Annotated in this window: 92 protein-coding genes, 1 riboswitch and 1 other annotated feature (1 of these 94 only partly in view); of the genes, 72 read left to right on the top strand and 20 right to left on the bottom strand. The window is 49.4% G+C overall.

The features are described 5' to 3' along the window. From JSQ80_RS28830 to JSQ80_RS28765, 14 genes are all read right to left on the bottom strand, one after another. Nucleotides 1-433 (bottom strand): stalk domain-containing protein (locus JSQ80_RS28830; RefSeq protein WP_240464337.1); only part of this gene is annotated, 433 nt, incomplete at its 3' end. A 156-nt stretch (nucleotides 434-589) separates the two neighbouring features. Continuing rightward, nucleotides 590-1321, bottom strand: a complete 732-nt coding sequence (locus JSQ80_RS28825; protein WP_336245866.1) for an ankyrin repeat domain-containing protein — start codon at nucleotides 1319-1321, stop codon at nucleotides 590-592. A gap of 209 nt (nucleotides 1322-1530) precedes the next feature. After that, complete coding sequence (locus JSQ80_RS28820) at nucleotides 1531-2250, bottom strand: stalk domain-containing protein (RefSeq protein WP_206098154.1); 720 nt, start codon at nucleotides 2248-2250, stop codon at nucleotides 1531-1533. Nucleotides 2251-2408: 158 nt separating this feature from the next. Then, on the bottom strand, nucleotides 2409-3143 hold the full coding sequence (locus JSQ80_RS28815; protein ID WP_336245865.1) for a stalk domain-containing protein: 735 nt from the start codon (nucleotides 3141-3143) through the stop codon (nucleotides 2409-2411). 74 nt (nucleotides 3144-3217) lie between these two features. Further along, nucleotides 3218-6745 (bottom strand): phage tail spike protein, encoded by a 3528-nt coding sequence (locus JSQ80_RS28810; protein ID WP_206098153.1) that lies wholly within the window; start codon nucleotides 6743-6745, stop codon nucleotides 3218-3220. A gap of 12 nt (nucleotides 6746-6757) precedes the next feature. Further along, nucleotides 6758-7399, bottom strand: a complete 642-nt coding sequence (locus tag JSQ80_RS28805; protein ID WP_206098152.1) for a phage tail family protein — start codon at nucleotides 7397-7399, stop codon at nucleotides 6758-6760. A gap of 11 nt (nucleotides 7400-7410) precedes the next feature. Then, complete coding sequence (locus JSQ80_RS28800) at nucleotides 7411-8046, bottom strand: hypothetical protein (protein ID WP_206098151.1); 636 nt, start codon at nucleotides 8044-8046, stop codon at nucleotides 7411-7413. A 14-nt stretch (nucleotides 8047-8060) separates the two neighbouring features. After that, nucleotides 8061-8654: a distal tail protein Dit gene (locus JSQ80_RS28795; protein ID WP_206098150.1), complete on the bottom strand. Its 594-nt coding sequence runs from the start codon at nucleotides 8652-8654 to the stop codon at nucleotides 8061-8063. 13 nt (nucleotides 8655-8667) lie between these two features. Beyond that, nucleotides 8668-13338, bottom strand: a complete 4671-nt coding sequence (locus JSQ80_RS28790) for a rhoptry family protein (protein ID WP_206098149.1) — start codon at nucleotides 13336-13338, stop codon at nucleotides 8668-8670. A gap of 51 nt (nucleotides 13339-13389) precedes the next feature. Further along, nucleotides 13390-13551: a hypothetical protein gene (locus JSQ80_RS28785; protein WP_206098148.1), complete on the bottom strand. Its 162-nt coding sequence runs from the start codon at nucleotides 13549-13551 to the stop codon at nucleotides 13390-13392. 17 nt (nucleotides 13552-13568) lie between these two features. After that, complete coding sequence (locus JSQ80_RS28780; RefSeq protein WP_206098147.1) at nucleotides 13569-14051, bottom strand: hypothetical protein; 483 nt, start codon at nucleotides 14049-14051, stop codon at nucleotides 13569-13571. A gap of 478 nt (nucleotides 14052-14529) precedes the next feature. Then, nucleotides 14530-15300, bottom strand: coding sequence for a hypothetical protein (locus JSQ80_RS28775; protein WP_206098146.1), 771 nt, complete (start codon nucleotides 15298-15300; stop codon nucleotides 14530-14532). A 39-nt stretch (nucleotides 15301-15339) separates the two neighbouring features. Continuing rightward, the gene (locus JSQ80_RS28770) at nucleotides 15340-16062 is read right to left on the bottom strand and encodes a hypothetical protein (RefSeq protein ID WP_206098145.1); all 723 of its coding nucleotides are present in this window, start codon (nucleotides 16060-16062) and stop codon (nucleotides 15340-15342) included. 202 nt (nucleotides 16063-16264) lie between these two features. Then, nucleotides 16265-17530, bottom strand: a complete 1266-nt coding sequence (locus JSQ80_RS28765) for a hypothetical protein (protein WP_206098144.1) — start codon at nucleotides 17528-17530, stop codon at nucleotides 16265-16267. A 158-nt stretch (nucleotides 17531-17688) separates the two neighbouring features. Here JSQ80_RS28765 and JSQ80_RS28760 point away from each other — a divergent pair, with 158 nt between their 5' ends. The 6 genes from JSQ80_RS28760 to JSQ80_RS28735 all read left to right on the top strand — a co-directional run bounded on the left by JSQ80_RS28760 (nucleotide 17689) and on the right by JSQ80_RS28735 (nucleotide 21689). Then, nucleotides 17689-18612 (top strand): DNA sulfur modification protein DndB, encoded by a 924-nt coding sequence (locus JSQ80_RS28760; protein ID WP_206098143.1) that lies wholly within the window; start codon nucleotides 17689-17691, stop codon nucleotides 18610-18612. Nucleotides 18613-18638: 26 nt separating this feature from the next. After that, the gene (locus tag JSQ80_RS28755; protein WP_206098142.1) at nucleotides 18639-19622 is read left to right on the top strand and encodes a site-specific integrase; all 984 of its coding nucleotides are present in this window, start codon (nucleotides 18639-18641) and stop codon (nucleotides 19620-19622) included. Nucleotides 19623-19775: 153 nt separating this feature from the next. After that, nucleotides 19776-20213 (top strand): hypothetical protein, encoded by a 438-nt coding sequence (locus JSQ80_RS28750; RefSeq protein WP_206098141.1) that lies wholly within the window; start codon nucleotides 19776-19778, stop codon nucleotides 20211-20213. Nucleotides 20214-20288: 75 nt separating this feature from the next. After that, the gene (locus JSQ80_RS28745) at nucleotides 20289-20561 is read left to right on the top strand and encodes a hypothetical protein (RefSeq protein ID WP_206098140.1); all 273 of its coding nucleotides are present in this window, start codon (nucleotides 20289-20291) and stop codon (nucleotides 20559-20561) included. A 13-nt stretch (nucleotides 20562-20574) separates the two neighbouring features. Then, nucleotides 20575-20787, top strand: a complete 213-nt coding sequence (locus JSQ80_RS28740; RefSeq protein WP_206098139.1) for a hypothetical protein — start codon at nucleotides 20575-20577, stop codon at nucleotides 20785-20787. Between the two features lie 185 nt (nucleotides 20788-20972). Then, complete coding sequence (locus JSQ80_RS28735) at nucleotides 20973-21689, top strand: transglycosylase SLT domain-containing protein (RefSeq protein WP_206098138.1); 717 nt, start codon at nucleotides 20973-20975, stop codon at nucleotides 21687-21689. 397 nt (nucleotides 21690-22086) lie between these two features. Here the strand turns inward: JSQ80_RS28735 and JSQ80_RS28730 are convergent, their stop codons facing one another. The 4 genes from JSQ80_RS28730 to JSQ80_RS28715 form a co-directional block, all read right to left on the bottom strand. After that, nucleotides 22087-22623, bottom strand: a complete 537-nt coding sequence (locus JSQ80_RS28730; protein ID WP_206098137.1) for a PepSY domain-containing protein — start codon at nucleotides 22621-22623, stop codon at nucleotides 22087-22089. A 157-nt stretch (nucleotides 22624-22780) separates the two neighbouring features. Continuing rightward, the gene (locus tag JSQ80_RS28725; RefSeq protein WP_206098136.1) at nucleotides 22781-23539 is read right to left on the bottom strand and encodes a PepSY domain-containing protein; all 759 of its coding nucleotides are present in this window, start codon (nucleotides 23537-23539) and stop codon (nucleotides 22781-22783) included. Then, nucleotides 23536-24900 carry a HAMP domain-containing sensor histidine kinase gene (locus tag JSQ80_RS28720; protein ID WP_206098135.1) on the bottom strand — a complete coding sequence of 455 codons (1365 nt, stop codon included), beginning with the start codon at nucleotides 24898-24900 and terminating at the stop codon, nucleotides 23536-23538. The genes JSQ80_RS28725 and JSQ80_RS28720 overlap by 4 nt, the downstream gene beginning before the upstream one ends. A gap of 6 nt (nucleotides 24901-24906) precedes the next feature. Beyond that, nucleotides 24907-25602 (bottom strand): response regulator transcription factor, encoded by a 696-nt coding sequence (locus JSQ80_RS28715; RefSeq protein WP_206098134.1) that lies wholly within the window; start codon nucleotides 25600-25602, stop codon nucleotides 24907-24909. Nucleotides 25603-25886: 284 nt separating this feature from the next. After that, nucleotides 25887-26044, top strand: a riboswitch (FMN riboswitch). Nucleotides 26045-26432: 388 nt separating this feature from the next. On the opposite strand from JSQ80_RS28715, the gene ribD reads away from it, so the two are divergent. The 20 genes from ribD to JSQ80_RS28615 all read left to right on the top strand — a co-directional run bounded on the left by ribD (nucleotide 26433) and on the right by JSQ80_RS28615 (nucleotide 44856). Next, nucleotides 26433-27602, top strand: coding sequence for a bifunctional diaminohydroxyphosphoribosylaminopyrimidine deaminase/5-amino-6-(5-phosphoribosylamino)uracil reductase RibD (gene ribD, locus JSQ80_RS28710; protein WP_206098133.1), 1170 nt, complete (start codon nucleotides 26433-26435; stop codon nucleotides 27600-27602). Beyond that, nucleotides 27583-28260, top strand: a complete 678-nt coding sequence (ribE, locus tag JSQ80_RS28705) for a riboflavin synthase (protein ID WP_206098132.1) — start codon at nucleotides 27583-27585, stop codon at nucleotides 28258-28260. Before ribD ends, ribE begins: the two co-directional genes overlap by 20 nt. Before the next feature lie 20 nt (nucleotides 28261-28280). Then, complete coding sequence (locus JSQ80_RS28700; protein WP_206098131.1) at nucleotides 28281-29522, top strand: bifunctional 3,4-dihydroxy-2-butanone-4-phosphate synthase/GTP cyclohydrolase II; 1242 nt, start codon at nucleotides 28281-28283, stop codon at nucleotides 29520-29522. Nucleotides 29523-29588: 66 nt separating this feature from the next. Then, nucleotides 29589-30056 carry a 6,7-dimethyl-8-ribityllumazine synthase gene (ribH, locus tag JSQ80_RS28695; protein WP_087433124.1) on the top strand — a complete coding sequence of 156 codons (468 nt, stop codon included), beginning with the start codon at nucleotides 29589-29591 and terminating at the stop codon, nucleotides 30054-30056. A gap of 63 nt (nucleotides 30057-30119) precedes the next feature. After that, nucleotides 30120-30917: a segregation/condensation protein A gene (locus tag JSQ80_RS28690; protein ID WP_206098130.1), complete on the top strand. Its 798-nt coding sequence runs from the start codon at nucleotides 30120-30122 to the stop codon at nucleotides 30915-30917. Beyond that, on the top strand, nucleotides 30886-31503 hold the full coding sequence (scpB, locus tag JSQ80_RS28685) for an SMC-Scp complex subunit ScpB (protein WP_087433122.1): 618 nt from the start codon (nucleotides 30886-30888) through the stop codon (nucleotides 31501-31503). Before JSQ80_RS28690 ends, scpB begins: the two co-directional genes overlap by 32 nt. 2 nt (nucleotides 31504-31505) lie before the next feature. After that, on the top strand, nucleotides 31506-32204 hold the full coding sequence (locus tag JSQ80_RS28680; RefSeq protein WP_087433121.1) for a metal-dependent hydrolase: 699 nt from the start codon (nucleotides 31506-31508) through the stop codon (nucleotides 32202-32204). A gap of 168 nt (nucleotides 32205-32372) precedes the next feature. After that, nucleotides 32373-33050: a DUF2953 domain-containing protein gene (locus tag JSQ80_RS28675; RefSeq protein WP_206098129.1), complete on the top strand. Its 678-nt coding sequence runs from the start codon at nucleotides 32373-32375 to the stop codon at nucleotides 33048-33050. Beyond that, the gene (gene ytfJ / locus JSQ80_RS28670) at nucleotides 33023-33478 is read left to right on the top strand and encodes a GerW family sporulation protein (protein ID WP_087433119.1); all 456 of its coding nucleotides are present in this window, start codon (nucleotides 33023-33025) and stop codon (nucleotides 33476-33478) included. The genes JSQ80_RS28675 and ytfJ overlap by 28 nt, the downstream gene beginning before the upstream one ends. A 195-nt stretch (nucleotides 33479-33673) precedes the next feature. Beyond that, nucleotides 33674-34912 carry a D-alanyl-D-alanine carboxypeptidase family protein gene (locus tag JSQ80_RS28665; RefSeq protein ID WP_240464336.1) on the top strand — a complete coding sequence of 413 codons (1239 nt, stop codon included), beginning with the start codon at nucleotides 33674-33676 and terminating at the stop codon, nucleotides 34910-34912. 27 nt (nucleotides 34913-34939) lie between these two features. Next, nucleotides 34940-35599 (top strand): nucleoside recognition domain-containing protein, encoded by a 660-nt coding sequence (locus JSQ80_RS28660; protein ID WP_206098177.1) that lies wholly within the window; start codon nucleotides 34940-34942, stop codon nucleotides 35597-35599. Nucleotides 35600-35702: 103 nt separating this feature from the next. After that, the gene (locus JSQ80_RS28655; RefSeq protein WP_087433117.1) at nucleotides 35703-36248 is read left to right on the top strand and encodes a spore maturation protein; all 546 of its coding nucleotides are present in this window, start codon (nucleotides 35703-35705) and stop codon (nucleotides 36246-36248) included. Between the two features lie 120 nt (nucleotides 36249-36368). Continuing rightward, nucleotides 36369-37046 (top strand): helix-turn-helix domain-containing protein, encoded by a 678-nt coding sequence (locus JSQ80_RS28650; RefSeq protein WP_206098128.1) that lies wholly within the window; start codon nucleotides 36369-36371, stop codon nucleotides 37044-37046. Then, nucleotides 37004-37924, top strand: a complete 921-nt coding sequence (locus JSQ80_RS28645) for an IS3 family transposase (RefSeq protein ID WP_206097446.1) — start codon at nucleotides 37004-37006, stop codon at nucleotides 37922-37924. The genes JSQ80_RS28650 and JSQ80_RS28645 overlap by 43 nt, the downstream gene beginning before the upstream one ends. A gap of 215 nt (nucleotides 37925-38139) precedes the next feature. Continuing rightward, nucleotides 38140-38880, top strand: coding sequence for a pseudouridine synthase (locus tag JSQ80_RS28640; RefSeq protein WP_206098127.1), 741 nt, complete (start codon nucleotides 38140-38142; stop codon nucleotides 38878-38880). Between the two features lie 261 nt (nucleotides 38881-39141). Then, a complete protein-coding gene (gene resA, locus JSQ80_RS28635; RefSeq protein ID WP_206098126.1) occupies nucleotides 39142-39663 on the top strand; it encodes a thiol-disulfide oxidoreductase ResA in 522 nt (173 codons plus the stop codon). 28 nt (nucleotides 39664-39691) lie between these two features. Next, a complete protein-coding gene (gene resB / locus JSQ80_RS28630; protein WP_206098125.1) occupies nucleotides 39692-41356 on the top strand; it encodes a cytochrome c biogenesis ResB family protein in 1665 nt (554 codons plus the stop codon). Beyond that, nucleotides 41353-42612, top strand: a complete 1260-nt coding sequence (gene ccsA, locus JSQ80_RS28625; protein ID WP_206098124.1) for a cytochrome c biogenesis protein CcsA — start codon at nucleotides 41353-41355, stop codon at nucleotides 42610-42612. The genes resB and ccsA overlap by 4 nt, the downstream gene beginning before the upstream one ends. Nucleotides 42613-42700: 88 nt before the next feature. Beyond that, nucleotides 42701-43417, top strand: coding sequence for a response regulator transcription factor (locus JSQ80_RS28620; protein ID WP_087433111.1), 717 nt, complete (start codon nucleotides 42701-42703; stop codon nucleotides 43415-43417). A 2-nt stretch (nucleotides 43418-43419) separates the two neighbouring features. Beyond that, nucleotides 43420-44856, top strand: coding sequence for a HAMP domain-containing sensor histidine kinase (locus tag JSQ80_RS28615; RefSeq protein ID WP_087433110.1), 1437 nt, complete (start codon nucleotides 43420-43422; stop codon nucleotides 44854-44856). A 134-nt stretch (nucleotides 44857-44990) separates the two neighbouring features. On the opposite strand, the gene serA is transcribed toward JSQ80_RS28615, so the two are convergent. Continuing rightward, nucleotides 44991-46577 carry a phosphoglycerate dehydrogenase gene (gene serA / locus JSQ80_RS28610; protein WP_206098123.1) on the bottom strand — a complete coding sequence of 529 codons (1587 nt, stop codon included), beginning with the start codon at nucleotides 46575-46577 and terminating at the stop codon, nucleotides 44991-44993. 66 nt (nucleotides 46578-46643) lie between these two features. Further along, nucleotides 46644-46886 (bottom strand) — a binding site (T-box leader). A gap of 252 nt (nucleotides 46887-47138) precedes the next feature. Here serA and JSQ80_RS28605 point away from each other — a divergent pair. From JSQ80_RS28605 to JSQ80_RS28465, 29 genes are all read left to right on the top strand, one after another. Continuing rightward, nucleotides 47139-47729 carry a CPBP family intramembrane glutamic endopeptidase gene (locus JSQ80_RS28605; protein ID WP_087433108.1) on the top strand — a complete coding sequence of 197 codons (591 nt, stop codon included), beginning with the start codon at nucleotides 47139-47141 and terminating at the stop codon, nucleotides 47727-47729. After that, nucleotides 47726-48115 carry a hypothetical protein gene (locus JSQ80_RS28600; protein WP_206098122.1) on the top strand — a complete coding sequence of 130 codons (390 nt, stop codon included), beginning with the start codon at nucleotides 47726-47728 and terminating at the stop codon, nucleotides 48113-48115. Before JSQ80_RS28605 ends, JSQ80_RS28600 begins: the two co-directional genes overlap by 4 nt. Nucleotides 48116-48121: 6 nt before the next feature. Then, nucleotides 48122-48952 (top strand): metallophosphoesterase, encoded by an 831-nt coding sequence (locus JSQ80_RS28595; protein ID WP_206098121.1) that lies wholly within the window; start codon nucleotides 48122-48124, stop codon nucleotides 48950-48952. Nucleotides 48953-49024: 72 nt separating this feature from the next. Then, nucleotides 49025-49477 (top strand): DNA-directed RNA polymerase, encoded by a 453-nt coding sequence (locus JSQ80_RS28590; protein ID WP_087433105.1) that lies wholly within the window; start codon nucleotides 49025-49027, stop codon nucleotides 49475-49477. Nucleotides 49478-49742: 265 nt separating this feature from the next. After that, nucleotides 49743-50363, top strand: a complete 621-nt coding sequence (locus tag JSQ80_RS28585; RefSeq protein WP_087433104.1) for a genetic competence negative regulator — start codon at nucleotides 49743-49745, stop codon at nucleotides 50361-50363. 176 nt (nucleotides 50364-50539) lie between these two features. After that, nucleotides 50540-51790 (top strand): Glu/Leu/Phe/Val family dehydrogenase, encoded by a 1251-nt coding sequence (locus JSQ80_RS28580; RefSeq protein WP_206098120.1) that lies wholly within the window; start codon nucleotides 50540-50542, stop codon nucleotides 51788-51790. 2 nt (nucleotides 51791-51792) lie between these two features. Continuing rightward, a complete protein-coding gene (prsW, locus tag JSQ80_RS28575; protein ID WP_336245864.1) occupies nucleotides 51793-52566 on the top strand; it encodes a glutamic-type intramembrane protease PrsW in 774 nt (257 codons plus the stop codon). A gap of 69 nt (nucleotides 52567-52635) precedes the next feature. Then, entirely contained in the window at nucleotides 52636-52785 is a 150-nt protein-coding gene (locus tag JSQ80_RS28570; RefSeq protein ID WP_176392781.1) for a hypothetical protein, read from the top strand. A 427-nt stretch (nucleotides 52786-53212) separates the two neighbouring features. After that, nucleotides 53213-54553, top strand: a complete 1341-nt coding sequence (ypeB, locus tag JSQ80_RS28565; protein ID WP_206098119.1) for a germination protein YpeB — start codon at nucleotides 53213-53215, stop codon at nucleotides 54551-54553. Between the two features lie 178 nt (nucleotides 54554-54731). After that, nucleotides 54732-55376, top strand: coding sequence for a flagellar brake protein (locus tag JSQ80_RS28560; protein WP_206098118.1), 645 nt, complete (start codon nucleotides 54732-54734; stop codon nucleotides 55374-55376). A gap of 72 nt (nucleotides 55377-55448) precedes the next feature. Next, complete coding sequence (locus JSQ80_RS28555) at nucleotides 55449-55682, top strand: hypothetical protein (RefSeq protein WP_206098181.1); 234 nt, start codon at nucleotides 55449-55451, stop codon at nucleotides 55680-55682. 170 nt (nucleotides 55683-55852) lie between these two features. Then, nucleotides 55853-56542: a (d)CMP kinase gene (cmk, locus tag JSQ80_RS28550; RefSeq protein ID WP_411829153.1), complete on the top strand. Its 690-nt coding sequence runs from the start codon at nucleotides 55853-55855 to the stop codon at nucleotides 56540-56542. An 18-nt stretch (nucleotides 56543-56560) separates the two neighbouring features. Beyond that, nucleotides 56561-57151 (top strand): lysophospholipid acyltransferase family protein, encoded by a 591-nt coding sequence (locus JSQ80_RS28545; RefSeq protein WP_087435357.1) that lies wholly within the window; start codon nucleotides 56561-56563, stop codon nucleotides 57149-57151. A 250-nt stretch (nucleotides 57152-57401) separates the two neighbouring features. Next, complete coding sequence (gene rpsA, locus JSQ80_RS28540) at nucleotides 57402-58616, top strand: 30S ribosomal protein S1 (RefSeq protein WP_206098117.1); 1215 nt, start codon at nucleotides 57402-57404, stop codon at nucleotides 58614-58616. A gap of 98 nt (nucleotides 58617-58714) precedes the next feature. Then, complete coding sequence (locus tag JSQ80_RS28535; RefSeq protein WP_087435359.1) at nucleotides 58715-59320, top strand: hypothetical protein; 606 nt, start codon at nucleotides 58715-58717, stop codon at nucleotides 59318-59320. Between the two features lie 127 nt (nucleotides 59321-59447). Beyond that, nucleotides 59448-60770 carry a ribosome biogenesis GTPase Der gene (der, locus tag JSQ80_RS28530; RefSeq protein ID WP_087435360.1) on the top strand — a complete coding sequence of 441 codons (1323 nt, stop codon included), beginning with the start codon at nucleotides 59448-59450 and terminating at the stop codon, nucleotides 60768-60770. Between the two features lie 12 nt (nucleotides 60771-60782). Then, nucleotides 60783-61397, top strand: coding sequence for a glycerol-3-phosphate 1-O-acyltransferase PlsY (plsY, locus tag JSQ80_RS28525; RefSeq protein ID WP_087435361.1), 615 nt, complete (start codon nucleotides 60783-60785; stop codon nucleotides 61395-61397). Beyond that, nucleotides 61387-62418: an NAD(P)H-dependent glycerol-3-phosphate dehydrogenase gene (locus tag JSQ80_RS28520; protein ID WP_206098116.1), complete on the top strand. Its 1032-nt coding sequence runs from the start codon at nucleotides 61387-61389 to the stop codon at nucleotides 62416-62418. Before plsY ends, JSQ80_RS28520 begins: the two co-directional genes overlap by 11 nt. A 90-nt stretch (nucleotides 62419-62508) precedes the next feature. Continuing rightward, nucleotides 62509-62787, top strand: coding sequence for a stage VI sporulation protein F (locus JSQ80_RS28515; protein WP_087435363.1), 279 nt, complete (start codon nucleotides 62509-62511; stop codon nucleotides 62785-62787). 125 nt (nucleotides 62788-62912) lie between these two features. Then, nucleotides 62913-63092 carry a DUF2768 family protein gene (locus JSQ80_RS28510; RefSeq protein ID WP_019419167.1) on the top strand — a complete coding sequence of 60 codons (180 nt, stop codon included), beginning with the start codon at nucleotides 62913-62915 and terminating at the stop codon, nucleotides 63090-63092. Nucleotides 63093-63127: 35 nt separating this feature from the next. After that, on the top strand, nucleotides 63128-63427 hold the full coding sequence (locus JSQ80_RS28505) for a 2Fe-2S iron-sulfur cluster-binding protein (RefSeq protein WP_087435364.1): 300 nt from the start codon (nucleotides 63128-63130) through the stop codon (nucleotides 63425-63427). Between the two features lie 78 nt (nucleotides 63428-63505). Further along, on the top strand, nucleotides 63506-64111 hold the full coding sequence (locus JSQ80_RS28500; protein ID WP_206098115.1) for a nucleotidyltransferase family protein: 606 nt from the start codon (nucleotides 63506-63508) through the stop codon (nucleotides 64109-64111). 90 nt (nucleotides 64112-64201) lie between these two features. Beyond that, a complete protein-coding gene (locus JSQ80_RS28495; protein ID WP_206098114.1) occupies nucleotides 64202-64558 on the top strand; it encodes a 2Fe-2S iron-sulfur cluster-binding protein in 357 nt (118 codons plus the stop codon). Nucleotides 64559-64601: 43 nt separating this feature from the next. Further along, nucleotides 64602-65345 carry a hypothetical protein gene (locus JSQ80_RS28490; protein WP_206098113.1) on the top strand — a complete coding sequence of 248 codons (744 nt, stop codon included), beginning with the start codon at nucleotides 64602-64604 and terminating at the stop codon, nucleotides 65343-65345. Nucleotides 65346-65706: 361 nt separating this feature from the next. Beyond that, nucleotides 65707-67185, top strand: a complete 1479-nt coding sequence (gene spoIVA, locus JSQ80_RS28485) for a stage IV sporulation protein A (protein ID WP_206098112.1) — start codon at nucleotides 65707-65709, stop codon at nucleotides 67183-67185. Nucleotides 67186-67373: 188 nt separating this feature from the next. After that, nucleotides 67374-68447 carry a sugar ABC transporter substrate-binding protein gene (locus tag JSQ80_RS28480; RefSeq protein ID WP_206098111.1) on the top strand — a complete coding sequence of 358 codons (1074 nt, stop codon included), beginning with the start codon at nucleotides 67374-67376 and terminating at the stop codon, nucleotides 68445-68447. Between the two features lie 31 nt (nucleotides 68448-68478). Continuing rightward, complete coding sequence (locus tag JSQ80_RS28475; RefSeq protein WP_206098110.1) at nucleotides 68479-70083, top strand: sugar ABC transporter ATP-binding protein; 1605 nt, start codon at nucleotides 68479-68481, stop codon at nucleotides 70081-70083. Next, complete coding sequence (locus JSQ80_RS28470) at nucleotides 70080-71093, top strand: ABC transporter permease (protein WP_206098109.1); 1014 nt, start codon at nucleotides 70080-70082, stop codon at nucleotides 71091-71093. The genes JSQ80_RS28475 and JSQ80_RS28470 overlap by 4 nt, the downstream gene beginning before the upstream one ends. 200 nt (nucleotides 71094-71293) lie before the next feature. Further along, nucleotides 71294-71566: an HU family DNA-binding protein gene (locus JSQ80_RS28465; RefSeq protein ID WP_087435372.1), complete on the top strand. Its 273-nt coding sequence runs from the start codon at nucleotides 71294-71296 to the stop codon at nucleotides 71564-71566. An 84-nt stretch (nucleotides 71567-71650) separates the two neighbouring features. Here the strand turns inward: JSQ80_RS28465 and JSQ80_RS28460 are convergent, their stop codons facing one another. Beyond that, nucleotides 71651-71815: a hypothetical protein gene (locus JSQ80_RS28460; protein ID WP_176392930.1), complete on the bottom strand. Its 165-nt coding sequence runs from the start codon at nucleotides 71813-71815 to the stop codon at nucleotides 71651-71653. 143 nt (nucleotides 71816-71958) lie between these two features. Here JSQ80_RS28460 and mtrB point away from each other — a divergent pair, with 143 nt between their 5' ends. The 17 genes from mtrB to trpC form a co-directional block, all read left to right on the top strand. Then, nucleotides 71959-72180, top strand: coding sequence for a trp RNA-binding attenuation protein MtrB (gene mtrB / locus JSQ80_RS28455; RefSeq protein WP_087435373.1), 222 nt, complete (start codon nucleotides 71959-71961; stop codon nucleotides 72178-72180). A 174-nt stretch (nucleotides 72181-72354) separates the two neighbouring features. Continuing rightward, the gene (locus tag JSQ80_RS28450) at nucleotides 72355-72930 is read left to right on the top strand and encodes a hypothetical protein (RefSeq protein WP_087435374.1); all 576 of its coding nucleotides are present in this window, start codon (nucleotides 72355-72357) and stop codon (nucleotides 72928-72930) included. A gap of 359 nt (nucleotides 72931-73289) precedes the next feature. Further along, entirely contained in the window at nucleotides 73290-74162 is an 873-nt protein-coding gene (locus JSQ80_RS28445; protein WP_087435375.1) for a heptaprenyl diphosphate synthase component 1, read from the top strand. A gap of 35 nt (nucleotides 74163-74197) precedes the next feature. After that, nucleotides 74198-74935 (top strand): demethylmenaquinone methyltransferase, encoded by a 738-nt coding sequence (locus JSQ80_RS28440; protein WP_206098108.1) that lies wholly within the window; start codon nucleotides 74198-74200, stop codon nucleotides 74933-74935. After that, complete coding sequence (locus JSQ80_RS28435) at nucleotides 74928-75800, top strand: UbiA-like polyprenyltransferase (RefSeq protein ID WP_087435614.1); 873 nt, start codon at nucleotides 74928-74930, stop codon at nucleotides 75798-75800. The genes JSQ80_RS28440 and JSQ80_RS28435 overlap by 8 nt, the downstream gene beginning before the upstream one ends. Beyond that, the gene (locus JSQ80_RS28430; RefSeq protein WP_206098107.1) at nucleotides 75797-76429 is read left to right on the top strand and encodes a UbiX family flavin prenyltransferase; all 633 of its coding nucleotides are present in this window, start codon (nucleotides 75797-75799) and stop codon (nucleotides 76427-76429) included. The genes JSQ80_RS28435 and JSQ80_RS28430 overlap by 4 nt, the downstream gene beginning before the upstream one ends. Beyond that, complete coding sequence (locus JSQ80_RS28425) at nucleotides 76401-77276, top strand: menaquinone biosynthesis protein (RefSeq protein ID WP_206098106.1); 876 nt, start codon at nucleotides 76401-76403, stop codon at nucleotides 77274-77276. The genes JSQ80_RS28430 and JSQ80_RS28425 overlap by 29 nt, the downstream gene beginning before the upstream one ends. Before the next feature lie 8 nt (nucleotides 77277-77284). Beyond that, nucleotides 77285-78259: a heptaprenyl diphosphate synthase component II gene (gene hepT, locus JSQ80_RS28420; RefSeq protein WP_206098105.1), complete on the top strand. Its 975-nt coding sequence runs from the start codon at nucleotides 77285-77287 to the stop codon at nucleotides 78257-78259. A 93-nt stretch (nucleotides 78260-78352) separates the two neighbouring features. Then, entirely contained in the window at nucleotides 78353-78796 is a 444-nt protein-coding gene (gene ndk, locus JSQ80_RS28415; protein ID WP_206098104.1) for a nucleoside-diphosphate kinase, read from the top strand. A gap of 180 nt (nucleotides 78797-78976) precedes the next feature. Next, nucleotides 78977-79795 (top strand): CheR family methyltransferase, encoded by an 819-nt coding sequence (locus JSQ80_RS28410; RefSeq protein WP_206098103.1) that lies wholly within the window; start codon nucleotides 78977-78979, stop codon nucleotides 79793-79795. A gap of 74 nt (nucleotides 79796-79869) precedes the next feature. After that, complete coding sequence (locus JSQ80_RS29360) at nucleotides 79870-80100, top strand: molecular chaperone (RefSeq protein WP_240464334.1); 231 nt, start codon at nucleotides 79870-79872, stop codon at nucleotides 80098-80100. 178 nt (nucleotides 80101-80278) lie between these two features. After that, nucleotides 80279-81448, top strand: coding sequence for a chorismate synthase (gene aroC / locus JSQ80_RS28400; RefSeq protein ID WP_206098102.1), 1170 nt, complete (start codon nucleotides 80279-80281; stop codon nucleotides 81446-81448). Between the two features lie 62 nt (nucleotides 81449-81510). Next, the gene (gene aroB, locus JSQ80_RS28395) at nucleotides 81511-82638 is read left to right on the top strand and encodes a 3-dehydroquinate synthase (protein WP_206098101.1); all 1128 of its coding nucleotides are present in this window, start codon (nucleotides 81511-81513) and stop codon (nucleotides 82636-82638) included. Beyond that, nucleotides 82629-82997 (top strand): chorismate mutase, encoded by a 369-nt coding sequence (aroH, locus tag JSQ80_RS28390; protein ID WP_206098100.1) that lies wholly within the window; start codon nucleotides 82629-82631, stop codon nucleotides 82995-82997. The genes aroB and aroH overlap by 10 nt, the downstream gene beginning before the upstream one ends. Before the next feature lie 701 nt (nucleotides 82998-83698). Beyond that, nucleotides 83699-85327 carry an anthranilate synthase component I gene (gene trpE / locus JSQ80_RS28385; RefSeq protein WP_206098099.1) on the top strand — a complete coding sequence of 543 codons (1629 nt, stop codon included), beginning with the start codon at nucleotides 83699-83701 and terminating at the stop codon, nucleotides 85325-85327. Beyond that, the gene (gene trpD, locus JSQ80_RS28380; RefSeq protein WP_206098098.1) at nucleotides 85324-86379 is read left to right on the top strand and encodes an anthranilate phosphoribosyltransferase; all 1056 of its coding nucleotides are present in this window, start codon (nucleotides 85324-85326) and stop codon (nucleotides 86377-86379) included. Before trpE ends, trpD begins: the two co-directional genes overlap by 4 nt. Beyond that, nucleotides 86369-87045 carry the 5' portion of an indole-3-glycerol phosphate synthase TrpC gene (gene trpC / locus JSQ80_RS28375; protein ID WP_206098097.1) on the top strand. Its footprint extends 136 nt past the window's final position, so the window shows 677 of its 813 coding nt (coding positions 1-677); the start codon lies at nucleotides 86369-86371; the stop codon falls past the right edge of the window. The genes trpD and trpC overlap by 11 nt, the downstream gene beginning before the upstream one ends.

The raw sequence follows: 87045 nt of genomic DNA, 5'->3' as shown, positions 1-87045 counted from the left end.
CTTGCGCATTTACATCCAAAGTTCCATCGTTTATAGCTTCCTTGATCTTGGCTGTATCCAGTTTGCCATCAGTAGAATAAGTTTCTTTCAAATTTTTCACCATCTGATTTTCCTTTTTCTCGCTATTCGTTTTTACTTTCGAGTCATTGGTTTGAGCAGAGGTGTTTTGGCTAATGCCTTCCTTAAGCGTAACCGTTGAACGGGTGACAGACTGCACAGAATAACCTAAGGCATTTGCAGTATCTCTAACTGGAAGATACAGTTTCCCATTCACATGAACTGGAGGATTGGATAATGTCGCCTCCGTGTCATTCACAAAAAGCTTCACATTCGATTGAGTTGCTTTTAAGTATGTAGTTGCTCCCACAACAGTTCCAGCAGATAAAGCGACACCTATAAAAATGCCCGTAATTAATATCGTTAATTTTTTCATTGAAACGTTAACCTTCAATATATAGTGAATGGTTCTATTGTACTATATATCGGAAAATGAGCATCGTTATTTTAAATGTAATCTAGAGGCGAACCTAGGATAACTTTTTGATAAAGAAATACGACCTCCTTAATATTAAGGAGGTCATGTCTTCTGTTACAACATCTTGAATCTTAAGGCATTATAGAAAGTAGTACCTTTATCGGTATAGTCAATTGCTTGTTTACCTCCCGAATCTTTAACCATAAAATCAGCATTTAATTCATCAAGCACTTCACCAAAGTAAAAGTGGTTTTTGTTAATAACTGCTAAGAACAATGGTGTTTGCCCATTGTTGTCTGGTATATTGACATTCAAGTTATTGCGTCTAATTGCCTTATATGCTTCATAGTTATCCTCAAGCACAACATAATGCAACAGGGTCATACCGGTGTCAGAATCTTGCGCATTTACATCAAGAGTGCCATTTTCTAAAGCTGCCTTAATCTTGGCAGCATCCAATTTGCCGTCAGTAGAATAGGTTTCTTTCAAATTTTTCATTTTCACCGTCTTAATTGTAGTTTTCGTTTTGTCATTTTTGGCCGTGTTTTTTTGATCTTTTTCTTTATCCACGTTTGCTTTCTCTTTCAGCGTAATTTCAGAAGAAGTAACAGACTGTACAGAATAGCCGAGAGCGCTAGCCGTGTCGCGAAGAGGGAGATAGGTTTTCCCGTTCACATTTAAAGGAGAATCGCTTAGTTTTGCTTGATTCTCGCCAACTACAACTTTAATATTCATTGGCGTCGCTTTATAAAATGTTGCTGCGCCTACGGCTGTGCCCGCAGTTAAAATTGCCCCAACGAATAGTCCCATCAAAAAGGCAGGGGTTTTGGTTACGAACTTCTTCACTTTCACATACCTCCGATTTTTTAGCGTAATACCATATATCGGCAAAGATAAATGATAACTTTAGTTTACATCACTCTAGCTGTTTTTCATCCGTTTTTTCGTGATTTGATGACTCTCACGTATTGAAATTAAAAAGCCACTCCATTGAAGAGTGACTTAAATGACTTCATATCTTAATATAAAGGATATCTCGGAATGATAGATATCCTTTATTTCTTCATATACATATACAAGCGAAAATAATCAGGTGAACCTTTTTCAGTATAGTCGATAGCTTGTTTGCCGGATGCGTCCTTTATTGAAGCATCAACATTTAATTCATCCAGTAGTTCTCCTCTGAAAAAAGAGTTGTCTTTTATTGTGGTTAAATGTAATGCCGTTTGTTTATCTTTGTTTTGAACATTGGGATCAAGATCATTGCGCTTAAACTCTGTATATGCCCCATAATTACTCTCCAAAATAGCTAGCATTAAGAGAGTATTTCCTGTGTCAGTATCTTGAGCATTCACATCAAGCGAGCCGTTTTCTAAAGCTTCCTTAATCTTGACTCCGTCCAGTTTGCCGTCAGAAGAATAAGTTTCTTTCAAGTTCTTCACCATTTGATTTTCCTTTTTCTCGCTATTCTCTTTTGCTTTCGACTTATTAGTCTGGGCAGAGGTGTTTTGGCTAATGCCTTCCTTAAGCGTAACCGTTGAACGGGTGACAGACTGTACAGAATAACCCAAAGCATTTGCGGTATCTCTAACGGGAAGATATAGTTTGCCATTCACATGAACTGGAGGATTGGATAATTTCGCTTCCGTGTCATTCACAACAAGCTTCACATTCGATTGAGTTGCTTTTAAGTATGTAGTCGCTCCCACAACAGTTCCAGCAGATAAGGCGACACCTATAAAAATGCCCGTAATTAATATCGTTATTTTTTTCATTGAAACGTGACCTCCAATATATAGTGAATGGTTCTATTGTACTATATATCGGAAAATGAGCATGGTTTTTTAAATGAAGTTAGAGGTGAACCTAGGATCACTATACTTCATAAGAAAATAAATACGACCTCCTTGAATTGAGGAGGTCGTGTCTTCTATTACATCATCTCAGCTCTTAATGAACGGTAGTAAGTAGAGGTTTTATCGGCATAATCAATTGCTTGTTTTCCTTCCGAATCTTTAATCATAAAATCAGCATTTAAGTCATCACGCAATTCACCAAAGTAAAAGCTGTTTTCATGAATAACGGATAAAAATAACGGTGTTTGCCCATTGTTGTCTGGTATATTGACATTCAATTCATTGCGTCTAATTGCCTTATATGCTTCATAGTTATTTCTTTCAAGCACAACATAATGCATTAAGGTCATGCCGGTGTCAGCATCTTGCGCATTTACATCCAAAGTTGCATTGTTTAAAGCTTCCTTGAGCTTGCCTGCATCCAGTTTGCCGTCAGTAGAATAGGTTTCTTTCAAATTTTTTATTTTCACCGTTTGGATTGTCGTTTTCGTTTTGTCATTTTTGGCCGTGTTTTTTTGATCTTTTTTTACGTTCACTTTTGTTTTCTCTTTCAGCGTAATTTCAGAAGAAGTAACAGATTGTACAGAATAACCGAGAGCGCTCGCCGTGTCGCGAAGAGGGAGATAGGTTTTCCCATTCACATTTAAAGGAGAATCGCTTAGTTTTGCCTGATTCTCGCCAACTACAACCGTGATATTCATTGGCATCGCTTTATAAAACGTTGCTGCGCCTACGGCTGTGCCCGCAGTTAAAATTGCTCCAACGAGTAGTCCCAGCAAAAAGGCAGGGGTTTTGGTTACGAATTTTTTCACTTTCACATACCTCCGATATTATGGTTATACATAGGTATATCTTATGCATATATCGGCGCAAATAAATGAAAACTTTAGTTTAAGTCTATTCTGGATGCCTTTAATTTTATATTTCCTGTTGCTTCTATATTTATATTTCTGGATGCTCCAATATGTACATCTCCTTCTTTTGTTAATTCAAAAGAGGTTCCGTTTGATAGTTTTATTTTTGCATCCCCACCATCGGTAACAATTCTTATATCCCTACTAGTTATATTTACTAGTTTTTCTTGGGAATTTATAAATACACCATCATCTTTTAGATCAAGACTCCTATCTTTTCCGGTGCTGCTTGCACCATAAGCAAGCTTGTAGCCGCCATCGTATTTTGTCTCCACCGCTTTTCCGCCACTTGGACTCCCATCGCCCAAGCCAATCGTACGTGTAGGCTCTGCTTCGTGACCCGAACGTTCAAACGTGATGACTTGCTTCACTTTTTCATCCATGTCATATGCCATTGCGGGCCACGGAGTAGGTTCTATTGTCATTTCTCCCGTTCTTTCCGATGATAGCCAGTACAGAAGTCTGCCGTCAGACAACTTTTTCTGCTTGCCGGTCCCCTCCTTGATTCGGCCCGTAATAAACTTAATGCTGTTGCCTTCGATTTTGATATAGTTCGTCCAGCCTTTCTCGGCGGCATTGCTTAAAGTGGAAACTTTGCCGGCAGTCAGATTGGAAATAAAACCGTCTTCATTGGTAAGCATATTGGCGGCAATCAATTCTGCATCGATGGCGGCCGCGCCAATGACGTCCCATTGATTCATGAATAGTTTTTTATTTTCCGAATCCAGAAGCAGATTGTTGTCGCCATCCGTAACGAGCAATTTGCGGAATATGGCCGTTCCGTCCATTTTAATCCAAGCGGGACACGCTTCCGGTATTTCGCTCCCAAAGTACAGCCCATGCTCAGGAAACATGGAGATGATGCCTCCATATTTATCCTCAAGGACCAAGTCTGATCCCCGAATATGGCCGTCTTTGAAGAGTGAATGTTTGATTTCGGCTGAATCGGCAACCAAACGATTCATCCACACATTGCCGAAGTAATCGGCATGGAAGGGGGCATCAGCCCAGCGTGAATTGCCCAGAGCCAAGCCATCCTTGTTGATGGTAAAGACGCGATCGCCTTCGCCGGCTTGGAAATTGCCCTTCATATACAGGTCGCCATCGGACGAGGTGTAGAAGGTCTTGTCGTAAGTGCCGTTGCGGCTGCGCTCGATGACGAATCCATCCTCGCTGTTGACCGTGGTGCGGTTCACAATGGTGTTGTCGGCACACTCGGAGGAACGGTAACGGTTTACGACCATGCCGAACTTATCCGGTTTTGTGTCATACAAGCCAAGCCGCATCACTTCGCGTTCGCACCGATCAGATACTGTCAGCTTCGGACCTTCAATCGTAAACAGGCCGTCGGGATCGCCCACGACGACACGTTGTCCCAAAATGATCTTGCCGAGCACCTGCTCCGCGATGAGGCCGTCAGGCGTAATGGCCGTCTCGTAGCGGAGTCCGCCGCTGCGCGTCAGCCCGAGCGCGCCGTGCGTCGCCCGCAGGAAACGCTGGGAATCATTCGGGTCGATGATCGTGATGCCTTTGCGATCGATCGTGACGTATTCGTTGGACGCCATGTTGATATTGTTCGTCACTTTATTCCAGAAATGCTCGAACAGCTTGCTCATTTCTGAGGTATCCACCACCGCCTTGCCCCATTTATGCTTGTTGCTGTCCACGGTAACGGAGGTGTTTTTGCTGTCATAAATAAATTTCTCCAGCTTCTTCCGGTCATTCGTCAAGTCCTTGGCGTTGCTGATCGTAAGCTGGATGCTCGAATTTTCGTAATCGTAGCGGATTTCGGAAATTCGCGCTTCTATTTTGATGTCAAGCAGTTCGTAAGCAATCTGAACATAGTCGCCGATGACCAGCTTGTCCCAATTCCGCTGCTCTTCCACGATATCGAGAAAATGAATGATGTCGATGCTGAACTGGGTTTGCGGGAGCTGCAGTTCTTTGAACTTGCTCTCGGCCGCCTGATAGAGGTCTTCTTCCTCGACATATTTGTCGTCCGCAAACTCTTTCTCTATGACGTAGTAATTCAGCTCCAGCAGCTGATCGTCCGTAAAGTTGCGCGCGGGGGAGAAGTCCTGCTGCAATTCGGCAATCGCCTGGTGCACTTGCTCTAATTCATGCGTCAGATTCGCCAGCTCGATTTCGACGGCTTTCATCTGCATGTGCTTGTGATCCAGACTGAACTTGTCGATAAGCTCCTGCTCGTTGTTGCCCGCTTCGAATTCCTCCAGCGAAATGTTGGCCACCTGCAAAAACACGTCAACATTCGATCCGCCGCGCACTTCCACGGCAACGTTCTCCGCCCGCTGCACCTTGCCGAGCAGCACCCACGCGCCCGATTGGACGGGCTTGGCGGCTCCATTAAGCGTAACCTGGACGCCAGCGGCAGGGCTTACTTTGCATAGCACCGCGTAAGGATAGATGTCCTTCACGGGGAAGCTGCGCGAGCTGGTGGAATCGTGAATATATGTCTCGAAAAACATTTTGCCGTCGAACTGCTGCGCAAGCATCGTGTTGGTGATGACGGCTTCGTTGTTTTGCAGCAAGTGCAGCTCGACTTCCTTCTGTGTCAGGCTCTCTTCCAAGCGCTTACGGGCGGCGAGCTGCTTGCCGAATTCCTCTTCTCTGGCCTCGATCCGTTCTTCGTAGTCAAGCAGGGCATGGCAGAGCGAATCGCTCATATAGTCGCTTGAGCGGATGACCGTGTTGCTGGCGTCCCGTTCAAATGGATACATGAAATAGCTGAAGTTCTCGATGTAATTTTGCCCGGTCGGATTCACCTTGTGGATGGTCAGTCCATCCTGGCCAAATGCTTTCAGGCGGGTTACCATTTCGTCCGCTCTGGACTCCTTGCCGAGCGACTTCAAATATTTGCCGTACGAAAATCGCAGCCCTTTGTTCACGCCGAACCGTTCGGGCTTCATCATGGATACGGTTCGCCGGTTCGTATCCCACCTCACAATGGCATTGTACGTCTCTGCGACCTGATAGACGGCATCCAGCACCGTTGTATTGCCGAAATCGAACGCGCGATAAGTAAGCTTGAAGTCCGCATCCAAATAGTCGATGGTCCAGACCGTATTGGACAGCACGTCGCGCAGCACTTGCTCGGCATGGACCGATTCCACGGCGTAATCGCGAATCAGCTTGTCGCGCAGCTCATAAGGAAGGGCGTAGCCATGTATTTCTTTGTAAGCAGTCTCGCCGTCGCCGTTCTCGTTCGTCGAATCAATCATATAGCGCTCTGTATGTTCGCCCAACACGACTTGGACATGATAGCGTTCCTTCAGCAGGGCGATATTTTTGTTGTTCGCGAGCCTATGATTGATGTCGATTCGATAGGGGAGCTTGAACGAGAGTTCATTGACGGACGACAACAGGATGGATTGGTTAATATCGTAGGCCTCGTTCAGCTTGCTTATCGTCTCTCCGTTCGGCTTCACCAAGAACAGCTGCGGTTTGATCGGTTTTTTCAAGAAATCAATATCTCCTAACATCGGTTCACCTCCTTATTGAATGCGTTGGAATTGATATCGGAATTGGAAGTTGGCGTTCCCGCGGATTTTAAGCACATTTTTGCCGGGGGGAAGGTCCAAATAGTTGTCATTGAAGCTGCCGTACCGATAGGTGGCGGCCAAGCTCGTATCGATATGCTCCTGCTCGCTGTTGACATATACCGTTTCCTGATCAAGCAAATCCGCAAAGCGGAACTCGGCGTTGCCTTGCGACGTGTTGACCACGGCAAATTCGCCTTGTCCTTGCTTCGTTATCCATATCTCCGGCTTGCAATTCAGATCGCCTTTGTTGTCGAATACGGCAACGGGCTCGAAATGCAGGGAGAGTTCGCGGAAGGCAGGGGAGACCGAGTATCGATCAGACTGCAGCATGACCCGGAACCGGAGCAGCATATCGTGCAGCGGCGTGTCAATCTCGGCGTCCGGAATGCTGCCGCCATTGACGCACGGCTTCCAATCAGTCCACGAATCGCCTTGATCCGCCGAGAGGGAGGTCTGCACATGGACCTTGCTGTTGCCAGGAGCATCGCTCTTCCACGTCATCCGCGTCAGGGCGCCGTCTCCATGCAAGGAAACAGGGATTGGGGGAGATGTGTAGACGCCTGACAGGTTGCTCAAAGAAAGCCAATTCGCCATCGTTCACACCTCTATTCAATTTTGCCAAACGGTCTGAAAAGCGCGGATATTCCGCTTTCCTTCCATTTGGCAATGCGATATCCCAGCCATACCACGGTGTTATCGTAGATGCTCGTGCCGCTCGTCAAGCTCCAGTCCGGTTCGGACGCCCCGGCCTCGCCTTCGGTGATGCATACATAAAAACGGCCGTTGTCAACGGTCGGGAATACGATATCGTGTTTGAAATAGAGCTTGGAGCGCTGCCAAGCGGAAGCGCCGCGTGTGTCTTGAACTTCCCGCTCCGCCGAGCTCGGGAAGACGGGCTCCGTCACTCCGGAATGGCCTGCCTGGATGCAAATGTAAACGTGGCCGTTGTCTTCGGGCGGAATGATGCAGTCTCCATTGCGATAGGAGGTCAGTGCCGTCCACGCGGGAGCCGTACGTCCCGTTCGCGTATTGACCCAGCCGGCATACTCGCCGATGGCGGGCTTCGAGTTCCATATGATGTCGCTCTGCTTCCACAAGCCTTCTACAGGCGGGGAGGGGGCGTCGTCTTTGGATGCTTCATCCAAAGCGGAAAAGTTCTCGCCGAGCTCTTGAATCGTTTGATAGATTTCATCCGTATATTCCGGGATGTGCAGCTTTAGTTTTTTCGTTCGTTGTGACATGTGGTGCTCCTTTCTTATGTAATATCCGGCCAGGCTGCGCCGGAGTAGTCGCTCCATCGCGGCACCTTGGAGTCCAGCACGAGCTGCCCGGAGGCATCCTCGGCCAGGCCTGGCTTCGTGCCTGCGGAGAAATTGCTGATGCGATGGTCGAGACGGGTATCTTGCCATTCATACCAAGGGGATGAATAGACAGGGGAGTAGGAATAGGGCGAATCGCAGCGGAACGTGAGATTGACATAGCCTTGCGACAGCGCGTTATGAACCAGTGTAGGCTCGTCGACTGCCAGGGCATAGAAGACGCGCTCGGGGTCGCTGGAGAAGATCAGCTCCTTGTAATAGTCCTGTTCCGTCAGCCATCTGGCTATCTCGCGGATTTGCCGCGTATTCCACGTCTGTTCAAAGGCGAATGAGACTTGAAATTTGAGCGGGTCTTTCGCAATGCCTTGGAAATAAGGCTTGCCGCGCCCGCCGATGCTGACCTCTTGCAGCGTGCGCGGGGCCGCGAAAGGCTCTTCCAGCATACCCGAGTTGATGTTTACGTTCACGATGCCGTAATCGCTGCATTTGATTCCGGCATAGGAGAAGGATTCGGAAGATCGGATTGTCAATGGATGTCACCCCCTAAATATTGACGCCGCGCGCTTTGAGGCCGTTAATTAAGGAAGCCGCCATGTCGCCGCCGTCTTTTGGCCCGAAGGCTCCCGTAATGGCTACGTGCAAATTCTGAATCGTCGTGCCGGCATGCGTTGTATTCTGCTGCTGCGTGAAGCTGGGCAGCTTCATGTTCCGGATGGAATCGACGATGTTCCGGGTAATATCGACCACCTTCAGCAAGTTGAAGGAATCGGATTGATTCAGCACGATCTCTTTCTCGTGGGCGAGCAGGAATTTGCCGCCATTTCCACCCCATGGGGGAGTCATGCCGCCTGACTTCGCGGAGAACGGCTTTATATTTTTCAACTCGTCATAGGATTTATCCGGGAAATTGTATAATTTGCGATAGGAATCGTTTATGCTGCGCAGCTTGTTGATTTCTTCCTTGATATGAATGATGTCAATCGAATTGGGATTGGTTCGTTGCAGTTGGATTACTTGTCTGGTCAAGGATTCGGCTCGCTGCTTGTTGGCAAGGTACTCCTTCCAGCTTCTTTGCTTCTCGGCATCTTCGTTCTGCTTGCCTCCGCCTGCTTGTCCCGGCACAGTGGAGCTGCCGGAAGGCGCTTTGCCGGATGAACCGATAGTGTCGCGATACTCCTGCGTATTGGTGTAGTCCTGCTCAAAGCCGTATCTGATGTTGTCGGCTATTTTCGTGCCGAACCGCTTGCTTTGCTCTTCGAGATGAGCAAAGAACGAATCGTATTTTAATTGTATCTCGTTCAAGGCCGTATTTACGGCGGCTTTGTCTTCATTGAGCAGGGACTGCTTCAGGTCATAGAAGCATTTCTCGTCTTCCAGGATTTGCTTGTAATGTCGTTCGATTTTGCGCTTCTCTTTATCGAGCTTGTCGAGCGCGTCCTCGTGCTGCTTATCCTCGAGCTCTCTTTCTTTCTCGATTGTTTTTCTCCGGTCTTCAAGCTGATCGGAGAGGCCTTCTTTGACGAGCTCGCGCTCGCGATCGAGCTTGAACTTGTCGATTTCTTCATTTTTGGAATCGAGCTGCTCCTGCAGCGCTTTTCGCTTTGCTTTTGCTTCAAAGGAATTGTCCAGCGCCAGCACACTGATCTTGTCAGCAATGTCCTGCCGCTCCTTCATCAGTTTATTTAACTGCGCTTCGTAATCCTCTTCCGCATTGGCCCGATCCAGCGACTTGAGCCGAGCGTTGATGATGTCTTCGTATCGTTTCAGCTCGTCATCCAAATGTTTGACTTTATTGTTATGGCGCTCGTTCTCGCCGCGTATTTCTTCTTCGATTGCTTGCTCGCGAAGTTCTTTTTCCTTCTGGAGCATTTTCTTGTAATTCTCGATGATGCTGTCAGCCCGATCGGATCTGGCTTTCGCTTCCGCATTGTTCATATCGGCAATTTGCTTCAATACGGTGCGCTGATATTCATTGAGAGCATCAAGCTTGGCTTGGGTGAGGCTCTTTTCCGCGATGGATTGGCTCTGATTTAGTTTCCGTGTCAATTCCGCGGTTTGCGATTCAATGGATTGTGCAGCTTGGGCGTAAACGGAAGCAATGGCCTTGTCGATGTCTGTGGCCGCTTGCTGCTTCTCGAGCGTGTCCAATGAGCCCAACAGGCTTTTCTGGAATTCCAGCTCTTTCATCTGATCCTCGAACCCGGAGATAAGGGCGTCCGCTTGTTTTTTCCCGAGGTCCTCGGATTGAGTGACTACCTCTTCATACTTATTGTTTTGAGCATCCAGCAAAGTCTTGAGGTATATTTCCGCAGCCCGTTTCTGGGCGTCCGTAGACTTGCCGCTTCGGATAAATTGCTGGGTTTTATAGATTTCATCATTGATTTGCTTTCGTTCGTTGACGATGTTCTGGACAATCTCTTCCGTATACGTAGCCAACAGCTCTTTTTCTTCCGTGGTGTTGATTTCACCCAGCATGGCAATTTTATGCTTGGACTTGGCTTGTTTATTTTCGCTGGTGTTCTGAAGACGTTCCAAATTATCCTTGTAGGATTCAGCAAGGTTTATGACAGACCCATTTAGTTTTACATCAGTATCATCAAGTTTTTTCGTTAAGGAAAGGAATTCTTCTACGAACTTTTCTAGTTGATTAACTGAATATCCGTAGGTCAGATTTGACCTTTTATTTTTTCCCGTTCCTTTAGTTGTATATTCGTTTTTAGCCATTGAACCCAGTTTTTCGGTGACATTATCGATAACTTCACCATTCTTGACTAGTCCAACTTTAGTTAGTTTTTTCTCTAGTAATGACCTATCATTCACCTGAGATTTCTTTAAATTCTCAAGGGCTTGGATTAGGTTATGATATTTTTCAATTCTCTTCTCTAGTAAGTTGTCATACTCTTTACCAGAAGCGATACCTTCTTGAATGGCTTGGTTATTTAACTCTAAAGCTTTGTTGGCTTTTTCAACCTCTTCCTCAAACTTGTTCAACTTTAAGTTAGGAACATAAGGAGCTTTTTCTTTAGAGCCACTTGTCGAGCTTGGGGTTTTACCAGTAGGAGCGCTGCTTGAAAAGAAGAAGTCAATTGGTTTACTCAGCACTTTTTTTGAAGCCGCAATTTGTTCGAGCCTCTTTTTCAATTCTGCGTGCTTAGCCTTAGCTTCTTCCCCAAATATCATGCTGCCTAACTGTTCAGCATGAGGAGTGATAGCGCCGATTTGATTGTAGAACTGCTCATACATTTTTCTTTTGGATTCGAGCTGATTCCATGAGCTTCGAACACTTTTCTCTTCATTCTCAAGCTCTTGAAGCATGAGCTTTCGATTTGCATCGGCAACCTCTTTTAGTAAATCTCCCCTTTTAAAAGTTAAATCATTTGTTTCTGCAAGATGTTGCGCTAGTTGAGGGTAATCTTTAATTAACTGAAGGATTGTATTAGCAGACAACTGCTCGCCTTGATTTATTTTCCAGTATGCATCCGATAAAGTATTCATTGAAGATACTGTCTTATTTATTTCACCAGCAAGTTGCTCCATAGTTTTGGCGTTTCGTTCCACACTCTCAGCTTGCTCTTTCGCCTTAACTTTGGCAGCATCAAAGGTGTCTGTAAGATTTTGTAATTGCACATCGGATAATTTGTACAAATCTTTGATTTGGTTGAATCTCTCTACTTCTTCAGGGGAAGTAATACCGTCCGACATAATATTTGCCAAGGAAGAAAGGCTCTTAGTCAACTCGTCAACACTACCGGAATCTTTTAAAAAATCTGAATCAAATGAATCAATGAGATTGCGGAGTTCTTTTAACGATTCTGGTTTGATGCTGATATTTTTTAGTTGTAAACTGTCTTCAATAGTTGATGCAATCTCATCTCTTAATTGGCTGTACCTGTTAGCAATTTTGTTTTGTATATCTACTGACTGTACTTCTAGTTGATTACTTTCAACATTTATTTGGCGTTGTATTTCAGTGTAAAGTTCTTTGTTATTACTACTATCCGCTAAAAGTTTAATTTTTTGGGAATTAAACGAGCCTTGTTGACTGCGTATACTGTCGATCTCATCATTAAATGACGAGATTTCATCAATAATGTTACGATATCTGTCTTTTGCAGAATTAACATTTAACTGCAATTGAGCCTTGGATAATTTTTCTGTTCCTTCAATTTCTCTTTCAATGGCATCTGTATTTTTTAAATGCTTTTGACCTTTATCATCAATGGATGCTACTAGACCCGGCATTAGAGTGGACAATCGCTCAATTACAGTCAAATAAGACTGTTCCTGTTCATAATTGGCGAACACTTGCCCATTGTTGGTTACAGCTTGAAGAGAATTGTAGGTATTGACAAGCTCTAAAATTTCGTCTTTATGGGCTGTCCATAACTTGGTGGTCTGTCTCGTTTGTTTTTCTAATTCGATTTGCTTCTGTTTTTCTTCTTCGTATTTATTGTATAAAGAGGTTAGACCACTCACTGCTAAGCCAATAGCAGTTGATAACCCAATGCTTAGAACAGATTGTAATCCAATTAGAGCTATTTTTGCTTTAAGAGTTGAGTTGGTATAAAGTTCAGTAAAAAACGAGAGTGCCCTTATGTTTCTCCCAGCATCAGCAAATGCTTTGACCATAGAATCATCAAAAAGTCTTTTTGCAGCATCAGTTCCCAAGCCGTTAAAAAAATCGCTGGCTGTTTTTACAAACGGATTGGATACAGGGCTTGCCTTCGTGTGGGCTGCGGATTCAACACTCGTTGTAGTTGCTTCGTTACTCCCCATTTCGTTGGCCGACTGTACACGAATTAAATCTTGTTGCTTTTCTTCGAACCTCTCCATATTACGAATTAGGGTTAGGATAGCATCGCTTTCTTGGAGGATTGCTGTTTTTCTATCATTTATATGTTTTGTGGCTTGAACAGAGCTGTCTATACTTGCGCGTATTCTTTGTGTGACTTTATTGATTGCCTCACCAAGCGAGAAATTTTTGGCTATGATTTCTTCAATGAGTTTCTTTTGCAGCTCATATTGTTTTATTATCTGTTGCCCGGATGAAAGCATTACATTTACACTTTTCGTATACTTCTGATCAAAATCAACACTTAGTTTTACTTTGCTAAGCTTGGGATGCTTCTCGATCTTTTTGATTGCCTTATTGATCTCTTCAACGGTCTTCGTAATATTCAAGGAACCGGTCAGCAGGGTTACATCGTTTTTCATGGCTTCCACTCCTTTCCTTCATGATGAGCGCATGCGCATTCGGCAGTATGCTCATTCACTTTCTTGGGTGTTTTGCTCCTCCGCGATGGGGTGGGAGAGCAGGTAGCGGATTTCATACATCGCATCCTGCTGCGCGAAGCCCTCGACCGGCGTCCGGTTCAGAAATTGCAAAATGTTGCTGACGATGTTGTCCGACAATTCATATTTAGGCATGAACGTTCACTCCTTTACTAAGCGGTCTCTGTATGTTTTTCCGTGTCTGCGTATTCGCTGTTCCATTTTTCAAGCTCCCGATCGATCGCTTGGTTGAATACGCCGAGAGCGGCATCCAATTCCTCGAACAGCTTGTGCAGCTCATCCGCGTCAAACGCATCCAAAATCGGTTCGGTATAGCCGCCATCATTGAGCAGATGGAGCATCTCCATATATTGGCCGAAGGTCGCGGCATCTGTCTTCAGCGACGTGAAGTACTTGATCGCCAGCATCGTTTCGATGCCCAAAATCAGGCCGGCGTCAAAAGGCTGGTTGGCCGTCAATGCCTCGGTCAAGATGTGCAATAGCTCTGCTTTGAGCTTGTTTTTCCGTGAGGGGCGAAATACGGTCTCGACATCGACCTTCGTTTTGTTGTCGAACACGACTTGCTTTTTAGGTTTGTATTTTTCATTGGTTTCTTTTTTTACCTGGGTTAAGGTGAGGTTTTTGAGTTGTGTCATGTCGGTTTTCCTCCTTATTAAAATGAAATAGGGGAGTATGGTTACTCCCCTAAATAAAAGCGAAACGGATTCAGCTGGGACGGGAGCGGAACGAACGCCTCCAATCTTTCCCCCCAATGCGACATCCATTGGATTCTGTGCAGTGAAGGCAGGATGGAGACCGCTTAAGATTAAGCTCGATTGGAATATGTCCAATGCGATTTAATGCTTTTGCATTTATTGCGCAATTTTCGCTGCTAGGTAGCCAAATCTATTGGATCAAATCCACTCAACAGGCCGCTTAGCCGCGAGAACCCAACTTTCTGCTGCACATTTTCCAGTGGATCCGTCTCCTGGACTGCTCCAACGGGCCGCCTTCTAGGCTGCTCCAATGAATCCGCCTCTTAGGCCGCTCCAGCAGTTCCACCTCTTGGGCTGCTCCAACGCGTCGCCTTTCAGGCCGCTCCAGTCGAGCTGCCTCCTGAAGCCGCAGTGCCGATTAATCCTCGTAAATGACCATGTCCGCCAGCGTGTCCACGCCATTGACCTTCGCAGGGAAAATATCGAACACGAGCGACAGCGAGCTTGGATCGCCGGTAGGGCTCATCGTCAGCGTGAAGTTCGGCTGCAGCTTCGCCTTGTAATAAGTCATCTGCATCGGAACCATTTCGCCGCTCACTTCGTCCGCATAGAGCGTGTCGCCGACGATTTTCACGTATTTCGGGAACGACTTCGCGTTGAAGGACAATTTATGGGCGGACGCCGCTTGAAATTGGTAATACACTTCTACTTCTTGACCGATGGCAACGGTTGCCTTGTCAGCCAGCTTCACCTCGGCGGCGCTAACCGATGCCACGTCCTGAGGAGCGCCTGTCACGCCATTCGTGAACTCGAATACACTAACTGCTTTATCTCCGCCCACCGGAGTTTTGCTGAGCTTGATTTTCTTGCCGTCCGAGCCGTCGCTTTCCACACGCACGATTTCTCGCTTGTAGATGCTTTGCGGGCCATTCGTAATTTCATCGCCTGCGAGCAAGGCGAGATGCTGCATCGTAAAGATCTGAGTCTCCAGCGTAAGCGTTGCGCCTTTATCGCCATTCCAGGCAATCCGGCGCGGGTTGCCGCTGCCGCCGCGAGCGTATACCGTTTCACCCGTCCATTCATTTTGCGCGGACGTAGCGTAGTCCATATATAAGATCGGCGTATTCGTAGCGTAATCCATAATTTGCGTATCCAAAATTTCGCGGGAACCATATTTTCCTAATGTCATAACATAAATCCTCCTAAAATATCTGTTTTCATATCAAAACTATAATTTGCTTTTTACGATCCATTCAGGCAATTGATCCGTTTCCTTCATGTAGCCATTCGCCCAGACGGGCAGCATTCGGTTGTGGCTTTCCTTCAGACCGATTCGTTCAAACTGCTCATACGCTTGATATACAGTCAGCTTGCCGACATTAAATACGTTGATATCGTTGCCCTCCGCACTGCAGAGGATGGACAAAATGTCTTTCAGCTCCAAGGCATTTTGCTCCGCATCATTGTATTTGCTTCTGGCCCGTTTCAACTTCTCGAACATGATTTTAGCTTTATTATTTTTTGGTTTTAATTCGGCTTTGGCTTCGCTGATCTGACCATTCAGCTCTTGGATGACACGGGAACAGAAGCGGTAATTTTCCTTCGTAACAAATGGCTTGCCATCAACAACAAATTGCCGCGTTGCGCCATCGAACTGCACGTCATCCTGTATAAAGAAGGATAGGGCCTTGCACAGATAGGTCTTCGTTGTCTCTTCAAGCGTCAACAATTCATAGTCATCAGCAGATTCGATCAGAGAATATCGGTCATCATCGATGCGGAACACATCTTTGAAAATTTTCTCTTTATCAAAAGAGCAAAACAGAAGATAAATGTAATAATTATGCTCGCCGATCTCGGCAATGTCATCAATTAGAGGAGAGTAGAGGCGAATTCCATTATCCAATGACACGGGTCTTCCGAGAAAAGCTTCCAGCCGGTTCATATGCATGCCGATCCCTCAATGAATGCTTATTATGTAATTCATAGCTCATAGTCATAGCAGTCATTTTTATACAATCAAGTTCATTGCGCACCACTCCTTTCAGAAGAAATATTTTTATGCATTTTTTATTTTTAATAACCGTTTGCTGCTTCTCTCTCATCCTCTCACCTATATATAGAGGCATTGGAGGAAAATTGACCACTTTCGTTCAAAAATGTTTCGGGATGCGTTCTTTTATGTAGATGTTATGCGAGACGCAATAGGTTTTCGAAAGCTTGTCAGATATGCTTTTCACCATTCGTTTGACCTGCCGCATATTGGCTTTATGGGAATAGGTGTGCTGCACATGCTCGGTGGCGCGTCTGATGATTTCCGTCTTCGGATTTATCGTGAAGGTCATCATTTTACACCGCTTTTCATGATCGGTCAGCTTGTCATCCGTTAAAATGTCATTTGTCTTTTCCTGATCGATGTAGGACATGTCCATTCGATATGCGCCATCTTGCTGCAGCAGGATGTTCAGAACATCTCTTTCCTTTGGCTTTAAGCTCGCAGTGGCAGCTAATTCCTTGAATTCTCTTAGAATCTCATGCAAGTCTTCATCTACGCGGCCGAAATATTTGGAGCTCAATTCGAAATAATGAAGCATGATGCCTTCCATATGTTCGCCCTTTTTAAGATCAATGTGATTCTCGCTTACGGAAATATAACGGTCTTCGTCAAAATAACCGGTATCTTCATCCCACACATAGACGGGGGAGCCGCTTGAGCCGAATGAAAAAACGCCGCGCAGCTGTTCTCTGACAATAAATAGCTCGTACTTCAGTTCACCGAGCAGCTTTCTCCATTTCCGCGCTTTAATCTCGTTCAATGGCTGTTTATCGTTCGCTGCCGCCTGCAGCTGCTGCTCCAAATGATCAATATTGACCATGATGTGCTGGAGCGGCGCATATTGCTCGATTTCCTTTTTTGTTACCTTCCGATCTTCCTGCTGTCTTTTTTCGGACTTCCGTTTCATCAACATTTCTTTCATGCTTTGCTCATGGAGTGCCAGTCTCGATTCGGGAACATTCTCGAATGCGAACGCTTCTCTATATGTATTGGTCGTTTTTTTATGGTTGGATAGCGTAGGATATTCATCTTTTATGTTATTGCATGTGCCGGAAAGCACCTGCTGTTCGTGCTGCTCGTCCTGGAAATCGGCAAACAAAATATAGTCAGCCAGCTTCGTTATGTACTCAGAGAATGCATCGTGTTCAGATAAATGATCATGATTTGTTTTTATATGCTTGCGGGAAAAGGGGGCGGTTAGAATATAGCTCTGGAGCCATGGCTGGCTGCGGAGCGCCTCTTCACACCATGCCGCGCGTTCGCCGCCATACTGCAAGGAATAGTCCAGCTGCTGGAATAGTTGATAGAATGAATCCTTTAAGCTCTCGTTATTGACATCGTACGTTACATATTTTTCTTCCATGTTCAATCTCCTCCTGGAGTCGTTTCGTACAATCATTTTACAGCATAACTTCACGAAATACAAACATATGTTCCCGTTTGAAAATATATCGTTCTCACTTATATGAGCGTATGCTATTATATCCACGAAGAGTGTGGACCTGAGGGGAGAAGGAATACATGACAGTGGAGCTTTTCGATGCGCTGCCTTCCTTATTTGCAGACATTATTAAAAATAAAGAACAACAAAGAGAGATTGATAACATATTAGTACAAAGACATCGCTTTCCCAGAAGCTTGTTCATTGAAATTTTGGCGAAGCATGAAGTCATTCATAGCTTGTCAGAAGTGGAATTATGTGTGCTTATGCGGGTCGTGTACGAAGTAACCGGCTACGAACAGGCTGCTCCCGCTCGATTTTACAAGAAGAGTGAATTAACTAAAGCTGCTAAATATATGCGCCAGAGTAATGATGACATAACGTTGCCCTATACGATGGAAGGGGTGCTCGCGGCTCCGTCGGGAAGAGACTTTGTCACAATGCTCTCGTACCAAGAGATTCAACGATTATGGAACTCCAAGGTGATTACGTATAACCTGCAGGCGCAGCGGCTGTCGAAGAAGAAAATGATGAAGGATGGCACCGTATCCGAAAAAGCGGATATCAATTTGAAAAGCGTAAAAAATATTACTCGCCTGATGCTGGAAGGGAAATATAAGGCGGATACCCTGCTTATTAATATATTGGTTGATGGCCATGATCAGATCGCATATGAGGATGGCAGTTTAACCATTTATGAAGGAACGACCGTCAATCTGATCGATGGGATGCACCGCGTCCAAGCGATATTGAACGTGCTGGAGGAAGAACCGGATTATGAAGGGTTCATGAACGTAGCGATTAAATATTATCCGCTGAGCGAGGCGCAATTTCTGCTTGGACAGATCAATACGGTCAACCGGTTCGACAAGACGCTCGTCAAGCATTATATGGCTGAGAGCATCGGCGCGCAGGTCATGTCGGCGCAAGGAAAAGTAAATTCCAACAAAATAAAGCGTCAAATCAAGCAGTTTTTTGAGCAAAAGGTTGATGAGTTGATGTAAATCCAGCTTGCAGGGGGTGTGGAGCAATGGCCAATATCGTGTATGAAAATAAATTTTACAATGAAGAAGCGAAGCGCAGATTCATGCAGGCGTACGCCGCAGGGACCCAGAAAATTATAGCCAGGCTGTTTAAAGTGTCTCAAACGATCGAGCATGATCTGGACAAAGATTTGTATGACTTTAATCGCGAGCAGCTGAGACGCCTGTTCTACTTATACTTGCCCAAGACGGAATATTCAAGCCGAGCCAACGTGACATGGATATCGAAATATATCGATTGGGCGATAGAAGAAGGTCTGGCATGCGGTCTCAATCCGTTGGATGGGGTGGCGCAAGAGTGGAAAGAGCAGTTCGTCATCAAAGGGATTAAGAAATATTGGACAGAGCATGAAATCGATACCATTATTTTAAAATGCGTCAATGCTCAGGATGCCGTCATTGTCAGCTTGTTGTTCAATGGCGTTCGGGGAGTAGCGAATAGCGAGCTGCTTAATTTAAAGAATGAAGATGTGGATGTGGAGAACAAGCAGCTGACGCTGCTGGACGATAAAGGCAACCGCAGGATGATTGCCGTTAGCGAGCAATGCATTGATCTATGCGTGAAGGCGCTGCGGGAAAGTGAATACGAGAAGAAAAACGGAAATCCAAGCATCGACATCAAAGCTCCGACCGCATGGCTGGTCGACAATAATTATGTCATCAAATCTTCCCATACGAGAACAGAGCATTTTAATGAGGCGGAAAAAAATATCATTCATCGCAGATTATCCAACATTGCCAAGGAAATCAAGGAACCTGGCTTCACGCCCATGAATATCCGTTATTCGGGCATGCTGGCCATGGCCAACCATTTATACGCGCAGTTCGAGCGGTTCGAACGAAGCGAATATAAGCGGATTGCGCAGCAGTTCAATGAAGAGTCAGAGCAGAGCGGGTACCGCATTCGAAAAGAATTTTTGAACCTGCCGACGCTGCAAGCGCTATATCAATGGAACGAAAAGCAGGGCTGAAGAAAAAAGTATAAAAATATTTTAAAAAAATGTGGCGATAATAAACAGGTTGCTGTAATCCACCACGGGAATCCACCCTTATACTATGAGTATAGAGGCTGTTCCAAAAGACTTTTTGAACACGCACTTACAGCAGAAAGAGGGGGCTCTAGAATGGCGGCATGTTGGGTAGTAAAAGAAGACTGGGGGAGCAAGCGAGATCGTTTTTTATTGTGGTTAATTGAAGCTTGCGGCCTCCGTACGGAAGAACATACGTTTCGCGCAATCGAGGAAGCTGTCCAATCCGAACAGGATGTCGACGATTGGCATCGTTTTTTTCATGGAGATACGGATGCGTTGGAGGATGCGACAGACGCTTATATTGGTTGGCAGCGCGCAGCCTATTCCGAAATTGAGTTTATGCATGATTATTATAAAAATCGCACAATGGCCTTGGAAAAGCTTTTCCGCAAAAAGTGTTCACGGTGGGAAGTGGCGAAGCTGGATCAAAAAATAGTTCGCGGTGAGCTGTCTGCCGCCAAAGTATACAATATATGCGCAACTGACGAATGGTATAATTCGCTCAGTAAAATCGTGCGCGCAACATGGTGAGAGGCTGCTAGAAGCTTCTTTCTGCCATTATAAAAATAAAATATGCATAATATTAAAAATGAAGAGGTGCTTCATATGGTCCCGCATTATGAGAAAACTATTATTCGCGTCTTGATTCCTCAATACAAATGGCATCAGGTGGAAGAGGAAGGACGCACCAAATTGGTCAAAACGAAAGAATTGCAGTCCGATGAATATGGGAGACCCAAGGCCGGCGGAGTAGTCGAAGATCGGATGTTCCAATTTCAGCATTTTTTATATGATGCCGAGAAGTATGTCGGAGCAGAGACAGACTATCAACGAAAAAAACAATATATGGCCCAATACGATTGGTCCAATCCTTCATAGTGGAGCCAATGCGATGAACGATACCGGTATCGACACGAACGTGAATGTTTTCTGCATGTCATTGGATCCGGAACAAGCGTCTGCGTTGCATCAATTCATCTGCCTGTGCTTCGAAAAGGCGCATGATATGCAGTCAGACTTTGTGTTAACCGCTTCCCAATACAGACTGCTGGGCTCTCTATTCAATCGCATGGAAGAAGCCAATCTTCCAAATGCTGCGCTATAAAACTGTGAATATATGTATTGAAAACGAATGAGAATCCATGGAAATTTGCTGTAATAACTGTGGTAATTGATGTAAAGGCGTGTTTTACGCGCAAATATATGGTTTAATGTAAACATGTGTTCGGCAGAATCTCCTCTGGATGGACTAGCCTGATATATTCTGGAGAACATGATAAGGAGTTGGATATGGCTAAAATAGTTCTCTCTATCTTGAGCGCATTGGTGTTGATTACGCCCCCGGCTCGGGAAGAAACGAACAAGGTAGCGTTGTTGTTGGAAAAATGGAGGGCAAGCAAAGCGATTGTCGTCGATTTTTCTCGTTCGTTCGTTAAAGACAGATCTGCAGTCGTACAAGCTAGCAAAGGGGTCAAGGCGGAACAGATAAAAAAGAAAGAAGTATCCGTCCTCGGTGTGAGCGATAACCGACGCCCGAATATCCCATCCGTCACCTTGTCCGATGAAGTTCTGGATATGATCTGGAAGGAAACGCGCGCGGAAGGCATCAACTATTACACGTTCCTGGCGCTCATCAAAGCAGAAAGCAACTTCGATGCCAAAACCGTCTATCATAATGATAACGGTACGACCGATTACGGCTTGGTGCAGATGAATTCACGGAACGTCGGCAGATTGGCGAAGGAAATTCGCGTCAGCAATCTGGATGTGTTCAATCCGGATCACAATATCCGGCTTGGCATTGAAGAGCTGATTGAATGCAGGGAATATTGGGAAGATACGTATCAGGGCGAAAAGCTGGAGAAAGCGATGCTGCTCGCATATAATCGCGGCCGGGCAGGCTCGGAGCGATGGATTGACAACAAAGGCACGATCGACAGCTCTTATACGAAAAAAGTGATGAAGTATAAGAAGCATTTTGAACAGGAAGCAGCAAAGCACTCATAGTGCGTAAGGCAACATGGTTTACAGGGATTCAAGATGAGCCGTACCGGAGGGTATCGACCTTCACTGTTTTCACCGTAATGGGAAAGAGGCGAGAAGTGAGCGCTTGAGCTCGCAATTATAACAATCGCACTTATTATTCAAGCATTTTATGAACTACTTATGCAGCATTTATTCTAATACTCCGAATAGATAACCTCCCATTCTCATTACGCCACTTACAAAATATTTTAAGACAGCTTGATTAATCCCGTTTGCACCCTATCAGAGATGCGCCTTTTATAGAACGGCAGCTGGAACATCTCGATGTCCGCTCCGTTCCGGAAGGTATATTTTCGCAAGCGTAATATTCCAAGGGAGGGGCAGTGTGCCCCTCCCGGAATGACTAGAATGTCCTGTTTTAATCGTCCCATTCCACTTTCAATACGGTTCCTGTCGTGGCAGAAACATCGACTTGGGCTTCCTTCCCCTTGCCTGTCCGTATATCCACCTCGTATACATAGCTGCCGTCGTCTTCGTCCAGTTCGACTTCCTTCACCGTACCGGCTACCTTGGCGAGCGCGATTCGTTTTGCTTGCTCCTTGTCGATCTTCACTTGCGTGCCGACAGGGACAGCATGGGAATCGGCATGATCGTCGTGGTCCTCGTCATCGTGGTGCTGCCACACCTTACCGGACTCGGCATCCACGTAAACGTCCGTCTCATCGTTGTTATAATCGAGTTCATAGACGAGCCGGCCGTTGTTTAGCTCGAGCTCGATTTCCTTAATTGTGCCTGCATGTGCTTGCAGGGCAAGCTTTTTCGCTTGTTCTATGCTTATTTTTGCCTGCGGCTGTAATTTGCCTCCATCGTTGGCGTTCCACGGTTGTGCCGCAACGGCAGCCGCTCCTCCCAACGCCAAAGCTCCCGCCAATGATGCGATGATGATTTTTTTCATGTTGGTGACCTCCTAATCTTGTTCAACTAACTCCATCATAGGACCTCAACATGAGAAGAACAGGATAATAAGATTAAAATTTGATGAGAAAGACAATCACGAGCCCGGCATGTCATTGGCGCTAGGCGGTCTGAGCTAGGTAACATTACCTCTCACTTTAGTCTTCCCATGAGATGGACAGCACCTCTCCTGTATACGCATCAACTTCAATCTTTACTTCCTCTTTTTTGCCCGTAATAATCTCCACTTCGTAAAGAAGGGTATCGTCGTCATCCTCCAGCTCAATCGAGTGCACCGCGCCTTTCACTTTGGCGAGCGCGATTTGCTTGGCTTGCGCGGCGCTGATTTTGGGCTTGGCAGCTTGCGTGCCTTCTGGTGCGCCGCCGGCATGCTCGACTTCCGACATATACACGACGTTACCGGTGTCCGCGTTTACTTCGACGATCGCTTTGCCGTCATTTTTGGTGAGGACGGTGACTACATATACTTCCGCGCCGTCTCGTTTGCTCTTTTTCACTCCGGCAACGTCACCCTTGGCTTTTGACAGCGCAATGCGCTTCGCCTCGTCTTCCGTCACACCCGGCTTGGCAGCGGCATCAGAATCCTGGGGCGGGGCGCCGCCAGGGGCATTACTGGAGGATGCTGCCAGATGCGCGATGTTGCCTGTCACCGCGTCGGCCTGGATATGATAGGCGCCGTTCGATGACTTCAAGAGCATGGTGTATACAGCGTGTCCTTTATCGCCGCTCAATTCCAGCTTCGTTACTTTTCCGGGGTAGAGGGCTTCGACCTTTGTTTTGATTTCTTGCTCGGACAACAGAGTCGGGGGCCGGTTAAAGCTAAAGCAGGCTATTCCGGCAATCAAGATGACGGCCGCGATAACCCCGCCGAGTGCGATGCGCTTGTTACGATTCATTTTGTTCCCCCCTCAGCCTTCACCGGAATTCTCACCTTGATGCTTGTTCCTGCGCCTTCGACACTGTTCACGTCAATCGTTCCCGCGTGCGCGGCGACGATTTGCTTCGCAATCGACAGGCCCAGACCCGTGCCGCCGGTGTCCCGGCTGCGGGCTTTGTCCACCCGGTAGAACCGATCGAAGATGTAGGGAATATCTTCCTGCGGAATGCCAATCCCTCGATCATGGACGCTAAAAAACGCGGCATCATCATCGCGGCCCATATGCAGCTCGATCGGGGACGTGCTGTATTTCAATGCGTTATCCAGCAAGATGAACATCAATTGCTTTATCATCCGTTCATCGACGAGAGCGTCTATCTCGCGCGCTTCGCTGTGCAGCGTTATCGGACGGTCATGCGCCGCCTGTATCATCCTAATCGCATCTTCGCCAATCTGCAGCAGGTCGGCTTGAGCCAACTCGACAGTCTGATCCACATCCTGCCGTGCGAGCGAGAGCAATTGATTCGCCAATTCCTTCATCCGGACGGATTCGGAGTAGATCGCATCGATGGACTCTTCCAGCACCTCCGGCTTGTTCATCCCCCAACGTTTCAGCATGCGCGCATAGCTCTCGATGACTGTGAGCGGGGTCTTCAACTCATGGGAGGCGTCAGAGACGAATTGCTGCTGCTTCTCGAAGTTGCTCTGTAAAATGTCAATCATGCCGTTGAATGTGTTCCCCAGTTGGACCAATTCATCGTTTGCGCTGCCGCTGAGCTTAAGCTTTTTAAATACTCCGTTGCGCTGAATCTCTGCCATGGTCGCATTCAAAGAGTGTATCGGACGCAGGATGACATTGCTCAGCATTTTTCCGGCAACGAAGGAAGGAATGAGCACGACGAGCGATGCCACAAGTAGGACGACGAGCAGGAGCCTCATATTTTGTTGGGCCGATGCCAGACTTTCCGTCACTTCAAGGGCGGCGATGCTGCCATCGCTCCAAATGATTGGGAAATAGGACTTCGCAAGGAGTGCGCCTTGAAATGTGGACATCTCTGTCGTCTGCAAGGTCCTATAGACGGGAGCCATACCCGCGAATTCTGCTTCCTTCGTTACCGTCACGATAGGACGCCCATCCTCCTTGATGACGCGGATCATGCCGGACGATGGCAAGTATGCGCGCAGCAATTCGGCAGCCGGAATTGCGAGCTCGGAAGGCTTAACGGCTTCGGCTATGCTTTGGGTGCGCAGGGCGATCCGCTCCAGCTCTTCATTCGATACCATGCGATTGAAGAGGAAATAGATCGATGTGTTTATGATAAGAACGATGATTAACAGCCCTACTGTCGAGAACAACTGAATCTTATGTTTGAGATTCATGGGAAGCTACTCCTTCAGCACATATCCCACGCCTCGCACGGTATGAATGAGCGGGGGACTATATTCATAATCTATTTTTTTACGCAAATACCGGATGTAAACATCCACCACGTTCGTATCGCCCACAAAATCATAACCCCACACATGGCTTACGATCTGTTCCCGGTTCAATACTTGATTGGCATGCTTCATCAAGAACAGAAGCAGATCGAATTCGCGAGCCGTCAGCTCAATGGGCGCGTGCTGGCGTGTAACCGTGCGAGCTTTCTCATTCAACGCAAGATCGGCGACTTCCAGCAAGCCCTCCTGTTGTCCGCCGTCCTTCTGCAGCTGCTGCCGGATGCGAAGGCAGGCCCGGATTCGCGCAAGCAGCTCCTCGATCTGGAAGGGCTTCGTAATGTAATCGTTCGCGCCCATGTCAAGACCGCTCACTTTGTCTGGCACCGAGTCTCTTGCCGTAAGCAGAATGATCGGCGTCAGAGCCTCAGCCGCCCGAATGCGGCGCAGCACCTCGAGACCGTTAAGGCCGGGAAGCATCACATCCAGCAGCACGAGATCCCATTGTCCTTCATTATATTTTCGGAGACCCTCGGTGCCGGAATGTTCGATGTCCACGGTGTAGCCTTCATACTCCAGCTCCAGCTTGATTACGCGCGCTATTTTTACTTCGTCCTCAATGATTAAGATGTGCCCATTGTTCATCGTTGCATCTCCCGGATAGTAATCGTACAAGCCCTAATTAATGACGCTTTGCTAAAATACATACTGTAAATAAGGATATCCCGTTCTTGGTTCTAGTTCAACATGAGCTGGGGATATGCATCAATAGTCCAGATTCGGCGGCCTAATGGCATGCAGGTTGCAGTATGTCCAATGGATGCAGGCAGCCAAACCGTTCGTCCTGCAGACGCGGGGAGCCCGGTTGCATTTTGCGGCGACTAATGATAAACTTCTATTCGCAAGGCTTTTCACTTTCATATATTTTGACTTACCTTCAGGGCAGGGTGTAATTCCCGACCGGCGGTGATGGGCAATGACCGAATTTCGGCAAGTCCTCAGTCCGTGACCCGGGCGAATACGTTCGCACGGTGGATCTGGTGCAACTCCAGAGCCGACAGTATAGTCTGGATGGGAGAAGGGGCGTCAGGAGAAGAATCATTTTTTTTGATTCTTTATAGTTCTTTTTTTCACAATTCGAAGCGCACATGAAGATGTGTGCAACGTTTATATTGGTATACGATACTTTTTCAGGTGTTGATCAAAAAGAGCGAGGCTTTCCGAAGTCGCTTTCTTGCGAGTACTTGTGCTTTGCAGAGAAGCGCCCTTTTTGAACACATATTTTACAATTTTATGGGAAAGTATTGTTTTTCAAATGCTGATTATTCGTTGCTCATTATGCTTTGCGCCTATTGTGAAATGAAGTACATACCTGTAAGCTCATATGATCTAGCCCTTCGGAGGAACCGGAGGGTTTTTTTTGTTCCCGAATAACCCGCTTAGGGAAGAATTGCAGGAAAGGAGGTTTGAAATCGGTGCATGATGTCATAAATGATGAATTCTACATGCAGTTGGCGCTCGATATGGCGGAACGGTCGTTAGGGCAAACGGAGATCAACCCAGCGGTCGGCTGTGTGATTGCGGCCGAAGGCCGTGTGGTCGGACTCGGCGCCCACCTCCGGCGGGGCGAGGGCCATGCGGAAGTGCATGCGCTCCATATGGCGGGGGAATTGGCCCGAGGGGCTACAGCATACGTGACGCTTGAGCCGTGCAGCCATTATGGGAAGACGCCTCCGTGCAGCTTGCGCTTGGCGGAATCGGGCGTGCGCCGCGTCGTCGTCGCATGCCAAGATCCGAATCCGGCTGTAGCGGGGAAAGGCATTGCATTGCTGCGCGAGCATGGAATCGAGGTCACCGTCGGTGTTCTCGAGGAACAGGGGCGCGAGCTGATTGAAATGTTCGCCAAATATATTACGACCCGTCTTCCATATGTCACGCTCAAAACGGCCAGCACGCTTGATGGCAAAATAGCGACATTCACGGGAGACAGCAAATGGATATCCAATGCGGAAGCTCGTGAACGGGTGCATGCGATGCGCCATCGTCACCAAGCGATTATGGTCGGCAGCGGTACGCTGCTGGCAGACAATCCATCGCTTACGACCCGGCTCGCTGTTCCAGGCTTGCACCCGATGCGCCTGATTGTAGATTCCCGGCTGCGCATACCATTAGACGCCAAGGTCGTGACGGACGGACTCGCGCCGACGATCATTTTTACGACCTCGCACGCGGATGAAGCGAAGCGGATTGCCCTGCAGAAGCTTGGAATCGAGGTGGTTGCGGCAGGAGGCGGCGGACAGGTGGATTTGCGGAACATGATGACATGGTGCGGCCAGCGCGAGATTGGCTCCGTGCTTCTTGAAGGCGGTGGCCGGTTGAACGGTGCGATGCTGGAAGCCGGACTGATAGACAAGGTTGTCTTGTTCTATGCGCCGATTATTGCTGGCGGCAGCCTCGCGCCGGGGAACTTCACGTTTAACGGCGTGGAACGGATGCAGGATGCGTATCGGCTGCAGCAAGTAAAAGTAGAGACGCTAGGAGATAATATTTGCATTAGCGGCTATCCGAACGGGAAATCTTCCGATAATGCGGAAGCTTCAGAGATCAGTAAGGAGGCAGAGGACGATGTTCACGGGGCTTGTTGAAGAGATAGGAAGGCTTCAGTCCGTGACCAAGCGCGGCGAAGCGCTGGTGCTGCACATCCAAGCGGGCAGCGTGCTTGAGAGCTTGAAGTCGGGAGACAGCATCGCCGTCAACGGCGTCTGTCTGACCGCTACCTCCTTCAATCGTTCTTCGTTTGCGGCGGACGTCATGCCGCAAACGTTCCGGCATACGAATCTCAAAGATTTGCGCCCGGGCGATCCCGTCAATTTGGAGCGGGCAATGGCAGCGGACGGCCGCTTCGGCGGTCACATTGTGCAAGGACACGTAGACGGAATGGCCACTATCGTACGCCGGACGCCGGAGCATAACGCGGTCGTGTTCGAATTCAGGGCAGCGCGGCCCGACATGGCTAAATATATGATCCCGAAAGGCTCGATTACGATAGACGGCATCAGCTTGACGCTCATTCAGGCAGAGCAGGGAGAATTCGCCGTATCCATCATTCCGCACACGCTGGCGGAGACGGCGCTCTATTTCAAACAGCCGGGCGATACGGTCAATATTGAATGCGACGTACTCGGCAAATATGTCGAGCATTTGCTTAAATATCGTTTCTCCTCCGTGGAGGATGAGCAGAACAGCACGGCAAAGCCAAGTTCGCTGAGCGCCGCTTTTTTGGCGGAGCATGGCTTTATGTAACGGATAAAGGGGGAAGTTCCATGAATGACATCATTCACTTTGATTCGATCGAAGAAGCGATTTACGATTTGATGCAAGGCAAAATAATTGTAGTCGTCGATGACGAGGACCGTGAAAACGAAGGCGATTTTCTTGCGCTTGCGGACAAAGCGACTCCTGAAGTCATTAACTTCATGATTACGGAAGGAAGAGGGCTCGTCTGCGTGCCGATTACTGCGGAGCGTGCCGAAGAGCTTGAGCTGCCGCCGATGGTTACGCACAACACCGACAACCACGGGACTGCATTCACCGTATCGATCGACCATGTTGACACGTCTACGGGGATATCGGCTCACGAGCGTTCCCTGACGATTCAGAAGATGCTCGATCCGGCAGCCAGGGCGCATGATTTCCGCCGTCCCGGACATATCTTCCCGCTCATCGCGAAGGCGGGCGGCGTGCTTCGCCGTGCGGGTCACACCGAAGCGGCGGTCGACTTGGCCCGCATGTGCGGCTCCAGTCCTGCGGGAGTCATCTGCGAAGTCATTAAAGAAGATGGAACGATGGCCCGCCTGCCGGACTTAATGGAGCTTAAGGAAAAGCACGGACTGAAGCTCATTTGCATCAAAGACCTTATTCATTACCGCAATGAGAAGGAAAATTTGGTGCGCCGCGAAGTGGAAGTGAACATGCCAACCGATTTCGGCACATTCAAGGCGATTGCGTATACGAACGAGGTTGACAACAAAGAGCACGTCGCTCTTGTTAAGGGGCATATTGACGGAACGCAACCGGTGCTCGTCCGCGTTCATTCCGAATGCTTGACGGGTGACGTCTTTCATTCCCACCGCTGCGATTGCGGGCCTCAGTTCGCCGCCGCCTTGCAGAAGATAGAGGCGGAAGGTACGGGAGTGCTGCTCTACATGCGTCAAGAGGGGCGCGGCATCGGACTGATTAATAAGCTTAAAGCCTATAAGCTGCAGGAGCAGGGCTTGGATACGGTGGATGCGAATTTGAAGCTGGGGTTTCCGCCGGATTTGCGGGACTATGGCATCGGGGCGCAAATATTGAAAGACATCGGCGTGCGCAACATCCGGCTGATGACGAACAACCCGCGCAAAATCAAAGGGCTCGAAGGATACGGGCTGGAAGTGGTTGAGCGTGTGCCGATTCAAATGGAAGAAAACGAGGACAACACGCGTTATTTGCATACGAAAGCGGATAAGCTGGGCCATTTGCTGCAATTTGATTCGCTGGAGCAGAATGAACACAATCGCTCATAAGCGCATTTCATTAGCTAGCAGCTTATGTACAACAGGCACACTCAAACTTAATGGGAGGTTTCATCTATGCCACATATATTTGAAGGACATTTAGTATCCGAAGGACTGAAATACGGGATTGTTGCCGGACGTTTTAACGAGTTTATCGTGAGCAAGCTGGTGTCAGGCGCGCTTGACGCATTGACCCGGCATGGTGTCAAGGATGATGAAGTTGATGTCGCTTGGGTTCCGGGAGCATTTGAAATTCCTTTAATCGCTCAAAAAATGGCGGAAAGCGGCAAGTATGATGCGGTTATTACGCTCGGAGCGGTTATTCGCGGCTCTACTCCTCATTTTGACTATGTCTGCAGCGAAGCGGCCAAAGGCGTAGCGCAAGTGAATATGAAGACAGGCGTTCCGACCGTGTTCGGCGTGCTGACTACCGATTCCATCGAGCAAGCGATTGAGCGCGCGGGAACGAAAGCCGGGAACAAAGGCTGGGAGGCGGCCGTTACCGCGATTGAAATGGCAAACTTGACGAATCAACTAAAATAGTGCTTATTTAATGTAGTGCCCTTTTTGGGCGCTACATTTGTTTTTACACGGGAGGTTCACGGGGTGTCCGTAGTAACGTATAAATTGGATTTGTTCGAAGGGCCGCTCGATTTGCTCCTGCATCTTATCGATAAAGCGGAAATTGACATACAAGACATATCTATTAGCGAGATAACCGATCAATATATGGATTATTTGCACAACATGCACGAGCTCGAGCTTGAAATTACGAGCGAGTTCCTCGTTATGGCGGCAACCTTGCTATCGATGAAGTCGCAGCAGCTGCTCCCTAAACCTCCGGTCATGGACTGGGAAGATGATTTTGCGGACTATGATGATGACGAGATGGATCCGCGTACGGAACTGATTCGAAGGCTGATTGAATACCGCAAATTTAAAGGCATCGCCGAGCATTTGCGCGAACGAGAGACGGAACGCAGCTTAATCTTCACGAAGGAGCCGGAAGATTTATCGCCATACATGCCGACAGCTCAGGAAAATCCGGTGGAGGGGCTGCATGTGACGGACCTCATCGCCGCTTTCCAGAAGGCGCTCCGCAAGGCGGCGAGACGAACTCAGGTGGCGACCATTCATCGGGATGAAATATCGGTGAAGGATCGGATTCAAGATATTGTGCGGGCGCTGCGCCCGGTCGGCAACGGCGGCAAGACGATGTTCTCCAAGCTGCTCAGCGAACAGATGTCGCGGCATGAGATCGTCGTAACGTTTCTTGCTTTGCTTGAATTAATGAAGATGAAGCAAATACAATGTTATCAGGACCAATTATTCGAAGATATCGTGATTCAATGGAACGGTGAGGTGGAAACGGATGGACTTTCAGATGTTGAAGTCGATTATTGAAGGTCTTCTGTTTATGGCGGGAGATGAAGGGTTAAATAGTAAACAACTGGCAGAGATTACGGAACAGCGTCAGGAGATCGTGCAGGAAGCCATCAGCGATCTGCAGGCAGATATGGAGCGGGCCAAGCGCGGGATGCAAATCGTGGCCATTGCAGGCATGTACCAGCTGGCTACGCTGCCCGATCATGCGCCGTATTTCGAACGCATGGCCTATTCGCCATCTCGTTCATCTTTGTCCCAGGCGGCGCTGGAGACGCTGTCCATCGTGGCTTACCGCCAGCCGATTACCCGGGTGGAAATCGAGGAAGTCCGCGGTGTAAAATCGGATCGGGCCATACAGACGCTTGTTAACAAAGATCTAATTGAGGAAGTCGGAAGAGCTGAAGCCATTGGCCGCCCCATTCTTTATGGAACGACCAAATCCTTTTTGGATTATTTCGGACTGTCTGCGATTCAGGAATTGCCAGAAGCTTCTTTATTTGAAAAAACAGACGGATTAGAGGAGGAAACGCAGCTCCTGTTCGAGAAATTAGAAGGACGTCAGCTGACGATTGAGGATGTGAATGAAACTGAAGGAGGAAAATAACGATGCGAATTCAATTTCACGGCCATTCCTGCATTCAACTGGAGACTGAACATCACCGCATAATCATTGACCCATACCTGACTGGCAATCCGGTCGCGGCCGCCCGGCCCGCGGACATCGCTGCCGATTACGTGCTGCTGACACACGGGCATGGAGATCATATTGCCGATGCTGCCGCCATTGCGAAGCGGAACGATGCGACTATACTCGCCGTCGTAGAATTGGCAGAGTATATGGAGCGGCAGGGCGCGCGGGCAGTCGGCATGAACTTGGGCGGGTCCGCCGCTTTTGATTTCGGCATGATTAAGTGGGTGCCGGCGCTGCATAGCTCCTCGTACACGGAGAACGGAGAAGCCATTTATTTGGGCAATCCAGCCGGCATCGTGCTGCAAATGGACGGACTGACGCTGTATCATGCCGGCGATACGGCATTGTTCAGCGACATGAAGCTGATTGGGGAACGTTTCAAGCCGGATATTGCCTTTTTGCCTATCGGCAGCTTCTTCACGATGGATCCGGAAGACGCGCTGCTCGCAGCCCAATGGGTGCAAGCCAAAGTCGTCGTGCCGATACACTACAATACATTTCCTCCTATCGAACAGGATGCTTCGGCATATGTGTCCAGATTAAAGCTAATCGGAATCCATGGCGTCGAGCTTGCTCCCGGTGAATCGTTGGAGACGTCCGACTTAAACTTATAATGGGCAAACGCTTAAGCGGGTAAGAGCCTGTCTGTCAAAGATATTCATCGTCTTTGACAGACAGGCTCTTTATCATGTTATGGATGAATGATGAATTCCGAAAGTATGCTCAGTTGGATGAAAGGCCATAATACGGTTAGTTCAGGAAATGGGGGGGAGGCATACCATATGATTATAGGGGCAGTAGTCATCATCGTGCTACTTCTGCTGTTGATTTGCATACTTGCCTCATCTGTCGAGTGTAAAATTGTCATTCATAAGTCAGGCAAGCATGACCGCATTGCCGTGTTTATCCGCTTCTTGTTTGGCCGGGTTCGATTGCGGTATGAATGGCGCTCGATTCGCTTTATCGATTGGGATGAAGGATTTAATATACGAGTTCATAAGAAGGACAATGTTGGAACCGGACATGCCCGCAAACAGACAGGGCGCATCAATAAGCGGATACTCCGTAATTATGCCGAGAAAGTGAAGAGGCTTCTCCATCATACGCGTGATTTTCTGGAGTGGATTGGTGAAGCGCTGGATAAAGTAAAGTGCGATTCGCTGATATGGGATACGGAAATCGGCCTGCGCAACCCTGCGGCGACGGGAATCGTGACAGGAGCTTCTTGGTCTGCCAAAAGCCTGCTGGTAGGATTTTTGACGAGACATATCCGTTTCCACCGCCATCCCGATCTGGATGTGATCCCGCATTACAATTATCCGTATTTTTCCACGAGACTTGTCTGTATAACAAAAATTCGCACCGCACACGCTATAAGTGTCGTTTTTAAGCTAATCATCCGCATCGTTCGCGCAGAAGGAGGAGTCAGAACATGGCGGAACATCCTATCGAAGGCTTAATGCACGCCGCCTTTGAGAATATTAAAGCGATGGTGGATGTCAACGCAATTGTAGGGGATCCGGTGCAAACCCCTGACGGCAGCGTAATATTGCCGATTAGCCGGGTCGCATTGGGATTCGCTGCGGGCGGAAGCGATTTTCGCATCGAAGAGAAAGAACTGCAGCGCAGAGAATCTGGAGCACAGCACCATCCGCCCGCTGCCAAGCCTTTTGGGGGAGGGAGCGGGGGCGGTGTATGCATTACGCCCATCGCATTTTTAGTCGTTGGTCCGCAAGGTATCAATGTAGTGTCGCTCGATAATCAAACGCATCTGTTGGAAAAAATTATTGATGTCACGCCAAAAGTGCTGGATCGCATTGAGGCGATGATAAGACGCTCGCCATCCCAATCGAAGCCTGTGCCAGGTGAAGATATCATTTTGCCGTAGCAGAACACGACACAACAATTGGCGTCAAGTTCACTGTCCTTTGGAATAGCCGTTCCCGCAATGGCCCCGAAGGAGACAGCGAGCTTGGCGCCATGCTGCGTTATGCTGCTGCAAGCAAAGAAATTGGACATACCTCGACTTGCGCAAGCATACATATGTTACAACTTGACCGGCACGAATGTGAAGGAGGAACTTATGAACAGGTTTCCATGCGTAGGACAAGTTGCGAAAGCGCTCCTTATCAGTATGGTGCTGATGGGGGCGGGGAGCGCAGAAGCGTTCGGACAACCCGATTCGCACACACTCGACAGGAACAGGGAAATACAGACGATGCAGCCAGATTCGTCCATTCAGGAGCCGACGCGCATTTCACTGCCATCCACGCATGCTAAAGCCGCGGCATTAATCGATGTCCAGACGGGCCGATTGCTGTTCAGCCATAACGGTGACGCGATACTGCCTATGGCCAGCACCACCAAGATTATGACAGCGATCGTGGCGATTGAGCATGGCCGTCTCAGTGACAAAGTGAAGACCAGCGGCAAGGCGTTCGCCAAAGAAGGCTCCTCGATATATTTAAGGCTCGGCGAAGAGATGAGTCTGAACCATCTGCTGTATGGATTAATGCTGCGCTCGGGCAATGATGCTGCGGTTGCAATCGCGGAGCATGTGGGCGGGTCAGAGGAAGGCTTCGTATATATGATGAATGAGAAAGCCAGAATGCTCGGATTAGAGCACACGCAATTCCGCAACCCGCATGGACTCGATGCGGCAGGACATTACACGACGGCTAACGAGCTCGCCCAATTATCCGCCTATGCGCTGCATAACAGCACCTTCCGGGATATTGTGCGCACTCAGGTGAAGACGGCCCCGAATCCGCATGAGAAGTGGGATTACAAATGGACGAACAAGAACAAAATGCTTCACCTGTATGAAGGTGCGGACGGCGTGAAGACGGGGTATACGTCACGGGCGCTTCGGTGCCTCGTCAGCTCCGCCACGCGGGACGGACAGCAATTAGTGGCGGTTACCTTGAATGACTCGAACGATTGGGCAGATCACTCGCGGCTGCTTGATTATGGCTTTCAAGCGTTTCCGATGACGCCATTGGTGCAAAAGGGGCAGAGGATTGAAGGATCTTCACTGGAAACGTCTAGCGGGGTTGCTTATCCTATAGGCGCTGGAGAACGAGAGCGCGTCGCAATGGCTGTGAGCATCCCGGACGGGAACAGTCTGGATGCGCGATTAGGCCACCGCGGGCGGCTTATTGTGAAGCTGGAAGACAACGTAATCGCTACGGTTCCGTTGACGGAAACAAAAGCTTCGGCACCCGCGTTCTCCGTGCCATCCGATGATGGACATGCTGCAACGCCTGCTGGCAAGTGGTTTATAAAATTACGCGAGGTGGTAGGTTCGCTATTCGGCGTGTGACCTCATCTTCAATAGGAGGCGGGAACGATTGTAAATGCCATTTGGATGTTTATGCTGCTCGTCGGCTTTATCGCGGCGGCTGCTCAAGGCCGCATTGACACGGTTACAGAGGCGGTGTTCGACGGCGCCAAAACGGGCGTGACCGTCAGCTTTGGCCTGATTAGCGTCATGGTGTTCTGGCTCGGCATGATGCGAATCGCGGAAGACGCCGGCTTATTGAAGAGCCTGGCGAAGGCGCTTGGCCCTATCGTGCGGTATTTGTTCCCGGATGTGCCGCGGAACCATCCCGCCTTGGGGTTCATCATGTCCAACATGAGCGCGAATCTGTTAGGTCTCGGCAATGCCGCCACTCCGATGGGAATCCGGGCCATGCAGGAACTGCAGAAGTTGAACCCGAGCAAAGATACGGCAAGCCCTGCCATGTGCACCTTGTTGGCTATTAATACGTCAAGCATTACACTTATTCCGACGACGTTGATTGCGATTCGGATGAATTTCGGTTCTGCGAATCCCGCGGAAATCGTCGGCACGACCTTGCTGGCCACGATTGTCGCCACGTGTGCGGCCATTGCGGCAGACCGGTGGTATCGTCGGCGAAGCGGTTCTCCGCCGGACATGACGTCACGCCGCAAGTCCGGACTGCCGGCTCCTGCAGCCGGTGTGGAGCTTCCGCCAGTGCCGGATTAAATCTGCCGGCGCATGGTCGAGGACAGCGGCATGCGCCGCCGCTGTATATTACGGACTTATCTATCTGCAGCTTCTGTAATGCTTCGGAAAGGACGGTTCGCTCATGTATTCTTTTGTTGCCACGATATCTGCATGGGCCATTCCGGCCATTGTCGTATTTATTCCCCTATACGCTTACTTTCGCCGCGTGCCCGTCTATGAAACGTTCGTCGAAGGCGCGAAGGATGGCTTTCAGACATCGATAAATATTATCCCGACGTTGGTGGGGATGATGGTGGCGATTAGCGTCTTTCGCGCCTCGGGGGCAATGGATTGGATGGTCAGTCTGTTCAGGCCGCTGCTTGATATGCTTGGCGTGCCCAGCGAGGTGATGCCGCTCGCCTTTTTGCGGCCGATAACCGGAGCCGGTTCGCTGGCGTTTACGACGGATTTGATTAAGACGTATGGTTCTGATTCGCTCATTGGACGAATCGCTTCCACGATTCAAGGCAGTACAGATACGACCTTGTACGTGTTGACCGTGTATTTCGGGGCCGTAGGCATCCGCAACGGGCGCTATGCGCTCAAAGTCGGACTCTTCTCTGATCTGGTCGGGTTTGTGGCCGCTATTGTCGTATGTTTGCTTGTATTTGGCTTTATCGCGGGATAATATCTATTTAACGTGCAAAGAATGACGAGGGGCTGTCCCACAGGGTCTGCATGACCTGTGATATGCTCCCCTTACGGTAGACAGGTGAAATAATAAAGCCTGTGTAAGGGGAGCTTTTTTATGCCTAATAAAAAATATGATGCGTCAGAGAAACTCGTTATCATTGGTGAAATCGAAAGTGGCGAAATTGGTGTTAAGGCTGCAGCTAAGAAATACGGTATCAGCAAAACGACTTTGGTGAAATGGCGTCGTCGTTACAAGGTGTATGGTTATGAGGGGTTAGAAAAACAAAACCATAATCGAAGTTATAGTGCTGAGCTTAAGCTCCAAGCGGTGAAGGATTACATAGAGGGAGGATTGTCCCAATATCAGATCATCGATAAATACAAGATTGCAAGTAGAACGCAGCTTTCCAACTGGATTAAGGAGTATAATCGTCATAGCAGCTTAAAAGCTTATTCAGGAGGAGCGAAAGCAATGACGAAGGGGCGTTCAACGACTTGGCAGGAACGGATCGATATTGTGCAATACTGTCTTGCTCATCAGCATGACTACCGTAAGACAGCGGACCATTTTCAGGTCTCCTACCAGCAAGTCTACCAATGGGTGAAGAAGTTTGAAGAGGGCGGTCATGATGCGTTAAAGGATGGTCGGGGAAGAAAGAAAGCGCCGGAGGAATTAACAGAGGCCGATCGTCAAAAACTCGAGATGAAAAAGATGGAATATGAAATCGAGCGGCTTCGGGCGGAGAATGCATTTCTAAAAAAGTTACGGGAATTCCAAAGGAGGCGAAGCTAAGCCAATACCGTCAAGAGAACGTCTATCTTGCTATTCAAGCGCTTCAGGAAGAAGCGTTGTTCAGCGTTCAGCTTCTGTGTGAAATTGCAGGCATTTCACGTTCAAGCTATTACAAGTGGCTAAATCGCAAGCCCAGTTCGCATGAGCAGGAAAATGCAGAACTGACGCATGTCATGATGTCCATTTATGAGAAAGCCGAGCGTACCTTTGGATACCGTCAATTGACGTTGCACATGCGCCGCCAAACGGGAAAAACGATTAACCAAAAGCGCGTGTACCGGCTGATGAAGATACAAGGAATTCAATCCGTCATCCGGAGGAAGAAAAAGAGATATGCGAGATCCACTCCACAGCAGGTGGCGGAGAACGTGCTGAACCGCAAATTCACGGCAGATGCGCCAAATGAAAAGTGGGTTACGGATGTGACGGAATTCAAGTACGGCAATGGCCAAAAAGCGTATCTAAGCGCTATTCTCGACCTTCATGATAAATCCATCGTCTCCTATGTATTCGGGCGTTCCAATAACAATCCTCTTGTATTTCAGACGTTGAAACGTGCCTTGCAAGAAGCACCAAGAAGCAAGCCCATGCTTCATAGCGACCGGGGTTTCCAATATACCTCTCTGGACTTCAAGAAGCTCTTGGACGACAACAAAATGACTCAGAGTATGTCCCGTGTTGGACGATGTATCGATAACGGTCCAATGGAATCTTTCTGGGGAACTCTAAAATGTGAGAAGTATTATTTACACACCTACCATACCTTTGAGGAGCTCGAGAGGGACATCCAGGCCTACATCCACTTTTACAATTACGAACGATTACAAGCAAAACTAAACGGCCTCAGTCCGATGGAATTCAGGACCAAAGCCGCTTAATTAATTTTTATTTTTTGTACTGTCTACTTGACGGGGTGCAGTTCAGGCTGATGCATCCCGCGTATGCTCCTGCGTTGGATTGAGTCCAATGGAGCTTGCAAGCTTGCGCTGTCCGCAGAAAAAAACAGTTCTGCTAAATTCGACAACATTTTGAACAGTCCTGCTTGTGGTATCGTTCACAAAAGGATATCATTATCATGAGGTGACAAACGTATATGGAAGAACGTTTACAGAAGATTTTAGCGAATGCAGGTATAGCATCGCGCCGAAAATGCGAAGAACTTATATTAGCCGGCAAGGTCGAATTGAACGGGGAGGTTGTAACGACTCTCGGAGTGAAGGCGAACCCTGCCAGCGATGTCATAACGGTGAACGGCAAGCCGCTCAGAGTGAAGACGGAAAGAGTTTACTTGGCGTTTCATAAACCGAAGGGTGTAATCACGAGCACATCGGACCCGGAAGGCCGCAAGACGGTTATCGACTTCATTAAAGGCGTCGGCACGCGCGTATATCCGGTGGGACGTCTGGACTACGATTCCGAAGGCTTGCTGCTCCTGACGAACGACGGTGACCTGGCCAACCGCTTGACGCATCCGCGCCATCACGTGGCGAAAATTTATCATGCAACGGTGAAAGGCGTTCCGCACGGGGATGCCTTGGAGAAGCTGAAGCAAGGGGTCATGTTGGAGGACGGCATGACACAGCCTGCAGAAGTCGAATATCACGATGTTGACATGGAACGCAATATAGCAACCATTAGCATCATCATACATGAAGGACGTAACCGCCAAGTCCGCCGAATGTTCGATTCGATCGGTCATCCCGTCATCAAATTAAAACGGGTCCAATTCGGCAATATTACGCTGCAGGGCATCGCGCGCGGCAAATATCGCCATTTGACCAAGTCTGAATTGAATGAGCTGCAAATGTCGGTTATGTCAAAACGCACCCCTTAACGCGGAATGAACCGTATCCTGCATGCGCCCTTGGCTAAGACACATAATTTTCATATTGAGGAAGATGTGACCGTTGGTCTTTGAATTATAATGATCGTGAGCGGTGTAATCAATTTGTAGAAAATCCTCCTCTAAAATGTGAATAATGTCATAGAAGTGCGAGTTCGAAGAGAGCCCTATACAGCCGTTGTCGATTGACAGCTTGATTTGCTTCGTGATCATAAGGGGCTTTTTGAACAACTTCTGGAAAGGGCGTTGGTAATGGGCAAGCGGAATAAAACAATCCAGATCACCATCTTGGTCGTCATTCTCGTACTCGGCGGCTTCGCCGTAAGTTCCGCCTTCAAGAAGCCGGAAGTGCCGAAGGAAGGCAGCATGATCCCAGATCTGCCATTGCAGCAATTGAACGGCAGCGTCGTGAAGCTGGGGGATTACAAGGGCAAAGCGCTCGCGCTCAATTTCTGGGGCTCGTGGTGCGAGCCTTGCGAACGGGAAATGCCTGCGCTGCAGAAGGCGGCAGATGAGTGGAAGGCTAAAAATGTAGAGATCGTCGGCATTAACTACGGCGAAGATCCTTTGGTCGTACAAAATTATATGAAGAAGGTCAATGTGCACTTTACGATGCTGCTTGATCAGAAAAAGAAAGTGACGGAAGCGTTTGGGATTCGGCCGCTGCCGACCACGTTTTTCGTGAAGCCGGACGGTAAAGTCCACGCCATCCATATCGGTGAGCTCACCGAATCTCAACTGAACACCTATCTTCAGGAGATTGCGGGACAATGACAAGCGATAATGGAAGGAGGACAACGTAGTGCGGTTCGACAATACGAAATGCGAATGCGGCCACCAGAACGCGGTTGGAACCGTTCTCTGCGAAGCGTGCGGGAAACCGCTTCATGAGGAACCCGCATTGGATGAGGTTCTGGAGATGCGTTATGACGGAGTTGCGCGAAAATCGCAAAAGGCGAATCCGTCCATTATCGATCGCGTATGGAACTTTTTTTCATCCGTCAAGGTAGCGGTTTATTTAATTGTCATCACACTTATAGGCTCAATGTTCGGTACGATCTACCCGCAGGAAAGCCAATTCCTCAATATTGACGCATCTTTGTACTACAAGCAGACGTATGGGACGATGGGGCACATTTATTATTTGCTCGGCTTGTCCCATACCTACGAGTCCTGGTGGTTTATTACGCTGCTCGTCATGATAGGCGCGTCCCTCGTCATCTGCAGTCTGGATCGGGTGCTGCCGTTATATCGAGCCTTACATAAGCAGAAAGTGCGCAAGCACGGGCAGTTCATCACCCGTCAGCGCATTGTGTATCAAGGAGACATACAAGATTCGCCGGACACTTGGCTCGACGGGATGAGCAAAGCGCTCAAGAAGCGAGGGTACAGGATCGTTCGCGATGAGGATGCTCTATTGGCTGAGAAAAATCGCTTCAGCCGTTGGGGCCCATACATAAACCATATCGGGCTTATTATTTTTTTGCTGGCTGTTCTGGCCCGCGGGATTCCGGGTTGGCATATGGAATATTATGACGCTTTTCCGCAAGGTCAGCCGAAGGAAATACCGAATACGCCATATTATTTGCAGAATGACCATTTTACGGTTGAATATTACGGCGAGGAGGACATGCCTGAACAATTCGTCAAAGAAGGCCGTGTCATCGCGAAGCTGTTCGAGACGAAAGCGACGCTGTACCGCTGCGTGGATAAATGCGACGATCTCGCCGCAGATCCGGTGCTGGAAGAAGTGGCGAAGCACGATATTCGCGTGAACGAGCCGCTGGAGCACGATGGCATCATGGTGTATCAATTCGACTTCGATTTGACGCCAAGACTTGTAGCCGTAAAGCCGGTGTTGAAGAATCCGCAGACCGGGGAAGTGTACGGACAGATCGAGCTGAAGGTAAACCGTACGGAGACCCGCTATGAAGCCGGTCCATACACCTTAGAACTCACCCACAAATTCATGGATTTCGGACTTGATGAGAACGGGCAGCCGACAACGAAGTCTCAAGACCCGAATGCTCCTGCCTTTATCTTTATGATTAAAGGCCCGGGTTTACCGAAAGAGGGCGAACCGTATATGTACTTCCCTCTCCAAAAGGACAAAGTCAAGTTTCAGCAGGATGTCATCAATGGCGAATTAGCCAAAAAGTTCGATTTGCACGTCCAGTCGATGAACGATGTCACCTTGTCCGAATCCACCAGCTATTTGAACGTGCGCAAAGATACGGCGATGCCGTTCATTTGGGTTGGCGCTGCCATCAGTATGATTGGCCTTGTTATGGGCTTCTACTGGCAGCATCGCCGCATATGGCTGCGGTTGGATGGGCAGAAGCTGGCGCTCGGCGCCCATACGAACAAGAACTGGTATGGGCTGCGGAATGAAGTCGCCCGGGCTCTGCAGACAGTGGATATCGAAGTCGATGCCAAATCTATCGATCGTGGGGGGAGTAAGGTGTGACGTCATTAGAATTGAGTCAGGACGCATATGTGGCAGCGTTCTTCTTGTTTTGCATTTCGTTCATACTATTCGTCTATACGATGGCGGGCCGAAAAATGAAGATACGGGACTTGGCACGTCATGAGCGCAAGTGGGGCATAATTTCTTTCACCGTAACGGCTATCGGCTTCGGCTGTCAGCTCGTTTATTTCATCTCCCGGTGGATCGGCGCGGGACATATCCCGGTCAGCAACATGTACGAATTCATATCGTTCTTGTCGATGATGATTATCGGCGCTTTCGTTATTATGTACCTTATTTATCGTTCGGTGGTGCTTGGCGCATTTGCGGTTCCTCTGGCCGTTATTATTATGGCTTATGCTTCCGTCTTTCCGAGTGAGGTGCAGCCGTTGATTCCGCAGCTTGATTCGGTCTGGTTGAAAATACACGTTACGCTGGCAGCGCTCGGTTACGCTTTCTTTGCCGTTGCCTTCGTGGCCGCACTGCTCTATTTGCTGCGGACGGTGCGTTGGAATTCGGCAAACGATCGGCGTTCGCAACGTTGGCTCGAATTCACGATGGGATGTATAATTGTTGTTATCGGCTTCATCGCCGTCGTATTCAGTTTCCGCGCCGCAGACTATGAAGTGATTATTAACCAAAAAGTGGAAACGGTCGAAAACGGCCAAATTAATAGTAAAATAGAATCGGTTACGTATACGATGCCGCCTCTGATTGCTCCTTACAACAGTGAAGAAAGTTCTTTAGAAGCGGTGCCAAGCTTTATCGGCATGAAGCTGCCGCTGATGGAGGCTCCTGGCTGGATGAAAGGGGTTCAGGCGGGGCGCAAGCTGAATACGGTCATTTGGTCGCTTTTTGCCGGACTTGTGCTGTATGCGGCCATCCGGCTCATCCTGCGCAAGCCGATTGCTAAAGCTATCAGTCCGTTGGTGCAGGGGCTTGATCCCGATCTGGTGGATGAAATCAGTTATCGTTCCATCGCGATCGGATTCCCCGTCTTTACGCTAGGGGCGTTGGTCTTCGCTATGATATGGGCGCAGATCGCCTGGTCCCGCTTCTGGGGCTGGGATCCAAAAGAAGTGTGGGCGCTCATTACGTGGTTGTATTACAGCGCCTATCTTCACCTGCGCTTGTCCCGAAGCTGGCACGGCGCAAAATCTTCATGGTTGGCCGTTTTTGGCCTTCTGATAGTGATGTTTACGCTTGTCGGCGTCAATCTTGTCATTTCCGGGCTCCATTCTTATGCCGGAGTGTGAACATTGCGCCGATCGCGATTCAAGTCGAACGACTGCGGCCTGTCCCAGTCGTTCATACTTTTCGATACCGTTGGAAGGAGAGTCGTTCATGTCCGAACAAGTGAACCGCATCTTGGTCGTAGATGATGAAGAACGGATTCGTCGCCTGCTTAAGATGTACCTAGAGAAGGAAGGCTACGAAATCGATGAGGCGGAGGATGGTGAAATCGCGCTCCGCAAAGCGGCTGGCGAAGATTACGACCTAATCCTGCTTGATGTAATGCTTCCTGGAATGGATGGCATCGAGGTCTGCACCCGCTTAAGACAAGTCAAAGCGACACCGGTTATCATGCTAACTGCCAAAGGAGAAGAGATGAACCGGGTGCAGGGCTTTGAAGTCGGGGCGGATGATTATGTGGTGAAGCCGTTCAGCCCGCGCGAGGTAATTTATCGCGTCAAGGCGGTGCTGCGCCGTTCATCGGCCACCGCATTTTTGACGAACGATCCGAAAGCAAGCAACAACATCGTATTTCCTCACCTGATTATCGAACATGATGCCCACCGGGTGACGGCAGGCGGACATGAAATCAGCCTTACTCCGAAAGAATATGAGCTGCTTCATTATTTAGCCGTGTCACCGGATAAAGTGTTTTCGCGCGAAGAATTGCTGAAGGACGTATGGAATTATGAATTTTTCGGCGATCTGCGCACGGTCGATACCCATGTGAAACGGTTGCGCGAAAAATTAAACAAAGTTTCACCGGAAGCGGCTACGATGATTACGACCGTGTGGGGCGTCGGTTACAAGTTAGAGGTGCCTAAATAATCGTGAAATTTTGGCGCAGTGTAGTAGGCAAGCTATGGATGACCATCATTGGTCTGGTTGCAGTCGTTATGGCAACGTTGGGTGTATACTTGCTTCCCTATATCGATAGCAACTTTGCGCATCCTAACGATATAAAACAATTATTCGTATATACCGCCATTACCGGGTTTTCGCTTACGACTTTTTTCGCTTTGTTTTTATTCACTAAAATTACGCAGCCGCTTCGCAAGCTGAAGCAGGCAGCCGATACGATTCGCCAGGGCGACTATTCGACGCGCGTCACGATTCCATCCTCCGATGAGATTGGGGAATTGTCGCGCACGTTCAATCACATGGCGGAAGAGCTGAAGATGACGATTCAGGATTTGCAGCACGAGAAGGAGCACCTGGCCAGCGTGCTGCGCAGCATGACCGATGCGGTCATTACGTTCGACGCTTCGGGGAGCATGCTTCTCGCCAACCCGCATGGGGAAGCGATCTTGAGCCGCTGGAATTCGATGGAGTGGAATGTCGACGTAGAACCGTCCGGTCCTTCATCGGTTCCCGTTCCGATGAAGCCGCTGTTTCAGAAGGTTATTCGGGAAGGTGAAGAAGTGTCGACGCGCGTCCATGTCAGACAGGAAGTATGGTCGGTTATCGTGGGGCCGCTTCATGCTGACAGCCGCGTGCGCGGCGCCGTAGCGGTGCTGCGCGACGTGACGGAGGAGGTACGGCTCGAGAAGCTGCGCAAGGACTTCGTCGCTAACGTCTCGCACGAAATTCGCACGCCGCTGTCGATGCTGCAAGGATACAGCGAAGCGCTGCTGGACGACATTGCGGCTTCGCCGGAAGAACGGCAGGAATTGGTGCAAGTCATTCATGACGAATCGCTGCGTATGGGGCGGCTCGTCAAGGACCTGCTGGATTTGGCCCGCATGGAAGCGGGACATCTGCCTATGCATTGGAGCGAGGCGGACGTGCATGAGCTCATTCATCGCGTATACCGCAAGTTCTCGGTCATAGCCAAAGAAAGAGACATACCGCTGCATATGTCATTGGATGCTGAGGACCCTGTCCTGCCTGTTGCAGATGAAGACCGTTTGGAGCAGGTGCTGACGAATTTGCTCGACAATGCGCTCCGGCATTCTTCATCAGGGGAAGAAATACGAATCCGGACCGAACGAACGGTATCGTCGGGCGGAGAGGAACTGCTGTGGATTCATATTAAAGACCACGGACAAGGCATTCCTTCGGAAGACGTTCCTTATATCTTCGAACGCTTCTACAAAGCCGACAAGGCTCGTAAAAGAGGGGCTTCAGGAGGCACGGGGCTTGGGCTTGCCATCGTCAAAAACATTATTGAGGCGCATAACGGCATCATTCGCGTCGACAGCGCCTTAGGCCAAGGGACAACGTTCTCCTTTGCCGTCCCTATTCGCTCACCAGAAGATGCAAAATGACAAACAAACGACAACTCCCTTCCCGCCATTTCGGCAGCGAAGGGAGTTTTTTGTTGAGGGCTGCACCTCATTTGCTGTCAGAGGAGCGCGTATTTTTACTATTAATCTTGTTGGTCGTGAAACAATATATATGCTTATAGCACGATTTCCTTCGCTTTATTGATATCCGCGTTATTTTTCAACTGCGCGAGAACTTCCTGCGACACGGCCTTATCCACGGACAATACCATGATGGCGGAGCCGCCGACGATTTTACGTCCGACCTGCATCGTCGCAATATTGACGTCGTTGGAGCCGAGCAGCGTACCGACCGTGCCGATTACCCCAGGCTTGTCATTATGCGAGATAAGCAGAATGTGGCCTTCTGGCGCGATATCGACCGGATATTTGTCGATTTGCACGATTCGTTCCCCGTATCCGTTCAGCAACGTGCCGGCTACCAGGCGCTCTTCCGAACTAGTCCGAAGGGTCACCGAGAGCAGGTTGGTGAAGCCCTTTGCGGTGTGCGATTTCTGCACGACAATGTTGATGTCTCTTGCTTTTGCCAAATGCATGGAGTTCACGATATTGACGTCCGAGCCTAAATGCTGTGACAGGATGCCCTTGACGATTTCGCGCGTAATGGGCTGCGTGTCCACTTCAGCCAAGTCGCCGGAATAGTTGACGACGATTTCATGCACGGCGCTTTTGGCCATTTGAGAGACGAACTGCCCCAGCTTCTCGGCCAGACCGAAGTATGGCTGAAGCTTTTTTAGCACATTTGCCGGCACAGGCGGCATATTGACTGCATTCTTGAATGGTTCGCTGCGCAATATATGAAGCACCTGCTCGGACACGTCTACGGCCACGTTTTCTTGCGCTTCCACGGTCGATGCGCCCAAGTGAGGGGTTACAATGACCTTTGGATGATGCAGGAACGGATGGTCCGGCTGCGGAGGCTCCGCTTCGAAGACGTCGAAGGCCGCGCCGGCAACGATGCCTTCATCCAATGCTTCGATAAGCGCATACTCATCGATAATGCCGCCGCGCGCGCAATTGATAATGCGCATGCCCGGCTTCATCGCCTCGAACTGCGGCCGGGAAATCATGTGGCGCGTCTCGGCCGTCAGCGGCGTATGCACGGTAAGGAAATCCGCCGCGCGGATAATTTCATCGACCGAGCCAAGCTTAATTCCGAGCTTCTCGGCACGTTCCTCCGTCATAAACGGATCGAAGCCCATCACTTCCATTCCGAATGCTTTGGCCCGCTTAGCGACCTCGCTGCCGATACGGCCCATCCCAAGGACGCCCAGCGTCTTGTTCGACAGCTCCACGCCAAGGAACGATTTGCGGTCCCATACGCCATTAATCGTCTTCACGTAAGCCTGCGGAATGTGGCGGGCAAGCGCCATCATCATCGCAAAGGCGTGCTCGCATGTCGTAATCGTGTTGCCGTCCGGAGCATTAATGACAATGATTCCGCGCTGCGTCGCTGCTTGCAAATCGATGTTGTCCACTCCGACCCCCGCGCGTCCAATCACTTTCAGCTTCTTCGCCGCTTCCATGATACGCGGAGTTACGCGTGTCTGGCTGCGCACCAGCAGCGCGTCGTATTCACCGATGATTTCCACCAGCTCGTCTTCCGGCAATCCTGTTTGCTTTACTACCGTCACATCCTGTGCGTCGACCAATTTCTGAATTCCGAAATCGCTAATCGGATCCGATATTAACACTTTATACATTGGTTTCTCCTCCTTTAGTTCTATGTTTACATATAAAAAAACTCCCATCCGCATACTACGACCGTAGTAAGGGACGAGAGTCTTCTTCCGTGGTGCCACCCTTATTCGCCGTTCGTTCGCACAAACAGCCTTTTCATCTCATAAAGAGATAACGAACGATATCGGGTTCGAACCGTTTACGCCTACTATCTATTCAAGTTCAGCGCAACAACTCCGGAACGCTGGAACATGACAATCCGCCGCCGATTCCCACCTGCCATCGGCTCTCTGTAGACTTCTTTGCCCGTTCGTTTCCTTCACCGTATTAACTCATGAAATTTTACTTAATGTACCATGCTTCCAGATTAGTGTCAATAGGTTGAAAAAACGAAAATCGAATCTTTAAAACGAGCGAAAGCGCTTCAATTAACCCGATATAACGAACAAACTCATCGAATCATGCGTTTTATGTAAAGATTTTTTCTTTTCGGCAGCTAAGGTTGAATGATTCTTAAATTTTCTGCTATGATTCATCTATCGGAAGTTTGATAATGAAACAGAATTCGATTAGGCAGGGATGGAATGAAACAAAAATGGAAAAACTTCAAGTCGCGACAGGTCAATGTACAAGACTTAGACGACCGTATTTTGCTGATTAACTTATATTTGACTCAGGCGATTACCCTTGCGATAGGGATGGTGTGGATTTGGCTGCAAGGAAGGAATCCGTTCAAGCTGCTAAGCTTGCCGGAAGGCTGGACATGGCTGTGGTGGGGCGGCGGGTTGGCTGTTCTGGTCGTTCTGGCCGATATTGCGATATCACGCTTCGTGCCAGATGAGCTTAACGATGACGGGGGAGTCAATGAGAAATTATTTCGCAAGCGTCCGGTATGGCACATTTTCGCCATCTCCTTTATAGTAGGAGTATGCGAAGAAATGTTGTTTAGAGGAGCTGCGCAGCATGCGTTCGGCCCGTACTGGACCAGCATAATGTTTGCAGCTATCCATGTTCGCTATTTGCGCCACTGGTTGCCGACGTTAATGGTATTTTTAATTAGTTACGCTTTGGGAACCGTCTATGAATGGACAGGAACATTATGGGCTCCGATTATGGCTCATTTTGTAATCGATCTTATTATGGGACTTATTATTCGATTTCGGAGGGAAGCATGAGCGAGAATCATCCAGACCCGTCCTTTCGGGGGTTCTCTCGCAGACAAGACTCAATCGTACATAGCCCTGCACTGGATGCGCTGCGTCAATTGAAGGACGATGCGACGGACCAATCCGAATCAAAAATCGATCATCTTTCGAACATGAAGACAAAGACAGCAAATCATCAAGGGGATTTATCCGCACACGAAATGGCAGCTGTCGCTGCCGTTTCTCCATCTATAGAGGAAGATGAGGACCGCTCTTTACCGTCCCGTAAAGAATTGTATCCTTCCGACTATGCGAAGTTGACGAACTGGTTTTACAATATTCTATTTTTGTTGTTTATCGGACTATTAGTCGGACTTCTATTATGGGGACGCCACAAAATGGCGCTGGAGGGATAATCCGCCATGATTGCTGCTGCTGTTGTCATTGGTGTTGTCGCTATCGGTGTTCTTTTCGGGTATATGCTGTGGGAAGCTCGGGGACTGACAATTACAGAGGAAGTAGTGGTATTGGAGCGGTTGCCGTCATCCTTTGACGGGGTCCGCTTGTTCTTTATTACTGATTTCCACCGCAGGATAGTTACGGAGCAGCATTTGTCGGAGTTGGCACGGCATGAGAAGGCGGAGCTTGTGCTGGTCGGCGGGGATATGATCGAGCGTGGCGTTCCGTTGGAACGATGCTTGCACAATATGGGTTGCCTGCGCCGATATGCTCCCGTTATCGGGGTGCATGGCAACCATGACTATAAAACCGATATCCGCAAATTGGATGAAAATCTGCGAGATATCGGGGTTAAGCTATTGGATAATGAAGCGATGCGGCTTGAGCAGGGCGGCGAATTCATATGGATTGCAGGCTGGGATGATTACAGCTCGGGAAGAACCGATATCCGCCTTGCCATGAGCGAGCCGAGAAGCGAACCGCATTGTACGATAGTCCTTACTCACGATCCGCTGTCTCTGCGCGGGGTAGACGTCTCAGGCATCGATCTGGTGCTGTCAGGGCATACGCACGGCGGACAAATATGCGTACCGGGTTATGGTCCGGTGCGGACGGGCAAGTACTACCGGAAATATTTAGCGGGATGGTACGATTACCGGGACGATGCCAACCGGCGGACGAAGCTGTTCATCAGCAGGGGATTCGGCACGTCTCATCTGCCTTTTCGCCTGAACAGCAAGCCGGAAGCCCATTTTATAACACTCCGCTCCAGCGCCAAAACCACTGTTTCCTAAAATTAATCCGAATGCTTCGCACATCCGGCGCTCACACTACAACTGATCCTAACAAATAAGGAGGACACAGCAGTGAGAGTGAATGCATTTATTTCGGGAGCGGCAATCGGAATATTGGCGGGCATGTACATGGCGGATCGCCGCTCGCTGGCGAATCTGCAGTCCAAGCTTCAGCTTGCTGGCGACATGGTTCAGGATGTTATGGGGAAAGCGAAGGACAAAGTCATGGACACCGCGCTTACCAAGAAGATGTCCAACATGACCTCGCTGATGATGGATTCCAAAGCACAGCCAAGCGACACAGGCTTTAGCCTGGACCAAGTTAAAGCTCTGATTGATCGCGACCCGGAAGTGAGACGCAAGGTCGATGCCATTCTGAGCGAGAATGGATTGGCTCCGGTTCCGGCGACATTGACAACGACTAAGTCGTCCGCTGCGGAACCGGCTTCGCAAAATATCGCCAAGGCGCAAGCGGCAGAACGTTCGAAATCCGTCAGCGGCACCGAACAACAATCGACTCATTGATCGTATGCTTCAAGCAGGAATGACCTTTTTTGCAATGCTCATCGATAAGGTTTTCACATGGCTTACCCGACGAAGCAACCGCTCTGATGCGGTTGCTTTATTTTTGTAATATTTAACTTTTCCATACATAACCTAGTACGTCTATTTTATGTAGTGCAAAACATTTGAAATAATGATAACATGAATTACATAGAACCATTTTCAGCACATATTATATGTTGCTTCATAATCTGTTATAACCGAAGCTGTAAAGGAGGGTCCTGTCATGAAAATCGAACGTCTAGGCCAAGATAAAATCCGTATTTTTCTTACGTTCGACGATTTATCGGAGCGCGGGATCCAACGCGAGGATCTGTGGCAGGAAATGTCTAAGCTGCAGGAGTTGTTCGCAGAAATGATGGATCAAGCGTATACCGAACTCGGATTCGATGCGACGGGACCGCTTGCCGTAGAAGTATTCGCAATGCCTGCTCAAGGCATGGTCGTCATCGTCACGCGAACCCGCTGGGACAGCGCATCGCACCATGCTCACGGTATGGATGAAGATGAATTGGACGACGTATACGAAATGGAAGTTACACTGGAGGAAAGCGATACCATCGTGTTCGCATTCCGTGATTTTGAACATTTCATCGAAGCGGCTCATACGGTGAACGGTCAATTCCCCGTCTCCGGCGCGCTCTACCAATATAATGGACAGTGGATTTATCATGTGGAACCGGCCAATATGGACCCGAATCGCTTGCATGGCTTCATTGCCATCTTAGCGGAGTACGGGGAAGCAACGTCGGTCACAACCGCTGTTTTGGAAGAGTACGGTACCTGCATCATTGCAGAAGATGCGATATCCGTAATTTGTGCTCATTTCAAAGCTCGACGTGACTAGCGCCGTGCAATCGTCAACAGGGAGCGCTCATTGCATCAACAGTATGTGAGCTCCCTGTTTTTAATTTGTCATCACTTGTCAATCAATATATGCCATCATCCTCTCATTGGACACTACATAACCAACATCATAGAATCAATGAGCCAATCTAACTAAAATCTATGAGGTGAATCAAGATGTCCGCACAAGATCACAATTTTCTTCTTCAATCTACACAAGTCGTAATCGAGCAAGCTCTTCAGCGTTTAGGCTATGAACAAGACATGGTCGATTTGTTGAAAGAACCGCTGCGTATGTTAACCGTTCGCATTCCGGTTCGTATGGATGACGGTAAAGTGAAGATGTTTACCGGATTCCGGGCTCAGCACAACGATGCTGTCGGTCCGACCAAAGGCGGAGTGCGTTTTCATCCGGAGGTGTCGGAAGAAGAGGTTAAGGCGCTGTCCATCTGGATGAGCTTGAAATGCGGAATTGCCGATCTCCCTTATGGAGGCGGGAAAGGCGGCGTTATCTGCGACCCGCGGCGGATGTCATTCAATGAGTTGGAACGCTTGAGCCGCGGCTACGTGCGCGCAATCAGCCAGATTGTCGGACCAACGAAGGATATTCCGGCGCCTGACGTTATGACCAATGCGCAAATAATGGCATGGATGGTGGATGAGTACAGTTGTATCCGTGAATTTGATTCTCCCGGCTTCATTACCGGCAAGCCGATTGTGCTCGGAGGCTCGCAAGGCCGCGAGACGGCGACTGCGCAAGGCGTCGTGATGATGATTTACGAGGCCTTGAAGGTCAAGGGGATCCCGCTCAAGGATGCGCGTGTCATCGTGCAGGGCTTCGGCAATGCAGGCAGCTATCTGTCCAAATTCATGCACGAAGCGGGAGCCAAAGTTGTCGGTATTTCCGACGTGCACGGCGCGCTGTATGACCCGAATGGATTGGATATTCCGGATTTGATCGACCGTCGCGATTCCTTCGGTACGGTAACGAATCTGTTCAAAAATACGATTTCAAACGAAGACCTGCTTATTCAGCCTTGCGATATCCTCGTTCCGGCCGCGATCGAGAATCAAATCACCGAGCATAACGCGCATCAGATTCAAGCGCAGATTATTGTCGAGGCGGCAAATGGACCGACTACGATTGAAGCGACGAAGATCGTAACCGATAGAGATATTCTGCTCGTGCCTGACGTGCTGGCGAGTGGCGGAGGCGTTATCGTTTCTTATTTTGAGTGGGTGCAAAATAATCAAGGTTATTATTGGAGTGAGGAAGAAGTGATGCAGAAGCTGCAAAAGCTAATGACGCGCGGATTCCTTAAAGTGTACGATGTGCATCGGACGAAGCAAGTTGACATGCGGCTTGCCGCCTATATGGTCGGTGTCCGCAAGATGGCGGAAGCGGCTCGCTACCGGGGGTGGGTGTAAGCGTGATTTGTATTTCGGCCATGACTTCATTAGTTGCCAACATCACAGAATCGGCCGTGCAAACAAGCGAAAGTTCGACGCCAATCCTGCCATTGTTAACGGCCGCGATTGCACCGGGAATTGCATTGTTAGTTTACTTTTATTTAAAGGATCGCTACGATTACGAACCGATTCACATGGTCATTCGCATTTTTCTGCTCGGATTTTTAATCGTGTTTCCGATTCTTATTATTCAGTACGGACTTGTGCAGTGGTGGGGGAATAATCCTTATGTATTTTCGTTCGTCGTCTCATCCGGCGTAGAAGAATTCGTCAAATGGTTTGTCCTCTACCATATGATTTACAATCATGTCGAGTTCGACGAGCATTATGACGGGATCCTGTACGCGGTTGCGGTGTCGCTCGGCTTCGCTACGATTGAGAACGTGCTGTATGCATGGGCCAATCATACCTCCTTCTCGCATCTGTTGATTCGGGCGCTGCTGCCGGTGTCAGGGCATGCCCTCTTCGGTGTCATTATGGGTTACTATTTAGGAAAGGCCAAATTTTCAAAAGGAGGCCGCTCCCGCCGATACTTGCTGTATTCCATTGGCATCCCTGTGTTCTGGCACGGCATATACGATCTGATATTGCTTATGGTGACTCGTTACTGGATATGGTTTGTCGTTCCGCTCATGATATTTCTTTGGTATTACGGGATGGGCAAGGTGAGGCGCGCCAATGCGCGCTCTCCGTTTCATTCCGTTAATCAGCGCGAGGAAGAGATTAATATGTAGCGCATACGGAAATACTATACACAAATGCTCTGTTTATTATGTTCAATCACCAACATAAGGAGGACTTGTGTGCGAGTAAAAGTAACCATTCGCTGCAGGCAATGCGGTGAGAAATTTATCCTGCGGGGCAAACGGGAAAGGGGCCGGGTTGAGACTGGCTTCAAGCAATGCGTATGCGATAACCGTGAAGACTTTATAATTGATGAACAGCCGATTTAGGATATGAATGCAGAAAATGCTACGTGATCAGAAGGGTCACTTTTCAGCACCGAGAAGGTTGCGTGAAGCCGAAGAAGGAAGGAACGGAATGTAGCAGGTCTACATGAGTACCGTACTTCGAGGGTGAGCGCAAGATTCGATGCCGAATATGCTTGCAGAAAATGCTTCGTGATCAGAAGGGTCACTTTTCAGCACCGAGAAGGTTGCGTGAAGCCGAAGAAGGAAGGAACGGAGTGTAGCGGGACTACATGAGTACCGTACTTCGAGGGTGAGTGCAAGATTCGATGCCGAATATGCTTGCAGAAAATGCTTCGTGATCAAAAGTGAAAGAGCGTAACGTTTGGAAACCATGCATAAAGCTCCCGTCTTTCCAGCAAACTATGGTCAGTATGTTATTCAAGTTGCTGTGAAGGGAGACGTTTGTACGATGTATAAACGATTAAGCGCGGTGCTGTTTCCGATTGTTACGTTCTTTTTTATTGGAGCGATTGTATGGGGATACCAAGAGCATCAAGAAAAGAACTCCATCTTAATTAAAGCAGAGAACCAGTATCAGCGGGCATTTCACGACTTATCGTATCACGTCGATAAGTTGCATAGCGAGTTAGGTCAAACGTTGGCTGTTAACGCAAAGTCGCAAGGCATGCATCGAAAGGGACTGGTCAACGTATGGCGCATAACAAGCCAAGCCCAGAATGAAATTAACCAGCTTCCGCTGACACTGCTGCCATTCAATAAGACGGAAGACTTTTTATCGCGGATTTCTAACTTCGCTTATCGTACGGCCGTTCGTGACTTAACGAAGCAGCCGCTATCTGACGATGAAGTGAAGACGCTGAAGACGTTGCAGCAAAATGCCTCGCAAATTTCGAAAGATTTGCAAAATGTGCAGGACAAAGTTTTAAAGAACAACCTTCGCTGGATGGACGTCGAGACTGCCATGGCGACCGAGCAGAATAGTATGGACAATACGATTGTTGACGGATTTAAGACCGTTGATAAAAAAGTTGGGCAGTATCCGGAGTTGAATTGGGGTCCGTCCGTCGCCAGCGTATATACGAAGCGTTCCGTCAAGATGCTGAAAGGACAGCCGCTTACGGCTGAACAGATTAAAGCAAAAGCGGAAAAATTTTTGGAGCGTAAACCTAATGAGCCTATCCAAATAAAAGTGAACGGAAAAGGAACGGAGTATGAATCCTATACGGCGTTCACGAACGTAAAAGGCGATGGCAGTTCCATTTCGATGGATTATACGAAACAGGGTATGTTGATGTCTTATATGGACACCCGTTCGGTAAAGGGAAAACGGATTTCGATAGAAGAAGCCGAGCGAGCGGCAAAGAAATTTTTGAAGAAGAACGATTACCCTTCCATGGAAATGGTGCGCTACAACGAATTCAATCACGTAGGCAGCTTGATGTTGGTACCGGTTATTGATGGAGTGTTTGTATACCCCCAACAGGTAAGCGTGCGCGTTGCGCTTGATAACGGGGAAGTGACCGGACTTCAGGCGACGGATTACATCTATGAGCATAAAGACCGTAAAATAGGCAAGCCGAAGCTGACGAAGCAGGAAGCCCGCGCGATGCTGAATACGGACATGAACATTTTGTTCGACCGCCTGTCGCTTATCAAAAACGATTCGGGTGAAGAAGTGCTGTGCTACGAATTCGGCGGCAAAATCAACGGGGGCGCCTACCGTATTTACATTAATGCGGAGAGCGGCGCAGAAGAGCAAATCGAAGAAATGCCGATGTTAAAAAGCTGATTGATCGGAATACAAGCTGTAAAGGTGCTGTCTCGACCTTCGTCTTTTATGCGCAGCATGAAGGAAAGGGGTGGAGGCAAGCGCCTTTTTCTTTTGACGGGCGCGTAAAAGATCGGATTCTGAACTGCCTCTTTAGGACTCCTATAACCCATGCTATAATTGCCATGGAGGGGAGCTCATGTTGCCTAATATAAATGATATGATGTACATGCAATTGGTTCGCGCTCAAGACGACGAGCCAACCTATAAATCCCGAGTTACGGAAATCGATGAAGAGCATTTGTGGATTGAAATTCCTCTGTGTGAGAAAACGGGGAAATACGGACTGTTCGCAGCAGGCGAGGAGCTTGATGTCTATTATTCGCAAGAGGACGGCATGAAGTGGCACTTTCGGACAATTGTGACGGGAAGACGGCAGGATACGATTCGCATGCTGTCCATCAGGAAGCCGGAGCAGCATTGGCTTACGAGAATGCAGCGGCGCAATTATTTGCGCGTGCAGGCTAATCTGGAGACCGCTGTCAGCACGATGGATGGCGTTAAGTTCATAGCTCTGTCGGAAGATATTAGCGGAGGCGGCATGTCCTTCGTCACACATCCGCAATGGGGACTGCGAGAGTCACAGCTGTTGCAATGCTGGATTGCGGTTGCATTCCGCAGCGGCGCGATTGAGCACGTTCCGTTCACGGGGCAAATCGTTCGCATCCAGCCAATTCATGAGGAAAGAGTCGCGGTCATGGTGAAGTTCGAGCAAATCTCTGAAGTGGAACAGCAAAAATTAATACGATACTGCTTTGAACGGCAATTCGAGCTGAGAAAGTGATACATAACCATCCGTATAATTTTTCCATCCTGACGACATACTACCACAATAAAAATGTGGGGTGATCACTTGATGAGAACAATGCGGCCGGATCACGGCAAGGAGCATAAATCCGTAGAGGAGCCTCATCGGCTGTTGCAGCATTGGGACACGGGTGTCCGTTGGATGATGCGCTTATGTGTTTCGTTCGTCATTTTGGTCGTTGCCGCCCAATGCTTGCTTTTGATTGGCGGACTGCGCCATTATATATGTCCGGTGGAACGGTTGGAAGGAATCCCTTATAAGCAAGCTTTTTCAAGACATTAATTGCACCATCCGGTCGGATTGCGGCACTATTTTGAAGCAGACTCGTTTTGCATCCCCTTTTTAAGTGTGGTATAATTTTCACGTCGCAGGCAATGCCTGCTTTTTTCTTGAATGAACGTTATTATCGAGGTTTCTACTTACAGGTATGATTAAGGAAGGAGCCAGTCCCGTTGACACAACAGTGTGAGACTATGACACATCGAATGAATATCGCCATCGACGGGCCTGCAGGAGCTGGAAAGAGTACGGTTGCCCGCCTCGTCGCTCGTGAGCTAGGATATGTTTATATTGATACCGGCGCTATGTATCGTGCCGTATCGTTACATATGACACGGGTGAGCATACGTCCGGATGAGACGGATGCGCTTGCGGAAGAGATGAAGCGCCTAAGGATTGAATTGCGACCGGAAGCGGATCGTCAATTCGTCTTTCTGAATGGAGAAGACGTGACAGATGCGATACGAACGTCCGAGATGAGCCGTTTGGCTTCATTATACGCGCAAGTCGGAGTCGTGCGAGAACAACTGGTCGAGATGCAGCGTCAAATGGCGAAATGCAAAGGAGTGGTCATGGACGGCCGAGACATCGGCACGCATGTGCTCCCCGATGCGGAAATGAAGTGGTTCATAACCGCTTCCGTAGAAGAGCGGGCTCGCCGGCGATATGCGGAATGGAAGGACAAGGAGGTTGCTTCGTTGGAGCAATTCATCCGGGAAATCGCTGACCGCGACCGGCAAGATGAGACGCGTGAAGTCTCCCCGTTGAAGCAAGCGGAAGATGCCGTCCTGCTGGATACGACGGGAATGACAATTGACGATGTCGTGCGCGTCATCGTAGAGCGCGTGATGATACGAAAGTGATGGTGAACCGTAGCTACTATGTTCTATACGTTTTGCAGAGCGCTGCTTCGACTTTTTTACCGGATTCTGTTCCGGTTTGAAGCAAAAAACAAACATTACGTGCCGCAAGAGGGCGGGGTCGTCTTATGCTCCAACCACATCAGCTTGTTGGATCCCCCGGCGATTGGAATACTGCTTGATCGGCGCATCCGGTTCATGGCCAAAGCCGAGCTATTCAAAGTTCCGGTATTCGGCCCGGCAATAAACGCGTTGGGAGCGTTTCCCGTCAAACGCGGAGGCGTGAGCAAAGAAACGATTCGCACGGCGTTCCAGCTGTTGAACGACGGCGAGATAATGGGGATATTCCCTGAAGGCACACGCAACACAGACGGAGCGGTTGCCGCTAAGAAGGGCGCTGCGATGATAGCGCTGCGAAGCGGAGCCACCATTGTGCCTGTGGCCGTTATCGGCAACTACAAATTATTTCGCAAGACCAGAGTGTGTTACGGCCCGCCTATCGACATGTCGGATTTATTGGCAGAGAAGGGAAGCGACGTGCTCGAGAGAGCGACGGACCGCATTATGGAGCATATCCAACGTATCATGAAGGAAGAATCTGCTTCATCATGATGCAGGGCATGCATGATTTTCAAGATAGGTAGGATACTACAGGTATTATTTACAGGTTATGCCCTTAATTTCGTTACGACATCTGAATTTCTACACGGATATCCTTGCGGAACGTTAGATTTCAGGTTCGCATAATAGCATCCACTTATCGAGGCCTTTATCTTTTTGGATGAGGCAGAGATAAGAGTTCCTTATGAATCCTGCTCAGCAGGTTTCAATAAATGGGGTTTCAATCGAGGAGGTATTTCACATGTCTGAAGAAACAAAAGTGAATGAAACGGCCGAAACGGCTAACCAAGAAGCGATGGAAAACATCGTAACCTTGAAAAAAGGTGACACCGTCAAAGGCGCGATTGTCAAAATCGATGACAACCAAGCATTTGTAAGCATTGGATATAAATATGACGGTGTTATTCCTATCCGCGAGCTGTCTGCCGTATCCGTTGACAAAGCTTCGGATGTTGTTGAGGTAGGCCAAGAAGTGGAATGTAAAGTAGTAAGCATCGACGATGAGAAAGAACGTCTCGTGCTTTCGAAACGCCAGATCGACAGCGAACAATCCTGGGACTTGATGCAGCAGCGCTTTGACAATCAAGAGGTGTTCGAAGTAACGGTTGCAGACGTCGTGAAGGGCGGTATCGTCGCCGATGTAGGCGTGCGCGCATTTATTCCTGCCTCCATGGTAGAACGTCATTTTGTAGAAGATTTCAGCGACTACAAAGGCCGCACGCTGCGCGTGAAAGTAAAAGAGATCGATCGCGAAAACAACAAACTCATTCTTTCGCAAAAAGATGTATTGGAAGAAGAGTTCGAAGCGAATAAACAACGCGTGATGGCGAACCTTCAAGAAGGTCAAGTATTGGAAGGCACCGTACAACGCTTGACGCAATTCGGCGCGTTTGTCGATGTAGGCGGCGTGGACGGATTGGTCCACGTGTCCGAGATCGCTTGGCAGCACGTTGATAAACCTTCCGACGTAGTGCAAGAAGGTCAACAAGTGAAGGTAAAAGTATTGAAAGTTGACCCTGCCAACGGCAAAATCAGCTTGAGCATCAAAGCGACTCAACCGGGTCCTTGGGAGCAAGCGGGTGACAAAATCAAGACTGGCGACATCATCAGCGGCGAAGTGAAGCGTCTTGTCGATTTCGGCGCGTTCGTCGAAGTAGCGCCTGGCGTAGAAGGTTTGGTTCACATTTCCCAAATCGCTCACCGTCACATCGCGACTCCGTTCGAAGTATTGAAGCAAGGCCAAACGGTACAAGTGAAGGTGCTTGACTTCAATCCGGCAGAGAAGCGCGTTAGCTTGAGCATTAAAGAAACGGAAGAAGCTCCGGCTCCGGCTGCGAAGCCAGAGAAAAGAATCAAAGAAGAGCTGAACAATCCGAACGTGTCTCTCAACAACCAAGCGATGAGCGTTACATTGGGCGAACGCTTTGGCGACATGTTGAACAAATTCAAAAAATAAGTTGAATTCATCATTTTTCGGCGGACTCGTTGCGAGTCCGCCGATTATTTTTGTATCTCCCTTCAAATAATACGAAGAAACGCAAGGGAGATGGAGGTTTGACGCCAGGGATACTGTCTTTAATTGTATGGATCTGCTTCTTCATCTTGTTGGCAAGCGGTTGGCGCCCCGTTGTGCTGAAACACGCATCGTGGCAATGGATTATCGGTCTCGGCGTGTCTTGGATATTACTGAACCGATTCTCGGTGACGATAGCCGTGATAGGCAAAGTGAATACAGCATGGTTGCTATGGTGTCTTGCCGCAATGCTGCTTCTGTTGTCTCAATTCATTAGACTGCGCGGCTTCGTTTTATTAGGCCACATCGGATTGGTGGCCGCCGCTTGGTTGTGGCTGGAACTGTTAAAATGGTCATCCATTGCCTTGCTCCGGCAATTCAGCAAGGAGTGGATTATTGCCGCGATTATTAGCTTGATAGTGCTCGCTGTATCTAGACGGTGGACCTATCAATGGATTGTGCTAACACTCGGATTGGCCCTCGGAGACCTATTCGTTCAGGTGAAAAGCGGCATGTCGCACGAGCTTGGGAGTGCGGGGCTGCAGGATGTATGGTGGGTGTCTTTCCTGAGTGTTCGAATGGTTACAGCCGCTTTGCAATGGACAAAGGGCAGATGGAGAGGAACAAAATGGAAGCGGGCGGATTGAAGGTGCCCGCTTCTGGAAAGTGCGCTGAAAAATGGAGAGGGCTCCCGCAAATTGGTTAGCCAAGGGGCCGATTTTTTGATATGATGATGTACGTGTATATGTTGCAAAAGATGAAGGAGTGAACTGCATGGCAAAACCCGTTGTTGCCATCGTCGGGCGGCCGAATGTCGGCAAGTCCACCATTTTTAACCGAATTATCGGCGACCGATTGGCCATTGTGGAGGACAAGCCTGGCGTGACACGCGACCGTATCTACGGGACGGGCGAATGGAACGGGAAGCCGTTCAGCATTATTGACACAGGCGGAATCGAGGTGTACGGAGAAGATGAGATGCTCCGTTCAATCCGGGTTCAAGCCGAGCTCGCGATTGAAGAATCCGACGTCATCGTGTTCATGTGTGATGCCAAGACCGGTGTGACCCAAGCTGATGAAGAAGTGGCGCAAATATTGTTCCGATCCGGCAAGCCGGTTATCGTTGCGGTAAATAAAGTGGACAATTTGGATCGCATGGACGATGTTTATGAGTTTTATAGCTTAGGCTTCGGCGATCCGATTCCAATCTCAGGTTCACATGGTACCGGTTTAGGGGATTTATTAGATGAGGTAGTGGGGAAATTTCCGGATCTAAGCGATGAGGAATATGATGATGATGTCATCAAGGTTGCTCTTATCGGGCGGCCTAACGTAGGCAAGTCATCGCTTGTCAATGCCATTCTTGGGGAAGAGCGCGTCATTGTAAGCGACGTGGCAGGCACGACCCGTGATGCGATTGATACCCCGTTTGAGAAGGATGGACAGAGGTTCGTTATTATCGATACGGCCGGTATGCGGAAGCGCGGCAAGGTCTATGAGACGACTGAGAAATACAGCGTAATGCGATCTCTGAAGGCGATCGAACGTGCCGACGTCGTGCTGGTAATCATCAATGGCGAGGAAGGGATTATCGAACAAGACAAACATATCGCAGGCTATGCTCACGAAGCGGGCAAGGCCGTGTTATTTGTCGTCAACAAATGGGATATCGTGGCGAAAGATGATAAAACGATGCATCAATTCGAGCAAAAGATACGCGATCATTTCCTGTTTATGACATATGCTCCAATCGTGTTCTTATCCGCTAAGACGAAGCAGCGATTACATAAACTGCTGCCGGTTATCGAGCATGTCGCACAGCAGCACGCGAAGCGCATTCCGACGCATCTCCTGAACGATGTCGTGTCGGATGCGGTCGCCTACAACCCGCCTCCTACGGATAAAGGACGCCGCCTGCGCATTAATTATGCAACGCAGGTTGCGGTGAAGCCGCCGACGATCGTCATCTTCGTCAATGATCCGGAGCTGATGCATTTCTCCTATGAACGTTATTTGGAAAATCGCGTCCGGGCTTCGTTTGACTTTGAAGGCACACCGATCCGGTTATTCACGCGCCGGAAATCCGATGAAAGTTAGGGGCGAACTGAATTGACTTTGTCTATAATTGCAATCGCAGTCAGCTACTTGCTTGGCTCAGTCAGCTTCAGTCTACTCATTGGGAAATGGCTGCGGGGCATAGATATTCGCCAACACGGAAGCGGCAATGCCGGAGCGACGAATACATTGCGTGTGCTGGGGAAGGGGCCTGCAATCGGCGTATTATTGTTAGATGCGGCCAAAGGAATTATCGCCGTTCTGCTCGGACGCTGGCTTGCAGATGATTCATGGGTGATGGTGCTATGCGGGATCGCGGCCATCGCAGGCCACAACTGGCCGATCTATTTCCGGTTCCGCGGCGGCAAGGGGATTGCGACGACAATCGGCGTGCTGGCGATTTTGGCGTTCTGGCCTGCGCTTTGCGCCGGTGTCCTTGCGATTGCCTTAATTGCATGGAAGCGTTATGTGTCTCTGGGTTCCTTGATTTTTACGACGATGACCCCGGTATTTTTATTGATATTCCGCTATGATTGGAGCATATTCTGGGGCAGCCTGCTGCTGTGCGCATTTGCGTTCTACCGTCACCGGGGCAACATTGTCAAGCTGGTGAAAGGGACTGAGAACCGTTTAGGCTCTAAAAAAGGAGGAATGCCACGTGTCCGGTAAGGTCGCGGTGTTCGTCGCGGGAAGTTGGGGGACTGCGCTCAGCGAGGTATTGGCTCAGAATGGACGCAGCGTCTCGCTATGGACTCGGAATGCACACCAGGCGGAAGAGATTAATACAAAGCATAGCAATTATAAGTATTTGCCGGATATTCCGCTCCACCCCGGCATTCGTGCGACATGCTCCATGGAAGAAGCGATGGAGGGCGCAGAAGCCTGCCTCATTGTCGCGCCATCGGCAGCAATGCGCCAAGTGACGCGGGCAATGAAGCCTTATTTTACGGATAAGATGATTATCGTCCATGCAACGAAGGGATTCGAGACCGAAACGTTAAAGCGTATGTCAGAAGTGATTGCCGAGGAGCTTGAATGCGGTGAGGACCGTATCGCCGTATTATCCGGGCCAAGCCATGCGGAAGAAGTCGTCAGACAATGTCCGACTACCGTAGTTGTGGCATCCGCTTCGATGGAGACGGGAGAAAAAGCGCAGGATCTGTTCATGAACGAAACGTTCTTCCGCGTATATACGAATCAGGACGTTATTGGCGTCGAACTGGCTGGCGCGCTTAAGAACATTATCGCGCTTGGGGCCGGATTGTCAGACGGCATCGGATTCGGCGACAACGCCAAAGCCGCCCTCATCACGAGAGGGCTTGCGGAGATCGCCCGGCTCGGCGTCGAGATGGGCGCGAATGCGCTCACGTTTGCCGGTCTCGCCGGTGTCGGCGATCTGGTCGTAACTTGCACAAGTCAGCACAGCCGGAACTGGCGCGCCGGTTCGCTTATCGGCCAAGGGCATGCTGTAGAAGAGGTCCTCTCACGCATGGGAATGGTCGTAGAAGGTATCCGTACCACGAAAGCAGCCTATTTGCTCGCGCGGCAGCATGATGTCCAAATGCCCATTACCGAGCAATTGCACCGCGTGTTGTTTAATGGCAAAGAGCCGAAGCAAGCGGTCGAAAATCTGATGGGCCGCGTTCGCAAAAACGAAATCGAGGAAGTCGCGAAATCGTCTTGGACATAATGCGGAGGAGCTAAATTTGTGCCGGTATTCTTTCACCTCTTAACGGGACTTATCATACACTGTATGAAGTCTGACCCGGGGAGGGACAAAATGCCGAACAATAAATTTTCTAAAGACGCATTGAACGCAATCAACAAGAAAACCGGCAAGCGCATTACCGAAAATCAAATTAAAAAGATTGCCGGCGGGGTGAAGCCGAGTACGATGCAGAGCGAAGCTCAACTGCGGCAGTTGATAAAACAAGTCGCTTCAATGGCCAAACTGCCTGTAACGGAAGCTACGATAAATGAGATTGTAAGCACCGTCAAGCGAAGCGGTACGAACCCAAGCAACTTGGAAAGCATCATGAAGATGATTATGAAGAAATAAGTTGCATATTGCGTTGCTCAACCGAAAAAGACGACACGTTAGCGGGAAGCTGACTTGTCGTCTTTTGTTCTTTTGGGACGAATGGTATAATGAGGACAGTTTGCTCGGATGGGAGAATCGGGAAAATGGACAGTATGACAAAGATGTGGGTATCCTTTATCGGAATTGGTCTCATGGCTTTTTCCGCGTTTCTGATTATGTTTGCCAGGCATAAGACGAAAGGATGGATTCGCGGCATCCTTTCTTTTATTGCGTTCATCATGCTGCTGGCGGGAATGCTGTATGGTATCATCTCCATTGTGTAACACGTAATATGCTTTAACGGAAGGAGTGGCCTTTGATGGCGGACATTATTTTGACAGCGCGCACCCGGGAAGCATCCGTCACGGTGCCGGTTGGAACTACGTTATTGGATGCGGCCGTTCAGGCGGACGTGGGTTGGAATTATGCGTGCACGCGCGGCACATGCGCACGCTGCCGCTGTATCGTTGAGGAGGGACGCGAGCACCTCTCCGGAGTGACGGATGCCGAATGGAATCGCATGGAAGAAGAAGAGTTTGCACAAGGGTATCGGCTTGCATGTCAAGCGGCCGTTGAGTCTGATGGAGTCATTCGCGCTGCCCACAAACCTTACTTTTAGAGATGTTCAAAAAACATTTTTTTATCGCGAACCATATGGATATGCTGTAGATTATTGAAACGGAATGGGGCAGTTCTGATGAAACCTTCATTGTCCGTACCTCTTGTGCAGACGATAGAGCATTTTTCAAATATGGCGCGCGGCGATAACTTATGCTGGATGCTGGGTGGAAGCTGCGGCTTGGTGCTGCATGGCGTACAGCTAGAGAGCGATCCGCGGGATGTGGATATTTATGCGGACGAGCAAGACGTGCTCCGCTTGCAGCGGTTGTGGAAACCATATGCGTCAGATGAGCCGGAGTGGAATGAGACGGAGAGGTACCGTTCTTTGCTGAGTCATTACGAGTACCAAGCCGTATCGATCGAGCTTGTCGGTGACTTCGTGGTGTCAACGTCCCTTGGGAAATATGTAACTGGCATTCGAGGGTTGTTGTGGAACTATGGCTTGGAAATGCAGCTAGGCCAAACCTTTGTTCATGTCATGCCGCTTGCACATGAGCTTGTCTTCAACGTGCTGCGTGAACGGAAAGACCGTGTGCAGTCGATTGTCGGAGTCATGAACCAATCGCCCCGGCTACACGTGGACTCGATGAGGCTGGTTTGGGCCCAATGCTCAGAGCATGCCCGGCTAACAGAAGTTCTAGTCCAACTGTGTCCAGACATCATGAGCCATATTACTCACTAGTACATATTACATTATAGTCCGTGATCAACAGGGGACTTTGTGAACAGCCTTTTATACATCGATTTTAAAACTTGAAAGGATGCTGCAGCTGTGGGAACGCGAGTTCGATTTGAACCTCAAGGCATTGAGATCGAGATAAAGCATGCTGTGTCGCTGCTTGATGCGGCCAGACGGGCCGGGGTCTCGGTTCGTACGCGCTGTGGCGGCAAAGCAGGCTGTTTAATGTGCAAGGTCAACGTAGATGGTGAAGAGCGGGTGCTGACTCCGCCCAGTTCACCTGAACAGCGGAAGCTTGGAGTGGTGTCCACCCAGGGGCTGCGTCTGGCCTGCCAGGTGCGCGTTTCGGGCCAGGAAGGCCTGATTACGGTTACGGTACCTGAAGATCCGCTTAAAGCGCTGGTTCGCCGTCAGCTAGCGGAGCGACAAAATGATGATTCCTTGTGGTAATCGGACGAAAATATCACCGTTAGCGAAGTAAGGAGGAATGTGATTGAGCCGGAATAGACGGGTTGCGCTGCTCCTTGTCACTATACTCATCAGCATGTTGCTGCAAGGGTGCCTGTATCCCAAGGAGCTGCGCAATGAGAATCAGCAATCCGCCCGGGATGGAATCCTTCTCGTTCAAAATGCCGTGGATGAATATCAAAAGCAAACGCAGCTTCTGCCCATCATAACGAGTGACATGGATGTTCCACGCTATGAGAAGTTCCGTATCGATTTGGAACTGTTGAAGCGGCGAGGAGTGCTGGGCTCCAGTCCGGACAATGCTTTCGAGGCAGGCGGCACAGGAACCTATTTAATCATCGATGAGGAAACGGATCCCAAGGTGCGGATAATGGATTTGCTTACGGCGCAGCGGGTCAATGATTTGACTCGGGCGGTCGATTCTTATAAGCGCAAGCAAGGAAGCCTTCCGGCGGCAGAGGAAGTGTATCCTGGCTTCTACGGCATTGATGAAGGTGCGGCTGGAGTCCGCCCCAGCGAAGTGCTGAGCCCGTTCACCGGGCAGCCGCTTTCGTTCATGATGGATAAGGAAGGCAGAGTGTATGCGGATTATGCTCCGGACATTATGCAGCTCGTCGAGAAGTCGGAGCAGCGTCCGTCAGGAAAAGAGAAAGATTTGCGGCCTCTGCTTGTCGAGTCTTCCTTCTATGTGCCCGTGAAATCGGTTGCATACATATGGAAGGACAACGCGCCATGGCCGCAAGCCGAATCCACGCCGCAATCGAAGTAATTCCCGAATCACAATGGTTGTAAAGATCAATCGGAATCGTTTCCGCTTGGTCTTTTTTTATTCTGCATACTTTTCTATTAATATCCATATATTTGATTTGGAAGGCATACGTTCGTTATGCGAATAAAAATGTTAGTGACATGGGGCATATTTCTGTCTGCTTCCAAATATGATGTTACTAGTCCAAAAGCATGTACGAGTTGCGTCGAAAAAAATGCCCTTGTACGACGTGAAATCTCGGCGGCGAACACTGGCGACAACGGCAACAGCTCAATCCTAGCAACGGTGCCAATCGTTTCTGAAGGGCGAGAGGCGGACGTTGCCTCTAGGTCCGTCGGAAAATTTTGAGGAGGGGATATCATTGGAAAAAGTGGACATTTTTAAGGACATTGCCGAGCGTACCGGTGGGGATATTTACCTCGGGGTCGTCGGTGCGGTCCGCACGGGGAAATCGACTTTTATTAAACGATTTATGGAAACAGTCGTGCTGCCAAACATTGCGAACGAATCGGATCGCGCTCGCGCAGTAGACGAACTGCCCCAAAGTGCAGCAGGAAAAACCATCATGACTACCGAACCGAAGTTCGTCCCGAATAATGCGGTGCAAATTAAAGTCGTCGAGGGTCTGGAAGTAAACGTTCGCCTTGTCGATTGCGTCGGATATGCGGTCGAAGGCGCCAAAGGCTATGAGGACGAGAATGGACCGCGGATGATTAGCACGCCATGGTTCGAGGAGCCGATTCCATTCCAAGAGGCGGCGGAAATCGGCACACGCAAGGTTATTCAAGAGCATTCCACGCTCGGTGTTGTCGTAACGACAGACGGAACAATTGCGGAAATACCGCGCAGCTCTTATGTCGACTCTGAAGAACGGGTCATCAATGAGTTGAAAGAAGTCGGCAAGCCGTTCGTGTTAGTCATTAACTCTACGCGGCCCCGCAGCGAAGAGACGTTGGAGCTCCGGAATGAACTGCAGGAAAAATACGACATTCCGGTTATTTCGCTTAGCGTGGCTACGATGGGCGAAGACGACGTCATGGGCGTTCTGCGCGAAGTGTTGTATGAGTTCCCGGTTCATGAAGTCAACGTCAACTTGCCGAGCTGGGTGATGGTGCTGAATGACAGTCATTGGCTGCGCACCAGCTATGAATCGTCGGTACGGGACACAGTGAAGGACATTCGTCGTTTGCGCGATGTCGATCGTGTCGTGCAACAGTTCATGGAATATGATTTTATTGCTAGGGCTGGCTTAAGCGGGATGGATATGGGCCAGGGCGTCGCGGAGATTGATTTGTACGCGCCGGACGAATTATATGACCAAATCCTGATGGAAGTGGTCGGAGTGGAGATTCGAGGCAAGGATCATCTGCTCCAGTTAATGCAGGAGTTTGCCCATGCGAAGCGAGAGTACGATCGTTTTGCGGATGCGCTTGAAATGGTCAAGACGACAGGTTATGGCATAGCTGCTCCAACATTGACAGAAATGGCTCTCGATGAGCCGGAGCTCATCCGGCAAGGCTCGCGTTTCGGCCTTCGTTTGAAGGCGACCGCCCCGTCCATTCATATGATTCGCGTCGATGTCGAGTCCGAATTCGCGCCAATCATCGGTACGGAGAAACAGAGCGAGGAGCTTATGCGTTATCTCATGCAGGACTTCGAGAACGACCCGACAAAGATTTGGAATTCGGACATTTTCGGAAGATCGCTGCATTCCATAGTCAGAGAAGGCATTCAAGGCAAGATTGCCATGATGCCGGATAACGCAAGATACAAACTACAGGAGACTCTCGGACGAATCATCAATGAAGGCTCCGGCGGATTGATTGCGATAATATTGTAAGTAGGCAAAAGCTCAGGCGACAGGACCTCTTCCAGCAGGAAGAAGTTCCCGCTTGAGCTTTTTTCATACAACTTCTCATAAACCAATTTACAGACTCGGAATTAACCATTATATTTATGGATAATGAATTCACGGAAAAAAGTGGATCCATATAGAGACGAACTTACATAAATAAGGGGGATTGGAGGATGTCGGCACAACCGCTCAATCATCGTGGCACATGGCTGAAGTTGTCTTTCTTATTGCTAATCGCCGTCATGACACCGGCTTGCGCTCATCTTTCTGGCGGAACAGAAGGAGCTGCCGGAACGAATGACGGAATTCGGGGCAAGCGCATCGCGCTCATTATGGAATTTAATACCGGCACTTTTTCTCAGCAATATGCAGACGGCATTAAAGAAGAGATAAAGAGGTTCGGAGGCGAATTAACTACGTTCGTTGCCGAGAATGATAAGGCGAAAATGGGAGCGCAATTCGAAATGGCCGTAAGTCAGAAGTTTGATGCGATTCTTACAGATCATGGAAACTCGGAATCGTTGAATGCGGGGATGAACAAAGCGGCAGCGCAACAAATTCCCGTCGTTGCCTTCGACGCGCCCGTCAAAATACCCGGGGTGACCGTGCTTGAGCAAGGTGACGAGAAGATGGCGCAGATGACGCTGGAACAAATGGGGGACGATATCGGCCGCAAAGGAAACATCGTCAAAATATGGACTGCCGGATTTGCTCCGATGGAACGCCGTCAAATTGCATACGACGCATTCATGAAGAGAAATCCCGATGTGAAAGAAATTGCCGCATTTGGCGCAGCTACTTCCAGCACGGCTCTAGACACGCAGGCGAAAATGGAAGCGGTATTGAAGCAATTTCCGAACAAAGGCGACATTGCCGCGGTATGGGCCGCTTATGACGAATTCGCCAAAGGCGCAGCTCGTGCTATACAAGAGTCTGGCCGACATGAGATTAAAGTATACGGAATCGATATGAGCGATGAAGACCTCCAAATGATTCAAGACGATAACAATCCATGGATTGTATCGGCTGCAGTAGACCCGAAAGATATCGGACGCGTGCAGGTGCGGCTCGTCTATCAGAAGCTGCATGGCGATGAAGTTGAGGGAAAGGTCGTATTGGAGCCGGTGTTTGTCAAACGCGAGGATTTGCCGGGCAAGCCAATATCAACGACTGAACTGTCCGAATATGTTAAAGGCTGGAGCGGCAGCACGCAAGGCTTGAAAGATTGGATGATTGAATACAAGTGAACAGTTACCGAATAAAAGGGCGGGATATGAAATGACTGACTCTATCGATGCACAACCCGACAATGCCTTTTCCGCGAATGCGGTCCGTACGGAGCGGAAAGCGGAAATTCAAGCTTCTGATCCCGACGACGATCTGTATATGCTTGGTATATCCAAATCATTCAACGGCGTGGCGGTACTCCATAGTGTAAGCTTTACCGCTTCCAGCGGCGAAATTCACGCTCTGCTTGGAGCGAATGGAGCGGGGAAAAGCACGCTCATGAAAATATTGTCGGGCGCATATCGCTCGGATGTCGGCAATATTCACATCGGCAGCCGTCCGCTGCATATTAAGTCCCCAGCCGATGCCAAGCGTCAAGGCATTCATTGCGTGTATCAGGAAGTGGACACGGCACTGGTGCCGCAGCTTACCGTTGCGGAAAACATTATGATGGACCGCATGGGGCAAGGCAAGCGGTCCTGGTGGGTAAGCCCGCGGCAGATTCGTCAAGAAGCCGAGCAAGCGATGCAGGCTTTAGGCGGAGCGATTCCGATGACGAAGCGAGTGGAGCAATGCACGCTGGCCGAGAAGCAGATGGTGCTGCTGGCTAGAATATTGGCGGGGCGGCCCAAGGTCGTCATATTCGATGAACCGACCGCGCCGCTAAGTCATGAAGAAGCCGAGCGGTTGTTCCAAATGATGCGTTCCATGCGCGACCTTGGCGTTGTCGTCATTTTTATTTCACACCGTTTTCCCGAAGTGTTCGCGGAAAGCGATCGCATCACGATTATGCGTGACGGTCATATCGTCCACTCCTCGCGGACCGGTGAGACGACGCCCGAAGAAGCGGTCCGTCATATGCTCGGCAAGACGTTTGAAGAAGAATTTCCGAAGCAACAAACGGTTATCGGCGACGTTCTCTTGCAGGTGCGGGGCCTTACACGCGGCCGGAAAGTGCGTGACGTAAGCTTTCACGTCCGGCAAGGAGAAATTGTAGGTATCGTCGGGGTTGTAGGGGCGGGCAAGACCGAGCTGTCGCGGCTGCTGGCCGGAGTGGATCGGCATGAACGAGGAAGCATGTCGTTGAATGGCAGGCCGCTCATGCCGAAGGAGCCTGCCGACGCCGTTCGGGCCGGCATCGTGCTTGTACCGGAAGAGCGAAGGAAGCAAGGCGTATTTGTCCAAGAATCAATCCAGCGCAATATTAGCGCTCCTTTATTGAAAGCGTTAAGCCGGCTCGGATTTGTGAAGAAGCGGAAAGAATGGAGCTTGGCCGAACAGATGCGCCGCCGGCTCGGAATTCAATCTTCGTCCGTCACTCAAAAAGTGAAATATTTAAGCGGCGGGAACCAGCAGAAAGTATCTATTGGGAAATGGCTTGAGAGACCCGCACATGTGTATGTTCTGGACGAGCCAACCAAAGGCATGGATATCGGAGCGAAGAGCGACGTCTTTCGAATCATAGGCAAGCTGGCGCAGCAGGGAAAAGGAATTGTGTATTTAACGTGTGAATTCAATGAAGCAGTGGGAATTGCAGATCGGTTATACGTTATGTATGACGGTGAATTGGTGCACACCTTTCAGCGGAATGAAGTAACGCAGGAGCAGCTCATGTTCTACGCGAGCGCGGGCAGGGAAGGAGAATGGAGAAAATGAATTCAGGCTTCAGGGACAGGCTGCTGAATTTTTCATTTCGGTACGGAGCAATTATCGTTATCATTGGCGTCGTCGCTTTCTTTTCGCTGCGGCTCCCTTATTTTTTCTCCAGTGCGAATCTGGCGGACATCTTGCGTTCGATATCAATCGTTACCTTTGTCGCAATCGGAGTGACGCTTTCACTCATTGTCGGCGGATTCGATCTGTCCGTCGGTTCCACTGTATCGTTAACGACGGTTGTAACGGCTTCGCTTATGATTTGGTATGAGATGCCGCTTGTTGTCGTTATTATTGTTCCGCTGCTTGTCGGAGCGGCGATCGGTTGCATTAACGCATTCTTTATCGTCCAAATGCGCATACCCGATCTGCTGGCCACTCTTGCTGTTATGTATATCGCAGCGGGTATTCATAAGACGTATACGAAGGGATATACCGTGTATAACAATATGCAGTTTGAGGATGGGACGAAGGCGCCGGGGAAAATGTATGAATCCTTCCTGCAGCTGGGCAAAGGAGAGGTCTCATTTGGTTTATTTACCGTGCCGATTCCCGTGCTCTTAATGCTTATCGCCATTATCGGCGTCCATGTGACGATGAAGTACAGCCGTTTTGGCCGGCAAATGTACATGACAGGAGGGAACGAGGAAGCGGCCCGTCTGTCCGGTATTCGCATTAACAGAATAAGAACCATCGCTTATATCTTGTCAGGAATGTTTGCGTCTATAGGCGGATTGATCTATGCGGCACGAGTAGGGAGCGGACAAATCGATGCCGGATCGCCATTGCTGATGGAGGCGGTCGCCGCTGTATTTGTCGGGTTCTCCGTCTTTGGGGCAGGCAAACCCACTATTATCGGCACATTTTTAGGTTCTGTGTTAATCGGTGTGCTCGTAAATGGCTTAACGATGATGAACTTGCAATATTACACGCATGACATTGTGAAAGGGGCGATATTAATCTTAGCGCTCGCGGTCACGTTTTATGTCATACACCGCACTCGGGCCGCCTGATTGAGTATTGTTGGTCTCTAATGCGCATATCTCCTCTTGCAATTGTGATTGCGGTATATTACTATAAATTTGTTCCTCAACCATGAAAGGCGGCAGAATGAAGCATAATCTGACGTTTTTAGGGTTGAAGAGGTATAAATTATCTGCAAACAGTGAAAAAATGGGATAATGATGCTAACTTAGGTCGGGAGGTGAACAGAATGAATAAATCCGAATTGATTTCTGAAGTTGCGGAATCGACAGAATTGTCGAAAAAGGACGTAACGAAAGTGGTTGATGCTGTATTCGAAGCTATCTCCACAGCTCTTCAAAACGGGGATAAAGTGCAATTGGTTGGCTTCGGCAACTTTGAAGTTCGCGAACGTTCCGCTCGTAAAGGCCGGAATCCACAAACGGGTGAAGAGATCGAGATTGCTGCCAGCAAAATTCCAGCGTTCAAACCGGGCAAAGCACTTAAAGAGGGTATCAAATAAGTGATTACATACTTTTGTCAACTAGGGGAACGCAAGTGAAAGCCGCGACATGTGTCGCGGCTTTTGTTCCATTTTACACCCATGCTACGCGTTATCGGTTCGATGATCGCCGCTGTTCGCGGCGGACGCTTCAGCGTCGTTATCGCTGTATGCGACAAGAATGATTTTCTCGCCGCTTATCCGGCTAAGTTCATGCTCCCATTGCTGCAGCTTCGCTACATGACTCTCTTGCAGATGTGCTGGATGCATAAGTATTGCTCCTTTCTACATTAACCCCAATCGTTGATAGTATGTCCATTGTCGCCGCGGGCAGATAACAATACGTTAGGGAACAAGTTCCATAACTCTTTGCTATACGTGTTATAATACATTACAGATAAGGAGGTAAGATTATGGAGAATCAGAACGACTTTATTGTCATTAAGGCGAAAGACCAAGGGGTTCAGGTCATCGGTCTCACACGCGGGAATGATACGCGGTTTCATCATACGGAGAAGCTCGATAAAAACGAGGTGCTTGTCGCGCAGTTCACCGATCATACGTCCGCGATGAAAATTCGGGGAAAAGCGGTAGTCATGACGAAGCATGGTGTTATCCATACGGACAAGGATTAAAATAATGCAACTTTAATCGTTACATAACGCATGGAGCAGGCATAGCCTGCTTTTTTTCATTGTACAATGAAGTATGGACATCCTTATATACGCCGAAACTGGCTGGTAGAGGAAGACGCGCTGAAAACGAGTCTGGCTGCGGCGATGTCACAATGTGGAGGTGCAATTGGGTTCATGAACAAATTGGTACGCTTGCGTTCGGTGGCATTGGCGCTTACCGCCACGATTATGGTAACGTTAGGGTTGGGGTTCATCTCGGAGATGAATGAGAAAAAGCCGGCATTGAATTCGGATGTGGCTGCATTTACACCGGTGCCCCGCTTGATTTCGATGAATGATCGGCAGCTCGTCGACTTATTGTCCGATATTCCTCTGCAGCTGCGGCTCAGCCGCGCGGCGTGGCAGGATGGAAAGTTGACGCTAGATATCAAGGTGGCGGCTAGCATTGTGCATCCCGAAATCATATATCAAGATATGTATGAGCTGTTGCGGTACTCCTTTACTCAGACGAACAACGTCAACCGGCTGCTGCTGCGCTTCGTCATACTCGACGAGCGCTTGAAGAAGAAGCACGTTCTGTTGGCTCTGGATGCGTTGAAGTCGGAGACGCCTCCGGAACGGCTGGAACAAATCAAAAAAAGCAATCCGGATATTCCGCAAGAGGTGTCCGAGGCGCTGCGCATCATTTATACTCCACTGTGGGAGAGGCAATTCTCTGCTTCCAGGCTGGACTCACGGCCGGAACGTTGAGTGCAAGCTTCGATGCCAAATAAGCGTCAAAGATGTACTTCGTGATCAAAAGGGAGCTTTTTAAACAAACCTAATGTGATGCGGGTTTAAAAAGGTAACTTTTCAGCACCGAGAAGGTTGCAAGAAGCCGCAGAAAGAGGAGCGGAGTGTAGGCAAGACTACATGAGCACCGGAGTTCAAGGGTGAATGCAAGATTCGATACCGAATAAGCTTCGAAGGTATGCATCGTGATCAAAAGGAGCTTTTTAAACAACCACATGCAGGAAGAAAAGTTGTCCCATCCTGTAAAACATATGCTATAATGATTTAGATTGCGACATCCGTCAGGATGACTAACCGCTACAGTCGGAGGCACTCAGATGAAAGCTAATCACATTTCGCAATTGGCACAGCGGTATGTTGAACATGACATGATACAGGCGCACACCGACCTGCCTGCGTTTCCGAACGCAAGAGCGGAGTTGCTGTTCGCCTTTTTAGACCGCAGCAAGCCAGCAGATGACCATAGCGAGCTTTATGCGTTGGTCACTTCACTTGTACAGGTTGGCCTTGATACTCACGATATGATCGAGATGGCTTCCGTTCAAGGCAATGATCGGAACCTTCGCTCCCGGCAGTTGAAAGTGCTCGCCGGAGATTATTTCAGCAGCCGCTTCTACAATCTGCTGGCGCAAGCCGGTCAGATCGAAGCGATTCAATCGCTGAGTCTGGCCGTATGCAACGTGAACCGTCTCAAGATGACGATGGTTGATAAAATGAAGCAGTGGACGATGACGGCCGAAGAATATTTACGCACCTGCGTATCTTTAAAGAAAATGTTGTTTCAGTCGTTTAACGACCGTCTATCTGCAAAAGATGTGCCCGCGTGGGAAGTATTGCTCGACCATGTGACAGAGCTTGAAGTGATGGAGCAGGAGAAGGAGCGCGCCGAACATTTCGGACGTTTCGTGGGCAGCTGGTCCTATTGGCACGTATGGCAGCAAGGAACGGAAGAAGAAAGAAGAAAGCTGAAGCAGAGCTCATTCGATGTGTCCTTCTGGCATACGCTGATGTCGAAGTACGAAGTTCGCGAGCAGCTCGCTTACCAAGTGCGCGCCGCGCAGGACAAGCTGCAGACGATCGTCTCGGCCTTGCCGGTTGATTCCGCTACGAAGCAGCGCCTTGGCTCCTTCCTCGGCTCCATTCATTTTCCTTTGGCTCAAGCACGCTCCGCTTCGGTTCAACAGAGCTAGACCAAGTGGGCGAAGAAAGGATAAGGTGACATATCGTGGAGACGCATTCGCCAAAGACAGGCAAGTCGAAAGAGCAGTTTGTTCAAGACGTATTTCAGAGCATCGCGCCGAAGTACGATATTATGAACGACATTTTAAGCTTTCGGCGGCATAAAGCATGGCGCAGATTTACGATGCGGAAAATGGACGTGCAACCAGGCGACACCGCCGTTGACTTGTGCTGCGGCACCTGTGATTGGACGATTCAGCTTGCCCAAGCAAGCAAGACAGGGCGTATCGAAGGACTTGATTTCAGCGCAAATATGCTGTCTGTCGGCAAGAAAAAAATCGATCAATTGGGGATGCATAATCAAATTACATTGACGGAAGGAAATGCGATGGCGCTGCCGTTTGCGGACAACAGCTTCGATTACGCGACTATCGGATTCGGGCTGCGCAACGTTCCTGATTATGAGCAGGTGCTGCGCGAGATGAAGCGGGTCGTCAAGCCCGGGGGAATGGTCGTGTGCCTGGAACTAAGCAAGCCGACTTGGCAGCCATTCAAATCGATTTACTATCTCTATTTCCGCCATATTTTGCCTATGATGGGCAAATTGCTTGCAAAACGGTACGAGCAGTACAAATGGCTGCCTGAATCGTTGGCTACGTTCCCTGACCACAAACAGTTGGCCCAGATGTTTTGCGATATCGGCCTGACGCAGGTGGAAGCCTATCCTTTAACCGGAGGAATCGCTGCGCTTCATATCGGGAGTAAGGGGAATGATGATGTTTAAAAAAGTACGCGTTTTCCTAGAAATGATTAAAATCGAACATACGTTGTTTGCCCTTCCATTTGCATTCATGGGGGCTTTGCTCGGAGCGATGGTGCTGGACAACCGTTTTCCGACACTGCCGGAATGGGGCTGGATTCTAATGGCGATGGTTGGAGCGAGAAGTGCGGCCATGGCGCTGAACCGCCTTATCGATGCGGCAATCGATGCCAAAAACCCGCGAACCGCAAGCCGTGCCATACCTGCCGGATTGCTGAAAGCGGGCGAAGTGATTCTTTTTACGGCCGTATCGTTCGGTCTTTTATTTTGGGCGGCGGCCAATTTGCAGCCATTGTCGGTATACTTGCTGCCGATTGCCGTCTTCATGCTCGTTTTTTATTCATTTACAAAACGCTTTACATGGTTATGTCATGTTGTATTGGGACTGACGATAGCGCTGGCGCCGCTTGGCGGATGGGTTGCAGTGTCGAATGAGATCAATTGGACGTCGATTATTTTCTACTTGGCAGTGGCCTGTTGGACGACAGGCTTTGATATTGTATACGCTTGTCAAGACTATGAGTTTGATAAAAATGAAGGCTTGAAATCAATTCCAGTTCGATTCGGCATCGCGAAATCGCTGTGGATCGCGCGCGGTTTTCATATTGTTACGGCAATCGGCTTTGTCCTGCTATTATTCCTAACTCAACTTAGCTGGTGGTATATCATCGGCACAATCATTGCCAGCGCCCTGCTAGTCTATGAGCATATGCTGGTAAAACCTAACGATTTAAGCAAGATGAATACGGCATTCTTCACAATGAACGGGGTGCTCAGCATCGTAGTGTTCTGCTTTACCTTAATTGATTTGGTGGTGTATCAGCTATGAGCCGCACGGAGAGGCAGCGCTTTATCGTGGGGATTACCGGCGCCAGCGGCGCCATTTATGGTGTCCGGTTAGTGGAAGCGCTCTTGCATGCGGGTTACGGAGTGCATCTTGTCGTGTCGGACGCGGGATGGCGCGTGCTGAAGGAGGAGCTGGGGTGGGACGTAACCCGGCGCCAGCTCGCAATTGAGAAGGCGTTTGGCGAACAGGCGGCTTACATCGAGTATCATCCGATTCAAGATATCGGCGCCAGCATTGCCAGCGGATCCTTTCGAGTCCGGGGCATGATTATTATGCCGTGCTCTATGGGAACCTTGTCCTCCATCGCCCACGGATCTTCCGATAACTTGATGAGCCGTGCAGCCGATGTGATGATGAAGGAGGGGCGTCCGCTTGTTATGGTCCCCCGGGAGACACCTATGCACGCCATTCATTTAGAAAACATGCTGAAGCTGGCAAATATGGGTGTGCGTATGGTACCGGCGATGCCTGCTTTTTATTACCATCCTCAAACCTTGGACGATATCGTGAACTTCCTTGTCGGCAAAGTGCTGGATTGCTTGGACGTAGAACATCAATTGTTTACAAGGTGGGGAGAATCGGATGAATTACCAAAGAGGAACGATAAATAACCATCATCCTGATGCCATCGCGATCGGCGTCATCGATTACGCGAATGTATGGCCGCTTTTTTATCATTTTCATCCGACAGGAGTTGCAGCGGACATTGAGATGATTCCTGCCGTCCCTTCGAGTTTGAATGCCGCAATGCGAGAAGGCGGCATCGATATGGGGCCGATATCGGCCTTTGCTTACGGCGAGTCATCGGAACAGTATTCTTTGTTTCCGAATTTATCGGTAAGCGCGCATGGTCCTGTTCAATCGATTTTGCTGTTTTTGAAAAAACCGCTGCTCGAAGCTTTGAAAGGCACGGTGGCGTTGACGACGACATCCGCAACATCCGTAAATTTGTTTAAAATCATCGCCGCCAAGTTCTATCATGCCGAGCCGGAATACGTCAATATGGATCCGAATCTGGATAAGATGATGGAAGCGGCAGATGCGGCGCTTCTTATCGGCGATCATGCCATTCGAGCCTCTTGGAGCAATACTATTTATGAAGTTCTCGATATGGGTGAACTATGGCGGCAATGGACAGGCCATTGGATGACGTTCGCCGTATGGGCTGTGCGCAATGAAGCAATTCGCAAGCATCCGGCTGATATACGCCGAATCGTGAAAGCTTTCGAAACGAGCAAGCAGCTCAGTCTGAAGGATCCAGAACCATTAGTGCAGAAGGCGGTCAGGACCATTGGCGGAACCGGGGATTACTGGCGTCATTATTTTTCCCGGTTACATTATGATTTTGACCGCCCGCAACAAGAAGGGCTTCAGCTTTATTTCCAGTATGCGTATGAATTGGGACTACTCGATCATAAGGTTCGCTTTGAGCTGTGGTCGGAAAATATGGTTGGTTAGGTGAAGGCATGAAACTGTGGGACATATATGCGACAATGAAACAAGACGTTTCGTATATCGAGCGCGAATTGGAACGGACGATAACGACTGACAATGAGCTGCTGAACGAAGCGTCGCTTCATCTGCTGAAAGCGGGAGGCAAGCGAATACGCCCTGTATTTGTCCTGCTGTCAGGCAAATTTGGTACATATGATATTGAACAGCTTAAGCGGGTAGCCGTTCCTTTGGAGCTCATCCATATGGCTTCCTTGGTTCATGATGACGTTATCGATGATGCTGAGACTCGAAGGGGACAGCTCACGGTAAAAGCGAAATGGGACAACCGTGTCGCCATGTACGCGGGGGACTATATCCATGGCAAAGCATTGATGGTGGCGACTGAATTGAAGCAACCCGAAATTCACCGTATCCTGTCCAAGGCGATGGTCGAAATGTGCATTGGCGAGATGGAGCAGATTCGCGATTTCTTCAACACGGATCAGACGGTACGCCAATATATGCTGCGCATCCGGCGCAAGACCGCGCTGCTCATTGCGGTGAGCTGCCAACTGGGCGCCATCGCGGCCGGAACGGAGCGCCGGATCGACCGCGCGTTGTACCGGTTCGGGTACAATGTTGGCATGGCCTTCCAGATACGCGATGACGTGTTGGATCTGACGGGAACGGAGGCACAGATCGGAAAGCCTCCCGGAAATGACATCCGCCAAGGGAACTTAACGCTTCCGGTCATTTACTCGCTTCAGGATCCGGAATTGCGCCAGCCGCTATTGACAGAAATCGAGCGTATCCGGGAAATGAACGGAGAGACCGATGTATCTGCAGCGCTGGATATGATTCGTGCGAGCGCGGGTATTAAGCAGGCGGAGCAATTGGCCAACCGCTACACCGATAAAGCGCTGTCCGTGTTGGAGCAGCTGCCTAACATTCGAGCACGTAAAAATTTAAAGGATATCGCGCATTTTATAGCGAATCGTTCCCATTGATTGAATGATAAGAAAAATATGGATGCGCCATGATGAAAAATTTGGTATAATGCATATGTTGGACAACTTCACATTAATCTGAGGAGTGAACATATGGAACGCACATTCATCATGGTCAAGCCTGACGGCGTGCAAAGAGGTTTTATCGGAGAGATCGTAAGCCGCTTTGAACGCAAAGGATTCAAGCTCGTATCTGGGAAATTGATGATTATCGCGCGCGAGCAAGCCGAACGCCATTACGCAGAACATGCGCAAAAGCCTTTCTTTGGCGAATTGGTTGACTTCATCACATCCGGACCCGTATTCGCTATGATCTGGGAAGGGGATGACGTCATCAGCTTGTCGCGCTTGATGATTGGCAAGACGAAGGTAGGAGAAGCATTGCCGGGAACTATCCGTGGGGATTACGCTTCACATACGAACTTCAACTTGGTGCACGGTTCGGATTCGCCTGAAAGTGCTGCCAGGGAGATCGCAAACATGTTCTCCGAGCAGGAGCTAGTAAGCTATGAGCGCGCGGTTCAACCATGGCTTTAAATGCGTGTTCATCACAGCATGAAGTCAGTCTGATATTATTGAACTTATTTTGATTTTTGTTGAAAGAGCTTACATAAAGCAGGATTAAAGAAGAACGCGGCGAATTGTATATTCGACCGTGTTTTTTTTACCGCTAATTACATAGATACGAGCACGATAGAAGTGGCGAGGTGTGAAGCAATGCAAGAACATAAAGGGACCGGCGCGTTCTCGGGAGGAACGACGGACGATCAAGATTACTATTATTTTGTATCGGAAATTAAGAAGCGGACAGGTATCGATTTGACTCAATATAAGGAAGCGCAAATGCGTCGCCGCTTGACGACACTGTGTTTGAAGAACGGCTATGGCACCTTTCGGGCGTTCTATGAAGCGATGAAGTCTAACGAAAGCCTGCTTAATGAATTCCTCGATCGGATGACGATTAACGTATCTGAGTTCTGGCGGAATCCGAATCGGTGGGAGACATTGCGTAGTAGCGTGCTCCCTGCCCTTACGGAGCGTAACGGCAGGTTGAAATGCTGGAGCGCCGCCTGCTCCACCGGGGAAGAACCTTATACGCTGGCCATGATATTGGACGATGCGGGATTGCTGGGGTCAGCGCAAGTGACGGCGACGGATATTGATGACAATGCGCTGGCCAGGGCGAAACAGGCCTGCTACATTGAACGGGCTTTGAAAGATGTGCCGGCATCGTTCCGGCAGCGTTATTTCTCGCGGACGGAAGATGGTTATCGCGTGTCTCCTGACTTGACGCGCTCCATTCAGTTCCAGAAGCAGAATTTGCTGACGGATGCCTTTACGGGGCAACAGGATTTAATCATTTGCCGCAATGTCATGATCTATTTCACTGAAGAGGCCAAGCATCAGTTGTATTTCAAGTTTTCCGAGGCTTTGAAGCCAGGCGGCGTGCTATTTGTTGGGAGTACGGAACAGATCTTTAACCCGCATCAGTACGGCTTAGAGTCGATGGAGACGTTTTTTTACCGAAAACTGTAAAGAAACGTATAAGCAGCTGCCCGCTATCCGATACTAGGAAGGAAGCGACCTTGCATCCTAGACGGAGGGATAACATGGATAAGAGGACCGTGATTGCCGCCTATCAACGAGGAGACATTACCATTCACGAATGTGCGCAGATTATCGGACTGGAAGCTCCGCTTCAGGGATGGATTCCCCTCATGTCTTCGGATATGGAAGACCGGGTTGGAATGCCTCCACAGTCCCATACAGTTGCCTCTCATTCTAATTCAATCTTCGGTGAAGATGGGTTCCGCGTTAATTGGTTTCTATTTCAGCCTTGAGCGAGATATACGGAAAGCGCCATTTTTCCGTGTTCAATACGCGTCTAATGTGCATGTTCTATGCGCATCGGACGCGTTTTTGTATTCCTTGTCAAACGTTGCCTCCTATACTATAATGAGCAAAAGAGTTAAGGATTTTAGTCATTTACAGCTTTACAGCTAAAAGGGGGAGCAACTCGTGAGTCTACGTTATTTGACAGCAGGAGAAACGCACGGACCTCAATTGACCGCCATAGTTGAAGGCATGCCGAGCAACATGGTGATCGATTTTGAACAACTCAATTTCCAATTGCAGCGCCGGCAAAAGGGATACGGCCGCGGCCGGCGGATGCAGATTGAGCAGGACACCGCAACTATCGTAGGCGGCGTGCGCCACGGACGCACGACAGGCGCTCCGATTGCTATCGTGGTAGAGAATAAGGATTGGACGCATTGGACGAAAATTATGAACGTGGAACCGATCGAGGGAACGGATGAAGAGAAGCGGCGCGTGCACCGTCCGCGGCCCGGCCATGCCGACTTGAACGGGGGCTTGAAGTATCAGTTGAAGGATCTCCGCAATGTGCTGGAGCGATCCAGCGCGCGCGAGACGGCGGCCCGAGTAGCCGTTGGCGCCGTGGCACGTCAACTGCTTGAAGCTTTCGGCATCAAGATTGCAGGACAAGTTATCCGTATCGGCGAGATTGAAGCCCCTCCTCATCAGCTTCCCGTTGACGAGATTATCGAGCGTACCGAGGCCTCATCCGTTCGGGTCACAGATGAAGCTACGGAGAAGAAGATGGAGGCCTATATCGATCAGATTAAGGGAGAAGGCGATTCCATCGGCGGAATAGTGGAATGTATCGTAGAAGGACTGCCTGTCGGCCTCGGCAGTTATGTGCAATACGATCGCAAGCTGGATGGCAGAATCGCCCAGGCGGTCATGTCCATCAATGCGTTCAAAGGCGTGGAGATCGGCATTGGTTTTGAAGCTGGCCAACTTCGCGGATCACAGGTTCATGATGAAATCGTGTATGATGCCGAACAAGGGTTTTCGCGGGCTTCCAACCGGTTGGGTGGCTTTGAAGGCGGTATGACAAACGGAATGCCGGTTGTCGTGCGAGGCGTCATGAAGCCGATACCGACCTTGTACAAACCTTTGCGCAGTGTCGATATCGATACAAAGGAAGCGTTCACCGCTCAGGTTGAGCGTTCAGATGCATGTGCCGTGCCGGCCGCAAGCGTCGTGATGGAGCATGTCGTCGCGTGGGAAGTGGCGAGAGCGTTCTTGGAGAAATTCGGCGGTGATTCGCTGGAAGAAATTCGTGGGAATTACGAAAACTATTTAGAGCAGGTATCCCGTTATTAAACGAGGTTGTTCAAAAGTCCAAGGTGATTCTTTTGAATACTCATTAAACGGAGGAGTGCGCCATGAAAATAAATGATCAAATAGGGGCTGCCCAGCTCACGGTTGAGCTGGGGGACCGGTCTTATCCGATATGGATTGGGAGCGGTCTGATTGCGCGTATCGGCCGTGCGTTCCAATTGCAAAATATTCCGACTGGAAGTCCGATTCTTGTAATCACCGATGATAAGGTCGGACCGAAGTATTTACATCACGTGGTGGCAGCCTTGAGCGATGCCGGTTACCAAGTGAGCACTCATCAGGTTCCTTCTGGCGAGAAGTCCAAATCCCTGCGCGTGTTCGAGGATTGCATTACCGCAGCGCTTGAAGCGGGGTGTGACCGCAAATCTACCGTTGTTGCACTGGGCGGGGGCGTAGTAGGGGACCTGGCTGGCTTTGTCGCGGCTGCCTATATGCGCGGCGTTCGGTTCGTGCAAGTGCCGACGACGATTTTGGCGCATGACAGCAGCGTTGGCGGCAAAGTAGCGGTTAACCATCCGTTAGCGAAGAATATTATAGGCGCGTTCCATCAGCCCGAAATGGTCTTATACGATACGTCTACACTACAAAGCTTGCCTGATCGGGACGTTCGCTCCGGCCTGGCGGAGATGATTAAGCATGGACTGATCTGGGATCAAGCATTCGTTGCATGGTGTGAAGAGCATGCGGAGCAGCTCTTGGATAAAGACGAAGAAGCACTCACTTACGGGCTGTTACAAGGCTGTGCCATCAAAGCGGCTGTCGTGTCTCAGGATGAACGTGAGAATGATTTGCGAGCGATACTGAATCTCGGCCATACGATTGGCCACGCGCTCGAGGCGGTCGCTGGATACGGTGAGCTGCTGCATGGCGAAGCGATTGCGATCGGCATGATCGGTTCCGCACGTCTGGCGGAGCAAATGGGAATAGCGGCTGAAGTTGCGGGATACACGGAACGGCTGATGTCATCATTCGGATTGCCGACCGCAATACCGGCCCATTACGATACCGAACAAATTATTGCGGCAATGATGCATGACAAGAAATTCAAAGAAGGCCGTACTCTGTTCGTGCTCCCGACTGCGATTGGCCGTGTGGAAATCCGGCGGGATGTGCCGATCGATCGAGTCCGAGACATCATAGAACAATTGAAGGGAGCAAGGACATGCCAGTAAGGGGGATTCGCGGGGCTACTACGGTTCGTCAAAATGACGCTGATGAAATATTGCAGGCAACTACGACGATGCTTCAGCATATTATCGCGCAAAACAATGTGCAGCCTGAGGATATTGCGAGCGTCTGGATTACGATGACAGAGGATTTGAATGCAACGTTCCCTGCGCGGGCGATTCGCGCCATGCCAGGGTGGGAGCTTGTGCCGCTCATGTGTGCCATTGAGATTCCGGTGCAAGGCAGCTTGCCGTTGTGCATCCGCTTGATGGTGACAGTTAACACGGATAAAGCTCAATGGGACATTCGCCATGTCTATTTGAACGAAGCGATCAGCTTACGTCCTGATTTGGCTTCGAGCTAATCGTGTTTTTAAGATAAATTTGATCTGCAAGCTTACATCCTGAGGGTGTAGGCTTGTTTTTTGCTTTAGTCTGTCTTCATCCCAAAACTTGCCGTTCCGCTGGAAGCATCCGGTCTAATCACACTTTACCCTTGTCGGCAACCGTTTGAGCATGCATCTGCTGTAGCATTTCCAATGGAGCTCTGCGTTATCGGCGAGACTCGCAAATACCATTGGACTGAATTGAATGGCCAGCAATAAAGCGACGGTTACAGCATCCATTTCGATATGGCTTTTCGCGCCGTCATGGCAAAATAAGTTGACGTTGCCGCTCTTAACAGGTATAGTGAAGACAGCAGAGTTGAGCAGAGTTGAGTTGAGATTGAGATGAGCCGAGTTGAGAAGCAATTGCATGTCGTGTTTAGGTGACGCATATTATCATGATCGCCGTTGCAGTGACCACTGCGCCTATTTAATGATAAGCGTGCAGTCCATTGCTATTACCTGAACAGGCATATCCCTATATAATATTTTCACTCATCCACAATTTCATCGTAAACCAACAGGCCTCTACGTTGCGTAGAGGTCTTTTTGTCGCATACGCATGCTTTTAGTTCGTGATCAAAAGAGGAGCATGCTTTATTCGGCGCACCTGTTGGTTATCGCTCTGATTCTCCATTCGCTAAGCAATTTATCGACGGAGTTGAAAGGAGTGGAAAGCGATGTTTCCCCATGTGAACGAAATCATTCAATCGTCGCGGCACTATAACGTGATTCCAGTGTCCGAGACGATGATGGCCGATACTGAAACCCCCATCAGATTATTTCAGCGGCTTGAGCAAGAACCGTATGCGTTTTTATTAGAGAGTGTTGAAGGTGGCGTCAAATGGGCCCGCTATTCCTTCATCGGAACCAACCCTTTCCTACTCCTTCAAGGAAAAAACGGATGCTTGCGAATAATGGAGCAGGGGCAAGTCACCGAAGTGCAGGAGCGTCCGCTTGAAGCGATCAAGAAGCTGCTGCGCAAATATCGGAGTCCGGTCATTCCGGGTCTTCCTCCGCTTACGGGAGGCGCCATCGGATTTTTCGGATACGATTTGGTGCAGCAGTATGAACGGCTGCCGCGTCATGAACGCGATGATCTGTTGATGAACGACATTCAGTTCATGTTCTGCGATCAACTGGTCGTCTTCGATCACGTGAAGCAGCAAATGCAGTTCATCGTCAACATTCATATTTCACCAGAAGATAGCGATGATGATATTCGGCAACGATACACGGCTGCAGAAGAGAAAGTGCGGCGCTTGCAGCGTAAGCTTGCGGCTCCGCTTGAATATGATGTCCCGGGTGTTCGCTGCCCGGTGCAAGGGAGCGGCAATGAATTAGCCGTCACTCTTTCCAATGAAACAAAAGCATCGTTCGTGAACAAGGTGGAGCGGGCGAAGGAATATATCCGCTCCGGGGATATTTTCCAAGTCGTGCTGTCGCAGCGCTTTGAACGTCAAACGACAGTTCACCCGTTAGACGTGTACCGGGTGCTCCGCATGTCGAATCCTTCACCGTATATGTACGTGATGAAAATGGAAGAGGAAACGTTGGTCGGAACGTCACCGGAAGCGTTAGTCCGGGTGAACGGAGAACGTGTCGAGACGAGACCGATAGCCGGAACGCGTCCGCGCGGTGTGACTCCTGAGCACGATACCGCATTGGAGGAAGAGTTGCTGCGCGATGAGAAAGAGAGGGCCGAGCATGTCATGCTTGTTGATCTCGGGCGCAATGATTTGGGCCGAGTATGTGAATTCGGTTCAGTGCGCTGTGACTCCTACATGGGCATCGAACGTTACTCCCATGTCATGCATATCGTCTCGAACGTATCGGGAACGCTGCGGAATGACAAAGACTTCTTCGACGCGTTTCTGTCCTGCCTTCCGGCGGGAACGGTATCTGGCGCTCCGAAGCTGCGCGCCATGGAGATTATTGCCGAGCTGGAGCAGGATGCTCGCGGGGCTTACGCAGGGGCTATCGGGTATTTAGGCTTCAACGGAAATATGGATACGTGCATTACGATTCGGACCATTATTTTCAAGCAGGGCAAGGCTTATGTGCAGGCAGGCGCCGGCATCGTATGGGATTCCGTCGCAGAGAACGAATACGAAGAAACGGTCAACAAAGCGAAGGCTTTGCTGCTGGCAATCCAGACAGCCGAAGAGATGTTCGGGGCAGCCGCCCCGGCGGTGTCTGGGACGGATCAAGCAGAAGAACAGCCCGCGCCGCTGCCGGTGAACTGGGATTATTACGTAGAGGCGGATCATGAGCGCGTACCCGTAACGGAAGGGAGAGGAATCCAATGACCGCAACAGCGATACAGCATAGCATTCATGTGAAAGATGCGTTGGCTCAAGTGCTTACCGGAGGCCATCTGAACCGGACCGAAGCCCGCGAGGTCATGTTGGACGTCATGGACGGCAAAGCGAGCTCGGCGCAAATCGGCGCTTTATTGGCAAGCATGCGGCTGAAAGGGGAAACGGTCGATGAAATCGTCGGCTTCGCCGAGGCAATGCGCAGCAGGGCTCATCAGCTCGTAACGGCGCAGGACCGGCTGCTGGATACGTGCGGAACTGGCGGTTCAGGCATTCATAAGCTGAATATTTCGACAATATCGGCCATTATCGCCTCCTCCGCTTACGTTCGTGTCGCGAAGCACGGCAACCGTTCCGCCTCGAGCCGTTCGGGCAGCGCGGATGTTCTGGAAGCGCTGGGCGTGAACATTCAGCTTACAAGCGAGCAGGCAGCCGAATGCTTGGAGCGGATCGGCATTTGCTTCATGTTCGCGCAGGTGTTCCATCCGGCAATGAAGCATGCAGCAGCCCCGCGCCGCGAATTGGGCGTGCGGACCGTGTTCAACATGCTGGGCCCGCTGACGAATCCGGCTGGAGCTGATCGGCAAGTGTTGGGCATTTATGACCGTAGCAGAACGGAAACGATCGCAGCTGTGCTGCGGGAATTAGGCTTGAAGCGGGCGCTCGTCGTCGCAAGTGAAGACGGATTGGACGAAATCAGCCTCTCGGCTCCGACCAAAATTAGCGAGCTGAAGAATGGAGAGCTGATGACATACGACATTACCCCGGAGCAGCTCGGATTATCGACGCAGCCGCTTGCGAGTGTGCTCGGAGGGGATGCAGCCACGAATGCGAATCTTATTAAAGCAATTTTAAAAGGTGAAATCGGCCCGCATCGCGATATTGTGCTGGCCAATGCCGGCGCATGCATTTACGTGGCAGGCCAAGCGGAGTCCATCGCGGAAGGCGTACAGATTGCAGCGGAGTCAATAGATAGCGGGAACGCATATCGCAAGTTAGAGCAGTGGATTGAAGCGACAGGAGGACTGAGCCATGTTTCTTGAACGGATTGTACGGACGAAAGAAGATGAGGTGCGAGAGCTTAAGGCGAAGCTGAACCGTCAGGAAGCGGAGCGTAAAATTGCAGGGATGCCAGCATGCCGTTCACTAGCGGAGGCGCTGACTGCGAATAAAAATCGTTCGGTTGGCCTGATTGCCGAGGTCAAGAAGGCATCTCCTTCAAAAGGACTGATACGGGAGCGCTTCGTTCCCGCAGATATCGTCCGCAGCTACGAAGCTGCCGGTGCCGATGCGCTGTCCGTACTTACGGATCGAGACTACTTCCAGGGCGGAAATGAAATATTGGCGGAGGTTCGTTCTCTGACGGACCTTCCGATATTGCGCAAGGAATTTATTATCGATGAACTGCAAGTGCTGGAAGCAAGATTGATTGGCGCGGATGCGGTGCTGCTTATCGCCGCCATCTTGAGCGATGAACGATTAATGCATCTGAATCGCTGCGCAAGAGCGCTTGGAATGGACGCTTTGATAGAGGTTCATGACGAGGAAGAATTAGGCCGGGTCGCGGCGATGGACAATGTGAACCTAATCGGCATCAACAATCGCAACCTGCATACGTTCGTTACCGACCTCGCTCAGACGGAACGCTTGAGGGAACTGGTGCCTGGGCATTGCGCCTTAGTTAGCGAGAGCGGGATTCATTTGCCGGA

It is taken from the genome of Paenibacillus apiarius (assembly GCF_017052585.1).
Lineage (GTDB): Bacteria > Bacillota > Bacilli > Paenibacillales > Paenibacillaceae > Paenibacillus_B > Paenibacillus_B apiarius.
This window is presented reverse-complemented; position numbering and strand designations above follow the sequence as displayed.

Coding starts and splice junctions, on each gene's coding strand:
- JSQ80_RS28820 (WP_206098154.1), bottom strand. CDS start 2,250: ATGAAAAAAATAACGATATTAATTACGGGCATTTTTATAGGTGTCGCC.
- JSQ80_RS28810 (WP_206098153.1), bottom strand. CDS start 6,745: ATGTTAGGAGATATTGATTTCTTGAAAAAACCGATCAAACCGCAGCTG.
- JSQ80_RS28805 (WP_206098152.1), bottom strand. CDS start 7,399: ATGGCGAATTGGCTTTCTTTGAGCAACCTGTCAGGCGTCTACACATCT.
- JSQ80_RS28800 (WP_206098151.1), bottom strand. CDS start 8,046: ATGTCACAACGAACGAAAAAACTAAAGCTGCACATCCCGGAATATACG.
- JSQ80_RS28790 (WP_206098149.1), bottom strand. CDS start 13,338: ATGAAAAACGATGTAACCCTGCTGACCGGTTCCTTGAATATTACGAAG.
- JSQ80_RS28785 (WP_206098148.1), bottom strand. CDS start 13,551: ATGCCTAAATATGAATTGTCGGACAACATCGTCAGCAACATTTTGCAA.
- JSQ80_RS28780 (WP_206098147.1), bottom strand. CDS start 14,051: ATGACACAACTCAAAAACCTCACCTTAACCCAGGTAAAAAAAGAAACC.
- JSQ80_RS28775 (WP_206098146.1), bottom strand. CDS start 15,300: ATGACATTAGGAAAATATGGTTCCCGCGAAATTTTGGATACGCAAATT.
- JSQ80_RS28770 (WP_206098145.1), bottom strand. CDS start 16,062: ATGCATATGAACCGGCTGGAAGCTTTTCTCGGAAGACCCGTGTCATTG.
- JSQ80_RS28765 (WP_206098144.1), bottom strand. CDS start 17,530: ATGGAAGAAAAATATGTAACGTACGATGTCAATAACGAGAGCTTAAAG.
- JSQ80_RS28760 (WP_206098143.1), top strand. CDS start 17,689: ATGACAGTGGAGCTTTTCGATGCGCTGCCTTCCTTATTTGCAGACATT.
- JSQ80_RS28755 (WP_206098142.1), top strand. CDS start 18,639: ATGGCCAATATCGTGTATGAAAATAAATTTTACAATGAAGAAGCGAAG.
- JSQ80_RS28750 (WP_206098141.1), top strand. CDS start 19,776: ATGGCGGCATGTTGGGTAGTAAAAGAAGACTGGGGGAGCAAGCGAGAT.
- JSQ80_RS28745 (WP_206098140.1), top strand. CDS start 20,289: ATGGTCCCGCATTATGAGAAAACTATTATTCGCGTCTTGATTCCTCAA.
- JSQ80_RS28740 (WP_206098139.1), top strand. CDS start 20,575: ATGAACGATACCGGTATCGACACGAACGTGAATGTTTTCTGCATGTCA.
- JSQ80_RS28735 (WP_206098138.1), top strand. CDS start 20,973: ATGGCTAAAATAGTTCTCTCTATCTTGAGCGCATTGGTGTTGATTACG.
- JSQ80_RS28730 (WP_206098137.1), bottom strand. CDS start 22,623: ATGAAAAAAATCATCATCGCATCATTGGCGGGAGCTTTGGCGTTGGGA.
- JSQ80_RS28725 (WP_206098136.1), bottom strand. CDS start 23,539: ATGAATCGTAACAAGCGCATCGCACTCGGCGGGGTTATCGCGGCCGTC.
- JSQ80_RS28720 (WP_206098135.1), bottom strand. CDS start 24,900: ATGAATCTCAAACATAAGATTCAGTTGTTCTCGACAGTAGGGCTGTTA.
- JSQ80_RS28715 (WP_206098134.1), bottom strand. CDS start 25,602: ATGAACAATGGGCACATCTTAATCATTGAGGACGAAGTAAAAATAGCG.
- ribE (WP_206098132.1), top strand. CDS start 27,583: ATGTTCACGGGGCTTGTTGAAGAGATAGGAAGGCTTCAGTCCGTGACC.
- JSQ80_RS28700 (WP_206098131.1), top strand. CDS start 28,281: ATGAATGACATCATTCACTTTGATTCGATCGAAGAAGCGATTTACGAT.
- ribH (WP_087433124.1), top strand. CDS start 29,589: ATGCCACATATATTTGAAGGACATTTAGTATCCGAAGGACTGAAATAC.
- scpB (WP_087433122.1), top strand. CDS start 30,886: ATGGACTTTCAGATGTTGAAGTCGATTATTGAAGGTCTTCTGTTTATG.
- JSQ80_RS28680 (WP_087433121.1), top strand. CDS start 31,506: ATGCGAATTCAATTTCACGGCCATTCCTGCATTCAACTGGAGACTGAA.
- JSQ80_RS28675 (WP_206098129.1), top strand. CDS start 32,373: ATGATTATAGGGGCAGTAGTCATCATCGTGCTACTTCTGCTGTTGATT.
- ytfJ (WP_087433119.1), top strand. CDS start 33,023: ATGGCGGAACATCCTATCGAAGGCTTAATGCACGCCGCCTTTGAGAAT.
- JSQ80_RS28665 (WP_240464336.1), top strand. CDS start 33,674: ATGAACAGGTTTCCATGCGTAGGACAAGTTGCGAAAGCGCTCCTTATC.
- JSQ80_RS28655 (WP_087433117.1), top strand. CDS start 35,703: ATGTATTCTTTTGTTGCCACGATATCTGCATGGGCCATTCCGGCCATT.
- JSQ80_RS28650 (WP_206098128.1), top strand. CDS start 36,369: ATGCCTAATAAAAAATATGATGCGTCAGAGAAACTCGTTATCATTGGT.
- JSQ80_RS28640 (WP_206098127.1), top strand. CDS start 38,140: ATGGAAGAACGTTTACAGAAGATTTTAGCGAATGCAGGTATAGCATCG.
- resA (WP_206098126.1), top strand. CDS start 39,142: ATGGGCAAGCGGAATAAAACAATCCAGATCACCATCTTGGTCGTCATT.
- JSQ80_RS28620 (WP_087433111.1), top strand. CDS start 42,701: ATGTCCGAACAAGTGAACCGCATCTTGGTCGTAGATGATGAAGAACGG.
- serA (WP_206098123.1), bottom strand. CDS start 46,577: ATGTATAAAGTGTTAATATCGGATCCGATTAGCGATTTCGGAATTCAG.
- JSQ80_RS28605 (WP_087433108.1), top strand. CDS start 47,139: ATGAAACAAAAATGGAAAAACTTCAAGTCGCGACAGGTCAATGTACAA.
- JSQ80_RS28600 (WP_206098122.1), top strand. CDS start 47,726: ATGAGCGAGAATCATCCAGACCCGTCCTTTCGGGGGTTCTCTCGCAGA.
- JSQ80_RS28595 (WP_206098121.1), top strand. CDS start 48,122: ATGATTGCTGCTGCTGTTGTCATTGGTGTTGTCGCTATCGGTGTTCTT.
- JSQ80_RS28585 (WP_087433104.1), top strand. CDS start 49,743: ATGAAAATCGAACGTCTAGGCCAAGATAAAATCCGTATTTTTCTTACG.
- JSQ80_RS28580 (WP_206098120.1), top strand. CDS start 50,540: ATGTCCGCACAAGATCACAATTTTCTTCTTCAATCTACACAAGTCGTA.
- ypeB (WP_206098119.1), top strand. CDS start 53,213: ATGTATAAACGATTAAGCGCGGTGCTGTTTCCGATTGTTACGTTCTTT.
- JSQ80_RS28560 (WP_206098118.1), top strand. CDS start 54,732: ATGTTGCCTAATATAAATGATATGATGTACATGCAATTGGTTCGCGCT.
- JSQ80_RS28555 (WP_206098181.1), top strand. CDS start 55,449: ATGAGAACAATGCGGCCGGATCACGGCAAGGAGCATAAATCCGTAGAG.
- JSQ80_RS28545 (WP_087435357.1), top strand. CDS start 56,561: ATGTTCTATACGTTTTGCAGAGCGCTGCTTCGACTTTTTTACCGGATT.
- rpsA (WP_206098117.1), top strand. CDS start 57,402: ATGTCTGAAGAAACAAAAGTGAATGAAACGGCCGAAACGGCTAACCAA.
- der (WP_087435360.1), top strand. CDS start 59,448: ATGGCAAAACCCGTTGTTGCCATCGTCGGGCGGCCGAATGTCGGCAAG.
- JSQ80_RS28515 (WP_087435363.1), top strand. CDS start 62,509: ATGCCGAACAATAAATTTTCTAAAGACGCATTGAACGCAATCAACAAG.
- JSQ80_RS28510 (WP_019419167.1), top strand. CDS start 62,913: ATGGACAGTATGACAAAGATGTGGGTATCCTTTATCGGAATTGGTCTC.
- JSQ80_RS28505 (WP_087435364.1), top strand. CDS start 63,128: ATGGCGGACATTATTTTGACAGCGCGCACCCGGGAAGCATCCGTCACG.
- JSQ80_RS28500 (WP_206098115.1), top strand. CDS start 63,506: ATGAAACCTTCATTGTCCGTACCTCTTGTGCAGACGATAGAGCATTTT.
- JSQ80_RS28480 (WP_206098111.1), top strand. CDS start 67,374: ATGTCGGCACAACCGCTCAATCATCGTGGCACATGGCTGAAGTTGTCT.
- JSQ80_RS28475 (WP_206098110.1), top strand. CDS start 68,479: ATGACTGACTCTATCGATGCACAACCCGACAATGCCTTTTCCGCGAAT.
- JSQ80_RS28470 (WP_206098109.1), top strand. CDS start 70,080: ATGAATTCAGGCTTCAGGGACAGGCTGCTGAATTTTTCATTTCGGTAC.
- JSQ80_RS28465 (WP_087435372.1), top strand. CDS start 71,294: ATGAATAAATCCGAATTGATTTCTGAAGTTGCGGAATCGACAGAATTG.
- JSQ80_RS28460 (WP_176392930.1), bottom strand. CDS start 71,815: ATGCATCCAGCACATCTGCAAGAGAGTCATGTAGCGAAGCTGCAGCAA.
- mtrB (WP_087435373.1), top strand. CDS start 71,959: ATGGAGAATCAGAACGACTTTATTGTCATTAAGGCGAAAGACCAAGGG.
- JSQ80_RS28450 (WP_087435374.1), top strand. CDS start 72,355: ATGAACAAATTGGTACGCTTGCGTTCGGTGGCATTGGCGCTTACCGCC.
- JSQ80_RS28445 (WP_087435375.1), top strand. CDS start 73,290: ATGAAAGCTAATCACATTTCGCAATTGGCACAGCGGTATGTTGAACAT.
- JSQ80_RS28435 (WP_087435614.1), top strand. CDS start 74,928: ATGTTTAAAAAAGTACGCGTTTTCCTAGAAATGATTAAAATCGAACAT.
- JSQ80_RS28430 (WP_206098107.1), top strand. CDS start 75,797: ATGAGCCGCACGGAGAGGCAGCGCTTTATCGTGGGGATTACCGGCGCC.
- JSQ80_RS28425 (WP_206098106.1), top strand. CDS start 76,401: ATGAATTACCAAAGAGGAACGATAAATAACCATCATCCTGATGCCATC.
- hepT (WP_206098105.1), top strand. CDS start 77,285: ATGAAACTGTGGGACATATATGCGACAATGAAACAAGACGTTTCGTAT.
- ndk (WP_206098104.1), top strand. CDS start 78,353: ATGGAACGCACATTCATCATGGTCAAGCCTGACGGCGTGCAAAGAGGT.
- JSQ80_RS28410 (WP_206098103.1), top strand. CDS start 78,977: ATGCAAGAACATAAAGGGACCGGCGCGTTCTCGGGAGGAACGACGGAC.
- JSQ80_RS29360 (WP_240464334.1), top strand. CDS start 79,870: ATGGATAAGAGGACCGTGATTGCCGCCTATCAACGAGGAGACATTACC.
- aroB (WP_206098101.1), top strand. CDS start 81,511: ATGAAAATAAATGATCAAATAGGGGCTGCCCAGCTCACGGTTGAGCTG.
- aroH (WP_206098100.1), top strand. CDS start 82,629: ATGCCAGTAAGGGGGATTCGCGGGGCTACTACGGTTCGTCAAAATGAC.
- trpE (WP_206098099.1), top strand. CDS start 83,699: ATGTTTCCCCATGTGAACGAAATCATTCAATCGTCGCGGCACTATAAC.
- trpD (WP_206098098.1), top strand. CDS start 85,324: ATGACCGCAACAGCGATACAGCATAGCATTCATGTGAAAGATGCGTTG.